We start from the raw sequence: 83,936 nt of genomic DNA on the forward strand, positions 1-83,936 counted from the left end.
CATCAAGCATCGTTTTTGATACGAAGACTTCATAATTGAACTTCTGTAAACTCTCCTGCATAGAGCACTCGTTTAAAATATTATGAGTTAGTATTAATATTTTGATTTTCCTCACCCTGCTTAAATCTATTTTTATTTGATGCTCAAATCTACTCGTAAAACTGTGCCTTAGATACACACCCGGCTTGGTAATTGATAGTAGCTCCCAAATTTTTTGCAATATTTTCTAATTCTAAAATACGTTTCTTTTCATACGTATCAAAAAGTACATGATTGTCTACAGCAACTATCAAAATATAATTTACTAGCCTATTTTCAAGCAATTCTGGGTATTTCGAAGAATCTATCTCAGTATAGACTTGTAGCAGAACATCAGTGATATCCCTTAATCCTTTATTTTTATCAGCACGAGCAATCAAATGATTGTACAACTGATAAACAATCTTTTTAGTAGATACACTTATTCCCATTGTCTTCCTCCTAAAAAAGCGTTTTACTGTTATTTGATCTTTCAATTGCTAGTAAAAAAGTAAGCGCGAGTATATGCACTGCTCCATAGACGAAATAAACAAAACATTGGAGGAATCAAATCCTTCACCTCATTCTTCAAACGAATAAGACTTTTTTCAATTGAGGCTATTAATTATCGAACCTGAAGTCGATGTGAAATGTTTTACTTCAAACTTTTTCATATTAAAACTCCCTTATCGCTGCTCTTACATCCACCCATTTTGCATAGCTTAGGAAGTTGTTTCATTATGTTTTTTTAGTACCTTACAGTTACTACTGATTTATTCTTCTGGTACATCCTCAAGTGACCAACACAATACGCCATTGTATGTGCCGACTGTGTCTGAGGGATGAATTGCTAATTGCAAATGCTCCGCCAAACTAACCTTCGTACTGCCGCTTCCATCCCAGATCGGTTGATCGTCCTCATTAATTGGAATATCTTGCTTCTGGTTTTTATAGCTTAATCTTTGAGCGAGTACCTGGCCTTTTTCATTTGTTAGCGGCTGTTCTTCTTTTACTTTAATTGTCCAGTGACTTTTATCCAGCTTGCTTACATCCTCAACCCCAAATTCTTCCTTCGTGGTTGCAGAGATTAACTTATCCATCGCTGGAATCTCATTTTCACCGAAACTAATCGTATTAGGAATAATAAGCTTAGGACTAGATTCTTTCTTGATAATTCTACTTTCCTTTTCAGATTCTTGATTGTTATCGTCTTTTATATAGAAGAAAACCTCTTGATCTAGCCAATTTTCAGGAAATGTGAACTTAACCTTATCTACCATATTTTCAGGAGCGTCTGCGTATTCCTTTAGTACTTTTTCTTCAGTACCGCAACGAGCCATCAGATACACCTTAGCACCAGTGTCGTGCGAAAACGTATATGAAAGTTCGCGTGAATTAGTAAAACGCGAGATGTAGAGCGGATTTTCATTATCATTCAGTTTGAATTGCAATACCTTTTTTTCACGATAACGATGAACAATCATCTGTTCATCCGGCAAGAAGATTCCCTTGTCTTGCTTATTATCCTTGATAGGTTCATATCCAGGAATTTCTGGATAATCATTAGATAAATCAAAGGGTGTGGTTAGGATTCCTTCTTTCGTTATCGACTCACGTAACGTGTTGTCTCTTTCGTCTAAAAAGGCTATAGTTATTTTTGCACCATAATTGATTACTGAAGCCGCTGATTTTTCTCCTAAATTTTTTCCATCAAAAATAGTTTGTACACTAAACGGCAAGCTTAATTTCCCATCAGAAACAGCAGAAGAATCAACAGGATTTTCTGCTCCGATCCATTTTAGATATACGTTATATTGAAGAACGGTGTCATATAGACGATTATCTGTTGGATTCTTAGCTTTAATTATCACATGGTTGTCATCTGTGACCTGATAACTAAATAAATCGGTAAGATCCTCTCCAATTATATTAGTTATTCTCATTTTTTCTGGCTCATATTGTCTTGTCTGATTCACCTGCTCCAAATTAAAATCAATTTCCATTTGATTTGTTTTTGACCATTGATCAACATTTGGCATCGTCTGTTGTGCCTTCAAATAAACATCTTTATTTGCTACTTCAAATTCTGAATCTACAGCGTAAGCAGGAGGAAATTCTGGTTTGGCTATAAAATCTGTGAAATAAACAATTGACGAAGGAGTAACATCGTTGTTGTGTACCATAAACGTGATAGTAGAAACAGCATTTGTTGTTACTTCAAAACGCTGACGCGGATCTCGCCAAGGAATTCCAGCGGTGATATTTTTTAGATATAACCAATATTTATCTCCTCCGCCGTCCCAAGTATCATAAAGAATATGTGTTGGATTTTCCGCATACAATGAATCAATTATTGTGCCTGGATTTTTATAGCCAATATATTTGTTTTGATTTAGCCCATAATAATTAAATGCGGTTTTTATCTCCATAGGCTGACCATTTTTGTCCAAAAAATCATAAGTGACGATCATTTCACCTGAAATATCAATTCCCAGAAAATAGCTCTTTGTGAAGCTGATGGTCCCGCCATCTAAATTGCTTTTATTTCTCTCCACTGTTATCAGTAAGCTTACTTCTTTTCCCTCATAGAAACCGACATTTTTCACTAACGCTTTACTTCTATTTGTCTTTCGATCAACCGATATATAATCTGAACCGACATCTCCTTCAAGCGCTTCAACAGTCGTATTTTTTCCATAATGCATGATGAAGGTATTTTCTGCTGGTGTTACTGATTGGTTTGCCCAATGGAAGTACCCTAGATCTGTCAGAGGTCTAGGTGCCGCCTCTACTCTGACTGAGTTCCAGAAAACACCTGCAAATAATATTAGCCAAAACAATAAATGACTACGCTTTTTCATCTTGCATCGCCTCATTTCTAAGTTTCGTTTTCAACGAGTAGATGAAAACAACTAAAACTAGAATCAGCAGGCCGATTCCTCCGAATAAAAGTGATTTTTCTTCATTTGTTTTTGGGTACATTTTAGAACCTGATCCTGTTGCGACTGCCCCCATTTGAGGTGCGTCATTTTTGGAATCATTCATCGATACCTTCTCCATTGGTATCGTTTGATTTTTATTACTAGGTTGATAAAATGTTATACCCACTTCACTTTTGGCTTGCTCAGCAGCTTCTGCTGGCATAGATACCCCTATCAATAACGCCAAAAGCAAGAAGCTCAAAACTTTTTTCATTTTTCTCCCCCGCTCTATCGATCTTTACTTTTTAATTTGTAAATATACACGATTAAACCAAGAATGATTCCCAAGAATACGATCCCTATTAAATAAAGCAACCAGCTATAATCCTTTGTGTCTTTTACTTCTACTGCTTGCTTATTCAATTTTTCATCCGTACCTTTGATTTCAAACTCTTTTCTAAACAGCCACTTCTTTCCTGCATCATTTTTTAAATGCATTGTTAGTTCATACTTGCCTTTTTTAAGAGGCTCGTTATTCCAGCTGATTGGCAAACGGAAGCTGGTTCGCGGTGCAAAGGAGATTTTTTTATCTAAGACTTTCAGTATGTCCTTCTGACCTTTTTTTGTCACCGTCGCATGCATGGCCAATTTGCTCATGAGTAGAGGCTGCGTATTTTCCATCTCAGCAAATACTGTCAAATAACCATTGTCTAATCCTGGAGTCACTTTTTTTAAAGCCAATCCTGGTTGAATCTCTTTATCCGAACAGCTGAGTTTGGCACCAATAGTATAGGCAAATTTATTTTTAAGACTGAACCCTTCATCCTTTTTTTCTTGCCCTTTCGTATCTTCATAGCAATAAAAACCGCCTAGAATCGTTCCATCGAATCCTTCAGCAGGAATTTTTAATTGAAAGCTTACATCTCGTGCTTCTCCTGGCTTCAGTGTAACTGTCTGTGGCTCAGAGATAAGTTCTTCAAAAGAGGGTCCGCCGATTAGCTTGGCTCCATGCTTTGAATAATCAATTGAACCATTTTTATTAGTAATGGCGTTATTTCCCTCAACGATGACCTGAATCTGCTTTTCACTTGTATTTTGCAGCTTAAGTGTTAGCTCCTGCTCAGCACCAGGCTGCACCTTCAGATCATAATAGCTTGCCTCAGATTGCTGATTATCAGGTAAAACTGCTTGAGCATCAAAGCTGACCTTATTTGTCGTGTTTTTTTCTTCAGCCAAAGTATGAGTTGGTAAAAAAAGAACTGCTAAGCTAACAAAACAAAGAATAAAAAAGAGGGGGAATCTCTTCCCCCACCCTCCTAGCTTCCTACGCTGGCGCATCAGTTAACACCCATGTTAAATCTGCCGTATAGCTTTGTGCTTCCAATCCAGCACGCGGTACGTGAAGCTTCACATTTTCATTTTGACCGTCTTGGCCCTCAAAGACTGCCGCAAAACCTCCAGCACCTTGTCCTTCTTTTGCCAACATTACATCTTGATATTCATCACTCAATTCAAAGAAATCATTTGCCATTTTAGGCGCTACTGATTCATTGTCTTTTGTCACGACTTTCCCATTGGCTAATGACATTTTTGCTCCAGTTAGCTCTTTGCCATTTTCACCTACAAATGGAGAGATAGTTACACCAAGTGTCCAACCTTTTGCTCCGCCTCGAGTATCGTTTACCTGCACGTGTGGCTTTTGATTCATTGCAAAGTAATCTGTATCTCCCTGTCTGATTTCTTGTTGACCAAATGTAATATTTGATGCATAAGGAATAGATAGAGCTCCGGTACCTCCTGTACCTGGATCATCATCATGAGTATCATCTGGAACAATTGGGTCCACATCTTCTCCCGATCCTGCAGTGAATGTTACGTCTGTTTTGTTCGTATTTTCTGTAAAGTCAGTAGCAAAAACAGTCGTACTTGTCGCACTTAATGCCAATAACCCTAGTGCGGCGGTCGTAACTATCGTTTTTTTCATTCTATAATTCCTCCTAAATAATAATTAGTCTAATTCGACTAAATCAATTCTCGCATGGACCCCTTACTATTTCTAGTTCGAAAATTTTCCTAAATCCGGAAAAAAATTAGAAATACTTCTTTCATCAAATTAAAAAGACGCATCGACTTTTACGTCCATGCGTCTTTTTGATTGGCTATATCATAGATAACTTTCCCCAATTGTCGCCAGTTTCTTTCAGTGGGGATGTTTTCCATTAATACCAACGGTGTATCTCCAGTATTGAAATAATAGTTAGAAACGACTAAATCTACTTCTGAGGCCTTTGTTTTATAATCATAAAATGCAAAAGTATACGTATGACCAAATTGTACATTGATTTTATTCATCAACCATAAGCGATGAGTATGGTGCAGATCATCTTGAATTAATACCTTTAAAGGCTTAAAACTGCTTAAAAACAGTCCGTAATAATCTAAAACAAAGTAATAGTTTAAAAATAGCTGCTCCCAATTATCTAAAATAGCCGATACTTGTTTATCTGCCATTTGATTCAGTGTTTTATGAAACGTGTTAATTATATGATAATTCCTAGGTTTCTCTCCAAGAACCTCATTCTGATAGGAACGATTAAAGAAGAGATCAGTATTTCCATAAAAAAATAGGCTCCTCTCATGAAAGGCAATAAAATTGAATAATAGCTCTTGATCCATTACAGCCAATTCAAAATTGAACTCCTGTCTCAAAGCAGCAGCTAAATTCTCCACCGCTCGATAAGAATCGGTGTTAGCCTTTTGATGTGCCGCGGCGTAACTATTCTCATAGCATTTGTTCCCATCAATAATGCCGAAGGAGTAAATGACTTGATAGAGAAAAAACAGCTCATCATTATTTAAGACCATGTCGGTTTCGCTGTGCCAATGTCTCAGTCGTTCAAAAAATGGATCTAATTCGATGACCGCCTTCACGCTAGTGTGAATTGATATATTGACGATTTTGCTTCTTTCCAAGGTTATTGCCAGCCAATAAGAAAATATACGTTTCTGCAGGGGTTCCAACGAAATTCGATAGTTTTCTTCAAAGCTTTCTATATATGATTCTATCTTGTTTAACTTTGTAGCAAAGGGCCAACTTCCAATATTTTCCCGCGTTGAATGCCAGTAAAAGTAATAGTAAAAGCAACGAATTCTTTTTTCCTCTGCCTGTAAATAGAGCTTATAGGGCTGAAAGTCAATGTGATAACGCTCGAAATATGGACCAAGTAACTTTGCATACCGAAAAACAGTCGATACGCTCGTAAATTGCTTTTCCGCAAAATCCTTTAACGACTTTTCAGGCTGACGATACATAAAATCGATTAGCTGATAATTGTACGAAGCTTTATAGAAATGAAGGTAGATTGCATAGATTGGAAAATCCTCTTCCTTTTTGACATAGAAGCGTTTGTTTTCATCATTTAACAGATAAATTCTACCATCATAGATTTCAAACAGTCCTGATAATTCTTCAATGTAGTGTAAGACAGATTTATTTGTAACCTTGAGCAAGCTTTTCAATTCCTTTATAGTGCACCAATCATTTTTCTCCAGCAGGTGATCAAGTAGGACCACTTTTTTTACAGATGTTTTTGTTAAAAACGTTTGCATTTCTTTTAACTCCTAACCCTTTCTTCTCAGCACGTAATGACCAGCTAAAGAACAGACTTCCCTCAGATTCGAAGGAAGTCTGTTCTGATCATCACTAATCACTTATCAGACGATGCTGTTGATTTGTTTCGTTTTATATAAATAAAGTAGAAGGACTAGAGTAAGAACAGCTAAGACAATAGTTGTTGACAGTGCTGCCTCTGCTCCGAACTGTCCTCCAGTTAGTAGCGGGTTATCCCCATGAATGATCGTTCTAAAGTATCCAGATTCGGTAGTTCCGCTGACTGGAATTCCCAATAAGGAACCTTGCACCCAATTCCAGGTAATGTGAGCACCGATCGCTGCAAGCAAGCTTCCAGTTTTATACATCAACACTCCAAAAAAGCATCCGGCGAGAAAAACATTCACTAAAGCTAGTAAGCTTACATTTGGATTTAGAGCATGTACTAAGGCAAAAAGAAGACCTGAACCTAGTAAGGCGATAATTGGTCCAAATTTTAACAGCCGATGCTGAATAAACCCACGGAAAAATAACTCTTCACTCGTACCGACAGCCACAAAAATCACAAAATTAACAAGTAATTTATACAGATTTTGATTTCCTGTTTTCAACTGATAAAGTCCTGGTAAATAAAGTGTCCCCGTAATAAGCAAAAATACACCGATTCCTGCTAACAGTCCATAAATTAACTGACGCCCATCACCCTTGTTCCAGCTCATTCCATAATTACGAATTGTCTTTTTTTCCACCCTACTAGCAAAATAGAAAAACAATAAGCAAATAGAAATGTGTACTACTGTACTCACCAATGCACTTACTAAGAGCATACTAGCAGGAAATAGTCCTGCGACTGCATTATTACTTATCATCCCCAATACGAATCCAAATAAGGCGATAACTACTGCTAACCCTTTTAAAAAATATTCTTTTTTCACACAAATTCTCCCTTTGCATTTTGCATATTAGCATTATTTGCTATTTTCAGCCAGAATTTGTTCTTTTCAATCAAATAAAAAAAAGAATCAAACACGAAAAAATCATACTGTTCGCGATCATTTTCTAGTTGCACCGACAGTTCTTTTACGATAATAACTGATTGTATTTTTGATCACGAATTTTATTGATAAAGGTAATTACTCGAACCCAATCTGAAAGATACTGCTTTTCGTCCCATTGAAAAAGATGCGGCAAATCGCGAGAAAAATACTTAGACAAATCAATCGCGTAATCGGAAATCACAACATCCGGTTTTTGACGAATACCGACAATAATAATCGGGCGCGGACTGATTCGCACCAAAGTTTGTTTCTGCAGCTGTTCTTCTAGTCCCCGCCCTTTGGACTCTATCGCCACACGGATAGGTAGATCGCGGTCCATCAGAATATGATAAAGCAGTTGTGAAACATAATATTTGAAGGAATTTGAATTGATTGTCTTTCTCCATTTTTCATTCGGCGTATCCACACTGTGAGCGATCCTTTCTAGGAGATCAAAAAGATAAAGATACTGGTCCTCAACCTCAGAAATTGTCATATAATCACCGAAGGAATCGATTTGTTTCCCTAATCCAAATGTTAATAAAAAAGAAAAAATATACGTGGTATTAATAAATAGAAATCTTTTTTCATCCTGCCCGAAACGATATTGCAAATGCTCCTCTATCTGAATGATCCATTCGTCAATTAAGCGTCGATAGTCACTTAGAAAAGTTGGCGATTGTAATTGAATCTGCTGCAACGTTTCTTGAGAATAGCTCTGTCCTACGGTAAACATATAATAGATATACAAGAATTCATCACTAGGTAAATCCTTTTCGAAAAGTAGGTTGGCTTCAAAAAAAGGAACAAGTATTTCTTTTTCAAAAAGCTCTTTGGAAATAAAGGGATTAAAAAACTTTCTGACCGTTTCCGGTATCGTTTGAATCAAATAGCCCTGTTTAATACGCATAACAGTCACTGCCAGAAAATTGATAAAACGCTCCTTGTCTGCATGTCTAAGAAAAGGAAAGTATTCAGTTAAACTTTGATAGATCACAGTTGCACTTTTTTGAACAATCGGAGGACGATTGCTGTCAATTTCATCATAAATATGCCAATAAAAACTATGAAAGAAAAAACGAATACGAAACTCATCTCCAATTAAATACCCGTTCTTTTTTAAATTCAAACCGATTTGATATTGAGCCAAAATTGGGCTAAATTCACCTATTTGTCGTTGGACCGTTCGACGACTTAGGTATTGACTTTGACTAAACGATTCCAGGGATTTGAATTTCTGATTAAAAATAGCGTCCCAAATAATAAAGGGCAGCGTTGATTTGGTTAAATCCACTCGAATTTTATTTAGCAGAAATCTTTCGGAAAACTTAATTGTGGCTTCCTTATTCTCTCGCTCTATCGAAAATTCAGGATAACTCTGTTGAATCGTTTCTATCTGATCCAATACTTGTCTTAACATAGAATAGGAAATACTCAGTTCTTCTGTAAGTTCTTTATAACTGAAAACAGAGTTATACGATCGATAGCAGTACGTGAAAACCTTTTGTACTAGTTGATCTTGTCCCTTTATAAAAGAATCTAGCATCAGAAAGCCTCCTTTGTTCTTTATAAATTTAGAAATATAACAATATTTTTATTGATCATAAATAATTCGCTCACTGTTTTTTTAGACAAAAAAAGCAGTAAAAAAATTTTCGAAGGATAAAATCCGAAGATTTTTTACTGCTTTCATTGAAGTCTGAAAAAATTATGACCTATATTTTGATGCTCCATCGACTAATTCATTTTTTATACACATTTCATCACACTTGATTTGTAACAGAAGCTTTTTTAGAAACAACCTTTTTCAAGCAATAGCCGTTTCCCCAAGAGGTTTGCAGCTGGGATTCATCTAAGCCGTGCTCTACCATTTTCTTCTTAAGCGACTTGATAATGCCAGACAGACGGCTTTCCTTCGCTCTTGAAGGTGCAGATTCCCACAAGTAATAGCACATCTCCGTTCGAGAAATACATTTTCCTATTGATTGCTTCAGCAAGCGAAAGACTCGATATTCTTGCTTTGTTAAGCGGTAATCGAAATTTTCCAAATCAATATCTTTTTCCTTTGTCAGCGTAGGTTTGCTTTTTTGCTTCGTTTTCTCGCGAATTGACATCTGCTCGCGTAATTCTTCAAAGCTTACTTTCTGGGAAACAATCAATTCGACTCCTTGTTGCTTCCACTGCTCACGAGTCTCCTCATCTAGCTCTGAAATTGTTTTTCGTATGAGTCTGCAGTGAAACAATTTCAATGTTTCTAGACAAGTTGCTACTTCCTGATCTGAAATGGTTTCGCTTAGAATTACTGTATCAAAATAATCAAGCTCGCTAGAAAATTCCTCTTTATCTGTACTTTGCAAATCCAAAAGTACCTGATTACTGCATAGCACCTCATACCCTAAATCATTCAGTTTTTTTACAAAATCCTGTTCGTATGAATAACTTTTTGTTAAAAGTAAGACTGTCATTAAATCCTCTCATTTCATGTTTTCTTAAATGCTCTTTTTTCTGACTTTTAATACAACTACTCCCAATACAATCAATAGGACTAAAATGCCCAAAGTGCTCCAGATGCCACTGTTTTGACTTCCTGTACTTGGCAAACGTTTAGAAGTCGTAGATGTGCTTCTCGTTGTAGTTTGATGGGTCGTCGTATTCTTCTTCGTGACACTGTTCTTCGTCTCATCCTTTGTTTTTTCTATCTCTGGCTCTGCTATTGGCGTATTTTCTTTGGTAACCTCTTTTACATTTGGTTGATTATCTTTTACTGAAAACTCAATTGGTGTTGCATCTAATTGGTACCCTTTTGGCGCCTTGGTTTCAATCAGCTTATAGCTTCCATCAGTCAAACCTTTAATAAGAATCGTTCCATCCTTACCGGTGACGATCATTTCCTGACCCTCGACTACTTTATCTTCGCCAGTTACTAATTTAAATTCTGCATTTGCCAATCTCTTGCCAGTTTTACTATCTGTCTTTTTCAATAGCAGTTCACCCGGTGGAATTTCCTTATCTGGAGTAAAATGATTCGTGAAAATCGGCTGCTTTCCAGCTTCAACTCCTTCGTAAACAGCGGTAGTCTCAAGCTTTCCAGCTTTCTCCTCAACAGTCACGAACACCTTATAAATAGTGTCATCGTAGGTGATTCCGGCCTCTTTTTCGGCTGGGATCACTTCGGAAATCGTATACTCGTAAGTTCCGGCTTCACCATACTCGATCGCATCAAATGTAATCGTTCCATCTGCCGCATTTTTCTGGATTTGATCCACGCCTTCACCTTTCAGATTGAAGCTGAATTCTTCAGCTTTTAAAGGTCGTCCGCTTAATTCTTTCTTCGCCGTTAATTCAATTTTTGAAGAAGCTTTTCGATTTTCTAAAGAGAATGTATGATTTATTCGTTCTCTAGAAATGATAAACTCATGCTCTTGGTTGTCCTTCACATATCCTTCAGGTGCTTGACTTTCTACAATGACATAGGTTCCATAACGTAAATTAGACAGATAATCGACTTCCGCACCATTTTCAATGATTTTATCGCCTTTTACTTCAATATTTGAAAGCATCAGTGTTAGATTGCCTTCAGTGTCCTTTCGATAAAGATCGAAAAAGGCTGAACTTGTAGTAATTAGCTGATCGTTCTCATCTAGTTTCCGGAAGGTGATCGAGCCATTTTTCCCACTTGAAGTTCCTTCACCATCTGTAGATTTCACGGTCACAGTTTTCGTTACTTCATGAAATTGGATGTCTTTACCATAAAGTGATGCCTCGTTTGCAATCACTTCATTATTTTGAATCCCCGGATCTAGCAATGTTTGATACTCAATGATGTAAGCAGAATCGATCGTCTCACCTAGATGAATGGTTAATGTTTGAGTTCCTGCTGCAGAATCCGAAGTAACCACAGGGCTGTTTTCCTCTGTAAACACAAGAGCCTCGCCATCTTTAACAAATGTTCCAGAACCATTATTTTTTGCCTTAAAGACCTTTACCACTACATTTTTATCAGCGTCATAAACAAATGTCTGCTCACTGATTTTTACAGTGTCTTTAACGACTGGATCGTGAATTGTATGCCCGTCTTTATTTAAAACAACAGACCAATTGATTGAACGGTAGTCTTCACCTGTTCCTTGTTGCCCGCTCTTAGAAATCCATGCATCCTTCGCACTTTTTTCAACGGTTCCTTCGACCTTTATTGGTTTACTATCCTTTACTGTCATCGTCGCAACATTTTTATAAGTTGGAACTTCATCTGCCGCTTCTGCCGAAACAAAAATGGCGAAGGTTGACCCTTTGTCTTTTAATAAAGTAATAGTTGGAACCCCAGCTTCATCAAGTTCATACGTATAATCAACATTGACTTCCCATTTCGTTCCTAATTGAGCAGCTTCTAGCTTACTAGCAGCCACATCGACATCGTAAATAACAAGTTCTTTAAGCGTTTGTCCCTCGCCTAATGCTTCTTTGATCGTTGTCTCTTTAGGAATGGTTGTTTTCCATGTATTAAACAACGCTGTCCAGTACACACTATTTTCTCCTGCGGTTGTTTCTAAGAATGGATTATTATGACTAAAGGCTTTGGCTACATCTGCCCCTTCTGTAAGATATTTCCCATATTTTAAACCATTAAATGCGTACTGTGTACTCACCCATGTGGCAAGTTCTGCACCATCTGTGTGATTTTTTCCATCTTCACCGGTATACGTTACCACTACGCTATTATCAAATCTCTGTGTAGTACCCGTATCATGATGTGGCTGTTTGTCCATGAAGAAGTGTGTCTCATAATTAAAGGTGATTTGATCGCTTGTTGTTGCATAAGCTCCAATTAATCGGATATTAAATCCTAACGAGTAATCTTCATCGCCATCGACTTTTTCCAGAACGTAGTCGCTATCTTTAGTTAAAACCTTATCAGTCGTTCCATCGTTAGCTTTTACTACAAGCGATGATTCAATCAATTGAAGCGCACTCTTATTTATTCCAGAAAGAGTGGTGTATCTATCTTTGATGATCGCATCTTTCATTAAAAGACGATTTTTGTTCAATACTACCTGCCAGCTGATTGTGTTCGTCGCATAATTCTTACTCGGCGCTGTTTTGGTGATGCCTAATGCTCCTTCAACATCTGGTGTTTCTCCCGCATTAATTTCTTCACTTTCTGTTCCATCAATAATCAAAGCAGTATTCTGAAGAGCACTTCGTAATGGCGTTGGCACATCAAATGTTTGGGTCGAATACTTCACTTTATAAACGCCTTTTTCTGCAAAATTTAACGTAAAGTGTACATACTCTCCGTTTTTTTCTCTATAATCAGCCGCTGCTTCTGAAAATGTCCACTTATCACTAGCGACTTCATTGCCATTTTCGTCATACACTTTGATGCTGTCTTTCAATAAATAATGTTTTGCTGTATTCGGATCACCATATCTTGAATACATCCAGTCCTTAAGAATTCCACCATCAGTCGTATACGTAGCTTTGATTTCCCAGTTGAAAATACCGGTATTTAAATCATAATCCGTACAATATTTATAATTGTCTCTATCATCGAAAGACACACTCGCCTCTGCCGAATTAGAAATAAAGTTATCTCCGCTAATCGTTGCCTTATTCAGAAATTCCTTCTTGCTTTCATCAGCCACCCGCATTTTAAGAACAATTTTTACTGGCTGATTCATCACACCAGAGGTAAATTTGTAGACATAATCTGTGCCAGCTATCCAAGAATTAATAAAGCCTGCTGGCGGTATTACCCATTCACCATTCTCATTCATCACATAATCCTGGGTATACCAAACAGATAATCCTTCAGGCATCGTATCTCTTAAAACCGCGTTTCTCAGATCACGTCTTTCTTCATTTAAGATGATCGTCCATGTCACTGAGTTATCAGCTTCAATTTTTCCGCTTTTACTAATGTCCGCTTTTACGACTGGAATGACAATCCTAATTTCTACTCCAGCCTCATCTGTGATCCCAGTTGAAATCTCAATTGTTTCATTTTCCGTAGTAATTTTCAGTTCTGTTCTTAAATCAATCGTCCCTTGACGCTCGCTTAAATTTCCGGCTTTATCATTAAAGGTGACGGTTAAAAGCCCATTTAAGTCTAAGGTGAATGACCCTAAAACATCTCCATCCTGATTTTTCAGCACATCTGTTACGGCATTATGAATAGAAAAATAGTCAGGCAGCTGATACGTATAAAAATCACCATTTTGTATAATTTCTGCATCATCCAACACCCAATCAAAATGAATCTTGATATTAGCATCTTGAACAGCCGGATTTTCCTCATTAAACTCTTGGTCATTAAAATCCGTAATTTTAATATTGGTAAATAAATTCACGCCACGAGCGTTCAGATTTGCTTCATGATCCGCCCGAGCTTGTCTTTTAGCTATTGTCTGGTCTGCCTCAGCTTGGTTGACGATATCGGGCGCTGGATCTGAAGCTTTGTTGTAATATATACTGGTCAACACATTATTCCCAAAATCGATTGTTTCTGCTTCTACATTATCTGATGTAGTTTCTGCCGTTACCTCAATCAATCCTTCATAAAATTTTGCACTAGCGAAATCTGGTACAAGTCCATCAGCTGTTTTTTGATAATTTTGTTTGAATTGAAAGATTAGTTGTTGATTTTTTACTTGATAATTCCCCATCTCGCCTAAACTACCTGATTGCTCTGGATAATGCAGGTTTGCGGGCAACTCAATAATCGTGGTGGTATTTTCCTCAATCAATGTCGGTTGTGCCAGTGCCCAACTTAAATTCAGTTTGACAGCCGTCTTTTGATCTATCCGATGATTCTCTGTGATTTCCTGATCATTGGTATCTGTGACAGTCACTTGATTAACGACTACTCCCGTTTGATCCGCGGTTTCCGCAATAGCCGACATCGGAAAAAGACTAATCATCATGCCAATTATTGCAGACAACGACCAAAGCTTTTTTAATCGTTTCATTTTTCACAACCTCCTTATACATGTAAATAATTTGCTTAAGCGTTGATTCTCCGCCTTAAACAAACTAATCCATTAAAATCGTCTTATAGCTTTTTATTATTTTTCCGCCTCCTTTATTACTTTCCCAGCATTTCCCAACCTTTTGACTAGCTTTTCTTCCATTTTCCAAGGCTATAGATCTGAGAAAAGCCGCTTCAATTTATACAATAAATAGGCTCTTTCTCATCTATTATTATTAGTCAAATTAGAGGTCTGAAAATGACAAAAATAATAAAATAAGTCTATATTAACGTCCTATTCAAAATATAAACTTTAAAAGAGCAAAAAAATAAAGACCTGCTATCATAAACAGATCTCTCATTTCGTATTTTTCTTCCCAAAATACACGCCGAACATTGCTTCTTGTTTTCTAGTCATTTAATTAACGGACTTTAGAAAAAAATTATTTTCTTGTCAACTAACCTTTATATTTAATTTACAAATAAATTTTCATTGATAACCTAAAGAAACGTTGTTATTTAAACGTTTCTTTAGAAGAGGTCATTTTCTGTTGTTATTGAATGTTTTTTTGTCACATTCGAGAGGAGTCTGACTATATGTTAAAAAATCTGGTTTTCATTCCTAAATAGGAGCTTCTGACTGCAGCTACAAAAAAACGAACCGCCTATAAAAGACAATTCGTTTTTCTTTGGATTAAATTTAGCTTTATAATGTTCTCACGGTATCCACGATGCTTTCATGCTCAATGTTCGTAACATCAAAGTGCAAAATATTGAAGGTCACCTCTAAAATGAAGCTGATTCCAAAGACCGAAATAACTGTTCCAATTCCCACCTTTGCTCCCAATAGCCAACCAATCAGCAGAACCGTGCCCTCGATTACACCGCGAACAATTCCGATGGGAACCTTCGGCAGACGTTTTCCCAACGCAACCATCAAAGCATCACGCGGCCCGCAGCCAAGCGAAGCCCCAATATAAAAATAACTCCCAATGCAAATCGACAGTTGCCCAAGTAACAGCATCAAAACGCCAGAGAAAAAATTGTTCATTTGAGGAATCAGATCCACAGCTTGAATCAGATCCACGAAAGTTCCAATCAGAATCGTGTTAAGAATTGTTCCAAAGCCAATTTTTTCCTTTAAAGCTACATCAACCAATAAAATGACAAATCCGCTAATGATCAAAATATTGCCATACGTTTGGTCTGTCAGATAAGCTAATCCCATACTGAAGGCCTCCCAGGAAGCCAAGCCGATATTTGCCTGAATCGTTAAAAACGAACCCAATGCGAATAAAAACAAACCAAATACCAACTTTACCAACCGAACACTATACCCTTTCATTCAATCCCCTCTTTCTACTCCCTAAACATCAGCATCAAAATATGTGTTTCCTCATTCGTCGGGTTGGCATACTTATGATTGCAATTTGCTAAAAATTGAATTGCTTCTCCTTCTTCTAGTTCAAAACTCTTTTCACCAACCTGAATAGCCAATACCCCTTGTGTACAAATAATATATTCTCTGATTCCGGCTTCATGATATTCAGATAAGCGCTCCGAGTGAGGCGCGATCACATGACGCATCATTTCAAATTTTTTATCCGGATCAAACTCAAACAAATTATACGTATCAAACCCTTTTGAAGTTGAATAATGCTTACTATTACTTTTTCTGATTACTGACACGTCCGGTGTTTCCATATAAGTCAGCTGGGCTAAAGGAATATGAATTCCTGTACAAATTTTCTCTAGCATCGAAATCGTCGGACTTTTGGCGCAACGCTCGATCTCACTTAGCATACTCTTACTAACGCCGGACAATCGCGCCAGATCATCTAAGGTCAGATTTCTTTCTTGGCGAATTCGTTTAATATTTCGACTGACAATTTCATTTGCTGAAATCATAATATCCTCCAATTACTATCTCGAATAAAATCCACTATAGTGTAAATTTAATAGATAACACCGTGTTTGTCAACATCATTAAAGGCTGAGCTTTATGTTTTCCTTAATTCCAAATACACAACAAGCGCTTGAAAATATGTTTATTTTCTCCTATACGCGTCCCCATTTTTACTCTTTTAAGCATATTTCTGTTCAAAAAAAAGTTATCCTTTACACTATTTTATACAACAAGCATTACTTTATAGATAAACAGATTAAGTTTCTTATTATTTCCTTCGTATCTTTAGAAACTAATGTAAGAGCTAAACGATCGTTAGTAAAGCATTTTTTAAATTTATAAAGTTACCAAACAAATTTTTACTGGTGAATAAATAAGCTTTTATTGACGTATTTTAGCTTTTTACTATTCAATAAAATCACCATCCAAAACTAAATACAATGAACTGTTATTGGTTCATGTAAAAAATAAATAGGAGTGAATATTGATATGTTTTTACACAAAAAGGAATTACAGTTTGAAGCAAAACCGGATAGTCCGAATCCTCTAATTGCGAAGTATCTTCAAGAATTGATTGGTGAACAATACGGCGAAATGAGCGTTGCTATGCAGTACCTGTTCCAAGGCTGGAGCATGCGCGGAGAAGAAAAATACAAAGATATGCTGATGGATATCGCAACAGAAGAAATTGGCCACGTAGAAATGTTGGCAACGATGGTGGCTCGACTTTTAGAAGGCGCCCCTGTTGAAGATCAAGAATCAGCAATGAAAAATGATCCTGCTATTGGCGCTGTAATTGCTGGTATGAATCCGCAACAGGCAATTGTTGCTGGCTTAGGACCACGTCCTGCTGACAGTGTAGGAAATCCTTGGAGCGGCGGTTATATCATTGCCAGCGGTAATTTACTAGCTGATTTCCGAGCAAACCTAAATGCGGAATCCCAAGGCCGCCTGCAAGTAGCCAGAATTTACGAAATGATTGAAGATAAAGGCGTTAAAGATTTACTATCCGTACTATTAGCCCGCGACAGCTATCACCAAAACTTATGGGCAACTGCTGTCAAAGAACTAGAAGAAAAGGAAAAGAGTATTTTAGTTCCTAGTACGTTCCCAAGAGAGAATGAACGTTTAGATATCGCTTATGATTTCTACAACTTTTCTGAAGGCAAAGAAAGCAAAAAAGGCAGCTGGGCCAAAGGAAAAGCATTAGACGGTGAAGGTGAATACAACTACTTGAAAGAACCAAAAGTAGAAGGAAAAGCCCCTAAGCTTGATCCTGTTACACCTAAAATGTACGGTACACCCCCAGCTAAATAACAATATTAAAAATGAACCCTCAGCGATTTTCTCTTGAGGGTTCATTTTTTTGTGTTGTTTTTTTACAACATGCTATCCATAAATAAATCGTTCTAGAAAATTGTCGGTACCAATCCACCATCTAGACGTAATGCTGCTCCTGAGAAGGATCGCGCATAAGGGCTGGAAACAAAGGCTGCAAAGCGACCGATTTCTTCTGGACGGATCAATCGTTGAATTTGAGACAATGGTCGATGATTTTTCATAAAATCGCTTTCCCATTCACTTTCAGGGATATCCGTGTCGCTATACATATCCACCAACATCTGCTGCACGCCTTCTGTTAAAGTGGAGCCTGGCATGATGGTATTGACTGTTACATTGGTTCCCTTTGTCAGCTTGGATAAGCTTTTAGCTAAAGAAAGGTTCATCGTTTTGGTCAAGCTGTATTGCGGCATTTCACCAGAGGGCATAATCGCCTCTTCACTCGCAATGAAGATAATCCTGCCAAAATCAGTCGACAACATTTCAGGTAAATAAAACTTCGCCAGTGCATTGCCGGAATAAAAGTTCACATCAATAAAATGCTGCCAAAGCTCATCTGTAATATCAAAATAATCCTTTGGCTGAAAAATGCCCATATTGTTGATCAAAATATCAACTCTCGGATAAGCTTCAAACAGTTTTTGACGCTCGTCTTCCTTAGATAAATCATAGGCAGCTGCCTGTGGCGTTGTTTGCGGAAATTGTTTCTTTATTTCCATTACTACTTCATCCACTGCCTGACTATTGCGACCATTTATGATGACATTTGCCCCTTCTTTTGCCAGTTCCCAGGCAATTGCCTTGCCGATTCCTTTAGTTGAACCGGTGACCAATGCGGTTTTTCCTTTTAAATCTAGTTCCAATTTTATCTCCTCCAGCTATTCTTTATTCTTCGATCTTGATACACAAATTCTAATGGTTATAAAGAACAACTGTCAAATGGTTGGATTTTCCAATTTTAATTAATCCCTTGCTCCATCTTCACCATCTGCTTTTATTTCCCATAAAATCTTACTCTACAAATACTTCTTCGGTGTCTTCAACATTCTCAACGCATTTAGAATAACCAAGATCGTACTCCCTTCATGCAAGATCACACCGATGGTAATGTCCATCTTGCCAAGAAGGTTCAATGTGACTAACGTTAACACAACAACTATTGAAAAGGCGATATTTTGCCACGTAATTTTGTCCATTTTCTTACTTAATTGATGTGCATAAGCCAGTTTAGATAAATCATTTTTCATTAGCACGAGATCGGCCACATCTATCTCGACACCTGTTCCTTCGCCCATTGCGATACCAACATCCGCAGTAACAAGTGCAGGTGCATCATTGATTCCATCGCCCAGCATAGCAGTTGAACCATATTCTTCCTGTTGTTCTTTAACAATCTTCGCTTTGTCTTCCGGCATCACGTTGGCAATGACCTCATCGACACCGATTTGTTTTCCGACTGTTTCACCGGTTAGCTTTGCATCGCCTGTGATCATGGTCGTATGAAGACCCGCTTCTTTGAAATAGCTTATCGCTGCCTTTGCGTCTTGAATCAGTACATCCATCAATGCAATCAAGCCAATTACTGTCTCATTTTTCCCAAAGAATACCACCGTTTTTCCCTCTGCAGAAAATTGCTTTTCCTTTTCTTTATAAATAAAGGAAACTTTTTCAAAGGAGACAGGTTTTCCGATACGATAGCTGTTGCCTACATAATTCGTCGATAAGCCACGTCCGACTTGATTTGCTACGTCAAGCTGAAGCGCCCTCGTTTCGGGAAAACTAGTGATGATCGCTGTGGCTAATGGATGGTTCGATTGTTTTTCCATAGCCACTAGGATATCAATAAGTTCATTTTGATCCAGCCCCTGTTCAAAAACAAAATCCGTCACTACCGGCTTGCCATTTGTCAGTGTTCCAGTTTTATCAAAAGAAATGGCTTTTAGGCCTTGTAATTTTGAGAGATACGCACCGCCTTTTACCAACACACCTTTTTTAGATAAATTGGAAATCGTCGCTAAAGTCGTTGAGACAGCACTTGCAGCAAGCGCGCAGGGTGAAACAGAAATCAAATAAACCATACTGCGATACAAACTGACTTCCCAGCTCCAGCCGAAAATATACGGCCCGGCAAGTAACACGAATGGAAACAAGGCTAAGACGATCGTCACATACTTAGGTTCCAAGCGTTGAATCAGCGTGGCTGTCTTGGTTAAACTTTCTTGCGATTGCCTCACCAGTTGCAAGATTTTTGAAAAGACCGTTTCCGAACTATCTTTTGTAACTTTCATGGTGAAAGTGCCGGAACCGTTGATCGTACCCCCATAAACCTCATCCCCGAACGTCTTCTCTTTGGGAATACTTTCGCCATTGATGGAGGATTCGTCAATCGCAGTGTTTCCGCTTAAAATCACCCCATCGGTTGGCACCTGCGCTCCATTAAGAACCTGCAATGTATCACCAGTTTTTACCACATCCACTGGAACTATTTGGGTACTGCCATCAGGATAAACAATTCTGGCTTCTGTCGGATTTAGATTCAATAAGTGAGTGATTTCTCGTTTGCTTTTTCCATCTACGTAATCCTCCAAGAAATGCGCTGCCGCAAAAATCACGATCAGCATGGCCGCTTCCTCGTATTTACCAATCACGATCGCCCCAGCAGCTGCTAAGGCCATTAAAAAATGAACATTTGGCTGAAATTTTTTGGCACTGTGTGAATTTCTAATGGTATCGCCGACACCTTCAAGGATAATATGGTATCCCGCGGTAACAACAGAGAGAATAAATGCCATACTCGAATAAAAACTGCTGCTTCCCTCCAAAATAAAGCCCGCTAAAAATGCCGCAAACCCGACAAAAAACAGGATGATCGTGAGTTTCCCTCCATGATTGTGGACATGTTCATGGCTGTGGGCATTATCTAGATCATGAAGTGGTACGCTCCTTTTTTCCATAGTATTCTCCTCTTATCATCATTGTTATTCATATGAATGTCAATTCATGTGTTTGAATTAAGTATATATGAATACATATTCATATATCAAGTGACTAGCTAGTCCTTTTCACAAAAAAAAGAACACTTTATCAGAATTACTTCCAATAAAGTGTTCTCTATCATGAAGAAAAAATTCATTTAATCCACCGATTTCAAGGCCTCTAACATATCAACATTTTTCAAACGGTGATTGATGATAAATCCAAGAATGGTCGTCACGATAACAATGATTACTGTCGGTACAATAAAGCTGATACTGGACAACGCTGGATTAAACATCGCATCATTTGGTGGAACCGAGGTAAGAATAAACTGGTGCAGCCATTCACCTAACCCGAAACCAACGACGATCCCGATTGCCGTCAGCAAGATTGTTTCACGATAAATGTACAGTGTGACCTCTTTGTCATAAAATCCCAATACCTTAATAGTAGAAAGCTCACGAATTCGTTCAGATACATTGATGTTCGTTAAATTATACAGGATCACGACCGCTAGCAGCACAGCAATAAAGACAAGGACCTCCATGATTTTATTCAGCGATGTAACAATCATATCAATTTGACTAGTCATCGTCGTATTTTGAACGACACCGGCGACTCCTGCCAGATTAATAAATTTCGCCGCTTGTTTTTTGGTATTCGCTTTGGACGGGTTCTTTAGATTGACCAATGAAGCATTGGATTGGAAATCCTCCTTAAAGACAGACTGATACTCCGTTTTGTTCATAAACATAAAATGACCCATATACATTTCAGTGATTCCGTCCACCTTCATCGTTCGGTTTTGATTTTCTGCATCCTTGACCTTGATCTGATCGCCAACCTCCACATTCAACAAATTCGCCAATCGTTCAGTAATGATCACGCCATCATCATTCAGGTGCAACGTTTTTTTAGTTTTTCGTTCATTTAAATGAATGTAGTCGTCAAAATTTTGTGTTTTCTCCGGTACGATCAATTTGATTTCTTGATTGTCGTGATTCGCTCCAGCAGCTTTTGTCATGGTTTCATAATGAACAGGCGCATATTCCTGTATCGCAGGATCCGATAGCTGCTGCTTAATTTCGTCCTTTTTGTCAGGTGTCAGCGTGTCTGATTCAGCCACGATCATATCATAGCGGATCAGCTCGCCAAATTGCCGTTCATTGATTCCTTCAATCGAGTGCTGCACACTAAAACCGGCAAATAATAAAGTGACCGACCCAGCAACCCCGAAAATCGTCATCAGCATCCGTTTTTTATAACGGAAAAGATTTCGAGCCGTTACTTTATGGGTAAAGCTTAGGTGATTCCAAATAAAAGGAATTCTTTCCAATAAAATTCTTGAACCTTCTGCAGGGGCTTTAGGCAGCAGCAGATCCGCTGGTCGTTCGCGCAATTCCTTTTTCGCTGAGATCAGTGCAGGGATCACCGCGCTGATAAAGGCTAGAACACATGCCAATACTGAGATCCCCCAGTGAAACTTCAGCGTTAGTTCAGGCAGGATGAAGCCATCTTGATAGGTGCTATAGACAATCATCGGCAGCAAAGTGTGGCCTAATACAATTCCGATGATCGATCCGATCATACTGGAGCTCAACCCATAAACCACAAATTTCTTGTAAATATCTCTATCAGTATAGCCTAAAGCTTTCAGCGCTCCAGAATTTTTCCGCTCCTCATCCACAAAGCGGCCCATGGTGGTAAACGTCACGAGGGCAGCTACTAGAAATAGGAAAACCGGAAAAACATTTGCCAAAGCATCCACAATCGACGAAATACTGTTATAGATTCTGTACCCTTCGGAGCCGGGTAATTCCCGACGATTGTTGACTGAATACACTGGTTTTTTTAATTGGTCTACCGTCGTTTGTGCTTCTGAAAGCTGGCTTTCACTTGTGTTCAACTTCTTCTGCACATCATTTTTCTTTGCTTCAAACTGATTCAGCTGTGTTTGATACTCGGCTTCTTTTTGTGCCAATTCCTGTTCACTAGCAGCTAATTGTGTTTTAAGTTGTTCAGGAACATTTTCCGACCCACCCATTTGCTGCTTTTTCAGTTCTAGCTCTTGGCGGGCAGCAGTCAGCTGTTCTTTTCCCGCATCTAGTTGCTGTTGGCCATCCGATAACTGTACGCGGGCATTGTTCATTTGTCTTTTTGCATCATTCATTTTCGTTTGATAGTCCGCTTTAATCGCCGTTAACCGTTTTTCCGGTTGCTCCTCCAATTGCTCATTTAAATCGTCTTTGTGCTTTTGGACCTTCTTTGTATAGTTGTCCGAATAGGGATCTAGATTTTTCGTATCCTTAAAGGTCATGCGAGCGATCATATAATACGGCGAATCAAAGTTTGAGGCGTTCACCACACCAAAGCTTTTTAATTCACCAGTACCAGCCGTCGACTGACCGCGATTGAGGGATGATACGACCTCGGAGGTGTTGACAAAGCCGACGATTTTGAAAGAATTCTTTTTCAAGATCCTGGAATTTGTGATATCGGCTTTTTCAGTAAAGCTGATCGTGTCCCCTAGCTTGTAGTTATCTGCACATTTCGCATCCAATGCAATCTCCGTGTCTTTTTTTGGCATTCGCCCTTTCTCTATTTGATAAGTAGAAATGTCCTTCGTCTTAGAAAAAAGCCGAAAGCTCTCGGTCGTATCTTTCTTGGTGACATCCTTCAAATAGCCATACTCAATTTGACGTACGCCATCAGTTTTTTCTATTGCCTCGCGGTCAGAGTCATCGATCCCATAGCTGCCGATCACCGAGACATCCGCCATGTTCAACTCAGAAAAATAGTTTTTCCCCGTTTCCCGCATATCTGGTCCAGTTACCTTTAAACCTACTAGAGCAAAGGAACTGATCATCATCAATAGTAAAATTGAAACGAATCGGCCCTTCGAATATCTAAATGAACGGAAAATATCTTTCCATAACGTTTTCTTTTTCCTCATCGTTTCCACCTACCATTCAATCTCTGAAATTTTCTTAGGATTTTGATTTACCATAATTTCCTTTACCTGAGCATCGTGCATACGAATCACCCGGTCAGCGATGGGCGCCAGCGCTGCATTATGTGTCACGATGATTACCGTTGAGCCTTTTTCTCGGCTCATGTCCTGCAAAATTTGCAGAACCTGCTTCCCTGTTTGGTAATCTAATGCCCCTGTTGGCTCATCACATAGCAATATTTTTGGATTTTTCGCGACCGCTCGAGCAATCGCGACCCGCTGTTGTTCCCCGCCTGATAATTGGGCAGGAAAATTATTCATCCGATTCTTCAAGCCCACCTCTTCCAAAACCTGTTCAGGATCGGTAGCCTCTTCGACGATCTCAGAAGCAAGCTCAACATTTTCTTTCGCTGTCAAATTGGGAACCAAATTATAAAATTGGAAGACAAATCCGACGCTTTCTCGCCGATATTCGGTAAGCTGCTTAGCTGTATAATCCGCGATATTATTGCCATCAATGATTACTTGCCCTTTGGTATTTTTATCCATTCCTCCAAGGATATTCAAGACTGTCGATTTTCCAGCGCCAGAAGGGCCTAATACGATGGCTAGTTCCCCCTTTTCTACTTTAAAATTGACGTTTTTGTTTGCCAAGATCTCCGTTTCACCTGTTTGATAGCTTTTGTAATTGTGGACCATTTCGATGTAACTCATAAAATTTCCTCCTTAATTGAACAACGTGTTGATTAAATAATGAAATTAGTATAGAATTAATAAATAAACAATGCAATAAACACTTTGTCCAGTTCTGTTCAATTAGGAGGATAACGATGGGAAATAAAAGAAAAACTGCGAGTAAACAAGAAATTAAACGTGCCTTCACTCGATTGATACATGAAAAGGGATTTGAAGGACTGACAGTGATGGAGATTGCTCGCGAAGCTGGGATCAATCGGGGAACCTTTTACACACACTATATTGATAAGTATGATTTGATGGATAAATTAGAGATGGAAACAATCAATGATTTAAAGGCTATTTTACTGCGGCCAAATGTTGGAGATGTCAATGACCCATTGGAGCTGATTCCTTACCCTTTGATTTTGGAAGCTTTGATTTACGTCAAACAGGATTTTGATTTTATCAGTGCTCTGGCAGGACCAGGCGGCGATCCACAATTTGTCGCGATGATCAAAGGCATTTTATCCGAATTGATTGAATCGAAAATCAGTCAATCCACAGAATTAGAATTTAAAAAAGAAAATCTTCCAGAGGATTATGCCTTGGAGATTCTTCTATCAAGCATCGTAGCGATTATTTTATTATGGATCAAAAAGGGCGGGACAGAATCCCCCGAAGATATTGCCACCATGGTTTTTAAGGCCAGACAGATATCCCCATACGAATTATTGATTTAGAAAAAAGTTAAACGACCCTTTGACTATCCATTTTGATAGTAAAAAGGTCGTTTTCTTTTCATTTGTAAAGTATTTTTCAAAAAAACTTTACGAGTATCATTTTTTTCGTCACTGATCAGTCTAATTTTCCAGCGTCAACATCGCCTGCTTTGCCCACTCTGAATCCTTCAATATTGCTCGTCCAACACCAATCATATCGGCTTTTTCTTCACCTAGTAGTTCTTCAGCAACTTCTGCGTCAAGAATTCCACCTGTTAAAAGAACTGGGATCGTCACCTTTTGCTTGAGGGCCGCGGTCAAATCACTAAAATAACCTTGCTCTGAGCTATTCGGATTGATGTATGAACTGAGTCCTCCTGAAATATCCAATAAATCAATGCCCGCCTGCTCAAATGCTGCCGCTGCAACGATACTATCTTCAATCGTAGTTCCTCCAGGCGCGTGATCACTGGCACCCAGTCGAAGGGCAAGTGGATAATCTGGACCGACCGCTTGACGAACAGCTTCAATGATTTCTAAATGAAGTCGGATTCTTCCTTCGATCGAATATCCGCTATATTGATCTACGTGTTTATTGGTCAATGGAGAATAAAATTGAGTCAATAAATAGGCATGAGCAGCATGGATTTCTACTCCATCGAAACCGGCTTTTTTCGCTCTTACAGCTGCTGCCGCAAAATCAGCAATAACCTTTTGAATGTCTGCTGCGGTCATTTCAATCGGCAAGGCCTTATTTTTAGCAAATTTTGGGTGTTCAATCGCACTGGCACTTTTTGGCAATCCGCCAATAATTTCTTTTTTTCCTCGGGCACCGGCATGGTTGATTTGCGCAAAGACTTTGCTGCGATTTTGATGGATCGTCTTCACTAATTTTTCTAAACCAGCAATATCACTATCCTTCGCCATTGATAATTGTCCTTTACTGGCTTTTCCTTCTTGACTGATATAACTGTGCTCCAAAATAATTAAGCCAATAAAACCGCCTGCGGATTTTTCCGCGTAATAGTCGCAAAGTGCCTGAGTCACTTCTCCGTCTCCCTGCGCTTTTTCCGTTGCCATCGGCGGCATGACCAGCCGATTCGCTACATCTAAATAGCCAATTTTGATCGGTGTTCCCAATAAACTCATCTTTTACCCTCCTCTGATTCTTCGAAAATTCCGAGTGACTTATATCCTCAGTTTATCAGTTAGATTGAGGACATAATAGAGGTTGTAAAAATTTCGGTCTAAAAAAATCTCCTAACCATATCCCTAAAATTGGTTAAGAGAATTTTCTTTATTCCTTCGTCAAATCCCGCATAAAGAAGACCGTATCAACATCCATCAAATGATAATCCTTTGGCATCTCTGATTTATCAATCAACTGAAATTCATGCTTCTTGTAAAATTTCTGAGCTGCTTTCAGCACGTCAACGGTTCCCAAATACAAACGGGTATACCCTTGATGCTTACAGTAAGCGACCAGTGTATCCAACAATTTCTTTCCTACTTGCTTTTCGCCACGAAATTCCTTTGCCGCAAACATTTTTTTGATGGCTCCGCAGTGATTTTCCAGCTTTACTAGAGCAATCGTTCCAATAACGTGTTCATCAGAAAGTGCCACCCAGAAATTTCCGCCTGTATCGATATAGTCTTCTTTGATGCTCAAAAGATCCGGCTGATCTTCAATACTAATGTCAATATTGAATTCCTCTCGTTGAATTGGCAGAATCAAATCAACGACTTGCTGTGTATATTTTTCTTCAAATGGGACAATCTTTACTTCGTTCATTCCACACACTCCTTGATAAATGTTTCACTTTTTTTCTTGATACTTTTCAATCGTAAATAAATTATCGAAAAAACTTTACTTTCATAAAGAATAAACGTCTTTTACTTTACAAACTATTTTCCTGCTCGTTGGGTACGACCTGATACAAGATCTTCTCGATCGTTTGCATGGCGGTGACCAACTCTTGATAGTCCGCTGCGTCTAAGGGCTCTAACAGCTCTAGTACTTTTCGATCCGATTGTTCTTCTACATACTTGTTCAATTCCAAACCCTTTTCACTGAGAAAAAGCTGCATGCTTCGACTATCATTAGGATTTTTCTTTTTAGAAATATAGCCCTCTCGTTCCAACTTGCTCAATTTCCGACTTAAATAACTCTTTTTGATATTTAAACATTTTGTCAGTTGATTTGCGGTAATGTTGGGATGACGACCAATCTCTCCTAGAATACGCATCTCGATCATCGAATAATCCAAATCAAAGACTTTTTGATCAAAGACACCTAAAATTCTTGTATAGTATCGATTAAACTCTCTGACATCGCGGGTATCCAAGCGCTTACACTCCCTCCCTAAATTAGTTTACTTTGGCAACTAAATAAAGTATAAGCGTTTTAGTTTACTTTATCAACTATTTTAAGCGCACAAAGAATAAATCTCTTAAGTTAGCGAATAATTAGAAGAAAAGACTTGTAGAAACGCGAAGAATGATTTATTCTATCGGATGTACGTAACATGCAACATTAGGAGGAGATCATGATGACCCATTCATCTTGTATCGTACGCTCAAAGAACTATCCTACTTATTAAACGATTAGTTCTTTGACGGAAAAGCAATTTTCCTCAAAGAGAGAAATGAGGAAAATCAATTATGAATACAGAAAATAACGTTTTAGCCCCTTATGAATATTGGTATTGCAAGCAGCAGGTCAGCGAACTTGTCAGTGCCTACCATTCAGTGAACGACAAGCAAACAATCGTCACTTTACAGACATTGATCCAAGGAAGGACCGAAGAATTTTTTGGTCGCGATCCTTTACTAGCCGCATATTGGGAACAATTTCTTGATACCGGACTCACGCGGGATAAATTTGAAAAGCTATTTGAAGAAATGAAACGTTTCGTCACTCCGATGGACGTCCCTTCGACAAAGCAGATCGAGAAAAGCTTCCGCAAAGTCAAAAAAATGCAGTATCCCGAACTGGAAACAAAAGATTTTCGCGACCTAAGCTATTTGGGCTGGAACGACAGCGGTACCAATCGCAAATACTTGCTTCGTAAAATCGACGGACGTTTTGTCGGTGCCTATGGCAGCTTTAGTACCGATGTGCAAAAAGGCCATTGTGCAATTTGTAATCAAATCAGTACCGTCGCCTTCTTTTTGGCAACCACCAAATCTGCTGGAGATGGTACGTATACCAAAAAAGGCAACTATATTTGTACCGATAGCGATCAATGCAATCGCCAGCTGACACAATTAGCAACCTTAGAGCGCTTTTGGGACACAGTTACGAAGTAAAATCTGTAAAAACTTTACAAACAGAAAGCTTTTTTGAGAAATACTTTACAAAATGAAAGTCGAACGGCCATCTTTCTATCAGTTGATAGGAAGTGGCGTTCGACTTTTTTGTTCATAAACTAAACTTGATTTTAAATTAGCCAACAGGGTACCGATTTGACAATGTTATTAATGTCGCGATCAACACAGTAACCATACAAATTGAAACGACAATATTTACCCTGCTATTTTTTATGTTGAGGATTTTTTCTTTGCTGGAAAACAGTGGCACAATCAACAAGCTGGCCGGGATAAAGTAGCGTCCTTGCAATCCTTCAATCGACGCGGTACGCCCGACCTTGTTCCAAATTTGATACAGAGCAAAGAAGGTCAAGACCGTATACAGGAGCAGCATCACCGCGACAACGATTCTTTGATAAGGAATCAATGACTGATAGTCCTTTTCTTGAACAAAGCAAGCTCCAATGAAGGTCATAAAATACAAAACGAGCCAGTGTAATCCTAACGGTGCATCGAGCAAACCAAATTTTCCGGCAAAGGAATAGACGATATTGTCTCCTTTTGTGCCAAAGAGATAGTTATCTCGAAAATTTTCAAAAAAGATTCCTGGTTCCTTCAAGAACAATGCCACCTGCTTACTGGGATTGGCAAAATCACGATAAAGCAGCTGCTGATCAATCATCAGTTTATTCCATAGTACATAACATAGGATGCAGGATACAAAAATACCTACACCCCAAATCACTTTACGCTGGATGCTAAACGTTTTATTAGGTATCAAGAAAAACAACATGCCCAAGACAATCAGAGTCGGCTTCAGCAACACTAAGAAAACCATCAAGACAGCACTGAGAGCAAGCTTGCGATTACTGATCGACTCCTTACCAATCAAGCTGGTAATCCAAGCAATGAAGAAGAAGCTTATTGCAATGATCATTGCATCTCCCGAGACCGAGGTTGCTAAAAAGAGCGCCATCGGATTCAACGCGAGTATCGCGGCACCCATTTTAGAGTATGGAAATCGCTTGATAGCGAAAAAGAGGATCAATACATAAAAAATCAGATTCAAATACCTGGCGGCGTAATACTGCCAAATCACTGGTTTCCCCATCAACTTGCCAACCTTGATTCCGAATATCTGAGGAAGATAGTTCACAAAGAAGTAATTCGTGATACCACCAGTACCAATAAAGGCTTTTTCACCGGCCTTAATATGTTTCTCATCTACTTTGTATTGGTAAGGGTATTCCGTATTCTTTCCATTCTTATCAACAGCGTAAGAATTCATACTTTTCATTTCGTACGGAACCTCGAACCCATAGTTTCCCCATGTATTGTCTGTTTTCTTCAACTTTTTGTTATAGGTCATTGGTTTGACCTTGAATTCCGAAAACGCATAGGCTTTAATGAAATGCCCAATCTCATCCGGTGCCTGGATCGGCGGTACGGTATTGATCATTAATAAGCCAAAAACGATCGCTAAGACTAAAAACAAACGATTGGGAAATGTAATTTTCTTGATTGCGTGTAATAACCCAGCTCCGCCATCCTTTATTTTTTCGATCATCCTCACTCCCTCCAATAAGATCATTTATAATTATACTCTTACGTAAAATTCAAAAAAAGCTTTTTATTATCTAGCATCATTAGTCTACACAAAAACAGATAATTAACCTTTCTTTTTACATCAGATCGCTATTGTTCTTCATTATCTGAAACTCGCATTTCCATCATCAGTATCTTCACCTTAGGACAAATGTACTTTTTCTTCTGTAGCATGGTATCCGTTCAAATTGAAAATTAACAGAATTTGATAGCAAAAAGTTCTCTGAATTTGCGACTCACTAATTATAAAACCCGTAACGATAGTAGCTTCGTTACGGGTTTTATTATGAAAATAGATCGTATCCAACTATTATTTCTTGCTTCAATTTCTATAAAAAAACTTGATTTGATTTCCTTCACCAGCACTGTATTCCAGCATTATTTTTATTTACTTAAAAATAGAAGGTTGATTATGCAACTATAAAGAAAGAAAAAGCTAAACTGTGCTTTATTTCTCATCTTGATCCGCCTCTACTTCTCTTGCGTATTCTTTACTGGCCTCATACACAGAAATTGCGCGTTTTCGTCGTTCCTTATGATCCACAATTGGTCTTGGATAGTCTTTATCCAAAATCACCCCATATTCTTCTTGCTCTGCCTGCGTCATTTTCTCTGGTTGATGAATCAGCTTTTCGGGAACATTTTTCAATTCCTTCACATATTTCTTGATAAATTTGCCTTCTTTATCGAATTTTTGTGATTGCGTCGCAGGGTTGAACACGCGGAAATACGGTACAGCATCGGTTCCAGTTGAAGCAGCCCACTGCCAGCCACCGATATTGCTGGCAGGATCATAATCGATCAATTGCTGCTGGAAATACTGCTCACCCCAGCGCCAATCAATCAGCAGATCCTTCGTCAAAAAAGAAGCGGTGATCATCCGCAGACAATTGTGCATCCACCCTGTTTCGTTCAGCTGACGCATTGCTGCATCAACGATCGGAAAGCCAGTTTTGCCTTCCTGCCACTTTTTGAACTTTTCTTTATCGTTTTCCCATTGAATGAAGCGAAATTGTGCTTGGATCGGTTCATTTTGTTGACGAGGATGTTTCGTAAAGATCATATTGTAGAAATCCCGCCAGCACAATTCTCTTTGAAAGGTATTACGTCCTTGAAAGACCTCTTCCTCCTGTAATGCCTGCCAAACCGTTCGAATCGAGAGTTCTCCTGTTCGCAAATACTGAGACAAATGACTGGTTTGATCTAAGCTCGGGATATCACGAGCCTTCTCATAGTTTTCCACTGAATTTTTGACAAATTTCTTTAGTTGACGCTGCGCTGCCTCTTCGCCAAGATTTTTAAACTTCGGCAATTTAGCAACTAACTCCTCAAACTTTTCCTTGTCAGCAGGAAATAGCGCCTTTGAATAAACCGCTTCGGCCTGAAAATTAACCTTAAGCGGTGTTTCCTTCACGCGTTCCTTCCATTGATTGTAGTAAGGAGTAAATACTTTGTAGGCTTTCCCCTGTTGATTTTTGATCTCATTTGCTCCATGAAGGTAGTGATCTTGAAAACGAAAATAATCAATCGCGTTTTGTCGGAAAAATTTCTTTGCTTCATCATCTCGCTTAGCACCAAATCCAGTGGTATCCTCATTGAAATAGATTTTATTCCAATCCGGCAAAGCTTTTTTTAGTTGTTTAAACAATTCAATCGGTTCTCCGTATTGAACTTGTAGCTGCGCCTTCTCATCGATTTTTTCTTTAAAATAAGCTAGACTTGCAAAGAAAGCGTGATGATTGTGACTGTCTTCTAGAAATTGCGCTGGATTAACTTGAAATAATAAAATCAACTCATCTTCATCAGTTAAATCTTGAAACGCATGATAAAGCGCTTTGTTGTCCTGTATTCTCAAATCCCGACGAAACCACATAACCGTTTGCATCGAATCAACCTCCTTAATAAAATGACGATCCTTTATTCGAAATTAACATAGATTCCGCTAAAACGCATGTTATTGGTTTATCCTATACTTTTAATTCATCGTTTAGTAGTCGGATTATTCATCAAAAAAACGTGTAAGGACTCACTGCGAGAGCGTATCCTTACACGATTTTTTATAGCTTCATCTCATCTATTCCGAACTTCCATTCTTTTGTAATTCCGTTGTGCATCACGAGGAAATCAACATTTAGGAGATGTCTGTCAATATTACTAAAACGAAGTCACCCGCTCATCAGTTACAGATTTTTTCAAGATACTTTGACCATTACTTTCAATCACGTGTTTATACCAATAATAAGATGCTTTCGGGTAACGTTTGAAGCTGCCTTCTCCCTGATTGTTTGCGTCGACATAGATAAAGCCGTATCTTTTTTCAATACTTCCTGTCGATAAAGCGACCAGATCGATCGCGCTCCAAGGCATGTAGCCAATAACGTTCACTCCATCCTTGATTGCCTCCATCAGCGCTTCAACATGCGCCTGCAAATAATCAATGCGGTACTGATCATCGATTTTTCCGTTGATCAGCTCGTCCTTCGCTCCCAGACCGTTTTCAACGATCATGATCGGAATTTGATAGCGATCATAAACGGTATTCAGTAGATATCTCAAACCCGTGGCATCGATTTGCCAACCCCATTCGCTTTCCTGTAAATAAGGATTTTTCACACCAAAGCCTGAGATTAGATTTCCCGCGGCTTTATCCTTGCCTAATGCTTCCCCTTCTTCCTGACCACTTACGCAAAGGGATTGATAATAGCTGCAGGAATAAAAATCAACACATCCTTCGGCTAATATTTGTTGATCACCAGGCTCTGTGTGAAACGAAATGTGATGCTCGTCAAAATAACGCTTGGAATAACTTGGATAGTACCCTCGGATCATCACATCGCTGCAAAACATGTTTTTCATTTGTTCATATTGCAATGTACTAAAGACATCCTGAGGATCACTGGTTAAAGGATAGCCCACCATACTAGCGATCATACAGCCGACTTTTAAGGTTGGATCAATGTCATGAGCCATTTTTACGGCTTGCGCACTAGCCAAGAATTGATGATGGAGCGCTTGATATCTCGTATTGTCGTTGTTGATCTCAGAAGGAATCGAAGCATTCAGTCCCACTGCTGTCCGAATCCCAAAATTGACTAACGTACAATTGATTTCATTAAAGGTGATCCAATAGCTGACCTGTTCATGATAGCGTTCGAATAACGTCTGACAATATTTCAAATAATGATCGATCATTTCACGATTGGTCCAGCCGCCTCTTTCCGCCAGATACCAAGGAGATTCATAATGAGAAATCGTCACGATCGGTTCGATATCATATTTTGATAATTCCTCAAAGATACGATCGTAAAATTGTAATCCAGCTTCATTTGGCTCTTCTTCAATCCCGTTTGGATAAATTCTCGTCCAAGCGATCGACATGCGATACGCCTTTAAGCCCATTTCGCCCATTAATTTGATATCCTCTTGATAATGATGATAGAAATCCACTGCTTTATGAGAAGAATAGTATTCGTCTTCAAAAGCGGATGCAACTTCTACACGAACCCCTTCATCCATATCTGTAGCAATCGTATCGATGACACTGACGCCTTTTCCATCCTCATTCCACGCACCTTCAATCTGATTTGCGGCAATCGAAGCTCCCCATAAAAAATCAGTTGGCATTTTATTATCTAACATACAATACTTCAGCTCCGTCCATGTCTCTCAAGTGAATTTCTTCAAACTCCTTCGAATTTGTCACAACAACCATCGTCGTCGTATCAAAGCCTAATTCTTTGATTTTTTTAGCGTCAAACGTCAGCAATGGTTGATCCTTTTTCACAAAATCCCCTTGCTTCACGAGCGTTTCAAAATACTCGCCCTTAAGTTCAACAGTATCAATTCCTACATGAATCAATAATTCCAAACCATCTAAACGCTTCAAGCCAATCGCGTGCTTCGTTGGGAAAACAGAAACAACTTCGCCATCAAAAGGACTGGTTACTCGCCCTTCATTCGGAATAACGGCAAAGCCTTCTCCCATCATTTTTGATGAAAACGCCTGATCATTGACTTCCTCTAATTTAACAATTTTTCCTTTTACTGGAGATTCCACGGTATTTGTTTGACTCTTATCGGCAATATCCTCAAAACCAATCACATACGTAATGATGAAGGTGATCAAGAAGGTCACCGGAATACTGGTTAAGCCTAAAATAAAGTTAGAAATCGATCCGGCATAGATCGGAATCGTTAATAGACTTGGAGTAACAAAGGTCGGTGCCGTTATCCCTAAAAATCCGATATAGCAGCCGCCTAATAATGAGCCTAATAAAACGGCGATAAATGGGCGTTTCAAGCGAAGATTGACCCCATAAAGTGCCGGCTCCGTGATGCCCAATAAAGCGGAAATCGTCGCGGAAATGGCGGTTCCCTTTAAGGCTTTATTTTTCGTTTTGACAGCAACCGCACCAGCAGCACCAGCTTCAGCAATATTCGCAGCTAATCCTGATGGCAAGAAAATTGCGTCAAACCCTTGAGTCGCAAACATTTGCACTAATAACGGAATCGTAACATTGTGAGTCCCTGTCAATACCATGATCGGGAATAATGCCGCATTCAAACCAACTGCAACCCATCCCCATTGATTCATAATATTGACTAACTTGAAGAAGCCATCTCCAATCACCGTCGTTGCAGGTCCAATAATGATTAGCATGATCGGTGCGACGATCAGTAATGAGATCATTGGTCGCAGAAAAACTTTAACAATCGAAGGACTAATCTTATCCGCGAATTTGTCCACGTATTTCAATAGCCAAACACCGAAAATTGCTGGCAAGGCTTGTGAACTGTAATTGATGATTTGCACACCGATTCCGAAAAATGTGGTACTCGTTCCTTCATCTCCTAAGGTTAATAACGTCGGATGTAAAATAATAAGGGCAATTGCCAGAGCCAGAAAGACATCCACATTCATTTTTTTAGCAGCATTGTAACTAACAATTACTGGTAAGAAATAGAAAACAGCATCTCCAATCATATTCAAGACAATATAACTTGAAGAATCAATCGCAATCAGTCCAGTAAAATTAAGTAACACAGCCAATACCTTGATCATCCCAGAACCTGCGATCACAGGAATAGCCGGAATAAAGCAGCTGATCATAGTGTCTAGTCCCTGCTTCGCGAGATTCACCAGCTTGTTTCCTTCTTGCTTACTTGTAATTGGATACTCAAACTTAACCGAATCGCCTAAAATTTTCTGTACCTCTTTGTACACCTGATCCACTTCTGGTCCGATAATTATCTGAAATTGACCACTGGAACGCGTAAGACCGATAATCCCACTCTCATTTTCCAACGCTGCTTCGTCTACTAAAGACTCATCCCTCAGTACAAAGCGCAGTCGCGTGACACAATGAGAGACGGAGGTAATGTTCTCTTTTCCTCCAACACAACGAATAATGACTTCTGCAAGATTTTTGTGCTTCATTATAATTGCTCCCTTCGATGATATACCTTATTATCGCTAATTTTCCTGTAACCATCTTTCGTGTTCTTAACCAGAAAAAAAATAATCCTAGTCGATTTTTAACCTGTTCAGTTGATCTGCTGAAAAAAGCTAAAATTCACTATAGGATTATTAACATGTGTCAAAAGGAGCCTAGAAATGAGTTTGATCAATGAACGTAGATCAGGTGCAAATGTCTGATTTCATTTGGCTGTAGCACGATCTCTATTTCCAAACTATTGGTAGTTGTATGCATTCTTTTCCCTTTAATCATCGGTTTAGAGGCAGACAAAAGATAATCCAGCTCATCTCTGCCGAAAAAAGAGCTATTTTCAAACCCCATCTCATTAAAAATATGCAAACAACCACCCTGCTCCTCACTCAGTTCTCTTGATTTCAAAAAATACTGACCATTTTTCAGTCCAGAAATTGTCAATTTGATCGTCTTTGGCTGATTGTCTTCAAAAAGCTCCTCAAAATCACTAATGATCGTCCCTTCATTTTCCTGATTATAGAACCGATAGTTTGGGCTTTTACAATTATGGCAGACCAACTGAATATATTGTCGGTTACTATAAGAAATCAGCATACTGTCATCCTTGTACAAAAAGTATTTATCCAACTGATTCAGAAATTTCAAGCTATAATACGCCGGTTTTTTGATGCCATCCTTCGTGAGAATTCCTGGCAAACCAGATAACGGCTTATTGGATGTGATAGGAACCATCAAATCAAAGGGCTGCTCGAGTGGTAAGCTCTCTACTCTCCCGTAGGCGTCAATAATATTTTTCAAAATGCTAGCTCCGCGATAAGAAGAATCATTGATGACTGAAAACTCATTCAGAGCATCCTTCCAGCTAGTAATGACAACCTCCGTAATGTCATGTTTCAAACAGATCTCTTTCGCCAGCTCGTATTGCTGCACAATATAATTAGTATCTGGTTTGCGATTAATATAATACTTCGTCCCTAATTTCTCGATGGAATAAGGAGCAATGTTGATGGTTAGCTTGGGAAGGTGTTGATTCTTTTCTAAAAAACGCGCGAGATTTCCACCCGAAGTATCCATCAATAAGCCTGGGCCTACAAGATTTTTCGATAAACCCAACTTATTTAACACCCGAGATAATTTCTCGTAAAGCTTCGCATAGTTACTGGCCTTGCTTTCAGAAAAATACGTATTATATAACAATTCAAAGGTCATACTTTTTAAAATTTTGATGCCATAGCGATTGGCAAAATGATTTAAGAACTGTTCAAAATACGCTTGAAAACTTGGCTGATTCGATATATCCCGATAATCGAGAACCAGCATGATTTTGAAATCTAAACTGACCAAAAAATCTAACGTCTTCTCCTCAATGAAAAAGGTCGTATTTTGGGTCAGATGATTGTCCAGAATTACTCTGGCAGTTTTAAAGGGCATGCTGCTTTTCAATTCAAGCAACTGATCGTTCAGGCCGTTCTCGAAAACTCGCGAGATCGATCCGATATTCACAATATCGAACCAAAAAGGCTTGAGTGTTTCCGGCTCGTCCCCGATTTCGACATAAATTTGATGAAGCTTTTCTTTCGTCTGCTCTGGTTTACTCAGCAGTAATCTCTGAACCTCAGCATCGTTGACTTCTTCTAGAGTCTCTTTCTTCTCAAAATGGCTTTTGCGATAATCAGTCGGCGTCACACCAAAATGAGCCTTAAAGGACTTTGTAAAAGAAATTTGATTGGGAAATCCATGTGACAACGCTATTTTCGATAGGGTATCCGGCGAATTGACTACATCCTCCAACGCCTGCTCTAAACGAATGTCCGTTAAAAATTTTAGAAAGGTCACTTGAAAGGTTTCCTTGAAATATCTCGAAAAATATTGCGGCGTCACATTGAATTTTTCAGCGATTACTTGAAGGGAAAGGTCCTCTGCGTAATTCGCATGAATATACGCCAGAATACTATTTTTCCGTGCTTCATCTTCATTTTCAATAAAAAGGTTATTGGCAAAATTGGTCACTAAAAATGAGAGGAAATCGAACATTTCTTTTTGATAATGCAAATAATGCTCATCCATTTCGATATCCAGCTCGATCAGCTTATTCAAACGCAGACGCAGCTTGTCGAATAACTGCCCGTCCCCTTTGCGACTATCACAAACAAAAACGATTTTCTTGTAATCCATCATTCGCAGCAGCTCGTTGCTGGAAATAGTGAGCCGCGCAAAAGCTCCGTCATGACAATCTACCGCTACATCTTCATTTGGATTTAACAGTAGGAGATCCTTTTCATTTAGCTCAGAAATTCCATGAGCCAAATGGAGAAAAATCTGTCCCTTTAAAACATAATACAAGTAAAAATTTTTATCGCGGCTCTTATCCAATGACTGATTATAGATACTTATATCGATCGTCTTATTCATTCAGCTTCCTCTTTCCTGCATTCACTTACTTCTATCGTATAGGAAGAATCCCCATTTGTATCCGTTTTTATCAAAATAAACCTGACAAAAAGAAAACATCTTTACTCACTTTGGAAGAAAACAAGGTCCGCCAAAAGCTTTCAAGATGTCAAAAATTGATTGAGTCCTATTTTTCGTTTCAAAACCACTAATTCCAAGTACTCTCATAAGCAGTCATTGTTCGTTAAATACGCATAAACCGCCCCATAGATGCCGGCTTCATTCCCAAGCTGCGCTTTCTTTACGGAGAAATGCGCTTTAATCTGCGGAAACACATACTGCTCTAGCTTTTTCTTCAATGGCAGCAATAATTGGTCGCCAGCTTCGGATAGTCCGCCACCAATCACTATTTCTTCTACATCAATTGTGTTCATGATTCCAGCTAAGGCTTGTCCTAAGATATCAGTAAATTCCGCCAATACTGCCTGTGCGTGGACATTCTTTTGGGCCGCTTTCTCGAAAACGATTGGCGGCGTGATTTCCGGCCAATTTTCATTGACTTCTTTCAGCTTCTTTCGCATGCTTAGCGCCAATCCATTGGCAGAAGCAAAGGTTTCGAGGCAATTTCTACCACCGCAACCGCACAAGCGCTGTTCGTCAGAGCGAATCGGAATATGACCGATCTCTCCACCAGAGGAATGACAGCCATTCAAGACTTCACCATTTAAGACGATGCCGCCGCCAACGCCTGTCCCTAAGGTGACGAACAGCAGATTAGCCTTGCCCTGAGCTGCGCCCTTCCACATTTCGCCTAGTGCGGCTGCATTTGCGTCATTTAATAAGCACACGTCAATTCCTAAATCGGTTTCGATTATTTCTTTTAACGGGAGATCCTTCCAATCTAAATTGACTGCTTGAACGACCATTTTCCCATCTGGCGAGATCGGCCCCGGAACACCGATCCCGATTCCTTTTACAGTTGCTAGTCTAGCATCTTCAAGTGTCGTTCGAATGGAGTCACAAATCTCCTTGGGAATGTCTTTCCCTTTTTCTGCAATATTTGTTGGGATCGACCACTTCTTCTCGATTGTTCCTGCATCGTCCATCAAGGCAAACTTGATAGAGGTGCCACCAATGTCGATCCCGATTAGTCTATTCTTTTGTGTTTTCATCCCATCACCTAGACAAAGTTCCGTAAGTAGTGGGCACTTTGCTTGATCGAACGTTTGACATCTTCGTAATCAGACTCAAACGCCCGATCCTCTACTTCAATACAGGTATAGCCGCTATAGCCAATATCGGTTAATGCCGAAACATATTTTCCCCAATCAACATCGCCTAAGCCTGGTATTTTTGGTGACATATATTCTAACGGTGTCGCCATTACGCCGACCTCTTGAAGCTTGCTCCAATAAACCTTGATGTCCTTATAATGAACATGGAACAGCTTGTCTTTGAATTCATAGATCGGGGCTAAATAATCCATTTGCTGCCAAACAAAATGCGATGGATCAAAGTTTAAACCAAGATATTCACTATCTAAAAGGTCAAAGATTTTTCTGAATAAAGCAGGAGTCGTCATCAAATTTTGACCGCCTGGCCATTCATCTTCGGTAAAGAGCATCGGACAATTCTCAATCGCGATCTTGACTTTTTGCTTCTCCGCATATGCTAAGATCGGCTTCCAAACCTCTTCAACCTCCTTTAAATTTTCAGAGATCGTTTTTGAAGGCATCCGTCCAATAAAGGTCGTCACCAAATTAATCTCCATTAATTTCGCTGCATCAATGACTGAATAAATATGATCAATCACTAGCTGACGTTTTTCCAAATCCTCATCTAGCGGATTCGGATAGTAGGCCAAGGCCGAGATCGCAACCTTTTTCTCAGCAGCGTAGGCTTGATATTTCTCTGCTTGTTCCTTTGTCAGATTTTCTGTGTCAATGTGTGAAACGCCGGCATAACGACGCTCTGCTTTTCCAGCAGGCCAGCATGCAACCTCCACACAATCCAATCCATTTTCAGCAACGATATCGATCATTTCATAAAAATCACTTTGATCTAAAATCGCTGAAACCAATCCTAATTGCATGTTCCTTCCCTCTTTCTATTCAAAATCGACCGAACGGTGTTCCTTCGCTGAGACGCGAATCGCATCCAATAGCTTCATTAAGCGTAATATTTCTGTTGGTTTAACCACTAATTCGCCCTCGCCGTCAACGTAGTTTCTGTACTGATCAAAGAACATTTCATGATTGACTGAAACCTCAGGAAGCTCTTCGGTCACTAACCGTCCTTCTGGTGGCGGCCCGAATGAACGGGTCGGACCAGCTGCTGTCATAGTAATTTTGCCTGGAACATTCGTTAACAATTCACTTGTTCGAACGATTTTCCCCTGCGGGTTAAATCCGTCCACATAAGCACTGGACTTATTTCCCCCAACAAACCAATGGCGTTCAAACCATGAAGCTTCGTCTTTTAGGAAATACGTCCCTAATTCTACTTGACCCGTGATTCCACTATCAAAATAAAGCTGGATATTGAAGTAATCATCGACGTTTTCATTAATGACATTTCGCACATCCGCATAAACCGTCTTCAATTTCCCTGGAATCATCCACAGCATTTGATCTAACAAATGCACGCCCCAATCATAAAGCATCCCGCCACCAAACTCCGGATACACGTGCCAATCGTGCATGTTTCCATTAAAGCCGTAGAGACAATTTTTAATCGTATAAATGTCGCCAAGCGTCTGACTGTCGATGACTTCCTTCATCAAACGATAATCCTTGTCCCAACGACGTTGATGATGAATCGTAAAGCGCACACCCGCTTTTTCAGTGATTTCCATCATTTCTTGAAATTCTGTGCCATTCATCGCCGCTGGTTTTTCCAAAATAATATCCTTTTTGGCTGCAGCCGCTTTTTTCACCATCTCTAAATGAAGATGATTCGGCACCGCAATGATGACTGTGTCAATGTCTTTTTCTGCTAATAACTGATCCGCCTTCAAAAATGTTTTTACGCCTTCGTTTACTTCCTTTAACTGGTCCTTATTGATATCACACACAGCGATTAAGGTTGCATAATCTAATTTTTTGATGGTTTGCGTATGAGTTTGACCCATGAAACCATGTCCAATGATTCCAAAATTTAACATCGCTTTTGCTCCTTATTTCTATTAATGACTTAATTTTCATGCCGTATATCCTTCCACTAGGTGCTTGTGTTTATCTTCATTACTTCACTAACCCTTTTTTCCTGAAATAAACTGCGCAAAATCGAACTGACATCTTCGCTTAAATCGTCACCGTTCGTTCTTTCACACCGACTAACGGCACTGGAATATACGCTGTTCTAGTAGCCACGGTCAATTTTACTTGATGATCGCCTGTTGATAGTCCGCCTGGTTTTAAGACGCGAATATATAAGGGCTCACCATATTCCCATTTATAACTGGTAACAGTTGTTGCTTCTTTTAAATAGAACCAATCTTGCTGATCGATTGAAATTTGGATGTCTTCTGTTGAGACTTCCGCATCATCTACCGCTACTTTGATAAATTCCACCATGGAAAGAGGGATACCACGATAATACGTAATCAGCGTTTGTAATTCGAAACCAATTACTTCACCCTTTTCTTCAATATTTTTGCAGGTAGCCTCTTTAAACACATTATTGTCAAACATTCTTACATCCTCCTATCCTTGGATCTCTTTTAAGCACGCCTGCAAGTATTTTTGATTTGCGGCCACTTGTTCTTTTTCCTGCATTGGTTTGCCTGGTAGTGTGAAGCGATTACCTTCATATTCAGTTGCCACGTAACCGTCATAATCTTTTCCATGCAGATATTCTAAAAGTCCTTTGTAATCCATCGAGTATTCGGGGCCTTCAGAGGTCATTTCAAACATTTTGATATGGAAATGCTTGATGTACGGCATATACTCGTCCAGCACGGTAAACGGATAATTTTCATAGCCATCACAAAGCGGCGCAAACATTTGATCTTCTTTGGTTTTGATAACTTTTTTAAAGTCTTCTGGATATTCGCCATTGTTTTCTTTTACGATACGGTGAAGGTCTGTTCCTTGTGCAAAAATCTCATCTAAGTAAGCAAACATTTCTGGGCTTGCGCCATTATTGATTTCATAATTCACCACTACTCGCGGGAATTTTTTACAGAAAATTCCTGTATCGATCACTAACCCGATATAGGGAGAATCCAATCGTTTCATTTCTTCGATAAAATGAAGCGTCTCAGGTTCATCAAAGGCCATGCCGGCATGAATTTCTAAAGCAATCGTTACATCACATTCTTTACAATAAGGCAGCAACGGCTCACATACCCAATAAGGCACCATTGATACCAAACGAATCAATTTAATTCCTAAGCGATTGGCCTGTTTGATTTCTTCGATCAATAACTCAATACACTCGCGTTTTGTTAAACTGCGATTGTTATAGAGATTGGTGTTTAAAAAAACATCCGCGATAACCGGCTTAATTCCTGTTTCTTCTAAAAGCTGATGCCAATGGGAAACGTCCTCTTGTGTCGGATGAGGCGCGTTTTTGATCATTTGATCTGGTAAAATTTCCACTCCTTCAACCTTGTGTTCCTGCAAAAAGTGCATTAAATCATCTAGGTTCATGCGATGATTTAAGTATTCATCCTGTAAACTATATAAACTTACAGCCGTTTTGATTTTCGACATTTGTATTCCTCCTACGAATAATTAATAAAGATGATGGGACGAGCGACTGCTTTCAATTGCGCTCGTCCGCCTCATTAAATTACAGTTCCACAACTTTTCCAGTTTCTGCAGATTTGTAAATGGCTTCTAAAATTTGTGTCACCACAATTGCTTGTTCTGGTTTTACCAACGGCTCTGTATCATTCAAAATCGCTTCGACCCATTGCTTCGCTTCCGCATCCTTTTGCTCCAAACTGCTGCCTTCAAAGCCAAAGACGCCGCCAGCATCAGAAGGTTGCGTTTGCTCCAATTGATTGTGAGCCGCTTTGTTAAAGACCACATATCCTTGATCTAAGAAGGCTTTTCCAAACATTTCCGCGCCGCCTTCTGTCCCGCAAAGTGTGACCTGTGCTTCCTTCGGATTGATCATATTCAAGGCCCAAGCCGCTTCCAAGAAGATCGTTGCGCCATTTTCCATTTTGATTAAACCGAATGCGGAATCTTCTGTTTCAAAGGATTCCGGTTCCCACGGTCCAAACATATTCGCCATTGGATTATCCTTCAATTTTTGGTAGGTCGAGCCCAAAACCATTTTTGGTTTGTAATTATTCATGTACCAAAGGGTTAAATCTAACGCATGGGTACCGATATCAATCAACGGACCGCCGCCTTGTTTTTCTTTATCTGGGAAAACACCCCAGGTCGGAACACCTTTTCTACGAACCGCATGAGCTTTTGCAAAGTAGATTTCGCCAAGCTCGCCTTTACTGCAGGCATCATAGGTTGCTAAGGAATCCGCACGGAAACGGTTTTGATATCCGATCGTTAATTTTTTGCCTGTGCGTTCTGCGGCCTCCAGCATTTTTTTCGCTTCTTCATAGTTGATCGCCATTGGCTTTTCACACATCACGTGCTTACCGCTTTCTAAGGCATCAACCGTAATAAATGAGTGAGAAATATTTGGTGTCAATACATGTATCACGTCAATATCAGCTTGCTTCACCACTTCTTTGTAGTCTTCTGTAACTAATGCATCGGCAACACCATATTCTGCCGCCGCAGCTTCTGCCCGTTCAATGATCGTGTCGCAAAAGGCCACCAATTCTACTTGATCCGCTAATTTCGCTAACGCTGGTAAATGTTTTTGGTTGGCAATCCCGCCGCACCCGATAATACCAAATTTTAATTTTTTCACGTTGTTTTCCTCCTTGTTCGTTTTTACGCTGACATCCATACACTATTAGCCAGCCGCAATCATTTTATTGACTGGCTAAATGGATATCGCTTACAAAATCTAGTTTACTGAATGATGCCTTTTCGTACTCTTCAAATCGTACGTTTAAAGATCAAACATTTTTGCACTATATCTTCATTCTTTTTATAATGCACAAATTTATACCATACTTTTATGCTCAATCATTGATATTCTCGCGTTTTTTATCTAGTTGGGCACGAATATCATCCGTATCCTTGTCGCTTAAGTTCCATAACAGACAAGCCAATGCAGCAGCGAAAAATAGGATTGCTGGAATCAAATTAACCACTAGATTGATACCATTTTTAGTCGCCATTGATTGTTCCATATTGGCCCGATAGCCGAATGAATGCAGCAGCATGATTCCAACCGATGCTCCGATAGCGTTACCAATTTTTGTCGCTAATCCATAAGTCGCATAAGCAGTCCCGTCTGTTCGAACCCCTGATTTCAATTCTTGGTAATCTACAGAATCCGCCACTAATGAAAGTGAAATCGGAAAGCCCATATTGAACAATCCAAAAATTACATGACCGGCAATAATCATTGGCAAGTTGTCAAAATCAGCAAAGTATACGACGAGTAAACCAATCCCTTGAAGAATCAAGGAAACCATCAACACATTACGTTTCCCAAAACGTTTAACCAAAGGAACAATTGCTAATGAACAAAGCGCTCCGCCAATGGATGGAATCGTCATGAGTAAGGCAATCAAGGTAAACGCACCTAAACAATAAATGACATAAAAAGTTGTTACAGCGATTCTTCCCATAAAAGCAGTCATTTGCAAAATCATGATAAGAAAAACGATCATTAAGTATTTATTACCAATCACATTTTTAATCGTGGTACGAAACGGTACTTTATTTTCATTTCTCATCGGTTGAACAACTTCTCGAGATGTCGCGAATACCGCGAAAAACAACGGGATCGAAATTACCGCATAGATCAACGCTGTCATAAAATAGCCTCGACCAGTTGCTACCTGCGAACCATCTGAAAATGCCAGCATAATAAACGAAGACAATGAGTTCACAATAATCATTCCGACATTCATCCCAACCGAGCGCCATGCATTTAACTGATTTCGTTCATTGGCATCTTCACTCATCACCGCCGCCAAAGCCCCGTAAGGAATATTCACTAATGTGTAGATCATTCCAGCGATGATATAAATAACCGCTGCCCAAATGATACCTGCCGTTCCATTTCCAAACGGACCGGTGAAAGTCAAAACTGAAAACAGAGCTAAAAATGGTGAGCCAAAAGCAATATAAGGGCGGAAACGGCCTAACTTGCTTCTTGTACGTTCAGCGATCATCCCCATCATCGGATCATTGATCCCATCCCATAAACGGGCAATTAGCATGATCATCGAAACTGCAACCGGAGCCAAACCAACAATATCCGTATAAAAAACAGTCAAATAAGTGCCGACAAATGTCCAGACAAACTGGCTAGCCAAGTCACCCAATCCATAAGCAATCATAGAAAATTTCGTTAACCCTTTTTTCTCCATCTTCATTCCATTTTCAAAGACATCTTTTTCCATGTGAACCTCCTAGAATAGTTGTATTTGCAAACGTTTACAATGAATAGTTTAATCTGTCAGCCAAAACATTACTCTGCTTTTTTCATTCTTTCTATTGATACTTTCCTAGGATGATGGCTTTGAAATCCACAAAAAAACAAGATTGTATTACACAATCTTGTTAACGAGAGACTTTTTGAATCTCAATCAATTGAATGTCCTGCGGAAAAAGCTCTAGCTCGATTTTTAACTGATGGTTTCTAGACTGCCCTTCCCTTATTTCCAGCTGCGGCTCACAACGATGCTTCAAGTAAGTGATCATCTCATCATCTAACCGATCAGAGCTACTGATCTGATTAATTTCCTCCAGAATATTGCCGGTCTTTTGACCTATACGATAATACTTGATACGATAGTGACTTTCTTCTTCCTTCAAATCTTTCAACAGCACCTGTTTCGTCTGAACATTTCCAGAAGCAAATAGGGCAGCTGCATTTCTCCTAGTAAAGACACTGCTATGGTCATAATAATAAGTAGAATTTAGATGACTATAAGAATAGCACAAAATTTGTATCTTGTTCGGATCATCCTTCGTAATCAATAGATCCTCTGATTGATACACGACCTGATTACCTAACCGATTTAAGAAACGGTAGGCATAGTAGCCAATCTTCGGTATACCGCTTTTAGAAATCAAACCAGAACCGCCAAAAATCTCTTTATTGGCCGTATCAAAGGTCGTCACCGATAAATCCGTCAGCTGCCAGTAGCCGATCAAATCACAATAAGGCATCGCCCCTAAAGCATTTTTCAAGATATAGCTGCCCTTGAAGGCCGTATCGTTGATAATATCGCGACTTAAAATGGTCACATTAAATTCCGTAATGAATGTTTTTCCCTGATAATTGATTTCCGTCAAAAGTTCTTTGAAATCCTTTATGCGATGAAGCATGTAATCAGAATTCGGTGAAATCGGCTCATGATGCTGCTTTTTCTGGTTCAGCTGCTGCTTTACCGCATCCATTGGATAAATCGACAGACTAAGAAAATCCGGTGCGCCTTTACTCATTGTCCACTGTGTCAGAAACGTGCTTAAATCGCGCGTTTCAATATCTAAGCTTAAGCCACAGCCGCCGATCTGAATCATTGGTACGATTTGTTTTACAGCTTTTTTTATTTTCGAAAAGACATCAATATAGGTCTTTTCTTTAGCTAAATTCAGTTGTACCCCATCCTGATCAATTCGCATCAAATCCTCACAGCCAATTGTCTTCAAAACTAAAGGATTAGGCTTCCAAATCTCGATCATCCAGGTAGAAACTTCCTCTAAACCAAATACATCCACACAATGATGGAAAAAAACTTGGAATCGTTGGATCAAGTCAGATAGCTTATAGGATTTTCGGATAAAAGGATGACTTTTAACAATCTGCGTATGGGATTCATGAATCAGCTTTCCTTTGAAGCCGAGTTCTAAAAATGGTTTGATTCCCGCCTTTAGCATGATTCGTAAAATTTCATCAACTGTGGAAAAATCGTAAGCCTCGCCTACCTGCTCCAGAATTTCTTCGCTTAACAATCCCCATATACGTCCATAATTAAAAGGATTATTTTCCTGCAAATAGTGAATTTGTTCCGCAAATGAAGCATGAGTCAAATCACCAGCGTAGCCAAGATTAATCATATTCTTTTGAAAGTTTTGCTTTGACGACATTTGCATGGAAACTTGAATCGTCTCATCACTAATCTTCGCATCCTTTTCTTTAAAGTAAATTTCCAAATTTCGAAGGTCTTTTTCTTCAAGGCTATTTTGCTTCGAGGAAACCTTAGCCTTCGCTTTTGTTTCCTTACGAAATTCACTCGGCGTCAAACCTTGATACTTCTTAAATAAACGATTAAATGAGTTAATATTCGAAAAGCCCGCTGAAAAGGCTATGTCGGTAATTGATTTCTCCGTTTCCAGCAAATCCTTCCGAACCTTTTCCAACCGTTTACGAATCAGGTATTCATTCATTGGCATCCCGATTTCGTTAGAAAAACTGCGAGACAAATATTGATCGGAAACATACAGCTTATTGGCAATATCGACCAATCGAATATCCTTATCGAAGTTATTATCAATATAAAATTTCAGTTCATAGACTTTTTGCTTCATGCTTCGCTCTTCTTCTATAGTAGAAGGTTTCGTGTATTCCTTTTCCAATATCTGAAGAATATGAAAATACTCCTCAAACACTTCTGAAACTGTATGCTTTTCTTGTAAGACGTATAGCTTTAGCAAGCGTTCAATCGACTGAATGACTTGATTATCTGCTCTTTTATTCTCTGTGACCGAGTTTCCTTCAAACACTTGGTTCTCTTGCTCTTCAAAATAATACTCTAAAACAATCTCAAATGCCCGCGCATTTTTTGTATAAACAGTATGTACCAATGATTTTGACAAAATATAAAAATCATTTTTTTGCAATGAAATGATTGTTCCTTCTTTTTCAATCGTCACTTCACCTGCCAACACATAGATTAAATGGATATTTAAATCAAAATGCTGCATGATTCGATCTTCTGCTAATACATTTATCTCAATATTTTCCCACGGTTCAATCAAACGCATAATGCCCCTCCTTGTATCGCTTTCTAATAAACAATAAATCATTATAGCGCCTTTACTATTTTCGAGAAAGCGTTTTTCTATCCTCATCATACATGAGAACAGTCTGAAGATTCTAGCTTACTTAAAAAATTTACGCCTGGTTCCCCTTTTTTACGCACTTCAAAGCTACTAATACTTTCAGAAGAATTTTAAACAATATTCTTCTTTCACACACTAAAAAATCTGTACTGCTCCTTTTGCCAAAATTACAAGGCCTGTCAGAAACAGTACAGATCGATTACCTATTTTTATAAAAGAACTTATGCATTTGTAGATGGTAAAATTGTTTCTACTTCTGAATGCGGACGTGGGATCACATGAACAGATAATAGTTCACCTACACGCTGAGCCGCTGCTGCTCCTGCATCGGTTGCCGCTTTTACTGCGCCAACATCACCGCGAACCAAAACGGTCACAATCCCGCCTCCTACACGTTCTTTTCCTACTAATGTAACATTGGCTGCCTTCACCATTGCGTCGGCCGCTTCGATTGAACCGATCAATCCTTTTGTTTCGATCATTCCTAATGCATCTGATTTCATTTTTGTATTCCTCCTAAATTAATTTCTGATTTTTATTGTTGTTCCTGGCGTAACACCAAGAGCATTGGCTTCTTCCGTATCAATATGACACTCTAAGCCTGAATTCGCAGTCGCGCGAATTACTACATTGTTTAAGCTTCCGCCGCGTTCACCAGCAAAATCGATCGTCACGACTTGTCCATCAGTCACGCCAAAACGTTCTGCCTCTTCCGGCAGCATATGAATATGACGTTTCGCGATAATTACCCCTTTAGCCATTTCAAATGCGCCATTGGGGCCAATCAATGTTAAGCCAGGTGTACCATTTAAATCACCAGATAACCGTAACGCACCCTTTACTCCAAGTTTGAACGTATCGCTTTGTAAAATTTCTACTTGCGTTTCTGCTCTCACAGGACCTAAAATCCGGACCTTTTCAATTACTCCTTTGGGACCGGCGAGCGTGACACATTCTTTGCAAGCATATTGTCCCGGTTGCGAGAGATCCTTTAGCTTAGTTAATTGATAGTGATTGCCAAACAGCTTCTCTAATGCAGCTTGACTTAAATGGATATGACGATTTGAAATCCCTACTGGAATCGAATCATCATTTGGGACATCTTCAGGATTTAAATGCGCCATAATGGCATTTAAAATCACTTCATAATCTTCCATTCCTACTCCTTCAATTCTTTATTTGCTTCAATTTAAGCATTCATTTGGGTTAAAACTTTCCGCACGACTTCTGCCAACTCTGATAATTCTGCTGCCGAAAAATCCTTCATACTTGAATTGTCCATTTCCCCCTCTGATGGCTGGCTCGCTTCCACTGGCTTTGCGGTCAAACAGGCATCTAGTGGCTCTTCCAGTTCTGGATGAGAAAAACTAGTATCCTCAGCCAATAAAGTCGTCACGTCCTTTAAGCCGTATGCGACTTTTTTAATGTTTAATAAATGCTTCGGACTAACATTTTCAGAAACAGAGCTGCCGCCAAAGGTTCCACAACCTAGCGTGAAGGAAATTGGCAACCCAGTACTAATTCCTGTTCCTCCTTGGCTGCCTCCTGTATTCACTAAAATACGTGAAGCCGGCTTCGCCGCAAATTTCAAAACAATGTCGCGATTATTCGTATGAATACTCATGGTATGTCCGATGCCGTTTTGTAATAATTCGATGCTCAAGTGACAGGCTTCCTCCCAATCCTTGACGGTATAAAAGGCTAAAACAGTCGTCAATTTTTCAAATGACAACGGATTTCCCGCTCCGACACCGTTTTGACGACCAATCAAAACAGTCGTTGAATGTGGAACAGTAAAACCGGCTGCTTCTGCGATCACTTGCGGCTTACGCCCGACAAATTTCGCATTCATCGCATGACCCCCGCCTTTGAAAAGCAGCCCGCAGACTTTTGCGGTCTCCTCTTCAGACATAAAGTAACCACCTTGAGCTTTCAATTCAGCAATAACCTCAGCTTCATTGATCTCTTCACAAATAATCGACTGCTCAGAGGCACAGATCGTTCCATTATCAAAGGTTTTACTTGCAATAATTTGTGAAACAGCCTTTTTGACATCAGCGCTTCTCTCAATATAAGCAGGAGAATTCCCCGCTCCTACACCGATAGCAGGTTTTCCTGAACTATAGGCAGCCTTTACCATTCCCGGCCCGCCAGTAGCGATAATCAAGCTTACTTCATCAGCATGCATTAATTCATTTGTTGACGCCATCGTTGGTGTCGAGACACAGCTAATAATGCCTTTGGGTGCTCCGGCTGCTTCTGCAGCACGACTCATCATGCCCGCAGCCTTCTTCGTACATTCTGCAGCCGCAGGATGCGGAGCAAACACGATAGCATTCCGTGATTTCAATGCCACCATTGCCTTGAAAATAACCGTTGATGTGGGGTTGGTTGAAGGGATAATTCCTAAGACTAGCCCCACTGGCTCCGCCACATCAAGGGTCCCTTTAGTCGTATCTTCAGCGATAATCCCAACGGTTTTTTCATCTTTGATTTCTTCGTATAGCAACGTTCCGGCTGCATGATTCTTGTAAGCCTTATCCGCTACTGTTCCAAAACCAGTCTCCTCCACAGCAGCTTTAGCTAAACAAACAGAAAATTTTTCTGCTGCTTCCTTCATACTTTTTAGAATTGCATCGACTTGCTCTTGACTAAAGGTCGCAAATTCTTGAGCAGCCCTTTCTCCAGCTCGGGCTAAGTCTCGCGCTTCCTGTACGGAACATAAATCTTTGTCAAACTTGTTCATTTTTATGTGACTCCTTTAGCGCTAAAATTTTTAAACAGAATTCTTCTCATCAGTTTGGCGGAAATGCAGCCTCTGAAGACAGTCACTAGCCTTTTTGAAAATGTAAGCTCAATGCAGAAACAAGCTGTTCCTTATTGGCTTTATGCACATCCTTTTTACTGATAGCAAAATTAGTTTGCTTTTTCGCAAGTTTTCGCAGGTCAATAACTTTCATTTCAGTCAATGCTGCTTCCATTTCCGCTATTTTTCCAGTCTTTCCCCATTGTGAAAGGGTAGCCCCTGAAATTATTGGGCTTAATGTGGCTTCTGATTCCTGACTACCTTCAATAATTGTCTCTTCATGATTTTCATTTGAGATTAACACTTCTTCCGCATCCTGAGGTGTCTCCTCAACAATAGATACTGATTCATCACTAGACTCCTGAATCTCTTCCTTTCTTTCAAAAAGGCTTAAGCTTTTATCAGGACGTGGAATAACGTGAGTTGTTACGAGTAAAGTTGCCTCGAGCTTTGTCACAGCGGAAGCCGCAGCATCCACTGCCGTTTTGACTGCTCCCACATCGCCTGAGACCATTACCGTCACTAGTCCACCGCCGACAATTTCTTTTTGCGTTAAGCTCACTTCCGCTGTTTTCAGCATGACATCACTGGCCTCGATCGCAGCCAATAAGCCCTTTGTTTCAACTAATCCTAATGCGTTCATTGTCTACTCCTTCATCGTACACGTTGTCGGCACAATTTTTTTTACAGCAAATCTGACCAGTTCGCTGGATACGTTGCATAAAACAGCCTCACTTTATCATTAGAACCCCAAGTGACTTTGCTGCCTTTTGGTACGAAAACAACATCTCCTGGACATGCTGTAAATTTTTGACCTTCGATCGTAATTTCTAAATTTCCACTAATCACGTAATCAATCTCTTCGTAACTGAGTTCCCAATCAAAACGTGATTGATCAATTTCCAAAAAGCCTGCACTGATTTTCGCCTCTTCTTTACTGATGAGTTCTTGATAAAAAACCTGCGCTTCAGGATTGCCCGTTTCAAAGGGTTTCATTTCCACAGTGTTGCCTTTTACAACTTTTAATCCACTTGCGTGCTTTTCACATTGAAAGGGGTTTGTTTCACCGGCTAAAATCATTTTTAATAGCTGCAACAAGGTCTCCTGATTCAGTTCATCAGGCAAATTGAGCTCTTTTGATTGCGGTTCACAGGATTCGTTTAACGGAACATGCAGTTCTTCGATTAAATCCTGTGCAGCGGGTGTAATGATCGTGTTTTGATTAACACAAAGAGGTACACCCGCTTCATGCGCTTTTGTTACATCCTCCAGACATATTAATTTCTTCATTGCACCTGATCCTCTCTATACAGATTCACAGCCTTCATCGATAATACCGATCACCGCAGCATCGACTGGAATCGCATCATCTTCCAGCATTCTTCTCGCAGCACTGCCGCAAGTAACAATCACTCGATCACCAATCCCTGCACCAATCACATCACAAACGATCATCTGCTCGCCATCACGCGATCCGCCGATGATTTCTGCAATCATTAGCTTCAGGCCGTTCAGTTGCTCTGATTTTCGTGTTGCCCAAATATTATCGATTAATCGTGCTGTTACCATTTTCGTTCCTTCTCTTTTCGTTTGATTTCCTCGATTGCTGCTTCAACAGATGCGGTATCACCAAAAATCGCTAACAAGATCATATTTTGCGGACAACTTCCGCGAATATCCTCCACGGTGACGCCCACTGCCTTTTCTGCAACATCAGCCGCACAGACCATTTCAATCAATTTCCCTTGAACCAATCCTACTGCATCAGGTATCTCCAGTGCTGCTTTAGGACCAGAGCCTTTCCGACGATTTAAGATAGCCAGCGTTCCTTCACCGGGAGATTTAATCATTCGACAATCCATTTGCTGTCCCTCCTTTATTTCACCAAACGTTTTCTTCTTTCTGGCAATAGGTTAAACGCATAAATCGACTACTTTAAGACTTTTAACCTGCTGCCAAAGCTACAAAGCTTCATCTGTACAACTCAACGCGATGCCTAACGGAGTAACAAACATCGGATTCAATGGCTTGTACGTTTTGATTTTGGTTTTTGCTTCAATGATTTTCTCAATCCCTGTTAAACAAGCCGTTCCGCCAACCAAATACAGACCATTGATCTCAAAACCGGCAATTTGTTCGGTAATGATCGTTGCGATTTTTTCTACTACTGGCTTCAAAACAGCAATCAACTCTTGATGATTATCTTGATTTCGTTTATAAAGCTCCGCTTCTGAAAAAGAAACCTTGTATGCACCTGCCGTTACAAGTGTTAAGTGAGTACCGCCAGTCGCCTCATCCACGACTTTTACAACTTCACCATTTTTGATAATGGATATACCTGTCGTTCCGCCACCGATATCGACGACAGCACCGTTTTGAATCGCTAAGACCTGATTGGCCGCAGTAGGTTCATCCAACACATTCGTCAATTCAAAACCGGCTCCTTGAACAACATTCTTGATCGCGCCGCCATCTAACGCATCTGTTCCTGGAGGAATTGCCGCCGCTGCATAAATTAGTTCTGTATCCAGTTTTTCTTCTAATTCAGCCTTCAGCTCTTTCACGATGGTAATCGCACCAATGTAGTCCACGACCATCCCATCTCGCACGACATCTGCATAGCGATAAGCCCCTGCCACTGGTTGATAGTTTTCATCCATTACAGCTAAAACGATACAAGCTGTCCCAAGATCGACACCGGTATAAAATGTACGTGTTGAATTTTTCTTTGGTTTGTTTATCACTGCTTCAAATTCTGCGACTAAGTGGTCACAGGCAGATATATCGGACATAGTCATCACAAGCGATTCCTCCAAGTTTTTAACATTTTAAAGCTTTTCTAGCTGTTCGATTTCTTTTGCAATTAAATAGATCAATTGCTCTAAAGCTGCTTGTTGTTCGAGTGTGACACAGGTTTGAATCGTTTTCGCATAGATGATTGCGCGTCTCAATTTTAAAGCAACCTTACCTCCAGGCTGAAAAATCTGAACCTCGCTGATTTCAGAAAGTTCAATCGGTTGATCTTTTTCATTTTCATTGCAAGGAAGCTCTTCAAGATTTTGCGTTGCAATTGTTTTTACAAGTTGAGTCAAAGCGGTTATTCGTTTACAGCTAGCTGAACAAACATTTCTCGCCTCTAACGCCGCTTCCCACAGTTCGACTTCTAATAACGGAAAAAAAGTCTTATGCTTGGACACTAAAGCCAGATTTTTCATCATTTCATCGGACGACCCTCCAGCAGTATCCGTTTCATCATGCGTTACAATCGGAATCTGATGATCCGTCAAAAACTGTTTCGCTCCAGGAGTCAAACGCTCATTTTTTGTTAACAAAAAACGTTCTATTGATTTCTGACGATTTTTTAACTGTAATTCCTGCTCAGTAATAAAACGCATCAGCACTCACCTCGACAAATTCTGGCGTAAATACCTGCCAGATCCGCCACCGTAACCTGCCGCGGATTGGTTAATGTACATTTGTCCTTCAATGCTGCTTCTGCCATCTCTGGAATTGCAGCGATAAACGCATCTTCATTAATTCCTAGATCTGTTACGAACTTCGGAATATCGAGTTTTCGGGTTAATTTTTGGATACCTGCAATCAAAAGATTGACCGTCGTTCTTTCTGTTGTTGAGCATATTCCCAATAGGTTCGCCGCTTCAGCATACTTACTCAAAGCAGGCAGATCTTGATTGCTTTCAATTCCCGCATTAAAGCTAATAACATGTGGCAATAATATGGCATTAGCTCGACCATGAGGAATATGAAAACGTCCCCCCAGCGCATGAGCCAAGCTGTGGCAAATTCCTAACGAGGCTTCGCTAAAGGCCATTCCCGCTAAACATGAAGCGTTATGAATTCTCTCTCGCCGTTGTGCATCTTCACCATCAGCCACTGCCTTAGCTAGATCCTGCCAAACAATCCTCATCGCTTTTTCCCCACAAGCATCCGTAAAGTCTGTGGCATTTGTTGAAACATATGCCTCTAAGGTGTGAGTCAAAACATCGATACCGGTATCCGCAGTCACACTGCTAGGAACCGTTAGGGTAAAAACTGGATCTAAAATTGCAATATCAGGAATCATCGCATCATCCACCAAAGCATATTTGCCATTAACGGATGGATCGGAAATAACCGCAAAAGATGTGACCTCACTACCAGTACCACTCGTTGTTGGTATACAGATTAATTGCACAGCTGATTCGATCCCTGCCTGTTGATAGATTTGTCGAACCGCTTTTGCCGTATCTAAGGCAGAACCACCACCTAAAGCAATAATTGTATCCGGTTGAAAATCTGCCGCATAGGCAACCCCTTTGGTTACTACTTCAATCGTAGGATCAGGAACGATTTCAGAAAAAATTTGATACGAGCTGTTCGCTTCCGACAAAATGGCTGTGACCTTTTTTACCATTCCGCTTATTACCATGAAAGGGTCACAAATAACTAAGGCCCGTTGGCATCGGCAATCTTTCAGATAAGTTGTGGCGTTGCTGCCGGAATATATTTTTGTTGCCATTTTAAAACTCCCCATTCTCTCGCCCCCTTCCTAAAATTATTTGTTCTATTTGATGCAGCTCTTCTTTTTCCAAGTCAAGAACCAGATCAACCTGCTCAAGTCCACAAGCCAGAAGTTGCGCTTTGGCTTGCTGCAAGGCAGACTCTTCATAAGATTTGTGATAGGTGACGATTCCATAAATAGGAATTCGAAAAACCTTCGCAAAATTTGGCGGATAGCTGTGGCGTTTTGCAATAACTGGCTGTAAAAAGATTCCACAAGACGCCGTTTGCTGTAAAGCAATCACATGCTTATGCATCCAAGGACTTTCCAAATAGCTGTCTGGAACAAGGATTGTCCGTCGATAATACATGATATTGGCGACTTTCTTTAATGGTTGCGCGTTTGTTTTTTCCAGATAATTCGCGATTTTCAGTTTGCCGCTTTCTCTTGGTCCAACCAAAAGGATTCTCACGTTCGAGTCACATCCACTACGCTGAAGTGCAATACCTCTTTAAAAACCCGTAGCACTTCGGTCAAGCTTGTTTCAACACTTTCGACATCTCCTGTAATAACTACCGAACCAGTAAAGCGATCTAGAAATCCAATTTCAACATCTGCTACTTTCGCTGCTGTATCTGCTGCGATCATTGCAGTTTCAAAAGGAGACAAGGTCAAGATACCAATCGCTCCTGCTGCGTCGATTCCTAATGATTGATAAACACTCGCGATGGGTGCTGCTATGACATGCGCCAACGTAATCTGTTTTCCAGGCACAGACTCTTCAATCACTCGCTGAGCTAATAATTCTGACATTGTTCCGCCTCCTTAATGCCGCACCACTCGTACTGGAAAATCATACTCAGCAATCCAAGACTCAATCTGATCCAAATCAGCATCGGATAAGCTCGGATCGCCTTCTACCGGATATTCCATGCCTAATTGTCCGTATTTGTTGACACCCAATTTGTGGTAAGGCAGTAAATCGATCCCTTTAAAATTCGGCAAATCTTTGTACGGTAGCAGGAACTCTACGATTTCTTTGATTTCTTCATGACTGTCATTGATCAGCTTCAGCATCGGCATCCTGATCTGGACCTTATAGCCCCGTACCAACAATTCCTTTAAATTAGCTAGGATTTTCTCATTGCTGATACCGGTTAATTCATTGTGGCGCACAGGGTCCATGTGCTTCATGTCGTATAGAAAGAGATCGATATAATCAGCCATTTCTAGCAGTTTATTCATGTGACTATGGCCGCAGGTTTCAATCGCAGTATTTAATCCATCCGCTTTGCATGCTTTTAAAAGCGCCAATGCTGCTTCAGGCTGCGCGGTACATTCCCCACCGCTAAAGGTTACCCCGCCACCAGACATTTCATAAAAGGCATCATCTTCATGAATCACTTCCATTAATTCTGAGATCGTCATAATGGAACCTGTGATATTGAGTGCTTTCATTGGACAGGCATTTACACATTCTTGACAGCCATTACAGGAAATATCGCGTCGCACCTGATGTTTCCCATGTTCATCAATGTAGTGGATACCTAAAGGACAGGCATCCACACATGCTCCACAATTCGTACAAACACTTTCCTTAAACATGACTTCAAACCGACGCTTGATCCCTTCTGGATTGGCGCACCACTGACAGCGCAATGGACATCCCTTGAAGAAGACGATAGTTCTGATCCCAGGACCGTCATACAGGCTGTATTTTTGTACATTGAAAATCATCGCTTGCCGTTCTATCCGTTCCTCTTTCACATTTACCATCCATTCCAAGCTCCAGCTTATTTTTTAAATTTTTGTCAGCATTGTCCGAGAGATAATCTCATCCTGAACATCCTTACATAGCTCTACGAAGAAAGCACTGTAACCAGCTACTCGAACAATCAAATCGCGGTATTGCTCTGGATGTTTTTGTGCTTCAATTAAGGTATTGTTGTCTAAATAGTTAAACTGCATTTCTCCATTACCTAAATGACAAGCCGTTTTAAGCAACGTAATCAGACTTTCTTCACCTTCTGGTGTATCCAATAAACCAGTCATGATCTTAAAGTTATGCACCATCCCGATGTTCATGCTGTCGTTGGACATTTTCGAGATTGATTTGATAATTGCAGTCGGTCCTTTGAAATCGGCGCCTTGCGTTGGGCTGATTCCATCAGATAGCGGAGTCCAAGCTTTACGTCCATTCGCAGAAGCTCCAGTCATTTGTCCAAACGGTGTATTATTGGAAATTGACAAGGTTCCGTGACTCAACACTGAATACAATGTTTTATACTTACGGTGCTCAGCTTCAGTAAAGTTGATCAGATCCGCCGCGATCAAATCGGCATAATCATCGTCATTTCCATATTTCGGCGCGTTCAAACAATCCGTTCTCATACGATCATTATTCGCAAAATCAGCTTTTAATCCTTCATTCAATTCCTGCAATGTGTATTTTTTCTCATCAAAGACCAGTTTCTTAATTGCAGCCATTGAATCAGCATAAGTTGCTAGGCCAGACCAAACAACACCCGGTCCAAAATTGTACATTGCGCCACCAGAAGAAACGTCTTTCCCTTTTTCCATACAGCCCTCGTACATGATCGACATCAATGGTTTTGGCGCTAGATCACGATGAACACGTTGGGAAATAACGGTAGCTACATCTGTCCATTTCGTAATGTATTTGATTTCTTCCTTAACCGCTGTCTCAAACTCTTCGTAGGTCTTGAACCGAGACAAATCACCCATATCTGGGCAAACCTGCTTGCCGTACCACAGAGGAACGCCATGATTCAAGACTAGTTCAATACAAATCGGCCATTGCGTATAGGCAGTAGAGGTCCATTGATACAAACGACCTGATTTTTGCGGCTCCACACAACCCATCAAACAATAATCCCTCGCATCTTCAATTGAGACACCCTTTGCCAGCATCATCTTGATGTGTGTATCATCAAAATGACAAGCAGGAAAACCCATACCGGCTCTAACAACATCCACGATTTTTTTCAGATATTCTCTTGGTGAGTGGTTGTGAATGCGGCAGGCAAGCGAAGGTTGATACACCTTGACATGACGAACAGCATCCATCAATAAATAGGTCAACTCATTGGTAGCATCGCGCCCTTGACGAGTTACCCCGCCGACACACATGTTTACAAACGGCTGATAGCCAGCGAAGAATTTCGAACCGCCTTCACTAGTGATCCACATCATTTCAGACATCTTAATCAACATACAGCCAGCTAATTCAAAGGCTTGAAATTCATTCATCCGACCTTCTTCTAGGTCAGCCTTAAAGTATGGATACATGTATTGATCCACACGTCCAATTGACATCCCTGTTTGGTTTTCTTCAACGACTAACAATGATTCAATTGTCCAAACGGCTTGAATCGCTTCCCAGAAGGTATCCGGTTTATGGGCAGGGACTTTACGGTTCACTTCAGAGATTTTCAAAAGCTCGGCTTTGCGTTTTGGATTGGTTTCCTTCGCAGCCAGCTCCGCAGCATAATCCGCCATCCGACGGGCATAAATCATGACGCCTTCAGTTGTATCAATGATTGATTTATAGAAATAGATTTTTTCAATATCCTCAGGATTTTCATAATCTAATTCTTCCAGATGCGCCTTGGCTTCATTCTGAATATCGATCATGCCTTTTTTCATCAAAATGACATCATACCCAGGATTGGAATCGCCGCCGCCATTTAGTGCGTGATACGAACAATCGGAAACGAAAGATTCACCAGATAATTCCCAAACACCTGCTTCACGGTATTGATCCTCACAATATTCATCGACAGATTTGCCTTTCCAGAATGGGAAAAGCTCTTCACGCATGATTTTTTTGTCTTCATCAGAAATGTAGAACGGGTCCTGTGGACGGCTGCCGATCGTATCGATCTCATCCTCCATCCAGCGCCATGCGATATCTGGAGAGAATGCGCCTGCACGCGGCTTACCGTTGGGTGCTCCAACAATCAGTTCGTGATCTTGTATCACCAGCGGCGCTGTTTCACAGCAATAACGGAAGCATTTTGCCCGCAAAACAATCTTTGGCATGCCTGGATTTTCCTTGGCAATTTTTGTAATCGCTCGGGCACGATAAGTAGTAATTGACGGTACTTGCTCTAAATAGTTGTCCTTCAATGCCTGCAAACGTTTCGTAATTCCATTAGGAATCTCTGTTCCCTCATCCGAGACCAGTATTTCTGTTACGACGTCGTCCTTTTTGACTTCGTCTGAAACAGAAGCAAACATTTTCATCAAGGCCTGTCTTTCTTCTAAGCTTAATTCTTTTGTCGCTTCAGCTAATTTTGCTGAAAATTCTTTGATGTCCATCTGTTTCCCTCACTTTACTGCTCAATTATTTTTTGTAAAAATTTCTCAATAAGTAATTGTTCATCTGAAATTCGCTTGTTAACTCCTTTACTCGGCTCCTTAACCGACGTGTAGCCAATTTCACGAACATAGGTTAAATCCTTTGCTGTAATATTCTTGGCTTTGAACCCGCGTCCCGTTGTCATTCCACCCAAAATCAGCGAGACTGGTAAACTGGAATCGATTCCAATTCCCGCTAAACTTGCTCCTGCATTTACAATCATGCGGCCAACAGGTTTCTTCAAAGCGAATTCTTTGATAATACATTGATTATTCGAATGGATCGCTAACGTATGTCCGTTACGCTTTTCCTTTAACAACTGAATACATTTATCACAGGCATGAATCCAATCAGACTCTAAATAAAAGGTTAGGATCGGACATTTTAGTGCTGTGGTAAAGGGATTCTCGTCAAAAATATACGGTTGCTCCGATACTAAGACCTTCGTCTTCTCTGACACAGTAAATTCAGCGTTTCCAGCAATCGTTTGTGCATCTTTTCCGACGATGCTGGGATTTATTTCATTGCTTAAAAATAATTTAGTCAAAAGCTGTTTTTCTTCCGCAACACTCATGAAATGAGCACCAGCCTCGATCATCTGCTCTTTTACTTCCTTTGCAATCACACTTTCAGCAATAACAAATTGCTCTGCTGAGGGCAATAAGCCATTATCAAAAGCACGACTAGAAACAATCGCTTGAGCAGCCTGGCTGACATCGGCTGTTCGCTCGACAAAAACCGGTACTGAACCACAGCCGCCATAGATAATCGGTTTAGGATACGCACGTAAATCAAAATAATCCGCCATTCCGATATTAATCACTAAATCGACAGCTTCTTGCTCTATTAATGCTTTGACTCCTTCGATTGTAGTATTTTCCATATAGCTGAAACTGGATTTTGGCAAGCCAGAATTAGCCTGATTAAGAATTTCGACTAATTTAGCCGCTGCCTCTTCCGTTTTATTCGGCGGAATCAAAATCACTGTATTTCCTGCTTTTAAGGCACTTAATGTAGCAAATAGCGCATTTAAAACAATATTTTCTGCTGGTAAAATAACTGCAACAACACCAAATGGTATCCCGATTTTACTCAAAGGAACTCCATTAGTATTCAAAACACCGATCACCTGCTCTTGCAACGAATCATTAAACTGAGCTAAAAAGTTTTGGTATAGCTGTGTCTTATCTTGTTTATTGCCTTTTCCCGTAACTGATACTTCGAAAGCAGCTAGCTCTGGCAATAGCTGGTGCACCTCAGTGATCATTCGTTGAATCATGCGATCAAGTGTTTCTTGGTCATATTCCCTTAGTAAAAAATGTGCATCGCGAGCGGATTCAACCAAGATGCGGGCTTCTTGGATCGATTTTAGATCTTTATCCACAAACTGCATGACTTCCACTCCCTTATGCTGGTAGTAATTGCTCCAACGAATACCGATCAATGATCTTTCCTAAATCAATATGCGGACTTGGAATCACAACGGAGCTGTATACCTCCGCACCCATTTCTTCAACTGCCGCAATACCTGTTTCAACAGCTGTCTTACATGCTGCAACATCTCCTCTTACGATGACGGAAATGTAACCAGAGGCCACATTTTCATAACCGACCAACTCAACGTCTGCCGCTTTACACATAGCATCAGCTGCTTCCAAAATAAAAACTAATCCAAATGTTTCGATTGCCCCGATCGCTTCGTATCTTTCCATTTTGTCCCTCCTAAACTACTGGTCAATATCATGAACAGAAACAATGTCACCTACAGCCCGAATTGGCCTGGGCATAACATTTTGTGCGGTCAGAGTACCGATTCCTTCTGCTGCCTTAGCTCCTGCAGCCACAGAAGCTTCGACAGCTGCAACATCTCCTTTGATCATGATCGTCACCAGTGTTGATCCAATATTTTCATACGAGATCAGCTCAACATTGGCCGCCTTTAGCATTTCATCACAAGCTTTTAATGCTGGAACCAGTCCGACTGTCTCGACCAATCCTAGTGCTTCTTCACCTCTGTATCTCACTAACAGACCTCCTTAGCTTTTGCGATAAGCAGCATCTACATACTTAGAAACAGTTTGCCGCCCATCTTCCGTGATCATATAGCGCATCACTAATTCACTATTCTTATCCAAATCGTAACTCGTCATTTCACATAAACCATTTGCTTCAAGGGCCAACAAATGATCGAGATACATTTTATCGTTGAACTGTTTTTCACTGCCATAATCCTTTTTCAAAGCGGACATGACTTCTTTTACATCTACTTCGTTATGATCAAACATGTAGTTCAAAACAGCCATTCTGGTTGGTAGCGCCATTCTATGCATCTCCTTTTCTGAATAAATCTAAAGGATTCATCGTTACAATGATGGCTCCTAATACGATTACAATTGAACCAATAACAATTGTTGGTGTCAGGGTTTGACCTAAGAACAGAACGCAGAATAATACGCCCCAGAAAGCGTAGGTCACGTTTAGAGACATCCCGATTGCACAACCCACCATTGAGTTGGCTTTATACCAACAAACAAATGATGCCGCAGCACTTAATCCAGATAAAACCAGCCACAGAATCGGAATACCTGCTGTCAATGTTCCACCAAGCAGTTTCAATCCGCCAACAAGCGGTACAATCAAAATCAAGACAACTAAGCCAGAAATTAACTCGCGTAAGTTCACTGCAACATCGGTATCAATCATTGCCCCGCCGAAACTTGAAAAGACACCTTCAAGCCCCCAGCAAACTGCTGCAATCAATGCACAAATAATTCCTAGTGTAAAATTCGGTGCCCCCTCAGGTTTTGCCCAGTTGATGACGATTGCTCCTGCAACACATAGCAACATCCCAAAAACAACACGCTTTGTAGGGCGTTGCTTTAAGAAAATCCAAGCAAATAAAGAACCGAATAGACTACACGTTGCCGAGATTGGAATTGCGTAAGCTCCTGCCATTGCTAAACCGATCAGGTAGGCTCCATTGGCCACAGGACCACCTAGAAGAAAGCCAACTACCAGCATTTGTCCAGGTTTTGTCTTCAATGTCCGCGATAATTCCTTCAATCGTCCATGTTTTGCGTTATAAAATAATAACCAGATCCCAGCAAATAAATCGTTTAAGCCCGAGCTAACAAAAGGAGCTGCTAAGAACCCCGCTGCACTGACTAAAGGATCATATCCGCTAGCCACCATAACCAAAGTTGAATAAATCCCATAAGTCAACCCAGAAAACAAACCATTTCCGAGTCCAGCGATTCGAAATTTTTTCCCAACCGCTTTCATTTTCGATTCTGCAGAAACCGTTGTTTGCATGACACTCTTTTCACTATTCATACTGATTCCCCTTACTCATTCGTTGTATGTGGGAGAATAGTTTCTACTTCACCATGCGGACGCGGAATGACATGCACAGATAATAGTTCACCCACTCGTTGAGCTGCTGCTGCTCCAGCATCGGTAGCTGCTTTTACTGCACCAACATCCCCACGTACCATTACAGTGACGATTCCACCGCCAACGAGCTCTTTTCCGATCAAGGAAACATTTGCGGCTTTCACCATTGCGTCGGCTGCTTCGATTGATCCTACTAGACCCTTTGTTTCTACCATTCCTAATGCATCGTACTTCACTATTGTTCCTCCTATTCGCGATTGAATCGCATACATTTTTTATGCATTTTCACTGTAGATTGTTCCCTTACGGTAGGAGTCAACCCCAAATTTTTAAAAATTTGTGAAGTATAACACAATTGTATTGTTATAAAACAGTTTCAATTCTCAATTAACTGTATTAATCGAGAATATTCAGAATAAAATCTTTTAATCACTTGATTCTATTTAAGTAATATCTCTTTTAAATTAAAATAATTTCATAGAAGTGCCGCTGCTATTTTCTCTCAGATTAATACAGAATTTAAAAAAATTGAACGAAAATAAAAAGAACTATCACATTTTTTTACCTCGAAACAAGTGAAAATTGTTAGAATGACAAGGTAAGAAAATTTTTCAATTATTGATGATGAAAGAATAAATGCCTTTTTAACAACGAAAATCTTTCCTTTTTCAAACCTTCCCCTTAAAGACAAGGATCATTTCTCTTACACATTTTTCAGAATAATTACATTATCATTTTCATTTTTGCACAAAAAAAAGCTAAGCGACTTAAGTGGCTTAGCTCTATCATGCTACAATTTCGTAGCAGGTATCATAATTTCGGTGACAAATTTATTTGTATCTTGTGTAGACCAATAATCTATGACATAGCGCTCATAACAATTTGGTCCAATCTCATAATTATGTTCTTTCGCCCATTTTTCCAATAACGGATACTTATCAGCACTGTCTTTTTGATCCCCAAAATGATACATGCAAACAAACATTTGTCCGCCAAATGCTTGCCTCGGTAATAGAAACTTGCTGTTTCGTACAGGCTTTTGAGTGACCGTTGCCTGATTAATCATTCCTTGAGCTTTTGCTTTATAATCCGCAAAACCCAAGATGACAGGTCCGGTAATCTCACTTTCTGTAGTTTCCAATAAGTTTGTCCATTCAATATTGATGATGGATTTTTTGTAATCGTATTCAAAACCCTGTTCTAAAAAATAATACTGATCGCGATCGATGTACTTCAGGCTGATACTGGTAATGTTATTTTCTATCGCCATTGTGCCTTCATTTAAAAGCCCTACCCAATCAGAAACCGATTCATGACAATTCTGAATTCGCTCCTCTTCCTTTTTGAGCTCATCAAGCTTACTAAGAAAGTTCCTTTGGTGGTAGAAATAATCCGTTGTATTCGAAACTTTTGTCATTTCCTGTAAACGAAACCCTATTTGCTTATAATACTTCAAAACTGGAATCAGCATAACTGTATCTTCGCTGTAATAGCGATAACCATTTTTAGGACTTACATGGTCAGGAACAAGCAATCCTAGCTCTTCATAAAAGCGTAATGTCTTTCTAGAAACATGACAAATCTCAGCCGCTTCACCAATACTATGCAGTTTCTTCGTATCTATTCTCGTCACCATCATTCCACCTCCCGATAATTCTCCAAAAATTATGAGGTGTTCTGTTATAGTTGTCAAGGTAATTTCTGACCTGGTATCTAACGAGATAACCACAAATTGTGAAAAAAAGTGTTAATATCAATGGAATTTACCTTAAACTTTTTTATTTATTTCTTATAATAATTTTGAATAAAATTAGCTATTCACCAAGAGACAACCAGCTTATTTTGTTATTTTTTAGCAAAGAAGGATTTCTCTTCACTTTCAGATGTTATCTAAAAGAAAATCTGTTATTTTATTTTCCCTTCATTGATATTCTATCTTGGTTTTAATCCTCCAAAGTCAAAAATTACTGCATCTAATACTAAATATAATCTAGAATTTTTATCAAATTAGTGTACGCTATATTTGCAAATAATAATCTACGAGACACCCTCACTTTTCTGTTTATCTCCGACCAACATCCCGAATAAGCGAAAGCTTTTTCGTGTTATACTATTTCAAGTAAGCAAACCTATCTTCCCATTTTTCGCTTAAACAGCTTGGCAAACATTTTGGAGGGAAAATGAACTCTTATAAAGGTAAACTATTATTTCTTTTATCGTTATTTTTCATTTCTTTTATCATCTGTTTTCCAGTGAGAGAATTGAATAATGTAATGCAAAAAAACAACATATCCGATCAGCAGATTACTGATAATCAAGCTTTTTTGAATACCTTTTCTGGCGAATGGAAAACGGTAGACGCGGCCAATAAACTAACGTTCAGTGAGCATAAGCAAATTATCACGATTTCATTTCCTACTGAGAACAGAAAAGTTAACGCAAGTGTTTCAAGTCAACAACCTGCAAGAAAACGTTGGCTTCTGTCACCCATGAATAGTGAAGAAACACAATATAGTGTGATCTTACTTTCTGACGATGAACTCAGCTTTCAAATGTCAACAACTAAACCCAATGCTGAAGGTACATCAAAGCCTGAACATTTTTATCGCATAAAATAACTTAAAAGAAAAACCGAAAGATCATGGCTATCAATATTAACAACCATGATCTTTCGGATTTCTTTGTTTTTTTATTTGTAAGTAAAGTCACACATGAACGATGAGGTTTGGTTTTTCTAAAATTTATCCATCGGAAAAACAATTCCCGATTGTCTTCTCATTTCAGTCAGCGTCTCATGGATAGCCAAGCTCACATCAAAAGGAACTTTTGTTGATTCGATTTCATTCTTCTTGATTTGATTGATCATTTCAGCAATTTCGTAAGAGAAATTCTCTTTTGGTGCAATGCCTAGTTCTGTGTGTTTGCCGGTTTTTCTTTCAATGAAACTGATTCTTTGCGGCTGACTTGGCTGATCAATCAATAGCTGACCCAGTTCTCCGCAAATTTCACAAGTGTTGACTGTATCACTGGCTTTCGAATAGTTAAGAGTCACATTAAAATCATCGTAGCTTAGAATACTGGAGCCTGCAACATCTGCACCTGTATCCAGTAATGAAGCTGTACTGAGAATTTTATTGGGCTTGCCGAATAGTCCCACACAATCAGCGACGACATATACGCCTAAATCCATCGTGGCCCCATTCGCTAACTCATTTCTGAATGTTGTAGGGTTTTCACCGCTTAAATATGCATCGTATCTAGAGGAATACTTAGAAAAATTCAAGTTTACTTGGCGAATCCTTCCGACTAGGTTCAGATTGTCACGCAAAATTTGAAAATTAGGATTGTATAATGGGATTAATCCTTCTTGTAAATAGGTGTGATTTTTTTTCGCACAATCAATCAGCTCTTTTACTTGTTCATGGTTGGCAGCTAAAGGTTTTTCACAAAAAGTTGGAATACCTTTTTCTAAAAAATAAGTCGTGATCGGGTGATGCAAACTGTTAGGGACAGCGATATAGACTGCCTCGATCAACTGAGATTCAGACATCTCCTGATAAGAATTAAAAGCATGGGGAATTCCATATTTTTCGCCAAAACCTTTCGCTTTTTCTAACGAGGTTCCGCACACCGCGACAACTTCACATTCCGCTACTTGAGTAGCGCCCGCCATAAAAAAGTCTGTCACAAAGTTCGTTCCAATTACACCAAATTTCACGCTAAATCCTCCTTTTTATTCCAATCAATAATAACCCCTGTATACTCATTTTTCTTATTCATCAATCCGTCATATGCTTCCATCAGATTTTCTTCGGTGGGAGCGATCACATGGCTGATAAAACGATCGACATCAATGATTTTTTTGTTTAATAGGGATTCAATATATTTTAAGCTTCTGTGGATAGAGAGTCTCGAGCCTTCTTTTTCTTGATAAGGGTACCTGCGATTAAATGCCCCGATCACCGTTAACATTTTGGTATGAATCGCGTTAAAGGAATTTGTAACATTCGTTGTATAGTCGGTTCGCGGAGAGCCCATCAAGATTACTTGTCCATATTTGCCTGCAATCTTAATAGCTGTCTCAATACTCTCTGATAAACCGGTCGCATCAACAACAATATCCACACCCTTCTTCTCAGTAATCTCCATGACTGACTCATATTGATCATTTGGCGCACAATTAATTACATGGTTAACTCCAATAGATTTTGCCAATTCTGCACGATCGGTAATAGGTTCCAAAGCAATCACCTCAACACCCATTTGCTGATAATAAATCGATAGAATCAAGCCTAAAGTTCCCATACCCAAAATCGCAACAGTATTTCCCAACTTGACATCTGCTGGTAAAATCCCGTTCATTGCGATCCAACACATCATCAGAAAAGAGCCTTCGATTGAGCTAGTTTCCTCTCGTAACTTGAAAAGAACTCCTCCATCACTTTTACTTGGATCATAGAACTGCAAACTACTATGCGGTCCATTAAAAAGGACTCTGTCACCTACATTAAAGCCTGCTAAATCGTCTCCAATCGCCAGAATTTTCCCAACTGAGCAATATCCTGGACGAACTGGATAAACTGCTCCCTTCTTCAGTCCAAAAACTCGTGACAATTCTGTTCCCGCACTAATCAACGAAACTTCACTTTCGATTAGGCATTCCTTCGCTGAAACAGCCTTCGGATCGACAGTTTCTTCAATTAAACGGACATCCTCCACTCCGTTAATCACAACATTCTTAGTTAAAATGATACTCACCCTTTCAAAGTTGACATGTTGATATACCATATAAAAAGCGTAACACGTTGTTAGAAGACAGTCAATCTGCTATGATAAGCTTAACAATGATATGTCAACTTAATAAGTTGACTTATATCTAATACTAAAACGGATGTAGGTGGTTAGATGGAAAAGACACAACCCTTTAAATATGCCCTGATCAAAAATGACATTGTACAAGCGATCAAGACAAAACAACTGAATACTGATGATAAGATTTTATCTGAGGCTAAATTGTGCAAAAAATACAATGTCAGCCGAATCACTGTAACTAGAGCGATCAATGAATTAGTCGCTGAAGATTATCTCTATCGTATCCAAGGTAAAGGGACCTTCGTTAAAGGAAAACAGCTATCTGAAGGTGTATCTCAACTTTCAAGCTTTACAAAAAGAATGAAGGAAAAAAAGCTCAAGTTAGAAACTAGGGTACTAGAAACTACAAGTGTTACTATGCCAGTGAAGATGGCGAATTTTTTCAATCTGCCTTCAGATAAAAATGTAATTCTGTTGAAGCGATTGCGAATCGTCGATGGCAAATTATTGTGTCTGAGTATCGCTTATTTAATGCCTGAAATTTTTTATTGGACGACGCTTGAGGATATGGAACACGAATCCCTCTATGATCTATTAGAAAACAAATACGATTTCAAATTAGGTAATGCTACTCAAGAGTTTGAGGTTGGTTATTTGAATGAAAAGAATGCCAAGTTTCTAGAAATATCCAGCCAAGATCCGTGTCTTAAGCTGTCATTATACAGCACATTAAGTGACGGACGTCCCGCCCAATTTGAAGAAACCTATTACATCGGAAGCAAGTATGCCTATCAACTTCTACTACCAGCACCCCATTCATTTAATAACGTTATCAACATTGAGGAGCTTTAAGTAAGAAAAAAGTGAACGCTCGTAGACTATCAAAGCGATAGGAATACAAGCGTTCACCTTTTCCCTGTTATGAAAATTTTAAAATAGTTTTGCAATCAGATAATCAAACAATATCTGGATAATCTGTTAGAAATGGTTTTCATGTTCAGTTAATTACTAATCTTCTTTACTGCGGCAATAATCAACATAACCAAACGCAAAGGCTTCGATCAATAGGAAAAAGGAAGAAGCGGTTTGAAGCCACCAATCGGTGGGGTTCGGACTACGGCTGCTAGAAGCATATAGCGAATAATCTGCTCTGCCAGACAAAAGATTATTTTGCATATTTGTGATGGAAACGATCGTAGAATGATAGGTGGAAAGGACATTCAGTACATTAAAAAGGTGCTGGTTTTCTCCAGATAGTGATAGGACAAAAATCAGGTCGTTTTCGGTAATGTTTTCCATGATTCGTTTGAACTCATTGGATTGTGAAGAGGCAGGAATCATTTGGGCCGGCTTGCCAATCAACAGCAAGAGTCGTTGTAGCTCAGCTGCTTGATTTTGTTGCGTGACTCCTGTTCCCAGCAAGTAGACATTACGACTATTCTCCAAAGCCTGATAGATTTTTTCCCAGTTATTCTCTTCAAGATATCGGATTGTTCGTTGGGCATCTGAAAAAATTCTTCTTTTAAAGGCAGCATCTTTTCCAATATCATTTGGATTGTTTTGCCATTTCAAAAAATTACGCAGCTCGCTAAATCCAGTAAAGCCCAGCTTTTGGGTAAAGCGAATCACGGAGGATTTTGATGAATGACAAACCTTCGCAAAATCATTGGTTCCCATCGTTGTGACTTCCTTGGGATGCGCATGGATGTATTTAACCATTTGGATATCCACTTCATTAAGTGTTTCGTAATGTTGATTGACAATATCAGAAAAAAGCATCGCTAGCCCTCCTTGTCTTTTATTTTACCTTACAAAACCTACTCAAGAGATTCAAGCTAGAAAAAAGCATTAATGATCATCTCACTAATGCTTTATTACTGAAATTATTTTAATTCAGGCCACCAATCCCCATTGGCCTCGATCATTTCATCCAGAATCTGTTTCGCAACAGAAGCGGAAGGAACGGTTTTTGAAAGTGTCATCGCCTGCCATAATTTTTGATATGATTTTTCCTCAAAGGCATCCACCACTAATTTTTCGACGGCTACCTGTTGTTCGATCATTCCTTTTTGGAAATGCGGGATTTTTCCCATACATAATGGTTCATAGCCGCGCTTGCTGACAATACATGGTACTTCGACCATTGCATCATCGTCTAAGTTAGCGATCGCCCCTTCATTTTTGACGATTAGAAGCATTCGTTCATAGGTGTTGTAGGCCAACGCTCCCGCTAATTGTACGATAAATTCCGCATGTTCTCCCGCTTCGATCGTGGTGTCCTCGGCGGTTTGAGCCGCTGCGATACGTTCACATTCTGCAAAAATATTTTTTTCCCGATTGTCCATTACTTCATTGGCTCGGGTATAATTTGGGTCGGCATGAGCCACGACATAGTCAGGATATAGATAATACTTCAAATAGGTATTCGGAACCGTGTTTGGATCCACGGCATAAACATCCTTTACTTTTTGGAAAGTATCCATCCAGCTAGTTTCTTCTAATAAAGGATTTCCTTCATCTTCAGCTGCTGCGTAGCCAAATTTTGCCACGTGCTCTTTTAATTTCGGCATTAGATCATTGCCCTGCTTGTCCGTCATTTCCGTCCACCAGCCGAAATGATTCAAGCCGTAATAACGATCGACGATGTCACTTTCGCTGTCTAAGCCAACAATGTCTGCAATTGATTTTTTGATCGCCACTGGCATATCACAAATGTTAATAATCTTCGCGTTTGGACGCATTCTCCGAGTTGCTTCGGCTACGATTGCCGCTGGATTTGAATAATTCAGCATCCAAGCCTCAGGCGAATATTTTTCCATATAATCAATCAATTCAACCACTCCAGGAATCGAGCGCATACCATACGCCATTCCACCTGGTCCGCAGGTTTCTTGTCCAAGAACCCCATACTTTAAAGGGATTTTTTCATCCTGCTCACGCATCTTCAAACCGCCGACTCGAATATGGGCCATCACAAAATCAATATCGGTAAAAGCTTCTTCGGGATCTGTTGTCGCCAAAAATTCAATTTCTGGCGCGCGCTCCTTAACGATCACTTCACAGGCTTTCGCAACAATATTTTGACGCTCCTCATCGTTATCGTAAAATTTTAACTTGCGTAAAGGAAATTTATCCTGATTTTCAATAAGCATCATAACGATTCCGGCGGTATATGTACTTCCTCCGCCTGCAATAACAACTGACTGTTTTTCCAACATCATTTTTCTCTTCCTTTCAAACTAAAAACTGTTAATTTTTATCCTTCGCTCATCCCTAATTTTTCGCAAATATCATCCTTGAAGCTTTGAACACCCATTCCTATGATGACTTGGACATTCGTTCCATTTAAAACGATCCCTTTTTGCTGAGAGATTTTTTCTAATTGAGCCGAATCTACTAGCTCTTCGTCTTTCACGGTCACTCGCAATCTAGTGAAGCAATTAGAAATACTTTCAATATTTTCTTTTCCACCCAATCCAGCAACAACTAAATCAAAATCGTTCGCGCTAGCAGTGACAAGCTGTTCTCCAGTTGCTGCATCTGCTACAACTATTTCTTCTGGATCGTCTTCTCTACCAGGTGTTTTAATGTTTAATTTATTGATCAAAAGCACAAAAATGAAATACCAAATGACTGACATGACAATTCCGACAATGATCACCAAATAGAATTTCGTGACAGAAGGACTGAAGACTGAGTTAGAAACGAATGTATCAATTAATCCATACAGCATGTACGTTCTAGCCCCAATCCCCCAAAGAATTGTCTCTGAAATAGCGGTCAATAAGCTATGAACTAGCCATAGCAATGGAGAGGCAAATAGAAAAGAGAAGTCCAAAGGCTCGGTAATCCCAGCCACCGCGGCAACAAACATCGAAGGTAAAATCATTCCCTTTACTTCTTCCTTACGCTGCTTTTTCGCGCAATGAATCAGTGCCAATGAAACAGCAATCGAACCGAATATTTTAACAAAGCCAAAGGTTGCAAAACGTAAAGATGGATCCAAGCTAGTAATAGATCCGGCATTTGCCATTTCCGCATAGAATATATTGGCCGCACCATTGTAAACCTGTCCCCCAATTTCAGCGGTTCCACCTAACGCAGTGAAGCAAAACGGCATCCACAGCAGATGATGCAAGCCAGTCGGAATCAAGAAACGATTGCCGAACGCATAAATGAAGACTCCTAATAGTCCAGTGGTCAAAATAAATCCAGATAATGACGAAATCCAATTATTCACTACTGGCCAAATATAGCTCATACCGATCGCAGTTATTAAAATGACCGGAATCAAAATCATGAAGGAAAAACGCGAACCACCATAAATACTTAAAAAATCCACAAACTCCTTATCAGAAAAACGATTATGGATAAAAGCAACAAGACAGCCGACTAGCATCCCTAAAAAGATATTCATGTCTACTACTTGAAAACCTAAAACCACCGCTTGTCCTGTTCCGAACAGCCCCATTTCACCAGCTTCAGCTAATTGATCAGTCAATGTCAGCCAAGCATTGTTGGCAGCCAAAAAGAATAAAAACGCGATCAATGAAATCAGAGCGGCCTCGACCTTTTTCTTTTTCGCTAAGGATGCTGTAATTCCCACACAGAAGATCAGTGCCAAATTATTTAACATGCTGTCCATCATCGTTTTGATCAATCCGCCAAAAGTCTGGACGACGTTCGGCATGAATTCTAATTGTAAAATAACAGAAACCGCCAAGAACAAACCCATTACCGCCATAAACTTAACTGGAACAATCACTGCTCGAGAAAAGTCCTGCATTGTCTGAGAAAATTTACTTTTCATCATTTCTCTCCATTCATTTTATTGAGTATACGTATCTCTTGACCTTAGACTAACAATTTTTGAAACCCGTTACAATATTTCCTTGATTCTTTGGACCTAAGTCCACAAGTAGGAACCATTAAAAAAAATATTTTTTTTAATAACACTTTTCTGAACAATTTAATAATTATTGTTTGTGATTCCTCTCCCCAGCTTTTAACAACTTAAAACCTATAATAGTCATACAAAAAAAGCACGCACCCTCGTTCATAAGAAAGCATACGTGCCTTAAAACTATTTTTTTAATGAATACATTAATCGTCAAAATCGTACAATACAGTCGTTAAATAGCGTTCTCCATTATCTGGGACGATGGCTAAAACTTTTTTGTCTGCTCCTAACTCTTTAGCCACCTGAAGAGCAGAATGGATAGCCGCTCCTGCCGAAATCCCAACCAGAATCCCTTCTTTTGCGGCTACCTCTCTAGCGCTTTCCAATGCTTTTTCGCTGGAAACGGAAAGAACCTGATCATAGATTTCTGTATCTAATATCTCCGGCACAAACCCTGCTCCAATTCCTTGAATTTTATGAGGAGAATGGGCGCCACCTTTTAAGACTGAGGATTCCTCTGGCTCAACTGCATAAACCTTCAATGACGGGAATGTCCGCTTTAATTCTTGCCCTGCACCAGTAATTGTTCCCCCCGTTCCAACTCCAGAAACAAAGGCATCCAGACCGCTATCAGCAAAAGCTTCTCGGATTTCTCTAGCAGTCGTTTCACGATGAGCCGCTGAATTTGCTGCATTATTGAATTGTAATGGTAAAAAATACCCGTCCTGACTAGCTAATTCTTGCGCTTTAGCGATAGCACCTTTCATTCCTTCAGCTCCGGGAGTCAAAATCAATGTCGCACCGTAGGCTTGAATTAGCTTTCGACGCTCAATGCTCATCGTATCAGGCATTACAATTATAACGGGATAGCCTTTTGCTGCCCCAACCATTGCTAACCCAACGCCTGTATTTCCGCTAGTTGGTTCAATAATCGTATCCCCCGGCTTCAAATCCCCAGCTTTTTCTGCTGCTACAAGCATATTCAATGCAATGCGATCCTTCACGCTGCCGCCCGGATTAAAAAACTCAAGCTTCAGATAGACCTCTGCGCTGTTTTCGGGTACAAGTTGATTTAATTTTACAATGGGCGTCTCACCGATCGTGTCCAAAATTGATTGGTAAATTTTTGTCATGTTGATTTCCTCCTATCAGTTTTTGTTTACTTCTGATTAATTTAAAACAACTATACCTGTTATTCGCCGCTTTTAGCCAATTGACATTTTTTATGGATGACGATTGGTTTTAGTTATAGTGACTTGATTTATCTTTTTACTGGCATAGGTTCCTTATAAATTACTTACATAAGTGCGCTATAAAAATTCATCCATCCTCTCATCTTTATGAAAATTTCTTCATTATAAAATAATTGACCTGCGCGTAAAAGCCGTCTACTCTAAAAGAAAAAGGTATTCGTTCAATCTTCCTATTAACGAAAATTTGTCCCATTAGATAAGGAGAAAAGCATGAAAAAACCAGTAATTTTGATTGTTGAAGACGAAGAAAGTTTAGTCAGCTTTATCGCTGAAGAATTAAAATATGAAAACTATGAGGTACTGATTGCCGCAGATGGTCAAGAAGCGTTGACTATTTTCGATGTCAATGAAGAAAGGGTCAATTTGCTGCTGCTGGATTGGATGCTGCCAAAGGTAGATGGATTGACTGTTGCACGAAAAATTCGTCGACGTAGTCAAGTCCCTATCCTAATGATGACTGCCAGAGATCAAGTAGTGGACAAAGTGTCAGGCTTAGATGCTGGAGTAGATGATTATCTCACCAAGCCCTTTGATATTGAAGAATTGTTGGCCCGCATTCGTGTGATTCTTCGACGAGAGGAGCGGATACAGTCCTTACAAAATGAGCCAATCATCAACCAATATCAGGACTTGACCATGGATGTGGTGAAAAGAACTGTAACACGGGATGGCCAGACTATTATGCTTACACAGAAGGAGTTTGACCTTCTTTATGAACTAATGAAAAAGCCGGAGGAGGTTTTTACTAGAGATGAGTTATTAAATGAGGTCTGGGGCTATGATTATATTGGTCAAACCAATACAGTCGACGTTTTTGTTCGAGCGCTGCGTAACAAATTAGATGACGACCAACACCCTCGCTTGATCCAAACAGTCCGAGGCGTTGGTTATGTCTTGAGGGCTGATGATGAAAAATAAAAAAGAACAAGGAAAAACACTGCAGTATCAACTGATTACTCGTTTTAGTATGATCATGCTGGGATTAGTCTTACTAGTCAATCTTCTAATCCTCAGTGTCACTGCACTGCAGTTGTATGAATCCAGTAAGAAAGAAACCGAAGCCATTAAGGATGCGCTGTCTCAAGTAGAGACACAGACCAATCAGGAATGGAAAAATACCCTGCAGCTTTATATCGCCGCAGATGATCCTAGGTATTTTATCCGTGTTTCATTAGAAAAAGGCAGCACAGTATATTCCAGCGATGCCTATCAGCTTTATGACAGCTTTCAACAGCTGAGACAGCTCCCCTTTTTATCAGATGTTCTATGGGATGAGGATACGCCCTATTTGTTTCAACAATTTTATGTAAAAAATACCAGCGTGGCAGTACTCACCAGTATGGAAGATAATTTTGAAATTCTAGCGACTCTCTTTCTGTGGTCTTTAGAAATATCCATGCTGATCATACTGCTAGGAATCTTTTTCGTCGCTAGATTTGCAAAAAAAATCAGTGCTCCGCTAGTAAAGATGAATCAAGAGGTCTTGAATTTGTCTAAGCATCCGCAAACAAACGAACGATTATCAATACCACTTTCACCCAAAGAAGCAGATAATCTTGCAAGCTCCTTCAACCGGCTGCTTCAACAGCAGGAACAGCTGATGCAGCGAGAGCGGCAATTTATCTCAGATGCTTCCCATGAATTGAAGACACCATTGGCTGCAATTCGAGGTCACGTCAATCTTATCAAGCGGCGCGGGAAAGAGCACCCTGAAGTTTTAGAAAAATCGTTACCCTTTATTGATAAGGAATCTCAACGAATGGAATTATTAGCCAATCAACTGCTAATTCTTGACCGCGAGAGACAGCAAGGAGAAGTGCAGCAGCTATTTCTAGCAGCACTCATCCGTACTACGCTTGAAGAATACACGACACTGATGCCCCAGAAGTTGAAATTAGATTTAGATGAAACAGCCAGCATAATCGGCAATTCTGAACAGTTCTATCAAATTATTCGTAATTTAGTTGAAAATGCCATTAAGTATACACCAAATGAAGGAGAAATTACTATCTCTCTCACTGCAGCTGAAAAAGAAATCACTTTAAAAATTGCCAATACAGGAGAACGTATCCCTGATAGCGAAAAAGAAAAGGTTTTTGAACGCTTTTATCGCATCGATCGCTCCCGCTCTAGTAAAATTCCCGGAACTGGGATTGGTCTGGCAATCGTGAAGCAATTGACGGAGCTTTATCATGGGAGCATCATAGTCACTGATCATCAACCAAGTGGCGCGTGCTTTACTTTGAAGTTTCCTAACTAAAATGAAGATTTCTTCATGAAGCTTTCATCCCATCTTGAATTTTCAGTACCCTCAGCCAGTTATACTTTAAGTATAGAAAAGATATAAAAAGATGAATTGCGAAAGGAAGAAAACAAATGAAAACAAAAGGATTACTTTTACTAATTACTGGTTCTGCTCTATTACTACTTGCTGGTTGTGGAGACAATTCTGCTCAGCTTGAAAATGGTACTCAACAGGAGGCGAGCAGTCAGAGCGTTGCCCAAGAAAGTCAATCAACACAAACGAACAGCTCCACTGCTTCTAGCTCAACAAAAAACACTGATTCAGCAACAAAACAGATGTCTCTAGATGAGATTATCGCTCTTTACCAGAAAAATAAGCCAAATACAGATATCACCGGCATTGAAATTGAATCACGAATGAGTAAGTTTGTCTATGAGGTAAAAGGAATGGATGACAGTAAGGAATACAAACTTTTCTTCACAGAAACTGGCGAGCTTCAACATCAAGAAGAAGAAATGCTAGATGAGGATGAACGGAATGGAAACGAACGAAACAATGAAAAGCTTGATCTCAAAAACCTATTGCCATTAGATCAAATCAACAGCATCGCCAAAAAGGAAGTCAACGGCGACATCACAGAATGGTCATTGGAACGAGAACTATCAAAAACCTACTGGGATGTAAAAATTGTTAATAATGGTCAACAATCTGATGTCTCAATTGATGCTCAGTCAGGAAATGTATTGGAAGTAGAAATGGACGACTAAAAACACAAAGCTGGTCTCAACTATTTGATATTGTTGGGATCAGCTTTTTAACTACAGGGAAAGGATATTTTTTTTGCATGAATAAATTGCTTTACAGCTTCCGGCTTTACTAATTAGATTTGATCTAAGTGACTTGCATTTATCTCTTTTGCGATATTTTTATTGTTTTATAAACAAAAAGTGCAACAGGATTATTTAAAATCAATCCCACCACACTGCTGATTCCCTATTTCGAGAATCAAAAAGTAGCACGTTGTTTCCACTTTAAGTTTTTCTCTTTACTCATCATGCTCTGCATGCCATTTTTCGATTGCTTCTTTTCGTTCCTTGAAGCGTTTTTCATTTCCCTGTGTCGTTGGTAAATAATAGTGATGCCCTTCCAATGAGGGCGGCATCGTCTTCATCGAAGTTAATTTAGCTTCAGTAGAATGGGCATATTGGTAATCCTCACCATAATGCAATTCTTTCATCAGCTTAGTAGGCGCATTGCGAATAACTAAAGGAACAGGTTCGTTCATGGTTTCGTAGACATCCTTTTTTGCCCTTTGATAGGCTGCATCCACCGCATTTGACTTGGGCGCCAAGGATAAATAGATCACCGCTTGCGTTAAGTGGACATTGCACTCGGGCAAACCGATGAACTGGCAGGATTGAAAGACTGTATTCGCTAATTCTAATGCTCGAATATCTGCTAAACCAATGTCTTCACTAGCAAATCGAACCAGTCTTCTGGCGATGAACAATGGATCTTCGCCTGATTCTACCATCCGAGCCAGCCAATAGATCGCTGCATCAACATCACTATTACGCATTGATTTGTGCAAAGCTGAGATTGTATTGTAGTGCTCTTCGCCTTTTTTATCATAAAGAAATGATTTTCGCTCAATTAAATCTAGCAGCTTGTCTTCCTTCAATGTGACCGTATCCGCTTTTTTCTCTCCGTTTAGAACAGCCATTTCCAGTGTATTCAGCGCTACTCTAGCATCACCATTGGCGTATTTCGCGATGGAATCAAGTACCTGATCGTCCAGTTCAATTTTTAGTTTTGGAAAACCCTTTGGACTATCGATTGCCTGCTTCAACAGTTGTAAAATATCTTCACTTTCCAATTGATTTAAAACAAATACCTTACTACGCGACAGCAATGCCGAATTAATCTCAAAGGATGGATTCTCTGTAGTGGCGCCAATCAGAATGATACTGCCATTTTCAACGTAAGGTAAGAAAGCATCCTGCTGCGCCTTGTTAAAGCGATGGATTTCATCCACAAAGACGATCGTTTTCGTACCAAAAGTCCGATTATGCTCCGCATCTTTCATGACCGTTTTTATTTCTTTGATTCCGCTAGTGACCGCACTGAAATTGATAAATTCAGATTTTGTTTGATTTGCGATGATACGGGCCAATGTTGTCTTGCCTACTCCTGGCGGTCCCCAAAAAATCATTGACGAGACGCGATCATTTTCAATGATTTCCCGCAACAGCTTCCCTTTACCTAGTAAATGTGTTTGTCCCACAAAATCGTCTAGCGTTTCAGGACGAACGCGTGTCGCTAATGGTTCACTCTTTTCTCTGGACTTTTCAAAAATTGATCCTTGTCTCATTCAATCCCCTCCTAAAAACGAACGTTTGTTCTATTTTAACACTTTTGAGCTTTTTTTACAAAATTGTCTACTTACTTTGAACGACAAAAAACCGTACAAATCCTATAACAGATTGTACGGTCACGTTCTAATTAATCTTAACCAAAAACCAAAAAGAATCAATACGAATACATCAGCTCTCTAAGCTTTTCCTGCGCTGCCTGATCCTCAGAAACTTGAAAACTTTTAGTCGGTGTGTAGCTTCCTAAGCTTCCATCATCCGCGTATTCGCCAAAGCCTGTGTTTGTACTCACAGGCTCACCGTTTCCTGTTTTCAATTCATAAACAACACCATTATCGCCTAATAAATACTTACTGACAGGTTTACTATAATCCATTTTTACAGAATAATTTGCCGCAAATGATCCTGCCATAAGCTCTTGCTTACCAACGCTCCCGTCTTTTGATGTATAAAAGACGCATCCGCCGATAGCATGAATAGGAAACGCATTTTCCCCTGGCACGCCATTATTCTGAACTTGCACCTGACCATCTGGGGTATTGGCATACCAATCACCACGTCCTGCCGCTCCGTGATCAAAAAACCAATAACTAACCGCCATATTTCCTATTACAGCACGTCCCCCCGCCCAATCAAGAAACGCCTGATTCATTTGTCCTTTCTGAGCATCAGTAAGTTGAGCCTTACTACTAGATTCAGTCGTACTGCTGCTTTGCGACGCTGATGATACGGTTGATTCAGATATTTGACTTGACGAGGTTTCTGGTGCTAAAGAAACACTTCTCGATGGTTCTGCTTCTTCTTTCTTAGTTGAATTGCAGCCTGACAATAAAAATACGACACAAAATCCTAACATAATAAAACTAATTTTTTTCATCTTAATCCCCCGAAAAATGAACTGATTTTTTTAATTTTACCACTAAGTAACGTAAAAAGAATGAGAAAAAAGCAAGAACCAGTTTACAATTGAGATTTTCACGGTTTTTATTAGCGAATAGTTTAACAAGCCGATTCCTTTGAAATGATAGCGGTTGCTATTATGATAAATGGGAACCAAGAAAGAAGGAAATGATATGACAGAAAGAATCTCTTTAGAAAAATCAGCCTTAGAATTTAGTATCGCTAATGAAAAAGAACCTTATATTTATCAATTACCTATAGATGAAGCACGTGCACTTTTAGAGGAAGTTCAAGATTCTCCAGTAGAAAAATTGGACGCAGATATTCAAGATGAAACATGGGAGCTAGGGAAATATGGAACGATTAACGTTCGAACCGTAAAACCAAGAGATACCACTGAGAAACTGCCAGTCATTCTTTATATTCATGGCGCTGGTTGGGTATTGGGCAGTGCGCAGACTCATGACAAATTAGTTCGCGAATTAGCCGTAAGAACCAACTCCATTGTTTTTGTTCCTGAATATGATCGTTCTCCTGAAGCAAAATATCCCGTGGCGATCGAACAAAGCTATGCCACACTGTTGAAATTAGTCGCGGATGCAGATGGAAAGTATGACACTGACCGCATCACGATTGCTGGTGACAGCGTGGGCGGAAATATGGCGACAGTCCTTACGATGTTGGCTAAGGATCGCCAAGGACCAAAAATCAATCAGCAATTATTATATTATCCTGTAACGAATCACGCATTTGATACGGACTCCTATAATCAATTTGCGACTGATTATTTCTTAGCTAAAGAAGGAATGAAATGGTTTTGGAATCATTATTTACCAGAAGGTCAAGACGCAACAATCAAAACAATCTCACCACTTCAGGCTTCTAAAGAAGAGTTGACCGGACTGCCAGCAGCTATGATTCTTAATGGCGAAGCCGATGTGTTAAGAGATGAAGGTGAAGAATATGCTCGCCATTTGCGGGATGCCGGAGTAGATGTGACACAAGTCCGCTTTCAAGGGATGATCCATGATTTCGTAATGGTCAATTCTATGGATCAAAGCCACGCGACAAGAGCTGCAATGGATGTCTCTACCGATTGGTTGAATAAACGAAATAAATAGAATGTGAAAAAGGATCGGACAAATGTTGCTGTTTGCTCGATCCTTAGAATCATTGAAGGATTGGAATTAGCTATGTTGGCTGCATCAGTGGAAAGCTGAATATTTGAGCAAATTGAGAACATATAAAAGTCCATTTTATCTTAAACGTATGATTTTCACTCCTGAACGTACAAATTAATCAGTCTTTAGCCTCGTTTGAATCCTATGCGCACCTTATAGTTATCGTCTGAAAAAAGATAAATCCTCCTTAGAATTATCCCTGTCATTTTTTATTCCGAAGATAGAATAAAAAAGCACCTATTCCAAAAAAAGGAATGGTGCTTGTATCATATAAATTAGGCGGTCTCAAAAAACGGCAGTATTCACATCTCCACCTGACGAACTCTTTCTTTGTGCATCGTCAAGTACACTTCCTCCTCTAATGGTGGTTTCACATTATGGACCTTGTTCAAATAACCTATCACTTTTTCTGCACATTGAAAGGAGGACTGATATTGATCAAGGACAATGCGAATCATTTCTTCACTCATATCCATCATTTTGATTCCCTTTACCTGGCGAATCAAGAAATATTGAAGGTGGGATACCAATCGAGAAAAATTTTTCGAGTTCTGATCAATTTTGATTTGAAAATGATATTGGATAATGGAAATGATCTCCGAAATAATTTTTGTGACGTTCATCGCCTGTTGAATCGAATCATAATTGCTTCCACTACTGATGAAATGCATAGCAATTGCCGTTGATTCTGTCTCGTCTAATCCCACATCCTCTGTCTCATTGATCACAATAGCATACTCCAAAAGACAAAGCTGGTTGATACCTCAATGCCTTTCACATCTAACAATTTTGTCACACTTATCTTTTCTTAAGTTCTATTCTATATAATTTAGAAAAACAACGAAGGAGACACCATGAAAAAATTCATTATTCCTTGTATATTTCTTTTCTTGAGTATTTTGTTATTTTCGACTTCTGCCCTAGTCGGTTCTTACCTCGATTCAAGCGGAATGCTGATTGAACCAGCGTTCTTTTGTGTTCCGTTAGGCTACTTAACATTAGGACTTGCTTTCTTTACTGCCTTATACAGTTTCGTCAAACAAAGAATATTGAGGAAATACTCGGCTTGATTCGCAGTAAATCCTCTGTTGAAGAAAAGTTATTTTTTTCAGCAATGAACTTTCGAGTATTAAAAAAGATGGTGATGTAGACATCCAGCGTCTGCATCGCCATCCTTTTTTTATTCGTTATCAACAATTAATCCCAATCGCCAAAAGAAACTTTTTTCGGAATCACCTTCTCCATTTTTTTCACCTGCTGGTCATATTGTCTTTTGTAATACCGATAATCCTCTTCAATCATTTTCAATGAGTTCCTTTGCTTGTTAGTCGTAGCATTTTTCTTTAATCCTTCTATTTGAAAAGCTAACGTCAATACATGAAGTTCTAAATCTTCGAATGCTGCATCATCCACAATGAACCACCCCTTTGATTTGTTTGTAATTCACAACAACCTTCTGATTATATAGATCAATTTCATCCCGAGTAAGCTCAGTATCTTGGCTAATATCGACTAAACAGCTGTGAGTGTACTTTTTTATCACTATCCCCGAGAGATTAAGCTGTCCCTCATTAAATAAAAAATCAATCCTATCTCCTACCAAATACTGCAAATTATAGGCATTCTCGCGAAGCTCCATCATAGAACTTGGCATCGCATGACTTCCGTTATTCAATTATTTTCACTCTCCTTGGCCTATTTCACATGTAAAACAACAAACCATATTGTGTTACTTTTTTGTAAAGAAGCCTGTTTACTACCTATTTTAGCTGACCATAGCCTGTACACTCGGATATTCTTAATTAAAATTTAATATTTATAGACAGACTTTCATCTTTTTATTAATTAGGGAAAAAAAAAAGTACCCGAATGCCATTTTCCAATGGAAATCTAGGTACTTTACATTTGATTTATCTATATTAATCGCGCCTTATTCAAAAGTTCAATCCATATTTTCTTTCGGACTCATTTGTACACTTTTTCAAAAAAATAAACTGCTTTGATGTTCTTTTATTTCTCTAACAAACTCTTCCGAAATTCCTCCCTTAGTAAAAGTAAATGCTCTTCAGAAAAATTCTGGGTCAGCTTATAACCAACGAAGTATGGGGAAACGATAAAACGTGGGGTTAGCTTAACGATGTACTTTCCTTCTTTCTCAAAGAAAAATAGATTATAGCTTTCGCAGCGTCCATGGTGATACGTAGTTAAAATATAATTAACCGTCTTTTGCACGTAGTCAGCCAAACGATAAATTGCCTCTGAAATCTGAGAATCAACAATAATATTGATTTCTAAAAATCCCATAATTGGCCTACTAGAAAAATTGATAACAACGTTGTTCTCAGACAGAACAGTGATTCCCTCAAAATTCTCCGGTTCGATTTGAGCCTCTCCGTCAATTTCCTTTAATCCGACAATTTGCATGTGAGGGTGCTTTAAACTACCGCCCGATAATGGGCCATGATTCTTATAAAAAAGGACGGATTTAAATTGTGGGTCTTTTTTGGTTTTTGTCCAGCAATCAAAGGCGAAAGTAAATAATTTTCGATTCTCTTCGATTGTATAAGTTGAAATATCCTTGTTATGGTCTGCTTGTTCTATAATGATCGTTTGAAAGGTGTCCTGCAATGTTTGATATTTATTGAGCACCCAAAGCATGTCTTCTTCTCTTCTCAAGATATTCTCTTTTTCTGCGTACTCACAGAAGGGACACCCCGTCTTTTCTGATCCCAAATGTTGCGGCTTTCCATTGGCAGCCAGCGGTAAAAAAATTAAGTCTGCTTCTTTCTTATGCTTCATAGCTCTGTAGCTCCCATCTGAAAAAAATCACGGTCTGTTGCACACATAGTGCCCACTAAAGTCTGCTAAAACAGACTTGCTTCGTAGTTTTCAACCGATTAATCCAATCATAGCATGATTTGGTATAAGAAATGACAACAATTTCTGGTTCTATAATATTTGGTGTTGTTACTCTTTCTGAGTGAGAACACCAAGTATTTTTTTATACAAAAAGACATTTGGTTGTCCTATAATTAAATCGCTGAACCCAATCATAGGAGGCGAACCAAATGTCCAGTATTAAGAATATCAAATATAAAGATAATTGCCTAGACAAAACCATCAAACAAATCCTAAATATTCATGATTC

Annotated in this window: 76 protein-coding genes (1 of these 76 running past the window's edge); 10 read left to right on the forward strand and 66 right to left on the reverse strand. The window is 39.5% G+C overall.

What is annotated here, in order from left to right; all coding sequences use genetic code 11:
- The 13 genes from OMU_RS03570 to OMU_RS03630 all read right to left on the reverse strand — a co-directional run.
- Nucleotides 1–61, reverse strand: partial view of a winged helix-turn-helix domain-containing protein gene (locus tag OMU_RS03570; RefSeq protein WP_016178594.1) — the 5' end (the start) only. The gene continues 575 nt to the left of window position 1, outside the view; the window shows 61 of its 636 coding nt (coding positions 1–61); the start codon lies at nucleotides 59–61; its stop codon lies off the left edge, out of view.
- Nucleotides 62–149: 88 nt separating this feature from the next.
- Nucleotides 150–470 carry a bacteriocin immunity protein gene (locus OMU_RS03575; RefSeq protein WP_016178595.1) on the reverse strand — a complete coding sequence of 107 codons (321 nt, stop codon included), beginning with the start codon at nucleotides 468–470 and terminating at the stop codon, nucleotides 150–152.
- A gap of 321 nt (nucleotides 471–791) precedes the next feature.
- Nucleotides 792–2,879 (reverse strand): MucBP domain-containing protein, encoded by a 2,088-nt coding sequence (locus tag OMU_RS03580; protein WP_016178596.1) that lies wholly within the window; start codon nucleotides 2,877–2,879, stop codon nucleotides 792–794.
- Nucleotides 2,866–3,213, reverse strand: a complete 348-nt coding sequence (locus OMU_RS03585) for an EF2685/EF0750 family sortase-dependent surface protein (RefSeq protein ID WP_016178597.1) — start codon at nucleotides 3,211–3,213, stop codon at nucleotides 2,866–2,868. The genes OMU_RS03580 and OMU_RS03585 overlap by 14 nt, the downstream gene beginning before the upstream one ends.
- Nucleotides 3,214–3,227: 14 nt before the next feature.
- Complete coding sequence (locus OMU_RS03590; RefSeq protein WP_016178598.1) at nucleotides 3,228–4,277, reverse strand: WxLIP family cell surface protein; 1,050 nt, start codon at nucleotides 4,275–4,277, stop codon at nucleotides 3,228–3,230.
- Entirely contained in the window at nucleotides 4,264–4,923 is a 660-nt protein-coding gene (locus OMU_RS03595; RefSeq protein ID WP_016178599.1) for a WxL domain-containing protein, read from the reverse strand. Before OMU_RS03595 ends, OMU_RS03590 begins: the two co-directional genes overlap by 14 nt.
- Before the next feature lie 149 nt (nucleotides 4,924–5,072).
- Nucleotides 5,073–6,548, reverse strand: a complete 1,476-nt coding sequence (locus OMU_RS03600) for an AcpB/EbpR/MafR family transcriptional regulator (protein WP_016178600.1) — start codon at nucleotides 6,546–6,548, stop codon at nucleotides 5,073–5,075.
- Between the two features lie 105 nt (nucleotides 6,549–6,653).
- The gene (locus OMU_RS03605) at nucleotides 6,654–7,484 is read right to left on the reverse strand and encodes a CPBP family intramembrane glutamic endopeptidase (RefSeq protein ID WP_016178601.1); all 831 of its coding nucleotides are present in this window, start codon (nucleotides 7,482–7,484) and stop codon (nucleotides 6,654–6,656) included.
- Nucleotides 7,485–7,629: 145 nt separating this feature from the next.
- Nucleotides 7,630–9,132, reverse strand: coding sequence for a helix-turn-helix domain-containing protein (locus tag OMU_RS03610; protein WP_016178602.1), 1,503 nt, complete (start codon nucleotides 9,130–9,132; stop codon nucleotides 7,630–7,632).
- A gap of 217 nt (nucleotides 9,133–9,349) precedes the next feature.
- Nucleotides 9,350–10,051 (reverse strand): helix-turn-helix domain-containing protein, encoded by a 702-nt coding sequence (locus OMU_RS03615; RefSeq protein ID WP_016178603.1) that lies wholly within the window; start codon nucleotides 10,049–10,051, stop codon nucleotides 9,350–9,352.
- A gap of 24 nt (nucleotides 10,052–10,075) precedes the next feature.
- Complete coding sequence (locus tag OMU_RS03620) at nucleotides 10,076–14,551, reverse strand: SpaA isopeptide-forming pilin-related protein (protein WP_016178604.1); 4,476 nt, start codon at nucleotides 14,549–14,551, stop codon at nucleotides 10,076–10,078.
- 705 nt (nucleotides 14,552–15,256) lie between these two features.
- Nucleotides 15,257–15,895, reverse strand: a complete 639-nt coding sequence (locus OMU_RS03625; protein WP_016178605.1) for a YczE/YyaS/YitT family protein — start codon at nucleotides 15,893–15,895, stop codon at nucleotides 15,257–15,259.
- A 14-nt stretch (nucleotides 15,896–15,909) separates the two neighbouring features.
- Nucleotides 15,910–16,458, reverse strand: a complete 549-nt coding sequence (locus OMU_RS03630; protein ID WP_016178606.1) for a helix-turn-helix domain-containing protein — start codon at nucleotides 16,456–16,458, stop codon at nucleotides 15,910–15,912.
- Between the two features lie 487 nt (nucleotides 16,459–16,945).
- On the opposite strand from OMU_RS03630, the gene OMU_RS03635 reads away from it, so the two are divergent.
- On the forward strand, nucleotides 16,946–17,773 hold the full coding sequence (locus OMU_RS03635) for a manganese catalase (protein WP_016178607.1): 828 nt from the start codon (nucleotides 16,946–16,948) through the stop codon (nucleotides 17,771–17,773).
- Nucleotides 17,774–17,865: 92 nt separating this feature from the next.
- Here the strand turns inward: OMU_RS03635 and OMU_RS03640 are convergent, their stop codons facing one another.
- From OMU_RS03640 to OMU_RS03655, 4 genes are all read right to left on the reverse strand, one after another.
- Nucleotides 17,866–18,660 (reverse strand): SDR family NAD(P)-dependent oxidoreductase, encoded by a 795-nt coding sequence (locus tag OMU_RS03640; RefSeq protein ID WP_016178608.1) that lies wholly within the window; start codon nucleotides 18,658–18,660, stop codon nucleotides 17,866–17,868.
- A gap of 153 nt (nucleotides 18,661–18,813) precedes the next feature.
- A complete protein-coding gene (locus OMU_RS03645; protein ID WP_016178609.1) occupies nucleotides 18,814–20,751 on the reverse strand; it encodes a heavy metal translocating P-type ATPase in 1,938 nt (645 codons plus the stop codon).
- Between the two features lie 179 nt (nucleotides 20,752–20,930).
- Nucleotides 20,931–23,726, reverse strand: coding sequence for an FtsX-like permease family protein (locus tag OMU_RS03650; RefSeq protein WP_016178610.1), 2,796 nt, complete (start codon nucleotides 23,724–23,726; stop codon nucleotides 20,931–20,933).
- Between the two features lie 9 nt (nucleotides 23,727–23,735).
- Nucleotides 23,736–24,437, reverse strand: a complete 702-nt coding sequence (locus OMU_RS03655) for an ABC transporter ATP-binding protein (RefSeq protein WP_016178611.1) — start codon at nucleotides 24,435–24,437, stop codon at nucleotides 23,736–23,738.
- 116 nt (nucleotides 24,438–24,553) lie between these two features.
- Between OMU_RS03655 and OMU_RS03660 the strand changes: the two genes are divergently transcribed.
- Nucleotides 24,554–25,141, forward strand: a complete 588-nt coding sequence (locus OMU_RS03660; protein ID WP_016178612.1) for a TetR/AcrR family transcriptional regulator — start codon at nucleotides 24,554–24,556, stop codon at nucleotides 25,139–25,141.
- A gap of 120 nt (nucleotides 25,142–25,261) precedes the next feature.
- Here OMU_RS03660 and OMU_RS03665 read toward each other — a convergent pair whose 3' ends face one another.
- The 3 genes from OMU_RS03665 to OMU_RS03675 all read right to left on the reverse strand — a co-directional run bounded on the left by OMU_RS03665 (nucleotide 25,262) and on the right by OMU_RS03675 (nucleotide 27,465).
- Nucleotides 25,262–26,269, reverse strand: a complete 1,008-nt coding sequence (locus OMU_RS03665) for an NADH:flavin oxidoreductase (protein WP_016178613.1) — start codon at nucleotides 26,267–26,269, stop codon at nucleotides 25,262–25,264.
- A 148-nt stretch (nucleotides 26,270–26,417) separates the two neighbouring features.
- Nucleotides 26,418–26,912 (reverse strand): GNAT family N-acetyltransferase, encoded by a 495-nt coding sequence (locus OMU_RS03670; protein WP_016178614.1) that lies wholly within the window; start codon nucleotides 26,910–26,912, stop codon nucleotides 26,418–26,420.
- Between the two features lie 106 nt (nucleotides 26,913–27,018).
- On the reverse strand, nucleotides 27,019–27,465 hold the full coding sequence (locus OMU_RS03675) for a MarR family winged helix-turn-helix transcriptional regulator (protein WP_016178615.1): 447 nt from the start codon (nucleotides 27,463–27,465) through the stop codon (nucleotides 27,019–27,021).
- 316 nt (nucleotides 27,466–27,781) lie between these two features.
- Between OMU_RS03675 and OMU_RS03680 the strand changes: the two genes are divergently transcribed.
- Nucleotides 27,782–28,429, forward strand: coding sequence for a FusB/FusC family EF-G-binding protein (locus OMU_RS03680; RefSeq protein WP_016178616.1), 648 nt, complete (start codon nucleotides 27,782–27,784; stop codon nucleotides 28,427–28,429).
- Between the two features lie 136 nt (nucleotides 28,430–28,565).
- Here the strand turns inward: OMU_RS03680 and OMU_RS03685 are convergent, their stop codons facing one another.
- The 34 genes from OMU_RS03685 to OMU_RS03850 form a co-directional block, all read right to left on the reverse strand.
- Nucleotides 28,566–29,996: a DUF2142 domain-containing protein gene (locus tag OMU_RS03685; protein WP_016178617.1), complete on the reverse strand. Its 1,431-nt coding sequence runs from the start codon at nucleotides 29,994–29,996 to the stop codon at nucleotides 28,566–28,568.
- Nucleotides 29,997–30,482: 486 nt separating this feature from the next.
- Nucleotides 30,483–31,919, reverse strand: coding sequence for a cryptochrome/photolyase family protein (locus tag OMU_RS03690; protein WP_016178618.1), 1,437 nt, complete (start codon nucleotides 31,917–31,919; stop codon nucleotides 30,483–30,485).
- Between the two features lie 269 nt (nucleotides 31,920–32,188).
- Nucleotides 32,189–33,673, reverse strand: coding sequence for a glycoside hydrolase family 1 protein (locus OMU_RS03695; protein WP_016178619.1), 1,485 nt, complete (start codon nucleotides 33,671–33,673; stop codon nucleotides 32,189–32,191).
- A complete protein-coding gene (locus OMU_RS03700) occupies nucleotides 33,663–35,471 on the reverse strand; it encodes a beta-glucoside-specific PTS transporter subunit IIABC (RefSeq protein WP_016178620.1) in 1,809 nt (602 codons plus the stop codon). The genes OMU_RS03695 and OMU_RS03700 overlap by 11 nt, the downstream gene beginning before the upstream one ends.
- A 187-nt stretch (nucleotides 35,472–35,658) precedes the next feature.
- On the reverse strand, nucleotides 35,659–37,896 hold the full coding sequence (locus tag OMU_RS03705; RefSeq protein ID WP_016178621.1) for a helix-turn-helix domain-containing protein: 2,238 nt from the start codon (nucleotides 37,894–37,896) through the stop codon (nucleotides 35,659–35,661).
- A gap of 203 nt (nucleotides 37,897–38,099) precedes the next feature.
- Nucleotides 38,100–39,047, reverse strand: coding sequence for an ROK family protein (locus tag OMU_RS03710; protein ID WP_016178622.1), 948 nt, complete (start codon nucleotides 39,045–39,047; stop codon nucleotides 38,100–38,102).
- Nucleotides 39,048–39,055: 8 nt separating this feature from the next.
- Nucleotides 39,056–39,967 (reverse strand): sugar phosphate isomerase/epimerase family protein, encoded by a 912-nt coding sequence (locus tag OMU_RS03715; RefSeq protein ID WP_016178623.1) that lies wholly within the window; start codon nucleotides 39,965–39,967, stop codon nucleotides 39,056–39,058.
- Nucleotides 39,968–39,982: 15 nt separating this feature from the next.
- On the reverse strand, nucleotides 39,983–41,038 hold the full coding sequence (locus OMU_RS03720) for a Gfo/Idh/MocA family protein (protein ID WP_016178624.1): 1,056 nt from the start codon (nucleotides 41,036–41,038) through the stop codon (nucleotides 39,983–39,985).
- Between the two features lie 139 nt (nucleotides 41,039–41,177).
- Nucleotides 41,178–41,567 (reverse strand): C-glycoside deglycosidase beta subunit domain-containing protein, encoded by a 390-nt coding sequence (locus OMU_RS03725; protein ID WP_016178625.1) that lies wholly within the window; start codon nucleotides 41,565–41,567, stop codon nucleotides 41,178–41,180.
- A 12-nt stretch (nucleotides 41,568–41,579) separates the two neighbouring features.
- Complete coding sequence (locus tag OMU_RS03730) at nucleotides 41,580–42,590, reverse strand: sugar phosphate isomerase/epimerase family protein (protein ID WP_016178626.1); 1,011 nt, start codon at nucleotides 42,588–42,590, stop codon at nucleotides 41,580–41,582.
- Between the two features lie 79 nt (nucleotides 42,591–42,669).
- Nucleotides 42,670–43,764: a Gfo/Idh/MocA family protein gene (locus OMU_RS03735; RefSeq protein ID WP_016178627.1), complete on the reverse strand. Its 1,095-nt coding sequence runs from the start codon at nucleotides 43,762–43,764 to the stop codon at nucleotides 42,670–42,672.
- A gap of 217 nt (nucleotides 43,765–43,981) precedes the next feature.
- Nucleotides 43,982–45,376, reverse strand: a complete 1,395-nt coding sequence (locus tag OMU_RS03740; protein WP_016178628.1) for an MFS transporter — start codon at nucleotides 45,374–45,376, stop codon at nucleotides 43,982–43,984.
- Between the two features lie 160 nt (nucleotides 45,377–45,536).
- On the reverse strand, nucleotides 45,537–47,966 hold the full coding sequence (locus OMU_RS03745) for a GH39 family glycosyl hydrolase (RefSeq protein ID WP_016178629.1): 2,430 nt from the start codon (nucleotides 47,964–47,966) through the stop codon (nucleotides 45,537–45,539).
- A gap of 299 nt (nucleotides 47,967–48,265) precedes the next feature.
- Nucleotides 48,266–48,547: a BMC domain-containing protein gene (locus OMU_RS03750; RefSeq protein WP_016178630.1), complete on the reverse strand. Its 282-nt coding sequence runs from the start codon at nucleotides 48,545–48,547 to the stop codon at nucleotides 48,266–48,268.
- 18 nt (nucleotides 48,548–48,565) lie between these two features.
- On the reverse strand, nucleotides 48,566–49,201 hold the full coding sequence (locus OMU_RS03755) for a phosphate propanoyltransferase (protein WP_016178631.1): 636 nt from the start codon (nucleotides 49,199–49,201) through the stop codon (nucleotides 48,566–48,568).
- A 32-nt stretch (nucleotides 49,202–49,233) separates the two neighbouring features.
- Entirely contained in the window at nucleotides 49,234–50,790 is a 1,557-nt protein-coding gene (locus tag OMU_RS03760) for an acetaldehyde dehydrogenase (acetylating) (protein ID WP_016178632.1), read from the reverse strand.
- An 85-nt stretch (nucleotides 50,791–50,875) separates the two neighbouring features.
- Complete coding sequence (locus OMU_RS23850; protein ID WP_016178633.1) at nucleotides 50,876–51,493, reverse strand: BMC domain-containing protein; 618 nt, start codon at nucleotides 51,491–51,493, stop codon at nucleotides 50,876–50,878.
- Between the two features lie 41 nt (nucleotides 51,494–51,534).
- Entirely contained in the window at nucleotides 51,535–52,140 is a 606-nt protein-coding gene (locus OMU_RS03770; protein ID WP_016178634.1) for a cupin domain-containing protein, read from the reverse strand.
- Nucleotides 52,141–52,155: 15 nt separating this feature from the next.
- Entirely contained in the window at nucleotides 52,156–52,419 is a 264-nt protein-coding gene (locus OMU_RS03775) for a EutN/CcmL family microcompartment protein (RefSeq protein ID WP_016178635.1), read from the reverse strand.
- Complete coding sequence (locus tag OMU_RS03780) at nucleotides 52,413–52,712, reverse strand: BMC domain-containing protein (RefSeq protein WP_016178636.1); 300 nt, start codon at nucleotides 52,710–52,712, stop codon at nucleotides 52,413–52,415. Before OMU_RS03780 ends, OMU_RS03775 begins: the two co-directional genes overlap by 7 nt.
- A gap of 99 nt (nucleotides 52,713–52,811) precedes the next feature.
- The gene (gene eutJ / locus OMU_RS03785; RefSeq protein WP_016178637.1) at nucleotides 52,812–53,648 is read right to left on the reverse strand and encodes an ethanolamine utilization protein EutJ; all 837 of its coding nucleotides are present in this window, start codon (nucleotides 53,646–53,648) and stop codon (nucleotides 52,812–52,814) included.
- A gap of 30 nt (nucleotides 53,649–53,678) precedes the next feature.
- On the reverse strand, nucleotides 53,679–54,245 hold the full coding sequence (locus OMU_RS03790) for a hypothetical protein (RefSeq protein ID WP_016178638.1): 567 nt from the start codon (nucleotides 54,243–54,245) through the stop codon (nucleotides 53,679–53,681).
- A complete protein-coding gene (locus OMU_RS03795) occupies nucleotides 54,245–55,384 on the reverse strand; it encodes a 1-propanol dehydrogenase PduQ (protein ID WP_016178639.1) in 1,140 nt (379 codons plus the stop codon). The genes OMU_RS03790 and OMU_RS03795 overlap by 1 nt, the downstream gene beginning before the upstream one ends.
- Nucleotides 55,371–55,823, reverse strand: a complete 453-nt coding sequence (locus OMU_RS03800) for a EutP/PduV family microcompartment system protein (protein WP_016178640.1) — start codon at nucleotides 55,821–55,823, stop codon at nucleotides 55,371–55,373. The genes OMU_RS03795 and OMU_RS03800 overlap by 14 nt, the downstream gene beginning before the upstream one ends.
- Nucleotides 55,820–56,164, reverse strand: a complete 345-nt coding sequence (locus OMU_RS03805; protein WP_016178641.1) for a BMC domain-containing protein — start codon at nucleotides 56,162–56,164, stop codon at nucleotides 55,820–55,822. Before OMU_RS03805 ends, OMU_RS03800 begins: the two co-directional genes overlap by 4 nt.
- A 12-nt stretch (nucleotides 56,165–56,176) precedes the next feature.
- Nucleotides 56,177–57,127: a choline TMA-lyase-activating enzyme gene (cutD, locus tag OMU_RS03810; protein WP_016178642.1), complete on the reverse strand. Its 951-nt coding sequence runs from the start codon at nucleotides 57,125–57,127 to the stop codon at nucleotides 56,177–56,179.
- Between the two features lie 24 nt (nucleotides 57,128–57,151).
- Complete coding sequence (gene cutC / locus OMU_RS03815; RefSeq protein WP_016178643.1) at nucleotides 57,152–59,692, reverse strand: choline trimethylamine-lyase; 2,541 nt, start codon at nucleotides 59,690–59,692, stop codon at nucleotides 57,152–57,154.
- A gap of 14 nt (nucleotides 59,693–59,706) precedes the next feature.
- On the reverse strand, nucleotides 59,707–61,125 hold the full coding sequence (locus OMU_RS03820) for an aldehyde dehydrogenase family protein (protein ID WP_016178644.1): 1,419 nt from the start codon (nucleotides 61,123–61,125) through the stop codon (nucleotides 59,707–59,709).
- 13 nt (nucleotides 61,126–61,138) lie between these two features.
- Complete coding sequence (locus tag OMU_RS03825) at nucleotides 61,139–61,444, reverse strand: BMC domain-containing protein (protein WP_016178645.1); 306 nt, start codon at nucleotides 61,442–61,444, stop codon at nucleotides 61,139–61,141.
- Between the two features lie 15 nt (nucleotides 61,445–61,459).
- Nucleotides 61,460–61,756, reverse strand: a complete 297-nt coding sequence (locus tag OMU_RS03830; RefSeq protein WP_016178646.1) for a BMC domain-containing protein — start codon at nucleotides 61,754–61,756, stop codon at nucleotides 61,460–61,462.
- 12 nt (nucleotides 61,757–61,768) lie between these two features.
- Nucleotides 61,769–62,053: a hypothetical protein gene (locus tag OMU_RS03835; RefSeq protein ID WP_016178647.1), complete on the reverse strand. Its 285-nt coding sequence runs from the start codon at nucleotides 62,051–62,053 to the stop codon at nucleotides 61,769–61,771.
- A 1-nt stretch (nucleotide 62,054) separates the two neighbouring features.
- On the reverse strand, nucleotides 62,055–63,065 hold the full coding sequence (locus tag OMU_RS03840) for a DMT family transporter (protein WP_016178648.1): 1,011 nt from the start codon (nucleotides 63,063–63,065) through the stop codon (nucleotides 62,055–62,057).
- Between the two features lie 11 nt (nucleotides 63,066–63,076).
- Entirely contained in the window at nucleotides 63,077–63,361 is a 285-nt protein-coding gene (gene eutM, locus OMU_RS03845; RefSeq protein WP_016178649.1) for an ethanolamine utilization microcompartment protein EutM, read from the reverse strand.
- A gap of 554 nt (nucleotides 63,362–63,915) precedes the next feature.
- The gene (locus tag OMU_RS03850; protein ID WP_016178650.1) at nucleotides 63,916–64,761 is read right to left on the reverse strand and encodes a MerR family transcriptional regulator; all 846 of its coding nucleotides are present in this window, start codon (nucleotides 64,759–64,761) and stop codon (nucleotides 63,916–63,918) included.
- 544 nt (nucleotides 64,762–65,305) lie between these two features.
- On the opposite strand from OMU_RS03850, the gene OMU_RS03855 reads away from it, so the two are divergent.
- Nucleotides 65,306–65,743 (forward strand): hypothetical protein, encoded by a 438-nt coding sequence (locus tag OMU_RS03855; RefSeq protein ID WP_016178651.1) that lies wholly within the window; start codon nucleotides 65,306–65,308, stop codon nucleotides 65,741–65,743.
- Between the two features lie 116 nt (nucleotides 65,744–65,859).
- Here OMU_RS03855 and OMU_RS03860 read toward each other — a convergent pair whose 3' ends face one another.
- Together OMU_RS03860 and OMU_RS03865 are read right to left on the reverse strand one after the other, a co-directional pair.
- On the reverse strand, nucleotides 65,860–66,843 hold the full coding sequence (locus tag OMU_RS03860) for a Gfo/Idh/MocA family protein (protein WP_016178652.1): 984 nt from the start codon (nucleotides 66,841–66,843) through the stop codon (nucleotides 65,860–65,862).
- Nucleotides 66,840–67,883: a zinc-binding dehydrogenase gene (locus OMU_RS03865; protein WP_227132027.1), complete on the reverse strand. Its 1,044-nt coding sequence runs from the start codon at nucleotides 67,881–67,883 to the stop codon at nucleotides 66,840–66,842. Before OMU_RS03865 ends, OMU_RS03860 begins: the two co-directional genes overlap by 4 nt.
- 147 nt (nucleotides 67,884–68,030) lie before the next feature.
- On the opposite strand from OMU_RS03865, the gene OMU_RS03870 reads away from it, so the two are divergent.
- The gene (locus OMU_RS03870) at nucleotides 68,031–68,789 is read left to right on the forward strand and encodes a GntR family transcriptional regulator (RefSeq protein ID WP_016178654.1); all 759 of its coding nucleotides are present in this window, start codon (nucleotides 68,031–68,033) and stop codon (nucleotides 68,787–68,789) included.
- 156 nt (nucleotides 68,790–68,945) lie between these two features.
- Here OMU_RS03870 and OMU_RS03875 read toward each other — a convergent pair whose 3' ends face one another.
- The 4 genes from OMU_RS03875 to cysK form a co-directional block, all read right to left on the reverse strand.
- Nucleotides 68,946–69,716 carry a MurR/RpiR family transcriptional regulator gene (locus OMU_RS03875; RefSeq protein ID WP_016178655.1) on the reverse strand — a complete coding sequence of 257 codons (771 nt, stop codon included), beginning with the start codon at nucleotides 69,714–69,716 and terminating at the stop codon, nucleotides 68,946–68,948.
- Between the two features lie 104 nt (nucleotides 69,717–69,820).
- Nucleotides 69,821–71,158 carry a 6-phospho-alpha-glucosidase gene (locus OMU_RS03880; protein WP_016178656.1) on the reverse strand — a complete coding sequence of 446 codons (1,338 nt, stop codon included), beginning with the start codon at nucleotides 71,156–71,158 and terminating at the stop codon, nucleotides 69,821–69,823.
- A gap of 35 nt (nucleotides 71,159–71,193) precedes the next feature.
- The gene (locus OMU_RS03885) at nucleotides 71,194–72,747 is read right to left on the reverse strand and encodes a PTS transporter subunit EIIC (RefSeq protein WP_016178657.1); all 1,554 of its coding nucleotides are present in this window, start codon (nucleotides 72,745–72,747) and stop codon (nucleotides 71,194–71,196) included.
- A 293-nt stretch (nucleotides 72,748–73,040) separates the two neighbouring features.
- Nucleotides 73,041–73,970, reverse strand: a complete 930-nt coding sequence (cysK, locus tag OMU_RS03890; RefSeq protein WP_016178658.1) for a cysteine synthase A — start codon at nucleotides 73,968–73,970, stop codon at nucleotides 73,041–73,043.
- Between the two features lie 330 nt (nucleotides 73,971–74,300).
- Here cysK and OMU_RS03895 point away from each other — a divergent pair, with 330 nt between their 5' ends.
- The 3 genes from OMU_RS03895 (at nucleotide 74,301) to OMU_RS03905 (ending at nucleotide 77,102) form a co-directional block, all read left to right on the forward strand.
- On the forward strand, nucleotides 74,301–75,008 hold the full coding sequence (locus tag OMU_RS03895; RefSeq protein ID WP_016178659.1) for a response regulator transcription factor: 708 nt from the start codon (nucleotides 74,301–74,303) through the stop codon (nucleotides 75,006–75,008).
- Nucleotides 74,998–76,350, forward strand: coding sequence for a sensor histidine kinase (locus OMU_RS03900; protein WP_016178660.1), 1,353 nt, complete (start codon nucleotides 74,998–75,000; stop codon nucleotides 76,348–76,350). The genes OMU_RS03895 and OMU_RS03900 overlap by 11 nt, the downstream gene beginning before the upstream one ends.
- Nucleotides 76,351–76,466: 116 nt before the next feature.
- Nucleotides 76,467–77,102 carry a PepSY domain-containing protein gene (locus OMU_RS03905; protein ID WP_016178661.1) on the forward strand — a complete coding sequence of 212 codons (636 nt, stop codon included), beginning with the start codon at nucleotides 76,467–76,469 and terminating at the stop codon, nucleotides 77,100–77,102.
- A gap of 278 nt (nucleotides 77,103–77,380) precedes the next feature.
- Here the strand turns inward: OMU_RS03905 and OMU_RS03910 are convergent, their stop codons facing one another.
- Together OMU_RS03910 and OMU_RS03915 are read right to left on the reverse strand one after the other, a co-directional pair.
- Complete coding sequence (locus tag OMU_RS03910) at nucleotides 77,381–78,706, reverse strand: replication-associated recombination protein A (RefSeq protein WP_016178662.1); 1,326 nt, start codon at nucleotides 78,704–78,706, stop codon at nucleotides 77,381–77,383.
- A 158-nt stretch (nucleotides 78,707–78,864) separates the two neighbouring features.
- Nucleotides 78,865–79,584: a hypothetical protein gene (locus tag OMU_RS03915; protein WP_016178663.1), complete on the reverse strand. Its 720-nt coding sequence runs from the start codon at nucleotides 79,582–79,584 to the stop codon at nucleotides 78,865–78,867.
- Between the two features lie 196 nt (nucleotides 79,585–79,780).
- Between OMU_RS03915 and OMU_RS03920 the strand changes: the two genes are divergently transcribed.
- Entirely contained in the window at nucleotides 79,781–80,728 is a 948-nt protein-coding gene (locus OMU_RS03920; protein WP_016178664.1) for an alpha/beta hydrolase, read from the forward strand.
- A 362-nt stretch (nucleotides 80,729–81,090) separates the two neighbouring features.
- On the opposite strand, the gene OMU_RS03925 is transcribed toward OMU_RS03920, so the two are convergent.
- Complete coding sequence (locus OMU_RS03925) at nucleotides 81,091–81,516, reverse strand: PRD domain-containing protein (protein ID WP_016178665.1); 426 nt, start codon at nucleotides 81,514–81,516, stop codon at nucleotides 81,091–81,093.
- 126 nt (nucleotides 81,517–81,642) lie between these two features.
- Here OMU_RS03925 and OMU_RS22785 point away from each other — a divergent pair, with 126 nt between their 5' ends.
- Nucleotides 81,643–81,858: a DUF3955 domain-containing protein gene (locus tag OMU_RS22785; protein WP_016178666.1), complete on the forward strand. Its 216-nt coding sequence runs from the start codon at nucleotides 81,643–81,645 to the stop codon at nucleotides 81,856–81,858.
- A 127-nt stretch (nucleotides 81,859–81,985) separates the two neighbouring features.
- Here the strand turns inward: OMU_RS22785 and OMU_RS03930 are convergent, their stop codons facing one another.
- From OMU_RS03930 to OMU_RS03940, 3 genes are all read right to left on the reverse strand, one after another.
- Entirely contained in the window at nucleotides 81,986–82,201 is a 216-nt protein-coding gene (locus tag OMU_RS03930) for a hypothetical protein (RefSeq protein ID WP_016178667.1), read from the reverse strand.
- The gene (locus OMU_RS03935) at nucleotides 82,194–82,463 is read right to left on the reverse strand and encodes a DUF2187 family protein (protein ID WP_016178668.1); all 270 of its coding nucleotides are present in this window, start codon (nucleotides 82,461–82,463) and stop codon (nucleotides 82,194–82,196) included. Before OMU_RS03935 ends, OMU_RS03930 begins: the two co-directional genes overlap by 8 nt.
- Nucleotides 82,464–82,798: 335 nt before the next feature.
- Nucleotides 82,799–83,587, reverse strand: a complete 789-nt coding sequence (locus tag OMU_RS03940) for a DUF4931 domain-containing protein (protein WP_016178669.1) — start codon at nucleotides 83,585–83,587, stop codon at nucleotides 82,799–82,801.
- Nucleotides 83,588–83,936: the final 349 nt, after the last annotated feature.

Origin of the sequence: Enterococcus avium ATCC 14025 (genome assembly GCF_000406965.1) — a bacterium.
GTDB lineage: Bacteria > Bacillota > Bacilli > Lactobacillales > Enterococcaceae > Enterococcus_A > Enterococcus_A avium.

Bases quoted from the DNA above. Each gene is read 5' to 3' on its own strand.
- OMU_RS03575 (WP_016178595.1), bottom strand. From the start codon at position 470: ATGGGAATAAGTGTATCTACTAAAAAGATTGTTTATCAGTTGTACAAT.
- OMU_RS03580 (WP_016178596.1), bottom strand. From the start codon at position 2,879: ATGAAAAAGCGTAGTCATTTATTGTTTTGGCTAATATTATTTGCAGGT.
- OMU_RS03585 (WP_016178597.1), bottom strand. From the start codon at position 3,213: ATGAAAAAAGTTTTGAGCTTCTTGCTTTTGGCGTTATTGATAGGGGTA.
- OMU_RS03590 (WP_016178598.1), bottom strand. From the start codon at position 4,277: ATGCGCCAGCGTAGGAAGCTAGGAGGGTGGGGGAAGAGATTCCCCCTC.
- OMU_RS03595 (WP_016178599.1), bottom strand. From the start codon at position 4,923: ATGAAAAAAACGATAGTTACGACCGCCGCACTAGGGTTATTGGCATTA.
- OMU_RS03600 (WP_016178600.1), bottom strand. From the start codon at position 6,548: ATGCAAACGTTTTTAACAAAAACATCTGTAAAAAAAGTGGTCCTACTT.
- OMU_RS03610 (WP_016178602.1), bottom strand. From the start codon at position 9,132: ATGCTAGATTCTTTTATAAAGGGACAAGATCAACTAGTACAAAAGGTT.
- OMU_RS03615 (WP_016178603.1), bottom strand. From the start codon at position 10,051: ATGACAGTCTTACTTTTAACAAAAAGTTATTCATACGAACAGGATTTT.
- OMU_RS03620 (WP_016178604.1), bottom strand. From the start codon at position 14,551: ATGAAACGATTAAAAAAGCTTTGGTCGTTGTCTGCAATAATTGGCATG.
- OMU_RS03625 (WP_016178605.1), bottom strand. From the start codon at position 15,895: ATGAAAGGGTATAGTGTTCGGTTGGTAAAGTTGGTATTTGGTTTGTTT.
- OMU_RS03630 (WP_016178606.1), bottom strand. From the start codon at position 16,458: ATGATTTCAGCAAATGAAATTGTCAGTCGAAATATTAAACGAATTCGC.
- OMU_RS03635 (WP_016178607.1), top strand. From the start codon at position 16,946: ATGTTTTTACACAAAAAGGAATTACAGTTTGAAGCAAAACCGGATAGT.
- OMU_RS03645 (WP_016178609.1), bottom strand. From the start codon at position 20,751: ATGGAAAAAAGGAGCGTACCACTTCATGATCTAGATAATGCCCACAGC.
- OMU_RS03650 (WP_016178610.1), bottom strand. From the start codon at position 23,726: ATGAGGAAAAAGAAAACGTTATGGAAAGATATTTTCCGTTCATTTAGA.
- OMU_RS03655 (WP_016178611.1), bottom strand. From the start codon at position 24,437: ATGAGTTACATCGAAATGGTCCACAATTACAAAAGCTATCAAACAGGT.
- OMU_RS03660 (WP_016178612.1), top strand. From the start codon at position 24,554: ATGGGAAATAAAAGAAAAACTGCGAGTAAACAAGAAATTAAACGTGCC.
- OMU_RS03665 (WP_016178613.1), bottom strand. From the start codon at position 26,269: ATGAGTTTATTGGGAACACCGATCAAAATTGGCTATTTAGATGTAGCG.
- OMU_RS03670 (WP_016178614.1), bottom strand. From the start codon at position 26,912: ATGAACGAAGTAAAGATTGTCCCATTTGAAGAAAAATATACACAGCAA.
- OMU_RS03680 (WP_016178616.1), top strand. From the start codon at position 27,782: ATGAATACAGAAAATAACGTTTTAGCCCCTTATGAATATTGGTATTGC.
- OMU_RS03685 (WP_016178617.1), bottom strand. From the start codon at position 29,996: ATGATCGAAAAAATAAAGGATGGCGGAGCTGGGTTATTACACGCAATC.
- OMU_RS03690 (WP_016178618.1), bottom strand. From the start codon at position 31,919: ATGCAAACGGTTATGTGGTTTCGTCGGGATTTGAGAATACAGGACAAC.
- OMU_RS03695 (WP_016178619.1), bottom strand. From the start codon at position 33,673: ATGTTAGATAATAAAATGCCAACTGATTTTTTATGGGGAGCTTCGATT.
- OMU_RS03700 (WP_016178620.1), bottom strand. From the start codon at position 35,471: ATGAAGCACAAAAATCTTGCAGAAGTCATTATTCGTTGTGTTGGAGGA.
- OMU_RS03705 (WP_016178621.1), bottom strand. From the start codon at position 37,896: ATGAATAAGACGATCGATATAAGTATCTATAATCAGTCATTGGATAAG.
- OMU_RS03710 (WP_016178622.1), bottom strand. From the start codon at position 39,047: ATGAAAACACAAAAGAATAGACTAATCGGGATCGACATTGGTGGCACC.
- OMU_RS03715 (WP_016178623.1), bottom strand. From the start codon at position 39,967: ATGCAATTAGGATTGGTTTCAGCGATTTTAGATCAAAGTGATTTTTAT.
- OMU_RS03720 (WP_016178624.1), bottom strand. From the start codon at position 41,038: ATGTTAAATTTTGGAATCATTGGACATGGTTTCATGGGTCAAACTCAT.
- OMU_RS03725 (WP_016178625.1), bottom strand. From the start codon at position 41,567: ATGTTTGACAATAATGTGTTTAAAGAGGCTACCTGCAAAAATATTGAA.
- OMU_RS03730 (WP_016178626.1), bottom strand. From the start codon at position 42,590: ATGTCGAAAATCAAAACGGCTGTAAGTTTATATAGTTTACAGGATGAA.
- OMU_RS03740 (WP_016178628.1), bottom strand. From the start codon at position 45,376: ATGGAAAAAGATGTCTTTGAAAATGGAATGAAGATGGAGAAAAAAGGG.
- OMU_RS03745 (WP_016178629.1), bottom strand. From the start codon at position 47,966: ATGCGTTTGATTGAACCGTGGGAAAATATTGAGATAAATGTATTAGCA.
- OMU_RS03750 (WP_016178630.1), bottom strand. From the start codon at position 48,547: ATGAAATCAGATGCATTAGGAATGATCGAAACAAAAGGATTGATCGGT.
- OMU_RS03755 (WP_016178631.1), bottom strand. From the start codon at position 49,201: ATGGAAGATTATGAAGTGATTTTAAATGCCATTATGGCGCATTTAAAT.
- OMU_RS03760 (WP_016178632.1), bottom strand. From the start codon at position 50,790: ATGAACAAGTTTGACAAAGATTTATGTTCCGTACAGGAAGCGCGAGAC.
- OMU_RS23850 (WP_016178633.1), bottom strand. From the start codon at position 51,493: ATGAACGCATTAGGATTAGTTGAAACAAAGGGCTTATTGGCTGCGATC.
- OMU_RS03770 (WP_016178634.1), bottom strand. From the start codon at position 52,140: ATGAAGAAATTAATATGTCTGGAGGATGTAACAAAAGCGCATGAAGCG.
- OMU_RS03775 (WP_016178635.1), bottom strand. From the start codon at position 52,419: ATGGTAACAGCACGATTAATCGATAATATTTGGGCAACACGAAAATCA.
- OMU_RS03780 (WP_016178636.1), bottom strand. From the start codon at position 52,712: ATGGATTGTCGAATGATTAAATCTCCCGGTGAAGGAACGCTGGCTATC.
- eutJ (WP_016178637.1), bottom strand. From the start codon at position 53,648: ATGACTATGTCCGATATATCTGCCTGTGACCACTTAGTCGCAGAATTT.
- OMU_RS03790 (WP_016178638.1), bottom strand. From the start codon at position 54,245: ATGCGTTTTATTACTGAGCAGGAATTACAGTTAAAAAATCGTCAGAAA.
- OMU_RS03795 (WP_016178639.1), bottom strand. From the start codon at position 55,384: ATGGGGAGTTTTAAAATGGCAACAAAAATATATTCCGGCAGCAACGCC.
- OMU_RS03805 (WP_016178641.1), bottom strand. From the start codon at position 56,164: ATGTCAGAATTATTAGCTCAGCGAGTGATTGAAGAGTCTGTGCCTGGA.
- cutD (WP_016178642.1), bottom strand. From the start codon at position 57,127: ATGGTAAATGTGAAAGAGGAACGGATAGAACGGCAAGCGATGATTTTC.
- cutC (WP_016178643.1), bottom strand. From the start codon at position 59,692: ATGGACATCAAAGAATTTTCAGCAAAATTAGCTGAAGCGACAAAAGAA.
- OMU_RS03820 (WP_016178644.1), bottom strand. From the start codon at position 61,125: ATGCAGTTTGTGGATAAAGATCTAAAATCGATCCAAGAAGCCCGCATC.
- OMU_RS03825 (WP_016178645.1), bottom strand. From the start codon at position 61,444: ATGGAAAGATACGAAGCGATCGGGGCAATCGAAACATTTGGATTAGTT.
- OMU_RS03835 (WP_016178647.1), bottom strand. From the start codon at position 62,053: ATGGCGCTACCAACCAGAATGGCTGTTTTGAACTACATGTTTGATCAT.
- OMU_RS03840 (WP_016178648.1), bottom strand. From the start codon at position 63,065: ATGAATAGTGAAAAGAGTGTCATGCAAACAACGGTTTCTGCAGAATCG.
- OMU_RS03850 (WP_016178650.1), bottom strand. From the start codon at position 64,761: ATGGTGACGAGAATAGATACGAAGAAACTGCATAGTATTGGTGAAGCG.
- OMU_RS03855 (WP_016178651.1), top strand. From the start codon at position 65,306: ATGAACTCTTATAAAGGTAAACTATTATTTCTTTTATCGTTATTTTTC.
- OMU_RS03870 (WP_016178654.1), top strand. From the start codon at position 68,031: ATGGAAAAGACACAACCCTTTAAATATGCCCTGATCAAAAATGACATT.
- OMU_RS03875 (WP_016178655.1), bottom strand. From the start codon at position 69,716: ATGCTTTTTTCTGATATTGTCAATCAACATTACGAAACACTTAATGAA.
- OMU_RS03880 (WP_016178656.1), bottom strand. From the start codon at position 71,158: ATGATGTTGGAAAAACAGTCAGTTGTTATTGCAGGCGGAGGAAGTACA.
- OMU_RS03885 (WP_016178657.1), bottom strand. From the start codon at position 72,747: ATGAAAAGTAAATTTTCTCAGACAATGCAGGACTTTTCTCGAGCAGTG.
- cysK (WP_016178658.1), bottom strand. From the start codon at position 73,970: ATGACAAAAATTTACCAATCAATTTTGGACACGATCGGTGAGACGCCC.
- OMU_RS03895 (WP_016178659.1), top strand. From the start codon at position 74,301: ATGAAAAAACCAGTAATTTTGATTGTTGAAGACGAAGAAAGTTTAGTC.
- OMU_RS03900 (WP_016178660.1), top strand. From the start codon at position 74,998: ATGAAAAATAAAAAAGAACAAGGAAAAACACTGCAGTATCAACTGATT.
- OMU_RS03905 (WP_016178661.1), top strand. From the start codon at position 76,467: ATGAAAACAAAAGGATTACTTTTACTAATTACTGGTTCTGCTCTATTA.
- OMU_RS03910 (WP_016178662.1), bottom strand. From the start codon at position 78,706: ATGAGACAAGGATCAATTTTTGAAAAGTCCAGAGAAAAGAGTGAACCA.
- OMU_RS03915 (WP_016178663.1), bottom strand. From the start codon at position 79,584: ATGAAAAAAATTAGTTTTATTATGTTAGGATTTTGTGTCGTATTTTTA.
- OMU_RS03920 (WP_016178664.1), top strand. From the start codon at position 79,781: ATGACAGAAAGAATCTCTTTAGAAAAATCAGCCTTAGAATTTAGTATC.
- OMU_RS22785 (WP_016178666.1), top strand. From the start codon at position 81,643: ATGAAAAAATTCATTATTCCTTGTATATTTCTTTTCTTGAGTATTTTG.
- OMU_RS03940 (WP_016178669.1), bottom strand. From the start codon at position 83,587: ATGAAGCATAAGAAAGAAGCAGACTTAATTTTTTTACCGCTGGCTGCC.